Source organism: Cyclobacterium jeungdonense (genome assembly GCF_010994275.1).
In the GTDB taxonomy this organism is placed as follows: Bacteria; Bacteroidota; Bacteroidia; order Cytophagales; family Cyclobacteriaceae; genus Cyclobacterium; species Cyclobacterium jeungdonense.
Genome location: NZ_WMCD01000009.1, coordinates 115,344 through 230,686, shown reverse-complemented (window position 1 = coordinate 230,686; position 115,343 = coordinate 115,344). Strand labels below are relative to the sequence as shown.

The 115,343-nt window shown below is 44.7% G+C and carries 102 protein-coding genes, 1 tRNA gene, 1 pseudogene and 1 riboswitch (2 of these 105 cut by a window edge); of the genes and pseudogenes, 35 read left to right on the top strand and 69 right to left on the bottom strand.

Going from position 1 to position 115,343, the window contains the following annotated elements:
• The 4 genes in view from GKS34_RS17745 to GKS34_RS17730 are tightly spaced (at most 42 nt apart) and all read right to left on the bottom strand, a layout consistent with a single transcriptional unit that may run on beyond the window.
• Positions 1–593: the 5' end (the start) of an ABC transporter permease gene (locus tag GKS34_RS17745; protein ID WP_163386310.1), read on the bottom strand. It extends 634 nt beyond the left edge of the window; 593 of the gene's 1,227 nt are visible here — the first part of the coding sequence; its start codon is at positions 591–593; the stop codon falls past the left edge of the window.
• A complete protein-coding gene (locus GKS34_RS17740; protein ID WP_163386309.1) occupies positions 590–1,228 on the bottom strand; it encodes an ABC transporter ATP-binding protein in 639 nt (212 codons plus the stop codon). The genes GKS34_RS17745 and GKS34_RS17740 overlap by 4 nt, the downstream gene beginning before the upstream one ends.
• Positions 1,229–1,234: 6 nt before the next feature.
• Positions 1,235–2,413, bottom strand: coding sequence for a hybrid sensor histidine kinase/response regulator (locus tag GKS34_RS17735; RefSeq protein WP_163386358.1), 1,179 nt, complete (start codon positions 2,411–2,413; stop codon positions 1,235–1,237).
• 42 nt (positions 2,414–2,455) lie between these two features.
• Positions 2,456–5,887, bottom strand: coding sequence for a sensor histidine kinase (locus GKS34_RS17730; protein WP_163386308.1), 3,432 nt, complete (start codon positions 5,885–5,887; stop codon positions 2,456–2,458).
• 130 nt (positions 5,888–6,017) lie between these two features.
• Between GKS34_RS17730 and sucD the strand changes: the two genes are divergently transcribed.
• The 5 genes from sucD (at position 6,018) to GKS34_RS17705 (ending at position 13,921) form a co-directional block, all read left to right on the top strand.
• Entirely contained in the window at positions 6,018–6,899 is an 882-nt protein-coding gene (sucD, locus tag GKS34_RS17725) for a succinate--CoA ligase subunit alpha (RefSeq protein ID WP_163386307.1), read from the top strand.
• Between the two features lie 332 nt (positions 6,900–7,231).
• Positions 7,232–9,190: a DUF1592 domain-containing protein gene (locus GKS34_RS17720; RefSeq protein WP_163386306.1), complete on the top strand. Its 1,959-nt coding sequence runs from the start codon at positions 7,232–7,234 to the stop codon at positions 9,188–9,190.
• A 255-nt stretch (positions 9,191–9,445) separates the two neighbouring features.
• Positions 9,446–10,834, top strand: coding sequence for a DUF1552 domain-containing protein (locus tag GKS34_RS17715; RefSeq protein ID WP_163386305.1), 1,389 nt, complete (start codon positions 9,446–9,448; stop codon positions 10,832–10,834).
• A gap of 71 nt (positions 10,835–10,905) precedes the next feature.
• Positions 10,906–12,405 (top strand): c-type cytochrome domain-containing protein, encoded by a 1,500-nt coding sequence (locus GKS34_RS17710; RefSeq protein WP_240459354.1) that lies wholly within the window; start codon positions 10,906–10,908, stop codon positions 12,403–12,405.
• A 49-nt stretch (positions 12,406–12,454) separates the two neighbouring features.
• A complete protein-coding gene (locus tag GKS34_RS17705; protein ID WP_163386304.1) occupies positions 12,455–13,921 on the top strand; it encodes a PhoPQ-activated pathogenicity-related family protein in 1,467 nt (488 codons plus the stop codon).
• A 2-nt stretch (positions 13,922–13,923) separates the two neighbouring features.
• Here the strand turns inward: GKS34_RS17705 and GKS34_RS17700 are convergent, their stop codons facing one another.
• Positions 13,924–16,059, bottom strand: coding sequence for an outer membrane protein assembly factor BamB family protein (locus tag GKS34_RS17700; RefSeq protein ID WP_240459353.1), 2,136 nt, complete (start codon positions 16,057–16,059; stop codon positions 13,924–13,926).
• Between the two features lie 91 nt (positions 16,060–16,150).
• On the opposite strand from GKS34_RS17700, the gene GKS34_RS17695 reads away from it, so the two are divergent.
• Complete coding sequence (locus GKS34_RS17695) at positions 16,151–16,654, top strand: SixA phosphatase family protein (RefSeq protein WP_163386303.1); 504 nt, start codon at positions 16,151–16,153, stop codon at positions 16,652–16,654.
• On the opposite strand, the gene GKS34_RS17690 is transcribed toward GKS34_RS17695, so the two are convergent.
• The 6 genes from GKS34_RS17690 to GKS34_RS17665 all read right to left on the bottom strand — a co-directional run bounded on the left by GKS34_RS17690 (position 16,641) and on the right by GKS34_RS17665 (position 22,786).
• The gene (locus GKS34_RS17690) at positions 16,641–17,372 is read right to left on the bottom strand and encodes an SDR family NAD(P)-dependent oxidoreductase (RefSeq protein ID WP_163386302.1); all 732 of its coding nucleotides are present in this window, start codon (positions 17,370–17,372) and stop codon (positions 16,641–16,643) included. The two genes, GKS34_RS17695 and GKS34_RS17690, sit on opposite strands and share 14 nt — an antisense overlap.
• Before the next feature lie 28 nt (positions 17,373–17,400).
• On the bottom strand, positions 17,401–18,771 hold the full coding sequence (locus GKS34_RS17685; protein ID WP_163386301.1) for an MATE family efflux transporter: 1,371 nt from the start codon (positions 18,769–18,771) through the stop codon (positions 17,401–17,403).
• A gap of 9 nt (positions 18,772–18,780) precedes the next feature.
• Positions 18,781–19,323 (bottom strand): NUDIX domain-containing protein, encoded by a 543-nt coding sequence (locus GKS34_RS17680; protein ID WP_163386300.1) that lies wholly within the window; start codon positions 19,321–19,323, stop codon positions 18,781–18,783.
• 60 nt (positions 19,324–19,383) lie between these two features.
• Complete coding sequence (locus tag GKS34_RS17675; RefSeq protein WP_163386299.1) at positions 19,384–19,866, bottom strand: Lrp/AsnC family transcriptional regulator; 483 nt, start codon at positions 19,864–19,866, stop codon at positions 19,384–19,386.
• Between the two features lie 210 nt (positions 19,867–20,076).
• Positions 20,077–21,222, bottom strand: a complete 1,146-nt coding sequence (locus GKS34_RS17670; RefSeq protein ID WP_435380168.1) for a tetratricopeptide repeat protein — start codon at positions 21,220–21,222, stop codon at positions 20,077–20,079.
• A 382-nt stretch (positions 21,223–21,604) separates the two neighbouring features.
• Positions 21,605–22,786, bottom strand: coding sequence for an NAD(P)-dependent oxidoreductase (locus tag GKS34_RS17665; RefSeq protein WP_163386298.1), 1,182 nt, complete (start codon positions 22,784–22,786; stop codon positions 21,605–21,607).
• 385 nt (positions 22,787–23,171) lie between these two features.
• On the opposite strand from GKS34_RS17665, the gene GKS34_RS17660 reads away from it, so the two are divergent.
• A complete protein-coding gene (locus GKS34_RS17660; RefSeq protein ID WP_163386297.1) occupies positions 23,172–26,141 on the top strand; it encodes a glycosyltransferase family 117 protein in 2,970 nt (989 codons plus the stop codon).
• Positions 26,142–26,321: 180 nt separating this feature from the next.
• On the opposite strand, the gene GKS34_RS17655 is transcribed toward GKS34_RS17660, so the two are convergent.
• Positions 26,322–27,113 (bottom strand): class I SAM-dependent methyltransferase, encoded by a 792-nt coding sequence (locus GKS34_RS17655; RefSeq protein WP_163386296.1) that lies wholly within the window; start codon positions 27,111–27,113, stop codon positions 26,322–26,324.
• A gap of 74 nt (positions 27,114–27,187) precedes the next feature.
• Between GKS34_RS17655 and GKS34_RS17650 the strand changes: the two genes are divergently transcribed.
• The 3 genes from GKS34_RS17650 to GKS34_RS17640 are packed head-to-tail and all read left to right on the top strand — an operon-like array spanning position 27,188 to position 30,429.
• Positions 27,188–28,411 (top strand): GWxTD domain-containing protein, encoded by a 1,224-nt coding sequence (locus tag GKS34_RS17650; RefSeq protein WP_240459352.1) that lies wholly within the window; start codon positions 27,188–27,190, stop codon positions 28,409–28,411.
• Entirely contained in the window at positions 28,384–29,175 is a 792-nt protein-coding gene (gene rlmB, locus GKS34_RS17645) for a 23S rRNA (guanosine(2251)-2'-O)-methyltransferase RlmB (RefSeq protein ID WP_163386294.1), read from the top strand. The genes GKS34_RS17650 and rlmB overlap by 28 nt, the downstream gene beginning before the upstream one ends.
• A 12-nt stretch (positions 29,176–29,187) precedes the next feature.
• The gene (locus GKS34_RS17640) at positions 29,188–30,429 is read left to right on the top strand and encodes a DNA recombination protein RmuC (protein ID WP_163386293.1); all 1,242 of its coding nucleotides are present in this window, start codon (positions 29,188–29,190) and stop codon (positions 30,427–30,429) included.
• Here GKS34_RS17640 and GKS34_RS17635 read toward each other — a convergent pair.
• Complete coding sequence (locus GKS34_RS17635) at positions 30,426–31,070, bottom strand: SprT-like domain-containing protein (RefSeq protein WP_163386292.1); 645 nt, start codon at positions 31,068–31,070, stop codon at positions 30,426–30,428. The genes GKS34_RS17640 and GKS34_RS17635 overlap by 4 nt on opposite strands.
• A 180-nt stretch (positions 31,071–31,250) precedes the next feature.
• On the opposite strand from GKS34_RS17635, the gene GKS34_RS17630 reads away from it, so the two are divergent.
• The 4 genes from GKS34_RS17630 to GKS34_RS17615 all read left to right on the top strand — a co-directional run bounded on the left by GKS34_RS17630 (position 31,251) and on the right by GKS34_RS17615 (position 37,513).
• Positions 31,251–33,032 (top strand): FAD-dependent oxidoreductase, encoded by a 1,782-nt coding sequence (locus tag GKS34_RS17630; protein ID WP_163386291.1) that lies wholly within the window; start codon positions 31,251–31,253, stop codon positions 33,030–33,032.
• Positions 33,029–34,894: a 2-oxoacid:acceptor oxidoreductase subunit alpha gene (locus GKS34_RS17625; RefSeq protein WP_163386290.1), complete on the top strand. Its 1,866-nt coding sequence runs from the start codon at positions 33,029–33,031 to the stop codon at positions 34,892–34,894. The genes GKS34_RS17630 and GKS34_RS17625 overlap by 4 nt, the downstream gene beginning before the upstream one ends.
• Complete coding sequence (locus tag GKS34_RS17620; protein WP_163386289.1) at positions 34,869–35,921, top strand: 2-oxoacid:ferredoxin oxidoreductase subunit beta; 1,053 nt, start codon at positions 34,869–34,871, stop codon at positions 35,919–35,921. The genes GKS34_RS17625 and GKS34_RS17620 overlap by 26 nt, the downstream gene beginning before the upstream one ends.
• A 158-nt stretch (positions 35,922–36,079) precedes the next feature.
• A complete protein-coding gene (locus tag GKS34_RS17615) occupies positions 36,080–37,513 on the top strand; it encodes an NADP-dependent isocitrate dehydrogenase (protein ID WP_163386288.1) in 1,434 nt (477 codons plus the stop codon).
• A 207-nt stretch (positions 37,514–37,720) separates the two neighbouring features.
• Here the strand turns inward: GKS34_RS17615 and dinB are convergent, their stop codons facing one another.
• Positions 37,721–38,938: a DNA polymerase IV gene (dinB, locus tag GKS34_RS17610; protein WP_163386287.1), complete on the bottom strand. Its 1,218-nt coding sequence runs from the start codon at positions 38,936–38,938 to the stop codon at positions 37,721–37,723.
• 90 nt (positions 38,939–39,028) lie between these two features.
• Here dinB and GKS34_RS17605 point away from each other — a divergent pair, with 90 nt between their 5' ends.
• From GKS34_RS17605 to GKS34_RS17565, 9 genes are all read left to right on the top strand, one after another.
• The gene (locus GKS34_RS17605) at positions 39,029–39,724 is read left to right on the top strand and encodes an XRE family transcriptional regulator (protein ID WP_163386286.1); all 696 of its coding nucleotides are present in this window, start codon (positions 39,029–39,031) and stop codon (positions 39,722–39,724) included.
• A gap of 268 nt (positions 39,725–39,992) precedes the next feature.
• On the top strand, positions 39,993–40,478 hold the full coding sequence (locus GKS34_RS17600; protein ID WP_163386285.1) for a methylated-DNA--[protein]-cysteine S-methyltransferase: 486 nt from the start codon (positions 39,993–39,995) through the stop codon (positions 40,476–40,478).
• Positions 40,479–40,531: 53 nt separating this feature from the next.
• Positions 40,532–40,993: a GNAT family N-acetyltransferase gene (locus GKS34_RS17595; RefSeq protein WP_163386284.1), complete on the top strand. Its 462-nt coding sequence runs from the start codon at positions 40,532–40,534 to the stop codon at positions 40,991–40,993.
• A 276-nt stretch (positions 40,994–41,269) separates the two neighbouring features.
• Complete coding sequence (locus GKS34_RS17590; protein ID WP_163386283.1) at positions 41,270–41,440, top strand: hypothetical protein; 171 nt, start codon at positions 41,270–41,272, stop codon at positions 41,438–41,440.
• Position 41,441: 1 nt separating this feature from the next.
• Positions 41,442–41,780 carry a hypothetical protein gene (locus tag GKS34_RS17585; protein ID WP_163386282.1) on the top strand — a complete coding sequence of 113 codons (339 nt, stop codon included), beginning with the start codon at positions 41,442–41,444 and terminating at the stop codon, positions 41,778–41,780.
• Positions 41,781–42,050: 270 nt separating this feature from the next.
• Positions 42,051–42,132: transfer RNA gene (locus GKS34_RS17580), tRNA-Leu, on the top strand.
• Positions 42,133–42,196: 64 nt separating this feature from the next.
• Positions 42,197–43,090 (top strand): aldose 1-epimerase family protein, encoded by an 894-nt coding sequence (locus GKS34_RS17575; protein ID WP_163386281.1) that lies wholly within the window; start codon positions 42,197–42,199, stop codon positions 43,088–43,090.
• A 69-nt stretch (positions 43,091–43,159) separates the two neighbouring features.
• A complete protein-coding gene (locus GKS34_RS17570) occupies positions 43,160–45,085 on the top strand; it encodes an ABC-F family ATP-binding cassette domain-containing protein (RefSeq protein ID WP_163386280.1) in 1,926 nt (641 codons plus the stop codon).
• Complete coding sequence (locus GKS34_RS17565) at positions 45,085–46,380, top strand: type IX secretion system plug protein (protein ID WP_163386279.1); 1,296 nt, start codon at positions 45,085–45,087, stop codon at positions 46,378–46,380. The genes GKS34_RS17570 and GKS34_RS17565 overlap by 1 nt, the downstream gene beginning before the upstream one ends.
• Positions 46,381–46,427: 47 nt before the next feature.
• Here GKS34_RS17565 and cas6 read toward each other — a convergent pair whose 3' ends face one another.
• From cas6 to GKS34_RS17540, 5 genes are all read right to left on the bottom strand, one after another.
• Positions 46,428–47,333: a CRISPR-associated endoribonuclease Cas6 gene (cas6, locus tag GKS34_RS17560; RefSeq protein ID WP_163386278.1), complete on the bottom strand. Its 906-nt coding sequence runs from the start codon at positions 47,331–47,333 to the stop codon at positions 46,428–46,430.
• A gap of 110 nt (positions 47,334–47,443) precedes the next feature.
• On the bottom strand, positions 47,444–48,541 hold the full coding sequence (gene ychF, locus GKS34_RS17555) for a redox-regulated ATPase YchF (RefSeq protein ID WP_163386277.1): 1,098 nt from the start codon (positions 48,539–48,541) through the stop codon (positions 47,444–47,446).
• Positions 48,542–48,546: 5 nt separating this feature from the next.
• Entirely contained in the window at positions 48,547–49,638 is a 1,092-nt protein-coding gene (locus tag GKS34_RS17550) for an AI-2E family transporter (protein WP_163386276.1), read from the bottom strand.
• Between the two features lie 122 nt (positions 49,639–49,760).
• Positions 49,761–50,111 carry a DUF3276 family protein gene (locus GKS34_RS17545; RefSeq protein WP_163386275.1) on the bottom strand — a complete coding sequence of 117 codons (351 nt, stop codon included), beginning with the start codon at positions 50,109–50,111 and terminating at the stop codon, positions 49,761–49,763.
• Positions 50,112–50,286: 175 nt separating this feature from the next.
• Positions 50,287–50,634 (bottom strand): 4Fe-4S binding protein, encoded by a 348-nt coding sequence (locus tag GKS34_RS17540; RefSeq protein ID WP_162343014.1) that lies wholly within the window; start codon positions 50,632–50,634, stop codon positions 50,287–50,289.
• A gap of 202 nt (positions 50,635–50,836) precedes the next feature.
• Here GKS34_RS17540 and GKS34_RS17535 point away from each other — a divergent pair, with 202 nt between their 5' ends.
• Together GKS34_RS17535 and GKS34_RS17530 are read left to right on the top strand one after the other, a co-directional pair.
• A complete protein-coding gene (locus GKS34_RS17535; RefSeq protein ID WP_163386274.1) occupies positions 50,837–51,859 on the top strand; it encodes an acyl-CoA reductase in 1,023 nt (340 codons plus the stop codon).
• Positions 51,860–52,014: 155 nt separating this feature from the next.
• Positions 52,015–54,279: an aconitate hydratase gene (locus GKS34_RS17530; RefSeq protein ID WP_163386273.1), complete on the top strand. Its 2,265-nt coding sequence runs from the start codon at positions 52,015–52,017 to the stop codon at positions 54,277–54,279.
• A 58-nt stretch (positions 54,280–54,337) separates the two neighbouring features.
• On the opposite strand, the gene GKS34_RS17525 is transcribed toward GKS34_RS17530, so the two are convergent.
• Complete coding sequence (locus tag GKS34_RS17525) at positions 54,338–55,270, bottom strand: tetratricopeptide repeat protein (protein WP_163386272.1); 933 nt, start codon at positions 55,268–55,270, stop codon at positions 54,338–54,340.
• A complete protein-coding gene (locus tag GKS34_RS17520) occupies positions 55,270–56,343 on the bottom strand; it encodes an AI-2E family transporter (RefSeq protein WP_163386271.1) in 1,074 nt (357 codons plus the stop codon). Before GKS34_RS17520 ends, GKS34_RS17525 begins: the two co-directional genes overlap by 1 nt.
• Positions 56,344–56,422: 79 nt before the next feature.
• Here GKS34_RS17520 and GKS34_RS17515 point away from each other — a divergent pair, with 79 nt between their 5' ends.
• Positions 56,423–56,623, top strand: a complete 201-nt coding sequence (locus GKS34_RS17515; RefSeq protein WP_163386270.1) for a CsbD family protein — start codon at positions 56,423–56,425, stop codon at positions 56,621–56,623.
• Positions 56,624–56,748: 125 nt separating this feature from the next.
• On the opposite strand, the gene GKS34_RS17510 is transcribed toward GKS34_RS17515, so the two are convergent.
• Entirely contained in the window at positions 56,749–57,669 is a 921-nt protein-coding gene (locus tag GKS34_RS17510; RefSeq protein ID WP_163386269.1) for a mechanosensitive ion channel family protein, read from the bottom strand.
• A 187-nt stretch (positions 57,670–57,856) separates the two neighbouring features.
• On the opposite strand from GKS34_RS17510, the gene GKS34_RS17505 reads away from it, so the two are divergent.
• Together GKS34_RS17505 and GKS34_RS17500 are read left to right on the top strand one after the other, a co-directional pair.
• Entirely contained in the window at positions 57,857–58,765 is a 909-nt protein-coding gene (locus GKS34_RS17505) for a hypothetical protein (RefSeq protein ID WP_163386124.1), read from the top strand.
• A 71-nt stretch (positions 58,766–58,836) separates the two neighbouring features.
• On the top strand, positions 58,837–61,599 hold the full coding sequence (locus GKS34_RS17500; protein WP_163386268.1) for a CHAT domain-containing protein: 2,763 nt from the start codon (positions 58,837–58,839) through the stop codon (positions 61,597–61,599).
• Positions 61,600–61,619: 20 nt separating this feature from the next.
• Here the strand turns inward: GKS34_RS17500 and GKS34_RS17495 are convergent, their stop codons facing one another.
• From GKS34_RS17495 to GKS34_RS17485, 3 genes are all read right to left on the bottom strand, one after another.
• Positions 61,620–62,402, bottom strand: a complete 783-nt coding sequence (locus tag GKS34_RS17495) for a hypothetical protein (protein WP_240459351.1) — start codon at positions 62,400–62,402, stop codon at positions 61,620–61,622.
• Between the two features lie 113 nt (positions 62,403–62,515).
• Positions 62,516–63,304: an anti-sigma factor gene (locus GKS34_RS17490; RefSeq protein WP_163386267.1), complete on the bottom strand. Its 789-nt coding sequence runs from the start codon at positions 63,302–63,304 to the stop codon at positions 62,516–62,518.
• Positions 63,294–63,905 carry an RNA polymerase sigma factor gene (locus GKS34_RS17485; RefSeq protein ID WP_163386266.1) on the bottom strand — a complete coding sequence of 204 codons (612 nt, stop codon included), beginning with the start codon at positions 63,903–63,905 and terminating at the stop codon, positions 63,294–63,296. The genes GKS34_RS17490 and GKS34_RS17485 overlap by 11 nt, the downstream gene beginning before the upstream one ends.
• 258 nt (positions 63,906–64,163) lie before the next feature.
• Between GKS34_RS17485 and GKS34_RS17480 the strand changes: the two genes are divergently transcribed.
• Positions 64,164–64,688, top strand: a complete 525-nt coding sequence (locus GKS34_RS17480; RefSeq protein WP_163386265.1) for a DinB family protein — start codon at positions 64,164–64,166, stop codon at positions 64,686–64,688.
• A 64-nt stretch (positions 64,689–64,752) separates the two neighbouring features.
• Here the strand turns inward: GKS34_RS17480 and GKS34_RS17475 are convergent, their stop codons facing one another.
• Positions 64,753–66,060, bottom strand: a complete 1,308-nt coding sequence (locus tag GKS34_RS17475) for an amidohydrolase (RefSeq protein WP_163386264.1) — start codon at positions 66,058–66,060, stop codon at positions 64,753–64,755.
• A 115-nt stretch (positions 66,061–66,175) separates the two neighbouring features.
• Between GKS34_RS17475 and GKS34_RS17470 the strand changes: the two genes are divergently transcribed.
• Positions 66,176–66,616 (top strand): c-type cytochrome, encoded by a 441-nt coding sequence (locus GKS34_RS17470; RefSeq protein WP_163386263.1) that lies wholly within the window; start codon positions 66,176–66,178, stop codon positions 66,614–66,616.
• 61 nt (positions 66,617–66,677) lie between these two features.
• On the opposite strand, the gene GKS34_RS17465 is transcribed toward GKS34_RS17470, so the two are convergent.
• The 17 genes from GKS34_RS17465 to GKS34_RS17390 all read right to left on the bottom strand — a co-directional run bounded on the left by GKS34_RS17465 (position 66,678) and on the right by GKS34_RS17390 (position 80,025).
• Positions 66,678–68,042 carry a hypothetical protein gene (locus tag GKS34_RS17465; protein WP_163386262.1) on the bottom strand — a complete coding sequence of 455 codons (1,365 nt, stop codon included), beginning with the start codon at positions 68,040–68,042 and terminating at the stop codon, positions 66,678–66,680.
• Between the two features lie 43 nt (positions 68,043–68,085).
• A complete protein-coding gene (locus tag GKS34_RS17460; RefSeq protein WP_163386261.1) occupies positions 68,086–69,171 on the bottom strand; it encodes a dipeptidase in 1,086 nt (361 codons plus the stop codon).
• Positions 69,172–69,258: 87 nt separating this feature from the next.
• Entirely contained in the window at positions 69,259–69,648 is a 390-nt protein-coding gene (locus tag GKS34_RS17455) for a RidA family protein (RefSeq protein ID WP_163386260.1), read from the bottom strand.
• 31 nt (positions 69,649–69,679) lie between these two features.
• On the bottom strand, positions 69,680–70,486 hold the full coding sequence (locus GKS34_RS17450; RefSeq protein ID WP_163386259.1) for an SDR family oxidoreductase: 807 nt from the start codon (positions 70,484–70,486) through the stop codon (positions 69,680–69,682).
• Complete coding sequence (locus tag GKS34_RS17445; RefSeq protein ID WP_163386258.1) at positions 70,479–71,255, bottom strand: SDR family oxidoreductase; 777 nt, start codon at positions 71,253–71,255, stop codon at positions 70,479–70,481. Before GKS34_RS17445 ends, GKS34_RS17450 begins: the two co-directional genes overlap by 8 nt.
• A gap of 1 nt (position 71,256) precedes the next feature.
• Positions 71,257–72,177 carry a Gfo/Idh/MocA family protein gene (locus GKS34_RS17440; RefSeq protein WP_163386257.1) on the bottom strand — a complete coding sequence of 307 codons (921 nt, stop codon included), beginning with the start codon at positions 72,175–72,177 and terminating at the stop codon, positions 71,257–71,259.
• A gap of 20 nt (positions 72,178–72,197) precedes the next feature.
• Entirely contained in the window at positions 72,198–73,148 is a 951-nt protein-coding gene (locus tag GKS34_RS17435) for an aldo/keto reductase (protein WP_163386256.1), read from the bottom strand.
• Positions 73,145–73,945 carry an HpcH/HpaI aldolase family protein gene (locus GKS34_RS17430; RefSeq protein ID WP_240459350.1) on the bottom strand — a complete coding sequence of 267 codons (801 nt, stop codon included), beginning with the start codon at positions 73,943–73,945 and terminating at the stop codon, positions 73,145–73,147. Before GKS34_RS17430 ends, GKS34_RS17435 begins: the two co-directional genes overlap by 4 nt.
• Positions 73,946–74,380: 435 nt before the next feature.
• Positions 74,381–74,848: a DUF1569 domain-containing protein gene (locus tag GKS34_RS17425; protein WP_240459349.1), complete on the bottom strand. Its 468-nt coding sequence runs from the start codon at positions 74,846–74,848 to the stop codon at positions 74,381–74,383.
• Positions 74,849–74,994: 146 nt separating this feature from the next.
• Positions 74,995–75,204: a hypothetical protein gene (locus GKS34_RS17420; RefSeq protein WP_163386254.1), complete on the bottom strand. Its 210-nt coding sequence runs from the start codon at positions 75,202–75,204 to the stop codon at positions 74,995–74,997.
• Between the two features lie 220 nt (positions 75,205–75,424).
• Positions 75,425–76,261, bottom strand: coding sequence for a serine hydrolase (locus tag GKS34_RS17415; protein WP_163386253.1), 837 nt, complete (start codon positions 76,259–76,261; stop codon positions 75,425–75,427).
• Between the two features lie 255 nt (positions 76,262–76,516).
• Positions 76,517–77,056 carry a hypothetical protein gene (locus tag GKS34_RS17410; RefSeq protein WP_163386252.1) on the bottom strand — a complete coding sequence of 180 codons (540 nt, stop codon included), beginning with the start codon at positions 77,054–77,056 and terminating at the stop codon, positions 76,517–76,519.
• The gene (locus tag GKS34_RS23505; RefSeq protein ID WP_240459348.1) at positions 77,053–77,295 is read right to left on the bottom strand and encodes a hypothetical protein; all 243 of its coding nucleotides are present in this window, start codon (positions 77,293–77,295) and stop codon (positions 77,053–77,055) included. Before GKS34_RS23505 ends, GKS34_RS17410 begins: the two co-directional genes overlap by 4 nt.
• 3 nt (positions 77,296–77,298) lie before the next feature.
• Positions 77,299–77,526 (bottom strand): hypothetical protein, encoded by a 228-nt coding sequence (locus GKS34_RS23500; RefSeq protein WP_240459347.1) that lies wholly within the window; start codon positions 77,524–77,526, stop codon positions 77,299–77,301.
• A 195-nt stretch (positions 77,527–77,721) separates the two neighbouring features.
• The gene (locus GKS34_RS17400) at positions 77,722–78,018 is read right to left on the bottom strand and encodes a hypothetical protein (protein ID WP_163386251.1); all 297 of its coding nucleotides are present in this window, start codon (positions 78,016–78,018) and stop codon (positions 77,722–77,724) included.
• A 241-nt stretch (positions 78,019–78,259) separates the two neighbouring features.
• On the bottom strand, positions 78,260–78,853 hold the full coding sequence (locus GKS34_RS17395; protein ID WP_163386250.1) for a hypothetical protein: 594 nt from the start codon (positions 78,851–78,853) through the stop codon (positions 78,260–78,262).
• A gap of 140 nt (positions 78,854–78,993) precedes the next feature.
• Complete coding sequence (locus GKS34_RS17390) at positions 78,994–80,025, bottom strand: serine hydrolase domain-containing protein (protein ID WP_163386249.1); 1,032 nt, start codon at positions 80,023–80,025, stop codon at positions 78,994–78,996.
• Positions 80,026–80,440: 415 nt separating this feature from the next.
• Here GKS34_RS17390 and GKS34_RS23770 point away from each other — a divergent pair.
• A pseudogene (locus GKS34_RS23770) lies at positions 80,441–80,725 on the top strand (transposase); the annotation flags it as partial.
• 268 nt (positions 80,726–80,993) lie between these two features.
• Here the strand turns inward: GKS34_RS23770 and GKS34_RS17380 are convergent.
• The 25 genes from GKS34_RS17380 to GKS34_RS17260 all read right to left on the bottom strand — a co-directional run bounded on the left by GKS34_RS17380 (position 80,994) and on the right by GKS34_RS17260 (position 110,284).
• Positions 80,994–81,551, bottom strand: coding sequence for a hypothetical protein (locus GKS34_RS17380; protein WP_163386248.1), 558 nt, complete (start codon positions 81,549–81,551; stop codon positions 80,994–80,996).
• A gap of 8 nt (positions 81,552–81,559) precedes the next feature.
• Positions 81,560–81,970, bottom strand: a complete 411-nt coding sequence (locus tag GKS34_RS17375) for a carboxypeptidase-like regulatory domain-containing protein (protein WP_163386247.1) — start codon at positions 81,968–81,970, stop codon at positions 81,560–81,562.
• 244 nt (positions 81,971–82,214) lie between these two features.
• Entirely contained in the window at positions 82,215–84,833 is a 2,619-nt protein-coding gene (locus GKS34_RS17370; protein WP_240459345.1) for a penicillin acylase family protein, read from the bottom strand.
• 307 nt (positions 84,834–85,140) lie between these two features.
• Positions 85,141–86,031: a cation diffusion facilitator family transporter gene (locus tag GKS34_RS17365; protein WP_163386246.1), complete on the bottom strand. Its 891-nt coding sequence runs from the start codon at positions 86,029–86,031 to the stop codon at positions 85,141–85,143.
• A gap of 3 nt (positions 86,032–86,034) precedes the next feature.
• Complete coding sequence (locus GKS34_RS23490) at positions 86,035–86,157, bottom strand: SpoIIAA family protein (RefSeq protein ID WP_163386245.1); 123 nt, start codon at positions 86,155–86,157, stop codon at positions 86,035–86,037.
• A 139-nt stretch (positions 86,158–86,296) separates the two neighbouring features.
• Positions 86,297–86,983 (bottom strand): DUF4386 domain-containing protein, encoded by a 687-nt coding sequence (locus tag GKS34_RS17355; RefSeq protein ID WP_163386244.1) that lies wholly within the window; start codon positions 86,981–86,983, stop codon positions 86,297–86,299.
• The gene (locus GKS34_RS17350; RefSeq protein ID WP_163386243.1) at positions 86,973–87,695 is read right to left on the bottom strand and encodes a DUF4386 domain-containing protein; all 723 of its coding nucleotides are present in this window, start codon (positions 87,693–87,695) and stop codon (positions 86,973–86,975) included. The genes GKS34_RS17355 and GKS34_RS17350 overlap by 11 nt, the downstream gene beginning before the upstream one ends.
• Positions 87,696–87,718: 23 nt before the next feature.
• Positions 87,719–88,090 carry a DUF6567 family protein gene (locus GKS34_RS17345; protein ID WP_163386242.1) on the bottom strand — a complete coding sequence of 124 codons (372 nt, stop codon included), beginning with the start codon at positions 88,088–88,090 and terminating at the stop codon, positions 87,719–87,721.
• Positions 88,087–89,127 carry an NAD(P)-dependent alcohol dehydrogenase gene (locus GKS34_RS17340; protein WP_240459344.1) on the bottom strand — a complete coding sequence of 347 codons (1,041 nt, stop codon included), beginning with the start codon at positions 89,125–89,127 and terminating at the stop codon, positions 88,087–88,089. The genes GKS34_RS17345 and GKS34_RS17340 overlap by 4 nt, the downstream gene beginning before the upstream one ends.
• 107 nt (positions 89,128–89,234) lie before the next feature.
• Entirely contained in the window at positions 89,235–91,022 is a 1,788-nt protein-coding gene (locus GKS34_RS17335; protein ID WP_163386241.1) for a helix-turn-helix domain-containing protein, read from the bottom strand.
• 317 nt (positions 91,023–91,339) lie between these two features.
• Positions 91,340–91,711 (bottom strand): hypothetical protein, encoded by a 372-nt coding sequence (locus GKS34_RS17330; protein ID WP_163386240.1) that lies wholly within the window; start codon positions 91,709–91,711, stop codon positions 91,340–91,342.
• 291 nt (positions 91,712–92,002) lie between these two features.
• Positions 92,003–92,782, bottom strand: coding sequence for a 2-keto-4-pentenoate hydratase (locus GKS34_RS17325; RefSeq protein WP_163386239.1), 780 nt, complete (start codon positions 92,780–92,782; stop codon positions 92,003–92,005).
• A 399-nt stretch (positions 92,783–93,181) separates the two neighbouring features.
• A complete protein-coding gene (locus tag GKS34_RS17320; protein WP_163386238.1) occupies positions 93,182–93,757 on the bottom strand; it encodes a DUF4256 domain-containing protein in 576 nt (191 codons plus the stop codon).
• A gap of 24 nt (positions 93,758–93,781) precedes the next feature.
• Positions 93,782–94,405 carry a Crp/Fnr family transcriptional regulator gene (locus tag GKS34_RS17315; RefSeq protein ID WP_163386237.1) on the bottom strand — a complete coding sequence of 208 codons (624 nt, stop codon included), beginning with the start codon at positions 94,403–94,405 and terminating at the stop codon, positions 93,782–93,784.
• A 431-nt stretch (positions 94,406–94,836) separates the two neighbouring features.
• A complete protein-coding gene (locus GKS34_RS17310; RefSeq protein ID WP_163386236.1) occupies positions 94,837–95,562 on the bottom strand; it encodes a tetratricopeptide repeat protein in 726 nt (241 codons plus the stop codon).
• Between the two features lie 2 nt (positions 95,563–95,564).
• The gene (locus GKS34_RS17305; RefSeq protein ID WP_163386235.1) at positions 95,565–96,989 is read right to left on the bottom strand and encodes a CCA tRNA nucleotidyltransferase; all 1,425 of its coding nucleotides are present in this window, start codon (positions 96,987–96,989) and stop codon (positions 95,565–95,567) included.
• Complete coding sequence (locus GKS34_RS17300; protein WP_163386234.1) at positions 96,986–97,414, bottom strand: hypothetical protein; 429 nt, start codon at positions 97,412–97,414, stop codon at positions 96,986–96,988. Before GKS34_RS17300 ends, GKS34_RS17305 begins: the two co-directional genes overlap by 4 nt.
• A 100-nt stretch (positions 97,415–97,514) precedes the next feature.
• The gene (metF, locus tag GKS34_RS17295) at positions 97,515–98,468 is read right to left on the bottom strand and encodes a methylenetetrahydrofolate reductase [NAD(P)H] (RefSeq protein WP_163386233.1); all 954 of its coding nucleotides are present in this window, start codon (positions 98,466–98,468) and stop codon (positions 97,515–97,517) included.
• Between the two features lie 25 nt (positions 98,469–98,493).
• Positions 98,494–101,205 (bottom strand): methionine synthase, encoded by a 2,712-nt coding sequence (gene metH / locus GKS34_RS17290; RefSeq protein WP_163386232.1) that lies wholly within the window; start codon positions 101,203–101,205, stop codon positions 98,494–98,496.
• A 4-nt stretch (positions 101,206–101,209) separates the two neighbouring features.
• On the bottom strand, positions 101,210–102,253 hold the full coding sequence (locus GKS34_RS17285; protein WP_163386231.1) for a homocysteine S-methyltransferase family protein: 1,044 nt from the start codon (positions 102,251–102,253) through the stop codon (positions 101,210–101,212).
• Positions 102,254–102,326: 73 nt separating this feature from the next.
• A riboswitch (SAM riboswitch) is annotated at positions 102,327–102,428 on the bottom strand.
• Between the two features lie 102 nt (positions 102,429–102,530).
• A complete protein-coding gene (locus GKS34_RS17280) occupies positions 102,531–103,841 on the bottom strand; it encodes a hypothetical protein (RefSeq protein ID WP_163386230.1) in 1,311 nt (436 codons plus the stop codon).
• 77 nt (positions 103,842–103,918) lie between these two features.
• Complete coding sequence (locus tag GKS34_RS17275) at positions 103,919–107,866, bottom strand: PAS domain S-box protein (RefSeq protein ID WP_163386229.1); 3,948 nt, start codon at positions 107,864–107,866, stop codon at positions 103,919–103,921.
• A 186-nt stretch (positions 107,867–108,052) separates the two neighbouring features.
• The gene (locus GKS34_RS17270) at positions 108,053–108,295 is read right to left on the bottom strand and encodes a (2Fe-2S) ferredoxin domain-containing protein (RefSeq protein ID WP_163386228.1); all 243 of its coding nucleotides are present in this window, start codon (positions 108,293–108,295) and stop codon (positions 108,053–108,055) included.
• A gap of 104 nt (positions 108,296–108,399) precedes the next feature.
• Positions 108,400–109,650 (bottom strand): DUF819 family protein, encoded by a 1,251-nt coding sequence (locus tag GKS34_RS17265; protein ID WP_163386227.1) that lies wholly within the window; start codon positions 109,648–109,650, stop codon positions 108,400–108,402.
• The gene (locus GKS34_RS17260; protein ID WP_163386226.1) at positions 109,640–110,284 is read right to left on the bottom strand and encodes an NUDIX hydrolase; all 645 of its coding nucleotides are present in this window, start codon (positions 110,282–110,284) and stop codon (positions 109,640–109,642) included. Before GKS34_RS17260 ends, GKS34_RS17265 begins: the two co-directional genes overlap by 11 nt.
• Positions 110,285–110,509: 225 nt before the next feature.
• Here GKS34_RS17260 and aceK point away from each other — a divergent pair, with 225 nt between their 5' ends.
• Entirely contained in the window at positions 110,510–112,237 is a 1,728-nt protein-coding gene (gene aceK, locus GKS34_RS17255) for a bifunctional isocitrate dehydrogenase kinase/phosphatase (protein ID WP_163386225.1), read from the top strand.
• A gap of 2 nt (positions 112,238–112,239) precedes the next feature.
• On the opposite strand, the gene GKS34_RS17250 is transcribed toward aceK, so the two are convergent.
• Positions 112,240–112,752 carry a gamma carbonic anhydrase family protein gene (locus tag GKS34_RS17250; RefSeq protein WP_163386224.1) on the bottom strand — a complete coding sequence of 171 codons (513 nt, stop codon included), beginning with the start codon at positions 112,750–112,752 and terminating at the stop codon, positions 112,240–112,242.
• A gap of 147 nt (positions 112,753–112,899) precedes the next feature.
• On the opposite strand from GKS34_RS17250, the gene GKS34_RS17245 reads away from it, so the two are divergent.
• The 3 genes from GKS34_RS17245 to gdhA all read left to right on the top strand — a co-directional run.
• Complete coding sequence (locus GKS34_RS17245; RefSeq protein WP_163386223.1) at positions 112,900–113,622, top strand: YceI family protein; 723 nt, start codon at positions 112,900–112,902, stop codon at positions 113,620–113,622.
• Between the two features lie 82 nt (positions 113,623–113,704).
• A complete protein-coding gene (locus GKS34_RS17240; protein ID WP_163386222.1) occupies positions 113,705–114,982 on the top strand; it encodes an anthranilate synthase component I family protein in 1,278 nt (425 codons plus the stop codon).
• A gap of 3 nt (positions 114,983–114,985) precedes the next feature.
• Positions 114,986–115,343, top strand: the 5' end (the start) of a protein-coding gene (gene gdhA / locus GKS34_RS17235) for an NADP-specific glutamate dehydrogenase (RefSeq protein WP_163386221.1). The gene runs 992 nt beyond the window's last position; only the first 358 of its 1,350 coding nucleotides appear in the window; the start codon lies at positions 114,986–114,988; the stop codon falls past the right edge of the window.

Below are 115,343 nucleotides of genomic sequence, written 5' to 3'. Positions count from 1 at the left end.
GATTCGATGCTGGTGAGAATTAATTGATCCACCACGTTTCCTCCGGATCCCAACACTCCTACTACCTTATAGGGATGTTCATCGTGTTCATGACTGGCTGCGGCAATCCCATGGGATCCGACAAAGGTATCCCCTACCTCCAGTTCTAATCTTTCGGCTACCACACTGCCCAACACCACATCAAAAGGCTGGCGCCAGGCTTGGCCACTGGCAAATTCGGTTCCATACAATTCCAGGTAATCGTGGTTTGTGCCCACTATCCGGTACCCCTGATAGTTGTCTCCCAATCCCATAGGAATGGTGTTTTTAATTAAACGGTTTGCAGACAGCTTGCCCGCTTCATCAAGGGGAATATTTCCGGTGGGAAAATCGATATGATATACCGATGAAAGAACCAGCTGCAAAGGGCTACCTTTCGCTCCAACGACCAGATCTATACCTGCAGCATCCCGGTTCATTTTGTTTTCAAACTGATCCTGAATCAGGATCAGCACCGTAATGATGGAAAGTCCCAGGGCCAGTAAAAGGATATTCAATCCCGTATTCCATGGTTTTACCATGAGATATTTCCAACCAAGTTTCAACATGTTCATAAGTCCTTCCGCGTAATGGTTATGCGTTGTTCTATCTGGTCTTTAATTCGCTGATCATGGGTGACGATAAGCAGCGCAGCATTGAGTTTAGCTGCCTGTTCCTTGAGAAGATTGACTACTATTTTAGCATTTTCGTCGTCCAGACTAGCCGTAGGCTCGTCAGCCAGAATGACTTTCGGTTCATTTACCAACGCACGAGCGATGGACACCCGCTGAGCCTCTCCTTCACTTAGAGTTTGAATAGTAGACCGTTTCTTATCCAAAATATCCAGCTCACTCAGAAAATGATCGACCTTTTCGTTAGAGGGTTTATTTACAAAAAAACGGGGCAAGGAAATGTTTTCTTCCACCGTAAGGGGAGCCAGAATATGCGGTTTTTGAAAAATAATGCCAATATGCTTGCCGCGAAACTTATCTCTTTTATTTCCCTTCAGTGCGTAAACCGACACGCCATCTATCAGGACCTGTCCCTGTTGAGGAGCTAGCAAGCCGCCCATGATATTTAGCAGAGTGGTTTTTCCACTCCCTGATTTCCCCAATACCAATAAGGCTTCACCTCCTTTTATTTCAAAATCGGGAATTATGAATGTCTGGTCTTTATTGTAGGCAAATTGAATGGAATCAACCGATATCATGTATGCTTATTTTTTTGCCGGAATTTCGATTTTAAACTCCGTTCCCTTATTAATCTTGCTTGTGAAGCTGATTTTTCCCCCGATCACTTCGATGCATTTTTTTACGATGGACAGGCCCAGGCCGGATCCTTCCCGGAGACCTACATTTTTTGCCCTGAAAAATCGGTCATACAACTGTGACTGTTCAGCATCCGAAATTCCTATTCCCTCATCCTTAATGTATAATTTCAACAAATCATCTTCATGGTTCACTTTAAAAGTAACCGTTCCACCGTCTTTTGAATACTTTACCGCATTGGATAGCAAATTTTCCAGTATTTGGTAGAGCAGGTCCATATCCGAGGTGATCATTTTGGGGAGTTTCTCGAAATTAGTAATGATCTTTACATCATTTTCAACCCCTGCCTTGACCATATCTACTACTTCGTTAAGGAAGGCGGAAGTATAGATTCGGACTGGTTTGTAATTCATTTTGTCCGCATCTGCTTTACCGAAGAACAGCACGCTGGTCAACAGACTGTTTAGATTCCTGACTGAATTTTCGATTTTGGAGGCATGCTTTACAATCTTCACCTTGAAAGGGTGATCTTTCTCGGCATAAAGCTTTAACAGTTGCGCAGAACTAAGAATGGAGGTAAGCGGTGTCTTAAATCCATGGGAAACATTCTGCACAATCCGGGACTTTAATTCGCTAAGTTCCCGTTCTTTCTCCAATGCCTTTTGAAGTTCTTTATTGGCTTCGTTAAGATCGGCAGTACGGTCTTTAACCTTTTCTTCCAGCTCATTGTTTAGGTTTTGAAGCTCCTTTTCCTTCTTATCCTTAAAGATGGCCAATTCTATCACCATGTTTAACTCCCGGATGTTAAAAGGTTTGATTACATAAGCACTTGGATTGGTGACGGCGACCTTTTGCAGGGTTTCGGAATCCGAACTTGCGGTTAGGTAAACTACCGGAATGTTGTATTTTTCATTGATGATTTCGGTGGTTTTGATCCCATCTAGTTTACCGGATAGGTTGATATCCATCATGACGATATCCGCGCGGTTATCTTTCAGGATTTCAAGTGCCATTTCCCCGGAATCCGCCATCCCGATGATTTGATGGTGGTTTTTTTCAAGGGCTTTTTTAAGTAAAAGTGCAGAAACAGTATCGTCTTCCGTAATTAAAATTTTTAAGGAAAACATCCGTTCAGAATTAGTAAAATCACTCATTTCCATAAGATAGGTTTAGCTGTCGAGAGGTAAGAAAATATTAACCAAGGTACCTTTGCCTTTTTCACTTTCTATGTGAATGGTTCCATCCAGGCGTTCGACCAAATGTTTGGAAATGGCCAATCCAATCCCCGATCCCTCAAATTTACGGTTAAAACCTTTACTTTCCTGTTCAAAGGGATAAAACAATTTGGACAGGTACTCTTTACTCATTCCCACCCCTTGATCCTGTACCTGAATGGCAAGCTGACGATTCCTCTTTTCCACCTGAACCTGAATCATGCCTTTGTCCGAATATTTGACCGAATTACCTACGATGTTATTTACTATTATCTCGAGGTATTTCCTTTCCACATTTGCAAAAAAAGGTTTGGTTAGGAACTTTGAAGTGACTAAGATACCTTTTTTTATACCTGTAGATTTATGTTTTACCAAAATTTTTGAAATAAAATCATTGATATTGGTGTTTTCCAATACGAAATTCACCCGGTCTGATTCAATTTCGGAAAGATCCAGGATATTGGTCATCGTTTGAAGCAGGCGTTCGCCACTTTCCTTGATGATTTCCAAATGCCCGAGCAGTTCGTTATCTTCTGACCTGACTTGCATAAGGTGCTCGGTACTGCCCAAAATACCATTTAAAGGCGTCCTTATTTCATGGCTCATATTGGAAATAATATTACTTTTTAATTGACTTACCTCCTCTGCCTTCACTTTTGCCATCTTCAAACCCTGTTCAAAGGCTTTTTTTCTTGAAATATCCCGGAACACATTCAGATATAGGGGTTTTCCTCCGAAATCCTCCTTCATTCGGGAGATGAATAGCTCGATTTCTTTGGTGCCATTCCGAAACGGCATTTCAAGTTCCAAGGTTAAACCCTTGCTATCTATTTTTTCCAGATCCTTACCTATCTTCTCCCGGATGTTGGGGTAGAATTCCGCATCAGCAAATAAGTAGGCGACCCCATTGGCCTGCACCTCTTTCTCCGAAACCGAGGCCATTTTACAAAGATTAGGATTGGCCGCTATGACCCTACCTCCCTTAACGGAGAGTAGCAGACCGTCTTGGGAATTATTCCAGACATTGCGAAACCGGTCTTCCCGGTTTTCTATTTCAAGGGTTTTTTCATTTAAGGTGTTGCGCAACATTCCTTGATTCTTGGCCTGCCGGTACAAGGTGTTAATGCCATAGCCCAAGGCAATCAAAAAGGCGATAATTAATAAGATGAACCAAAACTGAAGGTAGAAGGGGTGGTCTATTTGAAATTCTCTCGAATATACGGTTTCGGATTCGGGAAATCCCGCCAGTGATGCCTTCAATGCCAGTCTATAATTTCCCGGAGAAAGATTATTGAAATACAATTTATTGGTGCGGGGATTTTCCAACTTTTGCCATTCTGAATGAAATCCTTCCAGCTTGTAACTAACTATCAGGTCTGGCGAGTTACTAAAACTAACCGCACTAAAAGTACAAGTTATGTTGTTGAGCCGATAAGGGATGTCGGGGAATTCCGTATACAAGGGTTCTTGATCCGATACAGAAACATTTTCCATAAACACCAACGGACTTGCAATAGCTTCCTGATCTTCTTCCGGATAATAAACGGAAACGCCATTTTGGGTCCCAATCAGAATTCTTCCCCTGTCCGCCTGGGCCAAGGCTCCCCTTGCCACATCATTACCGATAAGCCCCGTGTTTTCGGTAAAAACGCGGAGTTTATCTTTTTCCTTCAAAACAACTCCTGAATCTGTCCCCAGCCAAATTTTACCGTTTTCATCTTTAAGAATGGCATAAACTGGATGTTGGATACGCTGACCTAAAATCGGAGCTGGCACTAATGAATCATACTGAAGCGTAAAATAGCCATTTCCCGTCCCTACAAACAACGTGTCGCCATTCTCCAGATAATCATATCCCTGTAGTTTAATCAGGTTTGGGTAGACGTTTACTTCCTCCGTAGGTGCCGCCCCACCTGATACCAAAACGATCCATTTACCATCCTTCAAGCGCCCCAGCTTTCTGATAAAGCCAATACCTTCCTCGACAGGAAGGCCAATATCCGGCTCAATAAAGGATGGGGATGCGCCCGAAACGGGTAATTTTGAACGGTAAATGTGCCCCCGACCAGCCACCCAAAGTTCTTCGCCATCAGCCCAAACGTAAGAAACCAACTGTTCGTCCGGCAAAGAAAAAAGCTTCATTTCCATGGTTTGGGCATTAAAGAAGCCTAATCCGTTGTCATAGGCGGAGAACCACACATTTCCTCTGACATCTATACTAAAATTCAGGACCCTATCCCGCCGGAACGAACTATTGTTCAGTGAAAACACGTGCGTTTTCACCGGATTTCCTCCTTTCCATGCCTGTATACCATTTTCAAAACCCACCAGATACTTTTGGCGGTCATACATTATTGCCGCTGATATATCCGGACTGGGGACACCGGTGCGGCCGTCAAAATTCTGAAAACGTGTACTCGCCAGGTTAGCCATTCCCCGGAAAGTTCCAATCCATATGATTCCCTCCCGATCCACCATGGCTGTATTTATCGTCTTGATGCGGAGGTCATCGTAGGCCGAAAGTACAAACCTCCGGCGCGTTTCTACATTCAATTGGATAAGGTGTGAATTGTAAAAAAAGTATACTTTCTCGTTTTTAACGAAAAGATCGAACCTGTCTTTTGTTCCTATAGGTAGGCCTGGGGAAAGTTGATATACAGTATCTGACAGTACATAAGGAGTTTTTCCGTTGTACAAATTATTGCGGGTTAAGAAATAATACGATTGATCATGGGGCAGGTAGGCCATTTTCACCAAGGGCTCGCCCTCCGACCAAAATGCCATTCTTTCCTCCGAGCGGAGAAGGTTATTCTTAAGACGGTATACACCATTTTCAAAAAGAAATAAGGTGTCTGATGCCGATACGAAATGGGAATAAAAATCACCTAAACCTTCGGTATTCAGGACCCTGGGGTCTTCCCTTGGCTTTTTCTGGTAAATGATTTGATTCCTCAAAACCATAAATACCTGCCTGTCTTCTTCCCGTCCTAACGTAAAAAAATGCATGGAACCGTAGAAAGCTGTCGTATCTACCGGATCGAGTAATTTCTCTGGTTTTTCCCAAGATTTCATGGTGTAGTGATACACCATTGGGTTTCCGCTTTGCTGGTACACCCAAACCCGACCATCCTCATCTACCCAGATTTTTTGTTCTGAACTAAAGGCATTGCGGATACTATCTGGAAGGAATTCTGAAACGATTCCGTCAGAAAATTTAACGCCCTGGTTGGTGGAAACCCAGATAAATCCTTTTTGATCCTGGGCTATGGAATAAATTTGCTTAGGGGTTTCCCCAAAACCTCTTATTTGCTTATTAAACTTAAATGTTTGACCCAAGACCCAATGGTGGGATAGCAACAGGAAAACAAAGGGAAAGAATTTGTTCATAGCATGTCAAACTGTTGCTAAAAATATAAAAAGTTATTTATAGTCTAAATTAAAATGATATTGTTTGCCAATTCTTTTTGTGATCGCCCTTTATCTTCTATTTTTGTAGCGAAATAATCAAAGCAGACATATGAGTGTATTGGTAAATAAAAATTCTAAAGTTATAGTACAGGGGTTCACTGGTACGGAGGGTTCCTTTCATGCCCAGCAAATGATTGAATACGGAACCAACGTTGTGGGAGGTGTCACTCCCGGAAAAGGGGGTAGTACTCATTTAGGCAAGCCTGTATTTAACACAGTAGAGGAAGCCGTCAAATCCAAAGGAGCGGACACGACGATCATTTTTGTTCCCCCGGCATTTGCAGTGGATGCCATCATGGAAGCAGCGGATGCAGGAATCAAAGTTATCATTACCATTACCGAAGGAATTCCTGTCAAGGACATGATGAAAGCCAAGCCCTATGTTAAAAAGAAAGGTGCCATTTTGGTTGGACCCAATTGCCCCGGAGTAATAACACCGGGAGAAGCAAAGGTTGGCATCATGCCCGGATTTGTCTTTAAACCCGGAAGAGTAGGTGTGGTATCTAAATCAGGAACCCTGACTTACGAAGCGGCCGATCAAATCACCAAGGCAGGACTTGGTGTTTCTACCGCTATAGGAATCGGTGGAGATCCGATTATTGGTACCTCCACAAAAGAGGCGGTCCAAATGCTTATGGAAGACCCCGAAACAGATGCCATCGTTATGATTGGAGAAATTGGTGGTAATTACGAAGCCGAAGCAGCCAAATGGATCAAAGAAAACGGAAATAAAAAACCCGTTGTGGGCTTTATTGCTGGACAAACAGCCCCTCCCGGCCGGAGAATGGGCCATGCTGGAGCTATCATCGGAGGAAAAGACGATACTGCTATTGCTAAAATGCGTATCATGAAAGATAACGGTATTTATGTGGCTGAATCTCCTGCAGAAATCGGAGAAGTTATGGCCAAGGCTCTGGGTGTTGATGCCTGAGTTCCTGGTTCGAACAGTAACACATGATTTAAATTTTTAAAGGAAACTCAATTCGAGTTTCCTTTTTTTTAATGCCCTATTTTGGTATATAACGAATTGAGGAAAAGGAAAAAATCCCCCATATTACCGGAAGGTAAGCCTTTAGTTGCAATTTTTTCTCTCCATTTCTACCGGCTCCATCTCACGATAATTCCAGCAGCCAGACCCGTTTTTCCCATGGTAGAAATACTCCGGCAGGACCATCTATCAAAATGTAATTGGATTTATTGATAATTTTCATTTACTTTTAGTTGATTTTTAATCAATATGCCCAAAAAACAATTACTCCGCCGATGAAAGCTCTTACATGGCTTTTTCTGTTTTGCCTGATGGTTTCACCAGGCCTCGCCCAGGAAACACTGGATTACACTAAGGAAATCATTCCTGTTCTCCGGAAGAATTGCTATACATGCCATAATGTAGGCAATCCGAAGGGTGGAGTAAATCTGGAAAGATATGAGGAAGAAGGCAGGATCATTAAAGACGGGCAACTTTGGCTCAAAGTAGTAGATCAGGTAAAAACCAAAGAGATGCCTCCCTCTAACAAACCCGCGCTAAATGAAAACGATTATCACATTTTAGTAGAAGGGATCAACGGCATACTGATCAAGTCATTGGAAAAGAAAACCCCTGGCAAGGTAGTGATTCGAAGGCTCAGTCATACCGAATACCATTACACCATATTGGATTTGATGGGAGTTTCATACGATGCTGCCGGCCGTTTCCCAGCAGATGGCTCAGGAGGAGGAGGTTTTGACAATCAGGGCGGATCCTTATTCTTCACTCCGCTAAAAATGGAGCGATACTACGATGCCGCAGAAGAAATTGTATCCAGGACATTGGAAGATCCGAATAAATGGGATAAGCTGGTTCCGGATAGTTACCAGCAAACGATCTGGCAACGATTCATAAATTGGTTGATGCCCAAATTTTCATCGGATTTCACACCGCTCAACCCTCCTGAAAAAGCCGCCGAACGGGTTATTTTTCCATTTGCCGGCAAGGCATTCCGCCGGCTGATAAAGGTGGAGGAAAAAGAAAAGTTTATCGACCTTTTTTCCGGGATTTACGCATCCATGCCAGAAAAACCGGACCCGATGCGCTTCAACCAATCGGTGGCGGAAGTTTTTAAGGCCATTTTGATATCCCCCTCCTTTTTGTACAAAATGGAAGAAGAGCCTAATGGAAATGAACCGGTTGCGTTGGGAGATTTTGAACTGGCCAGCCGTCTTTCCTATTTTCTATGGTCCAGCATGCCGGACGATACCCTGTTCCAACTCGCGGTCGCTGGTAAACTTCAGGACCAAAAGGTGTTAGAAGGGCAGGTAAATCGGATGCTGAACGATCCCAAGGCAATCCGCTTCTCCGAATCTTTTGTCAGCCAATGGCTTGGAATCACCAAATTAAGGGATCCCAATGCCCCGCTGGCTGATCAGGCAAAGTTTCCGGATTTTACCCCCCCCATACGAGAAGCCATGTTTCGTGAAACGACTGCTTTTTTTCACCATGTGCTTACAGAAAGCAAAAATTTTCTGGATCTTATTAGCAGCAATTATTCCTTTCTCAACGAACCACTAGCCAATTACTATGGAATTGAGGGCGTGAAGGGAAATGATTTTCAGAAAGTGATGCTGACCAATACTAATCGGGGCGGTTTTTTGGGCATGGGCAGCGTGCAAGCGGTGACCTCCTTGCCGACACGCACTAGTCCGGTTCTTAGAGGAAAATGGGTTTTGGAAGAAATATTGGGCACCTCTCCCCCTCCGCCCCCGCCTGACGTGGCCGAACTCCCTGAAGACGAGAGTTTGCATGAAGATCTTGGGTTAAAAGCACTACTCGAAAAACACCGTTCAGATCCTGCCTGCCAATCTTGTCACGAAAAAATGGACCCACTCGGATTGGGACTGGAAAATTTTGACGCCGATGGAAAATGGCGAGAAAGTTATGGCAATACACCCATCGATCCTTCCGGAGTTTTAGCTACTGGTGAAACCTTTGAAGGTCCATCAGAATTAAAAAAGCTGCTGCTCCTGGAAAAAGAAAAGTTTGCCCGTAATTTATCCAAAAAAGCACTATCCTTTGCCATAGGCCGGGGGATAACTTTTACCGATGAAATCGCCATTCGGGAATTGACTACTTCGCTGATGGAGCATCAGTTTAATCCGGATCAATTCATTGCTGAATTGGTTCATAGCTACCCTTTTCGAATGAAAATTAAAGATTTTCAAAAAAAGGTAAATGAAATAGAATGAAATCAAGCATGACGCAAGCGACCCACAGAGGGATGATTATACAACATGCGAGATTCTCCCGAAGGTCGGGACAGGCTATGTGGCCTTTGAAAAGCAAATTAAAAACGCATGAAATCGAGCATGACGAGATCGACACACAGAGGGATGATTATCGGGCATGCGAGATTCCATCTGACCGCTGAAAAAAAAATATAAACAGATGAAAAAGTAGAAACTTATTGACTTTAAACAGAGAATATCCATAAATTACTGATTATGAATAAGAAGTGGCAAATTTCCAGAAGAAAAATGCTCAAGGGAGTGGGTGCAGCCATCGCCTTGCCGTTTTTAGAGGCCATGGCTTCCCCCTTAAACCTGGGTGGTAATTACAGCAAGGACGGGTTCCCTATCCGTTCCGCTTTTATGTTTATGCCCAATGGTGTACATCCGGGTAGGTGGACACCGGAGGGTATTGGCAGGGATTTCAGGCTTTCTCCCACACTCACACCGCTGGCACATCTAAAGGACGACATTTTGGTTCTGGGGCAACTTATGAACAAGCATTCCATTTTTCAGGGTGCAGACGGTCATTACGCCAAAACAGCCAACCTATTAACCTGTTTGCCGATACAAAAAACAGCCGGAGACAACATTAACAGTGGGGGAATATCGGTGGATCAGATTCTCGCCAACCATTTTAAAAATGAAACCCTTTTCCCGTCTTTGGAATACGGGCTCGACCGCATACAGACTGGCGTGGATATCAATGTAGGGTTTACCCGGTTATATGCCAGTAGCATCTCCTGGAAAAATGCCACCACTCCCCTCTCTAAGGAAATCGATCCACGGTTGGCCTTTGACAGGCTATTCAAGTCTTTTGTCCCGGGTAATTCATCTCAAGAAAACCCACACAAAAGCAGCATTTTGGATGCGGTTTTACAGGACGCAAAATCATTAAAAAATAATTTAGGCCGTTCTGACCAGGATAAACTGGAAGAATACCTGGAATCCATTCGCTCTATCGAAAAAAGAGTCAATAACCCCTCCAACCTGAAGGATTTTGCAAGTAAAATCACTCCCGACATTAAGAAAGAACTCATACGGGTAAACCAAAATGTGGAGGAGTATGTAGAGGTGTATGGGGGCGTCAATATTACCGAAAAAACCCGACTCATGTTTGATATCATGGCACTGGCCTTTTGGAGTGACGCCAGCCGGGTAGCAACCTTTATGTTTGGTAATTCAGTGAGCAATCGAAATTTCTCCTTTCTTGAAGGGGTCAGTGGCGCCCATCATTCCATCTCGCACCACATGAATCACCCGGAAAAAATGGAACAGTATGACCTGATCACTCGCTGGCACCTGGAACAATACGCCTACTTTTTGGACAAGTTAAAGGGAATAAAGGAAGGGAATGGAACCCTGCTGGATAATTCCCTGGTGATGTTTGCTTCCGGTTTACGGGATGGAAACCGCCATTCCCCACGGGATTTGCCCATCGTTCTTGGGGGCCACGGGGGTAATAAAATCAAAACTGGTCAAAACCTTATTTACGAGGAAAACACCCCATTAGCCAATTTGTACACCAGTTGGATGCAAACTGTAGGCTTGGAGCAGGAAACGTTTGCCGACAGTACCGGGCCACTTGACTTCATCATGGCCTGATTTTTCAACAACAATATGGATAATTTTCGCCCAATCAACAGGATAATACACTCCTGTCTGCAGGACTAATTATGAACAAAACAATAAGGCTTGTACATCACCAGATAAAAACCGTTACCTCATGGCCTCTGGTAGGAATCTCATTGCTATCCCTGGTAATTTATTTGTTTTTTCTTATGGTTCCTCTATCGCTGGAATCCGGGAATCCGCTTTGGGTCCTGCTGGGTAGGTTTCACCCATTGATTCTTCATTTTCCAATCGTATTGATTTTGTTGGTAACAGCCGGGATTATTCTGGCACAGCTAAAACCAGGGATTATCCATCCTTCTGTTATCCGAGCCATTCTGGGAGTGTCTGTGGTAGCCTCCCTGTTTGCCATTGGCGCCGGATACGTTCTATACCTTTCCGAAGACTATTCTGGCCCATTGGTTAGCAATCACTTTTACGGGGCATTGGTTACCGGATCCTGCCTCTCCATCGCGACTATTTTCTACGAACTTCGCTTGGTGTCAGACCAGGTATCACGTGCGTTCTTTTTTGGTTTTTTGATACTAACCAATGCTTCTCTGGCGTATACCAGTCATTTAGGAGGATCGTTGACTCATGGTGAGTATTATTTGTCGGAACCTATTAATTCCCTATTGCCTGCCAAGAAATCCGACAAGGCACCGGAAGACATGCTCCTCTATTCAGATATCGTAGCTACCATCCTGGAAACCCGTTGTGCAAATTGCCATAATGAAAACAAATCCAAAGGAGATTTATTGCTTACCAGCCACTCCGCCCTCCTTGAGGCGGGAAAAAGCGAAAAAACGGCGGTAATACCAGGTGATCCCAATGGCAGTGAACTGATGGTACGGATTCTGTTGCCGGAGGATCATGACGATCGAATGCCACCGGAAGGAAAACCCGGGTTGACAGAAAGCGAAATTAGCGTTTTGCGATTTTGGATCGAAACAGGTGCCTCTGAAGAAATGACCAAAGGAGAAATCCAGGATAAACCTGTATTGGCCGAACTGGAGCAGATGATGCCTGAAATTCAGCAGGCACAGTATAAAATTCTGGAAGAAAAAGAAGCCTTCGATGAAGCACTAAAAGAATTACAGGGTATGGCTTCAGACAGGGGCATCGAGATTGTTCCTGATGAATTAGCCAATGGCGACTATTTTGGGCTAAAGATGAAATTTCCTCCTTCTCCCTTTGGAGGAAGGGAACTTCAGGAATTTTCCGGCTACTTCCCTCATTTCTCCAGGGTATCGCTTGCTTCCAGCGATGTAACGGACGACGACCTTTACTACTTGGGAAAAATGACTCAACTTCGGCGGCTTGTGTTACAGAAAACAGCCATCGAAGGAGATGGTTTGCCTTATTTGAAGGATTTGCCCTTACTGGAAGAGCTTAACCTTTCCTTTACATTGCTGGATGATGCCAGTCTTTTACACCTTCTTTCTTTTCCAAGCCTCAAAAAGGTTTACCTTTTTGGCACATCCCTGAACGATGAGGTTATAGAAGCGGTACAGAAACACCGTCCAGACCTGGAGATAATTTTGGAAGAAGGTCCTTTTTACTGATGGCCTTTTTTTCGTTCCTTGGGTATTATAACCGATAAATTCAGATATCATGCGCGTATTTCTTTTCCCTCTTGCCAGACCATATATTTCCCTGGCTTATCTATTAATTGCCTTTCTTATAGTTAATTGCCAGTCTAAATCGGATACGGCTGTTCCGGCTTCTTCAACCAAAGGAATTGATCTGTTAAAAGCCTATGTTGCCGAAAACCAAAAGGAATTCGAATACGAATTGGTTCACGAAAGTCGCGGTGAGGCTTATTCTTACTATGTATTGAAGATGACCTCCCAGAATTGGTTAGGTAGGGAAGAGGTTGAACCCGGCACCTGGTGGCACTGGGTCTCTTTTGTCATTCCGGACGATCTAAAATACAAGACCTCTTTGATGATCATCAGTGGAGGTAGCAGCGGGAGCGATTTGCCCGAAACTCCAGATGAGCTGATTTTAGAAGGGGCATTGGCCACGGGTTCTCCGGTAATCAAAGTACACAACGTTCCTTTTCAACCGGTACAATACATAGGGGATAGTCTGGAGAAAAGAACAGAAGATGGATTGATAGCCTACGGATGGCGGGAATTTATGGAGCGAGGGGCAAGTGACGAAGATGCTATCTGGTTGGCCAGGTTTCCGATGACTGAAGCAGTGGTTTCTGCCATGGATGCAGTGGTGGCCTTTACCAAGGAAAATCTGGACTTGGAGTTAAATGATTACGTGGTCGCGGGTGCCTCCAAAAGAGGCTGGACTACCTGGACCACCGCTGCTGTTGATAATCGGGTAGTGGGTATGATACCCATCGTAATTGACATGCTGAATTTAAAACCCTCTTTCAAACATCATTGGCAAACCTACGGTTTTTGGGCTCCTGCGGTAAAAGATTACACCCGGGAAGGTATTTTTAACTGGATGGACAGCAGGGAATTTGCGCGTTTAATGGAAATCGTAGAACCCTATCAATTCCTGGAAGAATATAATGAGATACCTAAATTGTTGATCAACGCCACCGGGGATCAGTTTTTTCTGCCGGATAGCTGGAAATTTTATTGGGATGAGCTTCCTGGGGAAAAGCATTTGGCTTACATTCCCAATGCCGGACACTCTCTGGACGGTTCCGATGCCATTCAGGTAATGCTCGGCTTTTATTCCCATATTTTAGCCGATCAAAAACGCCCTTCCTATGAGTGGGAGGTGACCGAAGAGGCCATAGAAATCCGGACTGATCCGGAAAACCCACCGGTATCCATCAAATTATGGACTGCCAATAATCCCTCCAAAAGAGATTTCAGAATTGATGAACTGGGACCAGAATGGACGGCAATCACCATTCCACAAGAGGAAGACGGCACCTATCGGATCCCCCTTGAAACTCCGGAAAAGGGATGGACCGGCCATTTTGCGGAGATAATATACGCAGGAAACGCCCCGTTAAAATTTACTACCGGAGTAAAAATTCTTCCGGAAACCTATGCCCATGAAGCCTTTACCCCAAAAACGCCTAAGGGAACGCCATTGGCAAACTAAGATTAATTTTCCAGACTGAACGCCAAGTAGTAATCTCCGGAGGAAGTACCCATTTTACCACCTCCTGCGGCGATTACAACGAATTGTTTGCCATCTACCGCATAGACTGCCGGTGTGGCATATCCACCTGCAGGGAGCTTGTATTTCCATAGCTCCTCACCGGTATCTTTATCGAAGGCACGAAAGTATTCGTCTTTTGAAGCTCCTATAAAAACAAGCCCGCCTGCAGTGACTACGGGGCCTCCGTAATTCTCAGTTCCGGTTACCGGAATTCCCTTGGCAGTCAGCTCGGGGTATTCTCCCAAGGGCACCGACCAGGCAATTTCGCCCTTGTTCAGGTCTATAGCGTTTAAAGTTCCCCAGGGAGGTTTGACTGCCGGATATCCTTCCTGATCGAAAAACCGATTATAGCCAGTCGTGGTGTACGGGACAGCCGAGAGGTTAGAATCTGCACCGATCGTATGGGAATCTTGATTCCCTTCAGGTTTCAGAAGATAATTGACCAAGGCTTTCTTGATTTCCGGTTTAAGATGTTGAAAAGCAGGCATTCTACCCTTTCCTGCTGCGATAATACCGAGTATTTCATTTTCATCTAAGCGCTGCCCGACTTCCATGAGCGAAGGAAAAGCACCGGAAGGGTCCCCCATTTTATCCAGGCCATGACACATGCCACAATGAGTAAAATAGGCGGATTTACCCAGGGAAACCTTCCCACCTTTAGTGGGAACCATGGTCAAAATCCAGGGCATTTCGTTGGCATTCACGTATAGCAGACCGGACTCCTCATCGTATGCAGCACCTCCCCACTCTCCTCCTCCATCAAAACCAGGGAAAATAACGGTTCCCTCACTGCTGGGAGGCATAAACGTATGGCCAAATTTGAGCCCTTGAATCTTTTCGCGGACATAAGCTTCCGATTCCGGAGAGATATCAGTAACCTCTGCCTCAGTAAAAACCTGCCTCGAAAATGGAGGGGGAACCTGAGGCAAGGGCTGCGTTGGCCACACCTCCTCTCCTTCAAGGCTAGAAGGCGGTATGTCAACTTCCACAATGGGATACACCGGCTCCCCGGTCGCCCGGTCAAAAACAAAGACCCTTCCCGTTTTGGTAATTTGAGCTACTGCCCGAATGGTTTTACCCTCCTTTTCTATGGTAACCAGGTTGGGGGGAGCGGGTAAATCCCGATCCCATACGTCATGTCTCACCGTTTGGTAATGCCAGATGCGCTCTCCGTTTTCGGCATTCAATGCCAACAGTGAATTGGCAAAAAGGTTTTCTCCTTTGCGATTTCCACCCCAGAAATCAAATGCAGCAGATCCAGTAGGAATGTATACAACACCGGAGGCTTCGTCCAGGCTCATTCCGGCCCAACTATTAGCACCTCCTGCCGTCAGATAGGCATCTTTGGGCCAGGTATTGTACCCAAATTCACCAGGTTTGGGGATGGTATGAAATACCCAATCTATCTCCCCGGTAATCACATCAAATGCACGTATGTACCCTGGGGCTGCATCGGAATTTTCGGATACCCGGGTGCCCAGAATCAATTTGTTTTTGTAAATAACCCCGGGGGTAGATGAAATTACATAGCGGTCCTGCGCCCAATCTCCCAACCCTTTGGTAAGGGCTACTTTTCCCTCTTCGCCAAATTCAGAAATCAGTTGTCCCGTTTTGGGATCAAGGGCAAATAAATACGGTCCGGCAGAATAAAACAAGCGGGATTGCTGCTCGGAATTCCAATACATTAATCCCCTGTTTACACTCCCACCAATTTCAAAATCCTTGTGGGGATCAAATTCCCATATGGGGTCACCAGTAGCGGCATTTACTGCAAAAGCTTTCAGCCTGGGGCTGGTTCCGAAAAGGATCCCATCAATGATCAGGGGATTGCATTGAATCTGGGTGTTTCCCCCATCAGATAGGTCCTCGGTGCGGAATTCCCAGGCGGGTTTCAGATTACCTATATTGACTTTGTTTATCTGGTCCAGAGAAGAGTATTGAGCACTACCTTTACTTCCCAAATATACCGGCCAGTCTGCACCTGCTTCCTCCCGATCACCGGAAGTGGATTGACAGGAACAAATCAGGAACAATCCCATAACCCAAAAGGCTGGCTTTCGTAAAATCAATATATTCATTTAAATTAGGTTACTGGTTCCTGACAAATATATCAATTTTGACCAAAGGTACCTTGCAAAAGTTTTACGGTAAAAGAGATCGGTACACTATATGAAAAAACTGCTTATATGCCGCCATGCCAAATCCTCCTGGGATCATCCCTTACTCACGGATCAACTTCGCCCCCTTGCCGAAAGAGGTGAAAGAGATGCTCCCCTCATGGCGAAAAGAATGCTTGCAAACCGGGTAATCCCTGAAAAAATTCTTACCTCGAATGCTGTTCGGGCCGTCCAAACCGCTGAAAGATACCTGGAAATATTCTTTAAAGAGGATCCTGAATTTGAAAAAACCCCCGATCTTTACCACGCTTCTCCTAAAGCAATACTGGAAAAAATCCGCCAAACTCCTGACCGGATAAACAGCTTGTTTATTTTTGGCCACAACCCCGGTTTTACCGATTTGATTAATTACCTGGGAGAAAATCTGGACAACCTACCTACCGCAGCGGTTTTTGGATTTTATTTCCAAACCAACCACTGGATGGATATTCAGCCCGAAAATGCCTCCTTCTGGCTATACGATTTCCCAAAAAACAAGTCTCCTAAAATTTCCTGACATCCTGCAATACCTCTGGGAATTCCCGGAAGTGATCCATCAAATAAATAACTTTTTTGGCAATATCTTCGGGCGAACTGAGGCTACCCTCGGATTTTAAAGATTGGAATTTCTCCAGATTACTGAAATTTTCTTTCCCTGCCGAGCGGATGGTTTCTTGCATGGACGTGTCAATTATCCCTGGCGACAAAGCATAAAGGGTAAATCCCCTGTTTTTCAAATCAGATTCTTCCTGCGCAATTAGCGTCATTTGGTTCAATGCCGCTTTGGAAGCACTATAGCCTGACCAGCCATCCATTACCTTTCCGGCCGCTCCCGAACTTATATTGACAATCAATTTATTTCCCTGGTATCGGTCGTATTTATTCATAAACGCGTTCATTAACAGGGCCGGCGCGATCACATTTACCTTATGTATTTGGATGATGGCATCGGGATCAATGTAACCCGTATGCGCAATGTCTCCAATCCAGCCTGCATTATTGATCAGGCAAATTTTTTCAAAGGAACCCTCCGGGAATAGAGCCGCTTCCTTTTCCAGTATGGCTTCTGAGTCGGACAGGTCCAGGGCCAAACTGTGAAAATTCCCTGCTGAAGCCATGGGAGTTCGGGCGATGCCTATTACCAGGTTCTTCTTATCGCGGGCCAACAGTTTGGCCAACGCGTGGCCAAGGCCTTTACTTGCTCCGGTAATGATGTAACAATGGGTAGCTTCCATAAACAACGTAACGTTAAAGGTGCCTAAATTATATTAACTCGGAAAGTTTGTTTTGCGATTGACGGTACAATCGCAAACTTAAGGAATGAAACCGATAAATCAACATGGCAGCTGTCAGGGATAGGCCTGTCAAAAGCCCCATCCAAATACCAAGCTCATTCCACCCCAGATGAAAGGACAAAAAATACCCCAAAGGCAAGCCTATTACCCAATAGGCTACGAGGGTGACCAGGGTGGGTACCTTTACATCAGAAAGCCCTCTCAACGCACCAAGCCCCACAACCTGTAGACCATCTGAAATCTGAAAAAAGGCAGCGACTACCAAAAGGGTAGCTGCCATTTCGACCACTCCCCGCTCCTCAATATACAAAAGAGGCAGGTAATTTCTGAATACCAGAAAAGCCAAACCAAATAGAAACATAAAAACAGCAACCATTCCAAAAATAGAAAAACCGACTTGCCGCAATTTTCCAATATCCCGCTTCCCTAACTGGTTGCCTACGCGAACCATAGCCGCAGCTGACAAGCCGGAGGCCATCATGTAACTAATGGATGCGAGGTTAATGGCAATTTGATGGGCAGCCAGGGCATTGACACCAATCCACCCCATCATAATGGCAGCGGTACTAAAGGCGCCTACTTCAAAAACGAATTGCAACCCAGTTGGAATACCTATTCGCAGCATCTTTTTGATGATACCAAATCGTAGGTTTTTCAGACTAAAACCTCTCAGATAACGGGCATACCTTTCAGACCGGGTCACGTAAAGGTAAATGGCCATTGCCATCAGGATGCGTGAAATTAGCGTGGCCCAGCCTGCACCATTCAGCCCCATCGCAGGAAACCCCCAATTTCCGTAGATCAACAGCCAGTTTAAGCCCACATTAAATACATTGAAAAGGACCGTAATGTACATGGCCTGTTTGGTTTGTGAAAGGCCTTCAATAAATTGCTTGTAGGTTTGAAAAAACATAAATGGTACCAGCGAAAAAGTAATGATTAACAGGTAAGGAATCGCCAAAATAACCACTTCTTCTGGCTGGCCCAGCCATTGCAAGCCCGGGGAAAGTCCTAAAATAACCAAAAACAGCACCAGGGAAGAAAAGCCATTGATAACAAAACCATGGCTCAGAAATCGTCCGATTTTTCCTTTTTTGCCCTCCCCGTCTGCCGCCGCCACCATGGGTGTGACGGCCATGGAAATACCTATCCCAAACATCAGCATGAGGAAGAAAATGCTATTAGCGAGGGAGGCCGCTGCCAGGGGGATAGCACCCAGCCTTCCCACCATGATGTTATCCGCTACGCCTACCATTACCTGCCCCAACTGACTCAACATCACAGGATAGGCCAGGGAAAAGGTAGTATTAAAATCCGCTTTAAATTCCTGCAAACGCATCTGGGAGGTCTAAATCATTTTTAACCGAATTCCCGTCTTTAGAATGGCGGAAATACTGATAGCATCGGTTATATTACCCTTCATTACCAGGTGGAGAGCCTCCTTAAAAGGTAGCCGGCGAATCTGTAAGTCCTCGGTGGCATCAAATTCCGTTTCCCCCAGGGTTAAGTTTTCGGCTATAAATACAAAGCCTACCTCATCCGTTACAGAATTTGAGGTATGGATTTTCATCAGTTCGGTCCATTTATCTGCGGTAAGGCCGGTTTCTTCTTTTAATTCACGCCTGGCGCTTTCCAGAATATCTTCTTCCAACAGCCCCCCTCCCATGGGGATCTCCCAGGAATATTCCTCCAGGGTATAGCGGTACTGCCCTACAAGCCAGGTGTGATTTTCCTGATCGAGGGGCAGGATCCCTATTGCCCTGTTTTTAAAATGTACCTTACCGTAGATGCCTTCGGTTCCGGTCGGTGCAAGTACCTGATGCTCCTCTACCTGAATCCAGGGATTATCATATACTTCTTTTGCGGAGATTTTGGTCCAGGGATTTTTCATAATGATAAAAAAAGGGTGGCCTTCAGCCACCCTTCATCAATTTTTGCGTGAAATGAATACTTATGCAGGAATTGGCAGTACTTTGCTATCCTTAAAGGTAGAAAGAATAACCATGGACTGCATGGAATCTACTTCTTTGATTTCACTCACCTGCTCCAACATCAGCTTCTGATAGGAATTGATGTCCTTTGAAATGATTTTCAAAATAAAATCTCCTGTTCCCGTAATGTGATGACATTCGATCACCTCGGGAATTTGATCGATTTCCTTCATAAAGGCATCAATATTGGCCTTATTGTGACCTATCAGTCCAACCAAAACGAAAGTGCTCACTCCCAATCCGATCTTTTCAGGATCCAGTTTTGCGTGATAGCTTTTGATAATCCCGGATTGCTCCAACTTTTTTACCCGCTCCAGAGTAGGTGCAGGAGACAAACCTATATCTTTTGAAAGCTGTGCATTCGTGATTTTTGCATTCGCTTGGAGGATCTCTAAAATCTTACGGTCGATTTTGTCAAATTTTACTTTAATGCTATTATCCATATTGTAAAGAATTTACCGAATTATATGTGGTACAAATGTAATCCAATTTATATTTATTTTAAAGACATTTACGAAAAAAACGCAAGTGCGGACGAAATATTGTTAGTAAATTATCGATTTAATTAAAATTATTGCTCTTAGTGTTTTGCAATTTCTTAAAAAAGATAAAGTTCCTCCCGAATAACCATCGTAAGAACTATTTAGTGCCCGTCAAAGTTTATTCTTTTTTAATAAATCCCTCGCTTCTTTATGCGCAGGATGCTTCCTTTTGGCATGCTCCTTTACGGATTCAAAAAAACGCTTTGCATCCGAGGTTTCGCCTTGATCTAAGGAGATCTTACCCAACTGCAACAATGCAAACAAATAATATCCACTTTCCTGAAAATCCAACTCTTCTCCATAAGCCACTGTTTGCAGGTAATATTTTTTAGCAGTAACATACTGCCCCATTCTGTCCAAATACTGTGCCGCAAAAAAAGAAGCGTACCGGCCACTATTGGCCTCGTAGCCCGTCCAGCCGGCTTCTATACGTTTTAAGATTTCCAAGGATACTTCCATGGCCTCTTTCCCCCTTCCCACGGCATACAGCTGCCTGGCAAAAAAACGATGAAAATAGGGGTTGTTCGGATATTTCTCATGTAAATAGGAGGTAATTTCCAATGCTTTAAAGGGCTCCTTTTCTTCGGAAGCATACAAGCGGAAAAGAAAATATTGTGCTTCTACACGGGCATAAAACGAATTTTCAGCCACTTCTTCCAGTTGTTGCAGCCCTAGCTCCTGATCTCCCTTCGGAAACAACAACATTACGGGTCGAAGCAAGGGATAATTTTTCGGAATCCAGACAGAAAAATAATTGAATAAGGCATCTCCTAAAAGCAATTCAGGATTCAACTCCTCTTCCCCTCTGCTCATTTCGAGGTAATTAAGCGCATTTTTCCCTGCAAAAGCAGCACTCGTCCAATTTTTTCTTTCGCTGTAAAGCCTTCCCTGAAAACCATAAGCACCTGCAAGGAAAAAAGCCGCCTCTTTGTTATCAGGTTCCTTTTCTAACATTGCTTCGGCCTTCTCGATAGTCCGGTCCATATACTCTAAAAAAAGAGCATCGTGGCTCTTGTTTTCTGTGGCCACGGCAATCTTCCACCACTGGCTAAGCCCCATCAAGAAATCGGGCAGCGGATGTTCAGGATAGGTATAACGCATTACCTGAAAGCCACGCTCGGCGCGCTCAAAGTCAAAATTATACATGCTGTTGACTGCATCGGTAATCCGGAATTGCAAGCCCCTGTCCAGCAACAAATAGGTACTTTCCGATTCCCCAATTTGAGTCAGCGCTTCCATCTGAGCACGACCCGGAATCGCGAACAGCAAAGAAGTTGACACCAAAACGATTGTAATGTAAATATGGTAAGCTTTCAATTTCAGGATATTTTACTAGAATGTACTAAATATACACACAAGAGGATAAACAAAAGCCAACTTCAATTAATTTCGAATCGAGTGAAAAATTTTTTACCAATTCCAAGGTAAGCTATCTCATACTAATTAAAAAATAGGCTGTTTCCATAAGCTGACAGCTCTTAGCAAAATTCGTTTACATAAACTGACTGAAATCATAATATTCCAACAAGTTTGCATTCGTAACGCTCCCGAAAAAACAGACCCATTAGACCAAAACCACATGAAATGCAATCCTGGCCAATGGATCTGTAAACAGCAATAAGATAAAAAAATTAACAGCTTACCTTCTAACCGGCTCCTTATAGGTGGCTTGTTCCGCCAGGGTACTTTTCCAAGCAGTCAATGCCAGGGAATCCGGTATATTGATATCGTCAAAAGTGATTAATTCTCCTTGTTCAACGTTCCTTTTCAGTTGAACTTTGCTAAGTAAGCCGATGGGCACATGTTCCGGGCAGTCTTTAATTTTTAATGCTTCTCCCCGCACTTCCATGCTTCCAATGCCTTTGTCTATTATCGAACCTGCTGCCAAGTCATTTTTAGCGATCGCTCCCACGCTAATAGTAGGTGTCCTCCCATTATCAAGCAAAATCTCATCATGATTTACTAAATTAAGAATGCTATTTGGTATTTCAAAAAAGCAAAGATGCATGGGTTTGTACAACAGGTAATAAGGACCGTCACCCATCTTGTAGGTTTTGAGTTCAGCCGCCAGATCTTCCTGATGAGTCGCAGTGATAAATACGCCCGGAGGTGATTCTCTGGATATAATGTAATCGCTAATAATTTTATTTTCCTTTTGGGCTATTTCTCCCAGTGCGAAAGCACCTTTCTCAAAATCCGAAGTCTCGTACCCTACCAGCCCTTGCTGCACGATCTCCAGTCCCAGACCATTCGCTATCAAGGCCTGCTCTATTTGTAATTTGGTACCATCTGTAAAAGAAGTAACCGAACTAAGACTGTATCCCTGCTTCTGTCCCCAAAATAGCATGTCTTCCAAGGAAGGGTTTTGGTTTAAAAAGCCTTTAATATTTCCGTAGACCAACGGAGCAAAACCCATTTGCACGACTTCCTTATTTAAGGCTGCCAAACAACCCGGCTGGTCGCCATTTGCCTCCGTAATGATACCCCTTTTGGAAAGCCAGGAGCCGGTCACTACCTGAGTATCCGCATCCATTGTTACCACCGGCAACCCAAATTGAAAAGCTTTGTCGATAACCTCAGTTGAGTAAATCGGATCTCCAGTGCTAACGACAATTATGTCGGACGATTCCATCAACTTTTCTGGTTCCATGGTCAGGTAGTCCTGATCCACGCCGAGATCTTCGATTAATCCTTTTCTTCTGGTCAAAACCCCCGAAAGAGCCATGTCCTTTCTTCGGGCAATCAATTTTGCCAACCCTCTGCCGATACCTCCCGTACCGACAATTCCTATTCTCAATTTTTTGCTGATAGTTTTCTTCATAAAACAAAAATTTTCTGCTGCTTTTTTATGATGATGTAAAGATAGGTAAAAAAATTTAAAAATCATTTTATTGTATTTAAAATACATAAAAAATATTTTAAAAATCAGTATTTTAGGAAACATGCTTTAAGACAACTCATCCATTTTTTCTAACCATTAATCCGGAATAAAATGATTTTAATGACTTAAAAAATTGCCAACCAAGCTTATTATAAAATATAATTTGGAATTGATCGAAACCAAATGCAATAAAAAAAAATATAATTTGCTCAGATAGTCCGTCATTGGAGGGCTCCCCGAGTCCACCAAATCTTTAAAATAAGTTAAATCATCCTTTATTACTGATAATTTTTTTATTTTCGCTTTTCAAATACAAACCAATCGCATGCCTACATATTCCAAGGTAAACAACCTAACGGGCTGGACCGCCTTTCTGATTGCATTTATCACTTACTTGTTAACCATAGAGGAGACAGCAAGTTTTTGGGATCCCGGGGAGTTTATTGCCGTAGCTTATAAGCTACAGGTACCGCATCCTCCAGGTGCCCCCTTCTTTTTGTTGATTTATCGAATGTTTGGATTTTTGGCTTTTGGAGAAGGCTTGAATGTTGCCTATTGGATGAATATAGGGAGTGCGCTTTTTTCGGCATTTACCATCTTATTTCTTTTTTGGACGATTACTCTTCTGGGAAGAAAGCTGTACAGTATCTCCGTAGATAGTGAACCTTCTAAAGAGCAAACGATTGCTTTGATGGGCGCGGGTTTGATCGGTGCCATTGCCTATACCTTTTCAGACAGCTTTTGGTTTTCCGCCGTTGAAGCAGAAGTGTATGCCATGTCTTCCTTTTTCACAGCCATTGTCATCTGGGCGTTTTTGAAATGGGACGTAATCAGGGACCCCAGGGCGGAAAACCAGTACATGATTTTCATCGCCTACCTGGTGGGGTTGTCTATTGGGGTCCACCTGCTTAACCTGGTGACGCTGCCCGCCCTGGCATTGGTGGTCTATTTCAAAAAATACAAGCAGCACACCTTAAAAGGAGGTATTATCGCCTTTCTCTTAGGAGGAGTTGCCCTGGTCATTATAAACAATATAATCATTCCGGGCCTTCCTAGCATCGCAGGTTCTATAGAAATATTTTTTGTCAATAGCCTGGGTCTGCCTTTTGGGTCAGGAATCGTTTTCTTTGTCATTTTGTTTTTAGGTGGATTGACTTACGCTATCATCTACTCCTATAAGCGAGAAAAAGTAATTTTAAATACCATCCTGATATCCCTTACCTTTATTCTTATTGGATACGGGTCTTACGCACTGATCGTTATTAGGGCAAACGCAGATACCGTCATTAACGAAAATGATCCACGGGATATCATCAGTTTTGTAAGCTACCTCAAACGGGAACAATACGGTTACCGGCCCCTGCTACACGGGCAGTATTTTACAGCAGAAGTCATTGATCAGGTCGAAGGAGCACCTGTATATGCCAAAGGGGAGGAAAAGTACGAGATCGTCGATTATCAATTGGAAAACATTTACGAACCGGAGAAAAAAACCATTTTACCCAGAATTTATTCTACCCAGGAAAGACACAAACAACTCTATCGCTCAAAGCTGGGTTTGAGAGAAGGAGAGGACCCTACTTTTTTTGACAACATCTATTTTATGATAGATCATCAGTTGGGCCACATGTACTGGCGGTATTTTATGTGGAATTTTAGTGGCCGGGAAAGTGACTTCAGTGATGCTCCCTATTTGAGTATCTTCTCCACGCTGCAAACGGATTTTCCCGAATATATTCAAAACAACAAGGGGCATAATAACTATTACATGCTTCCTTTATTATTAGGTCTGATTGGCATGTTTTTTCAGGCCAAAATGGATCCCAAATCCTTTTACCTTACCCTAATGCTCTTTTTGATGATGGGGGCGGTACTGGTCCTTTATCTCAACTCCCCTCCCGTTGAACCGCGGGAAAGGGATTACATTTATGTGGGCTCATTCTACGCATTTGCCATTTGGATGGGATTTGGGGTCCTGGCAATCCGGCAACAGTTGCTAAAACTGAAAAAAGGGCTGGCCATGGCTGGCATCTATGCGACACTGATCGCCTTGCCTGTGCCAATCCTGATGGCCGGAGAAAATTGGAACGACCATGACCGTTCCAATAGGTATTTCTCCGTAGATGCGGCCAGAAATTTCCTGGCCTCCTGTGAGCCGAATGCCATTTTATTTACCGGTGGAGATAATGACACCTTTCCCTTGTGGTACGTGCAGGAGGTGGAAGGATTTCGGACAGATGTGCGTGTGATTGTGTTGAGCTATTTTGACACGGATTGGTATGTGAAGCAAATGGCCAGGCCAGTAAATGAATCTCCGGCACTGAACTTTACCCTTGAATATGAAAATTACAAGAAAGGCACGAATGATGTGCTCTATATTACCGATCGCCTGGAAAGTTTGCCATTGGTGGATTACCTGAAATTGCTGAAAAATAATAGCGAATTACTTAAACTTTCCAATAGTCGAGCAAGCAATATCAATACCGTGCCTTCCCGAAACCTGACCCTACCCATCAACCAGAATCGGGTAGACTCATTGGACATCGTTCCGGAACAGTTTAGAAATCTGAGAATCCCCCAGCTAAATATTCGGCTTCGCGGCAATTACGTCACCAAAGGTACACTCATGTTGCTCGATCTGATTGCCACCAATCACTGGGAACGCCCCATTTACTTCAACAACACCTCCCTGGCCACGATCGGATTTGATATGAGCCAGCATGTGGTCATGGAAGGACTTACCTATCGGCTTCTACCCATCCAAAAACCAGATAACCAGGAAGAACTGGTAAATACGGAACTTGCCTATGAAAATGTCATGGAGAATTTTGCCTTCCGGGGCATGAGTAATCCCGATAACTATTTCGATGATGAGTTCCGACGATTTACCTCCAATCACCGCAGTGTGTTAAACAGTATCGCCATTGCCTTAATGGATGAAAAGGACTTGCAAAGAGCCGAGGACATTATGCGATTGAGCCTGGAAAAATTTCCGCATGAGGCTATCCCGTATGACCTGGCCAGCGGACAGTCTGTACCGCTTCTTTTCGAACTAGGCATGGAAGAAGAAGCCCTTCATATTGTAGATGAAATGGCGGAACGGTCAGTAGAAATGCTGGATTTTTATCAGGAAACCGAAAGGGCCATGGATCGCGAAGCCTCCATTTCCATGGAGATGCTCCGGTATTTTATTCCCCTTCTTCGAGAACAAGGGTATGAAGAAAAAGCCGACCAACTTCAGGTGGAATTTGAAAGGCTTTTTGGGGATGCCAGCAACCGCATGCAGCGAAGGTAACGAAAGGCTCCACTTAATTGCAGTGGATGAAATGAGGTGCGTGCAATAAAGTGATCTATTTGATAATAAGCAAAAAGGGAAGGGCTGATAGCCCTTCCCTTTTTGGTATTGAAACAGTTCAGAGGATTACATGCCGAAATAGGCAATACCGGTTCACTCAGATTGTAGAAAAGGTATCGCTTAGCTTTCCTTTTCCGACTTTTTATGTAGAACATAAAAAAGGTCCAACGCCTTTTCCGGATTGTCTACCAATAGGTAATCATAATGGCAAATCTCTTCCACCGCTTTCCCTTGACTTTGGTGCAATTTGTTTCGGTTAAAACGGTTGGCTAGTTCGTACGGGATTTTCAATAGGCTGGCTGGCAAACGGTATTGAAGGTTAAGGAAATCCCAACGGGTGATTTTATTTACCGACTTTTTGTTGGCTTCGTAATACTGCCATACCTTATCGTTTCCTCCAATGCCCTTGGTCTCCACCTCATCGAAAATAGCTTCGCAGCGTTTCTTTAATTGATCCGGAGTGTATTCGCGGATATGCCAGGGGTTTCTGGAAAGGGAAAATCGAATGTTTGGAGTGGATATCAAGGCCTTCCCTCCTGGCTTCAACACCCGGTATATTTCTTCGAGGTACCAACGGTCATCCTCAATGTGTTCGATGACCTGAAAGCTGACTACGGAATCAAAGGAAGCATCCTCCAAACTGGAAAGAGGAGGCAAATGGGCCTGCTCAAAGGTGTAATCAGGATATTTCCTTTTTAACCTGTCTAAAATTTCTCCTATCTTGTCAATCCCATGGTACGTATCGACCAAGGGTCCCAGGGCAGCAACTCCCCGGCCTTCTCCGCACCCTATTTCCAGCAAATTGCCGGAAACGTAGGATTTGGCCACAATGTAAGCTTTGTAGAGGCGTTGATGTATCGGATTATCACTAATCAACTTATCGGAAGTAATTTCCGTTGTATAGGTAGCCATTTAAAATTTCTTTATTTTGAACAAAATTAAGGTTAATTTTTAAACCAACTATGGAAATAACAAAGTCATTGCTCATGAAAAATATTCTTGGATGTTTTGCCGTATGTTGCTTCTTCACCCTCTCTGCACATGCACAAAACAACTTGCAAAGCCTCAACCAAAGCCTTCGGTATTCCAGGTATTCCCGAATCTCATTAGATGTAATCCCCATAAAAACGGCCGAAAGAACCTTTACCCTACAGATGGTGGTTGAAAAAATTGAGGAAAATCCCAATTTTGAGGATTACCTTTTTTCTTATGCTATCGTCGGTGGATTTGAGCAGGAGTTTTCAGACGAGCAGATTATCGCCCTAGACAGGGACCAGCTAAAAGCCGATACGGAACGGCATTTCTACTTTGAAGAAACCGTAGAAATTCCCGCTTCTCAGGAGGCAGCCTACGTGGTATTTCGGGCACAGGATACCCGGCAGGAAGACGAGTACGTTTATCACGTCGACCTTATAAGTCCTTTTGTACCGGAGCAACCTGGCTTTGGTGCTTATTTCGGTAATGACATCCCCTTTGACCAAAATTTTCTAAACGTAGACGAATCCCTGCTGTTCAAACGGCAACAAGGTGTCAACTTATACCGCTATTACTATCCACAAGAATTCCCGCTTCCCTTACCCCCCATGGAAACCAAAGCGCCCGAAGTACCTAGAGAGACAGAGGTGATAGATGAAGGTAGTTTTCTGGTGAACGTGCCGGTGCCTTTCGATAAAGCGGGGTATTATTTCATACAAGCAGACACCACCTCACCTACCGGCCTGCTACTAAAAACTGTTAATAAAACATTTCCCCGCGTAGCCACTTGGGAAGAAATGATCGAAATGGTCGCCTACATCTCTACCAGAAAGGAGCACGAGACCTTGCTGGAAGCAGAAAATAAAAAAACAGCGCTGGACGAATACTGGATCCAGATGACCAGAGATGAGGAAACTGCAAAAACGGTAATCAAAGAATACTTTCGTCAGGTGGAGTTTGCCAATATCCTGTTTACTGATTTTAAAGAAGGCTGGGCCACAGACCGGGGCATGGTTTACATTATCATGGGACCTCCTCAGGAGGTGTACTTTGATGTGGATAAAGAAAGCTGGGTATACCAGGCACAGGATTCAAATTCAAAAATAACCTTTACCTTTGCGCGAGTAAAAAATATTCTAACCCCTAATTATTATACATTGAACCGATCTAGGGCCTATCAGCCGATCTGGTTCAAAACCATTACAGCATGGAGAAACGGAAGGATGGTTTTCTAATCAACCGAGATGAAAACCCAAAAGATTATATTTTTGGAATCAGGCCAATTCTGGAGGCCTTTCACGCCGGTCAGGAAATTGATAAGCTACTGGTGAACAAAGAACTGAAAGGTGACCTTTTAAAAGAGGTGGTGACGCTCGCCAGGGAAAAAAACGTTCCAATCACAAAGGTACCGGAAAACAAACTCAACCGAATTACCCGAAAAAATCACCAAGGAGTAATCGCTTATATGGGAGCCATTTCCTATGCTTCCTGGGAGAATGTGGTAGACGCATGTTACAATAAAGGTCAGGCACCCCTTATCCTGCTGTTGGATCGCATCACGGATGTTAGAAATTTTGGCGCCATCGCCCGTACAGCAGAAGTCGCTGGTGTTCATGGAATCATCATCCCGGAAAAAAGCAGTGCACAGATAAGTTCGGATGCCGTGAAAACTTCGGCCGGTGCGCTGAACTTTCTGCCAGTAAGCAGGGTCCGAAACCTGTACTATACCCTTAAAGACCTGAAAAAATTAGGGTTAAACGTAGTCGGTGTCACCGAAAAAACCCACCGAAATATCTATCAGGCCGATTTTACGGCACCTACCGCATTGGTCATGGGCTCTGAAGAGGACGGAATATCCGATGAACTGCTGGGCCTTTGCGATGAATTTGTAAAAATACCTGTGCTGGGACAAGTTGCCAGCCTCAACGTGTCCGTAGCTGCCGGGGTGGCCATTTACGAAGCCATCCGTCAACGCAGCGTGCCCGACCCGCAGGTCTAAATCAACCTGAAAATGGAAACTACCTATGGGTTGTTCCTTTGTCTGGCCGGAATAGGGGTTCTTTCCTGGCTCCTATTCAAAGCTACCTCCAAAAACAAAGCGCTGGAAGAAAGCCTGAAGGTAATGGAGCGGCAACAATTGGAACAGGAATTGGAAAAAAAACACGAGGAAAACCAAGCGAAGCTACTTCAGGAAAAACTGCAGTTCCAGGAATCCGAAATGGAAAAGATGGGAAAGCGATTCCAACAGGAATTTGAGTTGCTGTCCAACAGGATTCTGGAAGAAAAATCGAAGAAATTCACCTTTCAGAACCAGGAAAACATTACCCGTATCCTTCAGCCCCTAAGCAAAGACCTGGAAGCCTTTCGCAAACAGGTGCAGGATACCTACACCCAAGAGGCTAAAGAGCGCTTTTCACTCGAAAACCGGGTTCGGGAGTTAGCCCAACTGAACCAAAAAATCAGCCAGGAAGCACAAAATCTGACCAATGCCCTGAAAGGAAATTCCAAACTCAGGGGAAACTGGGGAGAAGCCATTCTCGAAACCATTCTGCAAAACTCCGGGTTGGAAAAAAACAGGCATTACAGCGTTCAGGAATTTCTTAGGGATGAGGCAGGAAATCCCCTCCTGGGCATGGATGGAAAAAAAATGCAACCCGATGTGATCATCCATTATCCGGACGACAAAAAGGTCATCATCGATAGCAAGGTTTCCCTGCTGGCCTACGAGCAGTACTGCAGCGAAGACAAGGAAGCGGATCAACAAAGCATGCTAAACCAACATGTGAAGGCCATTAAAACGCACATTGATCAACTTGCAGCCAAACAATACGAAGCCTATGCCCGGGCGCTTGATTTTGTAATCATGTTTGTACCGCTTGAAGCAGCATACATGGTTGCCATACAGGCCGATGAGCGCCTTTGGGAATATGCCTATAAAAAGCGGGTATTACTTATCAGTAGCAGTAACCTGATCGCGGCGCTGAAACTAATTAAAGATCTTTGGGTCCGGGATGACCAAACCAAAAATTCCCTGGAAATCGCTGAAAGAGGCGGTCGGATGTTCGATAAGTTTGCTTCCTTTCTAAAAAGCCTGGAAGAAATCGGACGACATCTCGATCGCTCACAGGAAAGTTACCAGACCGCCCTGAAGCAACTAAAAACCGGAAAAGGAAACCTGGTTTCTCAGGCTGAGAAATTAAAAACCCTGGGCATCAATGCCCGAAACCAACTGCCCGACAGCCGGCAGGACTAAAAGGGCACCTCCGGATCTTCCTCCACCAAGGTCACTTCTGCATGAAGAGAGATCAAGTACTTCCTTCCTGTGGTCCGCTCCAGGCACAACACCCTGCTTCGCTTGGTTTCCAACTTTTCAAAAATTCTGCGCTTTAACCCAAAAGCAGTTCCCGGTTTCAGGTCGCCTAGGAGTACCCCCGGAACCCTACCTGGAAAGATATCATACTTTTTTAATTCCTTCATCAAAAAATAATCGGCCCCAGTGCTTGCTTTAGGACTCTTAAGATGCAGTCGAAGTGGAATTAAAATATCTCTGGGAAACACCGAGATATCGAGCATGGGTTCCATCAAATCCCGAAAAGCCCGCTTCCACTCCGGACCATGAGGCTTGATTCCCTTGCGCTCATAATCTCGAAATACCCGGTGATGGGAAATTTCGTGGATTAGGGTGATCAAAAACTGATATGGGTTCAGGTCGTGATTGATGGTGATTTTTTGGATCTTTTGATCCTTTCTGTACCGGAAATCTCCCAATTTGGAAGATCTGGACCGGCTAATTACCAATTCAAATGGATCTTCTTTCCACAATGCGAAACAATACGCTACCGATCCTTTGGGCAATTTGTCTCCCAGTTTCTGATTCCAATTATCCAGCGTCATATCCCTATTTTCTGCCGGCTAAAATTACTCTTTTTTAGGCGGTAATAAAATTAAAAAATAATCATTCACGGCTTTCAATTAGGAACACGAACAAATTATTTGGTCATTCATTTGTTTTGATGACTTTATTTTATAAAATTATTCTGCAATAAGCAGAAAGAAGAATAAACCCAGAATGCCATGAAACCTACCGATACCCGCGATCCGGAGTATTACCACAAAGTTGTGGACTGCCAATACGCTTGTCCGGCCCACACCCCCGTGCCGGAGTACATCCGGAAAATTGCCGCGGAAAAGTACACCGAAGCCTATATGATCAATTGGGAATCCAATGTTTTCCCGGGAATTCTGGGCCGAACCTGTGATCGCCCCTGCGAACCTGCCTGCAGACGTGGCAGGGTGGAAGAAGAACCGGTAGCCATCTGCCGCCTGAAACGAGTAGCCGCCGACCAAAAAGGTGACGTGCAATCCCTCATGCCACATGCACCCTTTCCGGCAAATGGGAAAAAAATTGCCCTGATTGGGGGAGGTCCCGCCTCCCTTACCGTTGCGAGAGACCTGGCACCTTTGGGCTATGAAATCCATCTCTTTGACGAACAAATCGCCGGAGGAGGTATGATGCGCAGCCAGATCCCTGCTTTCCGCTTACCTGAGGAAGTATTAAACGAGGAGGTGGGGTATATTCTAAATTTGGGCATTCATACCCAATTTATGACCTATGTAGAAAGCCTGAAAGCTGTATTGGACCAAGATTATGATGCCGTTTTTGTAGGTACCGGTGCTCCCAGAGGAAGGGATTTGCCGAAATTGCCCGGCAGAAAAGAAGGGGATGCCAACATTCATATTGGTATCGAGTGGCTTGCCGGCGTGGCTTTTGAGCATATAGACAAAATTGGTAAAAAAGTAATCGTTTTGGGAGGCGGCAATACAGCTATGGATTGCTGCCGTACTTCCAGACGGTTGGGGGGCGAACAAGTGAAAGTGGTAGTAAGAAGCCCGTTTAAAGATATGAAAGCTTCCCCCTGGGAAAAAGAAGATGCCCAACACGAGGATGTAGCCATTCTGGACAATCACGTGCCGCTAAGTTTTGAAGTGGAAAACGGAAAACTAACCGGAATGAAATTCCAGAGAGTAAAGGCACATTACGATGATAAGGGCAAACGAAAACTCATACCTACTGGAGAACCGGATGTATTTATCGAAGCCGATGAGGTATTAATCGCCATAGGGCAGGAAAACAGCTTTCCCTGGATCGAACGCAATATAGGATTAGAATTTGACGAATGGGAAATGCCAGTCGTGGATAAGGTCACCTTTCAGTCTACCCATCCTAAAGTATTTTTTGGAGGAGACGCAGCTTTTGGGCCGGAAAATGTAATTACTGCTGTGGCTCATGGACATCAGGCAGCCGTATCCATGCACCTGTTTTGTCAGGAAAGAGACCTGCATCAAAGACCAGCTCCCTACACCAACCTATTCAGCACCAAGATGGGCATTCACGAATGGAGCTACGACAGCCCGGTTACCATAGATCAGCGCTACCTGGTACCGCAGGCCCAAAAATCCATCACCTTAATAGATAGACGAAAAGAGGTGGAATTGGGATTTGACCCTCCTACCGGCTACAAAGAAGCCCAACGCTGTCTGAACTGCGATGTGCAAACTGATTTTACAGCCGACCGCTGCATCGAGTGCGATGCCTGTATGGACATCTGCCCTACCTCCTGCATTACCTTCACCGGCAATGAAGCGGATGAGGACCGACTCCGGGAAAAACTACTTGTTCCTGCCGAAAACAAGTCCCAGGACATTTTGGTCTCCGAAACCTTAAAAACAGGAAGGGTAATGGTAAAGGATGAAGACGTCTGTTTGCATTGCGGTCTTTGCGCTGAAAGGTGTCCCACATCCGCCTGGGACATGCAGCAATTTTTCTATAGTGTCACCAAAGCAGGAAATTTATGACTATCCCCGTTACTCTCCCGCGACCGGAAGCGCGGGTCAATGATTTTGTAGCCCGGTTTGCCAATGTCAACGGAACTGGCTCGGCCAGTGCCAATTTTCTATTTGCCAAAGCCATCTTTCGAATGGGCGTCCCTGTCACTCCCAAAAATATCTTCCCATCCAACATTCAGGGATTACCAACCTGGTATGAAGTACGGGTAAGTGAAAAAGGATACCTGGGACGAAGGGAAGGAATTGACCTGCTGGTGGCCGTAAATGCCCAAAGCATGAAGCAGGACATTGCCAGTGTGCGCGAAGGGGGCTACCTGATGTACGATAGCACCAAAAAACTGGCTCCGGATCTGATCCGAGACGGCATTCATTACCTGGGTGTTCCCATGATGGAACTGGCCAATGAAAACTTCAGCAACCCCAGGCAGCGACAATTATTTAAAAATATTATTTACGTAGGCGCATTGGCAATTTTGCTGCAAATCGAATTTTCGGTATTGGAAACCCTGCTGAAAGAACAGTTTGCCGGCAAAGAAAAATTAATTGCTCCCAACCTAAAGGCACTGAAGTTAGGCATGGAATATGCCAGGGAGCATTTTGATTTCCCCCTGGACTTCTACCTGGAGCGCCGGGATTTGATCAGAGATAAGATTATGGTGGATGGCAATACAGCCTGCGGTCTGGGTGCCGTTTATGGCGGTGCCACGGTGATGGCCTGGTATCCAATTACCCCTTCCACTTCCGTCGCAGAAGCCTTCGAAAAATATGCTACCAAGTACCGGGTAGATCCGGAAACGGGCAAAAACCAGTTCGCCGTAGTGCAAGCGGAGGACGAACTGGCCGCCATGGGTATGGTGATCGGGGCTAATTGGAATGGAGCGAGGGCGCTTACCGCTACCAGCGGACCTGGGCTTTCCCTGATGAACGAATTTATCGGTCTGGCTTATTTTGCCGAAGTGCCTGCCGTACTTATAGACGTGCAACGAGCAGGTCCCAGCACTGGAATGCCCACCCGTACCCAACAATCAGATATCACCCTTGCTGCCAATGCTTCGCACGGGGATAGCAAACATCCCCTGCTCTTTCCCTCTACCCCAAAGGAATGTTTCGAGATGACTGCAGCATGCTTTGATTTGGCAGATCGCCTACAAACGCCAATCATCCTGATGACAGACCTGGACCTGGGTATGAACGACCACATGAGTGAGCCTTTTCAATGGGAAGAGAACCGGAAATACGACCGGGGAAAAGTACTGAATAAAGAAGAGCTGGACGCCATGGGCCGGTATGGCAGGTACCTGGACCAGGAAGGAGACGGGATTCCTTACCGCACTTATCCGGGCACCCACCCAACGAAAGGGGCTTTTACCACCCGGGGGACGTCCAGGGACGAATACGCTGTCTATACCGAAGACAGTGCGGCCTACAAAAGAAATATGGACCGATTATTAGTAAAATGGGAAACCACAAAATCTCTCGTACCCAAACCTCAACTGTATCAGGAAACAAATCAAAGCGATTGGGGAATGTTGTTTTTTGGAACTTCCACCTTCTCTTCAGAAGAGGCAAGGGATTTGTTGGCCGCGAGGGAAATCCAGCTGGATGCCCTGCGTATCAAGGCTTTTCCATTCGGAAAAGAAACGGAGACCTTTATCCGCACCCACCAACTGGTTTTTGTCATCGAACAAAACCGGGACGGGCAAATGCGAAGCCTACTCATTCAGGAAATGCAACATGACCCACTTCGACTGGTATCGATTCTGAATTACGATGGCATGCCCATTACTGCCGACCAGATTGCCCTGAAAATTGCCGATTATTTAAAACAAAACAACGCCGTGCCCCATGACCTATCTGAAACCTTTATTTAGACATCCCCGCTTACCCAAAAACAAACTGGGCTATACTCTCAAAGAGTACGAGGGAAGCATTTCTACCCTTTGTGCAGGATGCGGGCATGACAGCATCAGTGCCACCATCGTTCAGGCCTGCTTCGAATTGGCCATTGAACCCCACCTGGTAGCAAAAATCTCCGGGATCGGCTGCTCTTCCAAAACCCCGGCTTATTTTCTAGGAAATTCTCACGGGTTTAATTCGGTGCATGGTAGAATGCCATCCGTAGCCACCGGAGCCAATATGGCCAATAAAAACATGGTGTATTTCGGAGTTTCTGGTGATGGGGATACTGCCTCGATCGGGATGGGGCAGTTTGTTCACGCCATCCGCCGAAACCTGAATATGGTATACATCGTGATGAATAACGGCTGCTACGGCCTGACCAAAGGACAGGATTCGGCCACTGCAGACGTAGGATCGGCCAGCAAATCAGGGCATATTAACCCCTTTCAACCCGTAGATCTTGCCAGCCTGGCGGTGGAATTAGGCGCCACCTTCGTTGCCCAAAGCTTCAGTGGTGACAAACAACAACTGGTTCCTCTCATCAAAGCTGCCATCCAACACCAGGGACTGGCCTTTATCAACGTGATGTCGCCCTGTGTCACCTTCAACAATAATCCAGGGTCTACCAAATCCTACGATTACGTAAGGGAACACATGCATGCTACTGGTAAGATGGACTTTGTGCCTCAGCAAAAACCCATTCAAGCAACCTATGCAGAGGGAACGGATACTGCTGTGACCCTTCACGACGGTTCGGTCATGAGTCTACACAAACTGGCTCCGGATTGGGACCCCGAGGACCGGCTTTCTACAGTCAATGCCTTGCAGCAGGCACGTGCAAAAAACGAAATCCTCACCGGCTTGCTGTACATTCATACCGGATATGGGGATTTGCACAAAATCCTGAATACAACCGATACCGCATTGAACGGCCTGACAGAAAAAAACCTTTGCCCGGGAAAGAAAACGCTGGATACCATCAACGCCGGACTGCGTTAACCGGTAATTTCCTCCTGACCTGAATGACAAGACTGGAAGATTCTATGGCGGGAGTGTTGGTTTATTTATAAATTTAATTTATGTTTTTGATAATAAACATAAATAAAAATTAATAATTATTCCTCATTACTTTTGTGCCGGACCAAAAATAAACGCACATGCAATCAATTAGTGTAGCCCATGGAGACGGCATCGGGCCGGAAATCATGGACGCCACCCTGCGGATCTTGCAGGCGGCAGGAGCAAAAGTAAAATGGGAATCGGTAGAAATGGGTGAGAAGGAGTACCTGGCTGGAAATAGCAGCGGCATTGGCAAGGCAGCCTGGGAAAGCATCCGCAAAAACAAGGTGCTGCTAAAGGCCCCGATGACTACTCCACAGGGGGGTGGGTACAAAAGCTTGAACGTTACCCTTCGCAAAAGCCTGGGACTCTTTGCCAACGTCAGACCCTGTAAAAGTTTCCATCCCTATGTTCCTACCAAACACCCGGAGCTGGACCTGGTGGTAATCCGGGAAAACGAAGAGGATCTCTACGCCGGCATTGAGCACCAGCAAACAGACGAAGTGGTTCAATGCCTGAAACTCATCACCCGACCAGGATGCGAACGCATCATCCGGTATGCCTTCGAATACGCCCGGCACTACCAACGCAAAAAAGTTAGTTGCTTTACCAAGGACAATATTATGAAACTGACCGACGGGTTGTTTCACCGTGTATTTAAAGAAATTGCCCTTGAGTATCCGGACATTGAGTCTGACAATTGGATCATCGATATCGGCGCTGCTCGCCTCGCAGATACGCCAGAAATGTTTGACGTACTGGTCATGCCCAACCTGTATGGCGATGTGGTGTCCGACATCACCGCTCAACTATCGGGATCCGTAGGTCTGGCAGGATCGGCTAATATCGGTGAAAAATGCGCGCTTTTTGAGGCCATACATGGATCGGCTCCCCCATTGGCAGGCAAAGATCTGGCAAATCCCTCCGGACTATTGCGCGGAGCTATTCTCATGCTCAATCACATCGGGCAGCCGGAAGTAGCCGAAACCATCAAAAACGCCTGGTCCTGTACCCTGGAAGAAGGCATTCATACCGAGGAAATCTTCCGTCCCGGGCAAAGTAAACAAAAGGTCGGTACCCGTGATTTTGGCAGGGCGGTAATCGAAAGACTGGGGAAAATTCCGAAACAACTCAAGCCGGTTTCCTATGCCAAAGAGGTGCGAATCCTGCTTCCGCCATACCAGCGAAAAGCCGCCGGTAAAAAAACCTTATTGGGAGTAGATCTCTTTATCGATTGGAAGGGCAACGATCCCGACGAATTGGCAGCGAAAATACAGGAACTACACCCCGCCTACCAACTCACGATGATCACCAACCGAGGGGTGAAAGTCTGGCCAGAGGGTTTTGAAGAAACCTTTTGCACGGATCACTGGAGATGCCGTTTTGAACTGACAGCAAATACTGCCAAAAACGCGATTGGAATAGCCGAGCTGCTAATCCATGCTATCCAAATGGACGTGGAAGTAATCAAAACCGAAAACCTCTATGCCTTCGACGGGCAAAAGGCCTATTCCCTGGGACAAGGCCAATAGCATTTTTCACGCCGTCATCCACCTGGTGACGGCGGCTTTTATTTCAGCCTCGTTAAATCGAGCGTATTTGCTCAGCGATTTTCCAAAAGCATCGCCAGGACAACCTTTTGCTAATCGGGGATTATTTTTTCGGCAAGAATGCTTTTTTCGACACGCAAGGACCGGGATGCTGCATCGAATTTAAAAAGGCAATAAAATCCCAATCGTTCAAATTTCCTTTCCGTTAAACGGATTAAAACGTCTGCGGCCCCCCCCCATGCCGACTGCCCTGCAAACGGTTTTATTCCCGTATTTTCCATTGATTCGATCAAGGGCTTGATAAAGGGAGATGCGCTCTTGCGTGTCTTCAAACAGGTTGATCTGATAGTTTCCGTGAACCAGGCCGCTGAAACGCAGGCCAATTAGGCGGATCAACAAACGGCGCTGGTACAATTGGTGAAAGAGGGCCTTAACGACTGGAAGCAGGCTGTGGTCTGCTGCCGTATAGGGCACCTGACGCTGTATGGTGTGAGTCTCAAAGTCCGAGTAGCGGATCTTGACAGCCACGGAAGAAGCGACTTTTTGCTGCCGGCGCAATTTTCCGGTAAGCTGCTCGGTCATAGCCGTAAGCGTGGCTTCCAGCAGGCGTAAATCGATGGTATCGGTTTCGAAGGTGTTTTCAGAGGAGATGGATTTAGCCTCCGAATAAGGCCGGATGGTGGCGTGGTCGATGCCGTTTGCCTTTTCCCAGATGAGCAGCCCATTTTTTCCAAACGCCGATTCCAACAGCTCTGCTGGCATGGCCTGCAGCGTATGGATTTTTTTTACCCCCATATTGAACAGGCTTTGTGAAGTCTGCCGCCCGATCATCGGAATCTTACGCACCGAAAGGGGAGCCAGAAAGGACTTTTCCTCTCCGTGGAGTACCTGCTTTTCGTTGTTGGGCTTGGCCTCTCCCGTGGCCACCTTGGATACAGTTTTATTGGCTGAAAGCCCGAGCGAAATGGGCAGACCACTTTCCTGTATGATTCTTTGCCGCAACTCGCTGGCCATTTTAAAACAACCAAAAAATCGATCCATGCCGGAATAATCCACATAAAACTCGTCAATAGACGCTTTTTCGAAGATCGGTACGCTTGCACGGATGATATCAGTGATTTCATGTGACTTTTGGCTATACCTGGCAAAATCACCCCGAACCAGTAATGCCTCCGGACAAAGTTGCCGGGCGGTACGCATGGGCATGGCCGAGTGAACCCCAAACTTCCTGGCTTCATAGCTGCAAGAAGCCACTACTCCCCTGTCTCCCGAACCACCGATCAAAATAGGTTTTCCATCTAAGCGATTGTCATACAACCGCTCCACTGAAACAAAAAAACTGTCCAGGTCCAGGTGCACTATATTCCGCTTATTTTCCGTATCCTCCTCCCCTTTCTTTGTAAGCATTGAAATGTTTATATTATTGACAATTTAATGTTTATAATTTAAACATATTGTTTTACATTTGTTCATCTCTGGCTTTAAAAAAATTTATCCTTGTACCTTCATGCGAATATCAAATTACTGCGCAAAAGAAAAGGGCTGACCCAATCCATCATGGCCGAAGGCTTGGGTATTAGCCGTTCGAAGCTGGCCGGGTATGAGCTGAATGTGAGCCCGCCGCTGGATACGCTGGTTCGCATCTGTGAATACCTGGAAGTATCCGTGGATCTGATGCTGAAAGAAAACCTCGAAAAATTCCCTGCTCATCGCCTGATGGAAGTGTTGGAAACCAGCCGCTATCTGAAAGGCCGGGAGCTGCGCATACTGGCGACCACCGTGGATGCGAGCGGTCGAGAACTGATAGAAGTGGTATCCCAGAAAGCTAAAGCCAGCTATCTGGCTGGATTCTCAGATCCGGATTTTATAGGAGAGCTGCCAAGGTTTCAACTACCCTTCCTGCCTCAGGATAAAAAATACCGGGTATTTCAGGTAGATGGAGACTCCATGGAGCCCATTCCCGACGGATCCTGGATTGTTTGTGAGTACATGGACGACTGGACGGAGATACGGGATGGAGAAAAATACGTGGTTGTCACGGCCCAGGACGGCGTAACCTTCAAACTTGCTTACAACCAGTTGAAAGAAAAAAGGCAACTGCTGCTCTGTTCAAGTAACCCGCTGTATAAACCTTTCGAGGTAGCCGCAGAAGGCGTACGGGAAGTATGGAAGTACCGCATGATGATGGTATGATTTGCGATTAGTTGGTAAAAACTGAAATAAAACCTACCTTTACGTCATTGATAGCCCATCGATGATTAATTTCCGGCAACATTTTCTGCCGAAACCTGTTAAAAATGCTCATCCTTAATCCCGGTTTCATATTCTGTATGCGCCGGTAGACGCATGTATTTTTAGTCTAAAAAGGCCAGGCAACGATTATCTCATTGGAAAGTACAGCAGCGCGTCGCTGCCTCAGTTAAGGTTAAACCTTGTTTTTGGTTTTAAAGTTGTAGAGGATATGAAAGAAACAGTGGTAATGGCGTCTCCCTTAGGTAATATCCGTCTCATCGCCGAGGATGGCTTTCTTTTGTCCTCTCATTTCACTGAGGACAAGGTATCTGAAAAAGCCGATTCCTCATTTTTTCTAGACATCATGGCCCAACTGGAAGCTTATTTCAAGGGGAAGCTAACCGTTTTTGATATCCCCGTTGGAATCGGTGGATCCGCATTTCAAAAATTGGTCTGGATGGAAGTTAACAAAATACCCTTTGGACACACGGTTTCTTACCATGACATAGCCAAAGCCCTGGCCAAACCCACAGCCGTTCGTGCAGTAGGAGCTGCCATCGGGGTCAACCCGTTGCTGGTTATTATCCCCTGTCATCGGATCATTGCCAGTACCGGGGAGCTTACCGGCTATGCTGGCGGCCTGTGGCGAAAGCTGAAACTACTGCAACTGGAATCCAAAGACAAGCCCGGCAATCAGTTTGACCTCGGTTTTTAAATTTCCGACAGGCATTTACTTTAATTTAATACCCGACTTCCTTAATTTTGATCATGGAAACGGTAAAAATTCTGCCCTTTAGCGATGCTTTGGCGCCCTATTTTCTAGCTATCAACCGGGAGTGGATCGAACAGTATTTTTTTCTGGAGCCATTTGATTTAGCGCAGTTGCAGACTCCTCGGGAAACCCTTATTAACTCTGGTGGAGAGGTGCTATTTGCCGAGTGGAAGGGAGAGATCGTAGGCACCGTGGGTCTGAAAAGTAGCGGTAATGGACAGTACGAATTGATCAAAATGGGCGTGCTGCCCAAGGCCCGTGGACAAAATATCGGGATGCTGCTTGGGCAGGCCGCCTTGGACTGGGCTAAGAAGCGAGGGGCTCAAAAAGTACTCCTCTATAGCAATTCCATCCTTGTACCGGCCATTGCCTTGTACCGAAAGTTAGGCTTCCGCGAAATCCCCATGGAACCGGGCACTTATCAGCGCTGCGATGTAAAAATGGAGTATTTGTTGTAACCTTTGCCTTCCTGCTCGAATCTATTTTTTCAGGTAGATTATCATCTTCTATCCCTACCAATCTGGTTCAGACAAGCTGCCCTGCAAACTGTTAGTACGAAACGCACAAATAAGTCTCCTATAAACTTTCTGCTGTTTAACGTGTTAATCTCCCATGGACAGTCATTTTGATGACATTGATTCTTATCAATTTATCATTTAATGGCCTGAACGTATGGTAGCTCCGAACGCCATTTTCTCAATAATCGGCAACTCTTTTAAGCGCTAATAAAATTCATGAAAAAATTTAAAAAATCTGAAATAGTACTGATGGTATTGGTGGTAATTCTGATCGGTGTATCAGAATACTACTTCCTCATTGTCGGAGAACCCCTTAAAGCCATTTTCATAGGCTTGTGGTGCCCGACCATATTGGGTTTTTTGATACTATTTAATATGAAGAGATAAAATGGAAAACATAGACGTAATCATATTAACAATCGTAGTGGTGATCTCCTTTGTGGTTTTTATCGTCACCTCTATACGGGAATTCAGTCGCATGGAGGAAGAACCATATGAATATGAACCGGCCTCCGGTCCTACCAGAGCAGCATTGTTTAATGCGCTCAGTTCATTGCTTGAAGAAGAAGACTATCCTACAAAAAAAAACAAAGGGCATAAGGGGCCCATAAAAAGGACCATTTCTGATATGGACTCAGACGGGGTACATTTTGAAAGGGAGAAAAAGACCGGGAATAAAGGGGAATCAAGAAAGAAATCGGCGGATAGCGACCAAAAGAAAAAGTAGATTACTCCACAGGCTTCCAAAAAATGTGCCGCCAGTAACCATTAATTAATAATTTAACATCCTTCAATGTCTTTATTTCCCCTCCATGATTTTTCATTTCCAATATCGTTTTTTCCGATTACCATTTGGAACCGGGCTGAAGGTGCAAGTATCAAACCGGCAACCTCCCAATAATTCAGCAAGGAAAATTCAACCTATTGGCTCATTAAATTTGTCTTCCCTTTTGTTTGCAAGGGTAGTGATATCTTACTAGTTTTGCATCTCCATTTTGCGCACGTGGTGAAACTGGTAGACACGCCATCTTGAGGGGGTGGTGCCTTCGGGTGTGGAAGTTCGAATCTTCTCGTGCGCACTCCACCTTTCCTTTTTTGGGAAAGGTTTTTTTTTGAACAGAAAATTCACCAATTTCCCTGCTCATGACCGCCTCTCAATCGTTTTACTTGAAAAATGGCCCCGTGGAAGCCCGGTTCTCCAGTTTGGGTGCCGAGTGTACTTCACTTAGCTTTCATGGGATTGAATACCTTTGGCAAGCGTTCCCTTCTATTTGGGGCAGACATGCCCCCGTACTTTTCCCCATCGTAGGCCGACTTCAGGACGATCAATATATTTACCAGAGCAAGGCCTATTCGCTTACCCAGCATGGTTTTGCCAGAGACCGAGAGTTTTTGCTGCTGGACCAATCTCAGGATAGCCTGTTATTTTCTCTGAAATCGGATGCAAAAAGCCTGCAGGTCTATCCTTTTGCGTTTCAACTGGAAATCAGGTACACCCTCACCGATACTGGAATGCGGGTAGATTACCGGGTCAGTAACCCCTCCGCTGATGAGGAGCTGTGGTTTAGCATTGGTGCTCACCCAGGGTTTGCCTGCCCCCTTGAACCAGAAAAAGAATCCCTGGAGGATTACCAATTAGACTTTGGACAGGAAGACCTTTCGTCTCTTTCACTTTACGTCCTTGAAAAGGGACTGATCGGTTCCGAAAGGAAACCCCTGCCGCTCAAGAACGGGAAACTGGAACTGAATTGGGAATTGTTTCAAAACGATGCCTTAATAGCTGATGCGGGTCCGGTTACTTCTGTTTCTATACGCAGTCTGAAAACGGGAAAAGGCTACGCCATGGATTTTAAGGAGTTTCGCTGGCTCGGTCTGTGGACCAAACAAAAGGATGCCGGCTTTATCTGCATAGAACCCTGGAATGGAATTGCAGATACCGTCACGCATAATGGAAACTTTCAGGAAAAGATGGGTATCCATTCCCTGCCGCCCGCAGGTGTGCATAACGTGGGTTTTGATCTGACATTATTTCAATAAAAACGCTGCAGGGTAAAATCCTTTTTTGCATTGCTGCCAATTACCACATAGATTTCTTAATTTTGCGGCATGTTATCCATCAACAATCTATCGTACTACATCGGGGGACGTCCTCTGTATGAAAATGCTTCCTTACACATCAAGCCTAAAGACAAAATCGGTCTGGTAGGGTTAAACGGAACTGGCAAATCCACTCTGCTCAAAATCATCCATGGTGATTTGCAGCCCAGCAGTGGTGAAGTCCAAAAGGCCAAAGATTGCAGTATCGGGTTTTTGAACCAGGATTTGCTTTCTTTTCAGTCGGAAGACAGCATCCTGGATGTGGCACTGGAGGCTTTTAAGGAAACCCTTTCCTTGCAAGAGGAAATTGAAAGAGTGTTGAAGCAGATGGAAACGGACTATTCGGATCAGGTACTTCAAAAACTGGCCCATTTGCAGGAACGGTTTGAGGCCAATGAAGGCTATACCATCAAGGCAAAGGCAGAAGAAGTGTTGGAAGGTATTGGCTTTCAGACGGCAGACCTGAGCCGGCCGCTAAAAACCTTTTCCGGAGGATGGAGGATGCGGGTCATGCTGTCCAAACTCTTATTGGAAAAGCCTGCTTTGCTTATGCTGGATGAACCAACCAACCACCTGGATTTGCCCTCCATTCAGTGGGTGGAAAATTACCTGAAGGCATATGAGGGCGCTGTGATGGTGGTATCCCACGATCAGACTTTTCTAAACAATTGTACCGAAACTACGGTGGAGGTTTCCCAGGGAAACCTGACCAGTTATGCCGGTAATTACGAATTTTACAAAAAGGAAAAGGTAGCGCGGGAGGAGATCCAACAAAATGCCTTCGAAAACCAGCAGCAGATGATCAAACAAACGGAACGGTTTATTGAGCGGTTCCGTGCCAAGGCTACTAAGTCCAACCAGGTGCAGTCCCGGGTCAAAGCGCTGGACCGGCTGGATAGGGTTTCTGAGGTGGTCCGGGATGAAGTTTCTGTCAATTTTAAATTCAAGTTCTCCCAAAAATCCGGAAGGGATGTGGTGGTGTTGGATGGCGTTTCCAAATCTTTTGGAGATCTGGAAATCCTGGATAATGCCCATGCCCGTATCGAGCGGGGGGATAAAATTGCCCTGATTGGTGCCAACGGCAAAGGTAAATCCACCGTATTACGGATCATTGATGGTTCCGAACCTATAGAGGGGCGCAGAGAAGAAGGATACAACGTGATCAAATCCTTTTTTGCCCAACACCAATTGGAAGCTCTGGGTATTAATAATGAAATCCTTCAGGAAATGACCCAGGCAGGAAGCAAAAAAACCGAAACTGAACTCCGAAACGTACTGGGTTGCTTTCTGTTTACCAATGATGATGTTTTCAAAAAAATAAAGGTCCTCTCGGGAGGAGAAAAATCACGGGTGGCCCTGGCTAAGACATTGATCTCCGAAGCCAATTTTCTACTTCTGGATGAGCCTACCAATCACCTGGACATTCAATCGGTCAACATTCTGACGCAAGCCTTGCAGCAATATGAAGGCACCTTTGTCACCGTTTCCCACGACCGGCTGTTTATTCAAGGGGTGGCCAATAAAATCTGGTATATCGAGGATCATAAGATCAAGGAGTATCCTGGCACCTACGACGAGTACGTCTACTGGCGTTCCCAACAGACTCCCAAAGAAGAAAAGGTTGCCGCTGCGCCCGTTTCAAAAAAAGAAAGCCGACCTGCCAATGCTAAAACCAATACAAATCAGGAGGAAGCAGGACTGAAAAAACGTATCCGGGAGAAAGCCATTGCGCTGGAAAAACTGGAAGAAGACATTACGGTTTTGGAAAATAAAAAATCGGCCCTGGAAAATCAAATGGCCGATCCTTCCGTTTATGAAAATGAAGAACGTATGCAAGAATTGCAGGCAGACTATGCGGTCCTACTGAAACAGGAATCCAATCTGAATAAAAAGTGGGAAGCACTGGCTGAACAGATCGATAACCCTACCGAATAATGAATTTTCCTCATCCTATAACCAATTTTTTTTTCCTAATATTTCTTTGCTTCGGCCTGCTGATCTCCGGACGGCAATTGGTAGCACAAGAAGTCTACGAAGACCGTATATTTGAAGATAACATTCATACTGTTCAACTGTTTCCGGCTTCCGGAGATTTTCAGGCCCAGATGACGGCTCCGGTGATTTCTTTGAGCAGCCGCCTTCCTTTAGTGCTTCAGTTTGACGACATTGCTTACGAAGCAGACAGGTATTCTGCAAAGCTTATTCATTGCAATGCTGACTGGACCCAATCGGGCTTAAGGGATGCCGATTTTCTCGAACAATACAACGAGTTCAATGTCAATTCCTATGAATACAGTATCAATACGCGTATTCCGTATATCCATTACACCTTTCAGATTCCGAGAGTGAATCGTAGCGGAAACTACATTATCAAAGTATACCGGGGCAGGGATGAATCCGAAACGATTTTCACCAAGCGATTTATGGTCTACGAAAATCAGGTTAGTATCGGGGCGGAGGTAGTGCCTGCCAGTCGGAATGAATACCGAAGGACCCGCCAACAATTGGATGTAACGGTCAATTATGGCAACAGGGAATTGATAGATCCTATGAACCAGACAATGCTTGTCATCCGGCAAAACCAGCGCTGGGACAATGCCATTTATGGATTGAAGTTCACTCAAATTCGGGAAGATTTGAATCAGTTGCAGTACAACCATTTTGACGGATCCAATACGTTTTCGGCAGGAAATGAATTCCGCTTTGTAGACCTTCGTTACGTGCGGACCCGCGGTAGAAACATCGCTGCCATCACCATGAAAGAAGATGCTGTATTTGCGGAAGCAGGGTTGGATCAAAGTAGAAAGGGCCAGGGTTACCTGGAGTACCTGGATATCAATGGACAATTTGGAATCTTTAATGTAGAAAGGCAAAACCATGACCTGGAAAGCGAGTACGTACTGCTCACGTTCAATCTGGAGTCAGAAGAACTCCCCTCACCCCCATATGTGCTGGGCGCATTAAGTCAATGGGGAAGAAAGCCCGCATCCAAAATGGTTTACGATGCCAAAGAAGGAAGGTACCAAGCATCCTTATTCCTAAAACAAGGATGGTACGATTACCTTTACGGAATCTCCGGCGAAGAAGGTTGGGATACCGAGCCTTTTGAAGGAAATCATTTTCAAACCGAAAACGAGTACGAACTCTTTTTTTATTACCGGGATATGGGCTCCCGATACGATGAACTGATCGGCTATGGAGTCGTCAATCCGAACAAAAGAAGGTTTTGATGGAAGACATAAAAAAACCCAGAGAGTTTTCTGGGTTTTTTTATTTTTTAATCCTCTGATTCAGCAGAATCAGAACTTTCTTTGTCTCCATCCGCCCGTTCGTCATTTTTTCTGGGCTCGTGTGATTGGGGTTGAGAACGATAGGGTATAAAACCCTCCCGCTTGAATTTGTACGGTTCGGTTCGCTGGCTGGGCATATTATTCGCCAAATCCAACATGCCAAAACCCTTGTGGGTAAAGGCACCTAATCCACATTTAAACACAAAATCCTGTACCTCTTCTGCGGCGTACAAGGTAAAGGGAAGGGTGTACCCCCTTACTTCGTATTTTACATCCATGTCATACACGGAATAAATTCTCGCAAACTTTTTCTGCTGTTCGCGGAGTTTATTTACGTAATTCATATCCGGCACTACCTGAAATTTGTAGAAAGACTCCATCTGCTCCTGATTAAACCAACCCGATTTCTCCATACGAGTAAGGGTGGATTCATAAAGCAGATCTGAAAATTCATCCGTGTCTGGATTGATGAACCTTTTTCCAGATTCATCATCAAATGTGGGCATCAACAACACCAAAGGAGAGATACAAACAAATTTGTTAGAAGTTTCCAACGGTGGTTCAATCTCTTTTTCCGTGTATTCAGGGGATAAAATCAGGTTTCCCAACTCAATTTTAGGGGTTTTAAACACCTGCTCCAATAAGTAATCGATAAACGATTCATCAGGAGCGGATACGACCAGGGTGACTAAGCTGGAGTAATAGTGCAGCCCACTTCTACTCACTTTGGTCTGACCTTTCAGGCCAGAAAAGTTGAAGTAATTGTAGTTAAAAAACGCTTCTTGGCCTCCCTTGACGATCAGACCTTTGAGAAATTGAGCCAAAATGTACTGGTGGTGAAAGGGTAAGTAAGCACCTTTGTTCTTTAAAGAAAATATTAATCTTATTCTCACGACATTAAAAATGAAAAGTTAAACAATAATTCATTACATCATTACAACAGAATAAACTAATTTATAGGTAAATAAGTTGCAACAAACATAATAATAAAATTTCAATTTATTTACACATTGAACCTAAAATGCATGATATCCCCGTCACAAACTACATATTCCTTGCCTTCAACTGCAATTTTTCCGTTTTCACGGCAAACAGCCTCGGTTTTGTACTGCTTGTAATCCTCCATTTTGATCACTTCCGCTTTGATAAACCCTTTCTCAAAGTCAGTATGAATGACACCTGCAGCGGCAGGAGCCTTCCATCCTTTTTTGATAGTCCAGGCCCTTACTTCCTGAACACCGGCGGTAAAATACGTAATCAAGTTCAATAGTTTATACGCAGCAGCGATCAATCGGTTTAGCCCACTTTCCTCCAACCCGTACTCAGCTAAAAACATGTTTTTTTCATCCACATCGTCAAACTCAGCTATTTGGGCTTCTAACGCGGCACACAATATAATGACCTCGGCATTTTCTTTGCCTACCTCTTCCTTGAGTTTGGTAACGTGCTCATTACCTTGCTGAATACTATTCTCATCCACATTGGCCACATATAGGACTGGTTTGATCGTCAGCAGGTGAATATCCTGCAGGGCATCGAGGTCATCGGAATCGGCTTCCACTGCCCGGGCATTTTCGCCAGCCTTTAACGCCTCCTTGAATTTCAGCAGGCTTTCCATGGCTTTTTTAGCCTTGGCATCACCGCTTTTTGCCACTTTTTCTATCCGGATGATTTTCTTTTCCACGGATTCCAGATCTTTGAGCTGTAGTTCGGTATCGATCACTTCTTTATCAAATACCGGATCTACCGAACCGGCCACATGGACCACATTGGGATCTTCAAAGCACCTGATTACGTGAATGATGGCATCTACCTCGCGGATATTAGCCAGAAATTTATTTCCAAGTCCTTCGCCCTTGCTGGCCCCTTTCACCAAACCGGCAATATCTACAAATTCAATTACCGTAGGTATCACCTTCTGAGGATGGACTAAGCCTTCCAAAATTTGCAATCGCTTATCCGGAACGGTGACCACACCCACATTGGGCTCAATGGTGCAAAAGGGAAAGTTTGCAGCTTCCGCTTTCGCGCTGGATAAGGCATTGAATAAAGTCGATTTCCCCACGTTGGGCAGGCCAACAATCCCACATTTTAATCCCATGAACGTTAAATCTTATCAATTTTAAATATTCTGTATTCTTTATATCCCTTGTAAAACTCCTGAATAGAAACCCTGAAAATAGTATACACGGGAATAGCAAAAATCATCCCTAAAACTCCTGCGATTTTTGCACCCGCAAAGATAATAACAAAAATCTCAAGAGGATGGGCTTTTACGGATTTAGAAAAAATAAATGGCTGTAACACGACATTATCGCTCAATTGTACCACCGAAAAAACGGCTAACACCTTGAAAACGAAAAAATACACCTCACTGGCTCCATTAAACTCACCCGTGGACAGTCCTACCAATACCCCAAATATCGCACCCAGCATGGGCCCGGCATAAGGAATTAAATTGGCAACAGCGGCAAAAACGGCTATCGTCATGGCATATTCAACGTTTGCAATGGTAAGCCCGATCGAGGCAATCGAAAAAATAACAGAAATCTGAATAAGCAATCCCAACAGGTAATTGGAAAGAAGGTGCTCCACTTTATGAAAAGTGGCCACAGAAAGCTCAAAGTACTTATTGGGTATGAAATTAAGTAAATTCCTACGGAGCAGTCCGTTTTCCAATAATAGAAAAAATGTAATGAACCCTATGGCAAGTATGCTTATAAAAAAAGTACTTGTAGTGGAAATTACCCGATTTATAAAGCCCTGGATGTTCACTTCGTTTAGGCTACTGATCAGGTTCTCTTTGACCAGCTCTATCAAATACCCTGGTTCGTTATTAACCAGATTTAGTTGTATTAATATCCCTTCCAGATTATCTATTGGCCTTTGAATCTGGTCGTAAAGGTAATTAATATCCAAGTCGGTGAGTAATTCTACCTGAGTCCTAAGAAGTGGTAAAAAAAGCAGTACCAGCAAAAACGCCACCAAAATCACTGCCAGGAACGAAAGAATAATGGAAATCGCTCTGGGTATGTGCTGTCCCATTACGTACAGGTTGTTTATCTTATTCGTCAAAGGGCGCAGCGCCGCAGCAAATACCAGTGAAAACATGAAATACAAGCTGATGTCAGAAAAATACCAACCCAATAAAAAGACAAGCAGCGTGAATACGGTTGCCGTAAGGATTACTTTGAGCATGGATCAAAAATAACAAAAAAAACGAATCATGGGATAGTATTTATTGCTTTCCAACAAATTGTCCCAAAATTCGCCTGTAAAATGTTGCAATCTGCCTGAAATCAGGGTGGGTTATAAATAAATTATTCCCACTTCAGGTCTTCCCCAAACTTATCGTTTTCGTTGTTACTTTCTGTGGCTTCCGGCTCCACATCAAATTGGGAAAAATCAAAATCCGCCATTAAATCATTTTTCACATGGTCCACAGCATCCTGAAGCGCTTCGACGAATTTTGCAAAATCCTCCTTGTAAAGGAAAATTTTATGCTTTTCATAGAAAAAATTATCATCCTTGATTTTCCGCTTGCTCTCCGTGATGGTCAAATAATAGTCATTGGAGCGGGTAGATTTCACATCAAAAAAATAGGTTCTCTTTCCGGCCTTTACCCTTTTGGTGAAAATTTCATCTCTTTCGTAATCTTTGTTATTTTCCACTATCCAAACATTTTAATTTTTTGTAAAAATCGATTTAATGCCAAGTTAAATCAATTCAACTATTAAATTCAAGTTATTGCTCGTTTTTTTTTCCAAAATCCGTGATAATCTTCAAATTACCTACTGGAAAACACAATTTTATGACTACAAAAGACTGTTTTTTCTTGCAATCGGCCTATTCTCCATGGAGATATTGCTTTTTTGCCAATAACTCTTCCTCAGATTCCCGGTGATCGGGATCATCCACACAACAATCCACAGGGCAGACAGCAGCGCACTGCGGTTCTTCATGAAACCCTGTACACTCCGTGCATTTTTGAGTTACGATGTAATAAAACTCATCGGATACAGGCTCTTGCTTTTCTTCCCCACTAACCACCGTACCATCTTCCAGCGTCACTTCCTTCAATTCGGTACCGCCACCCCAGGTCCATTCAATACCTCCTTCATAAATGGCTGTATTGGGGCATTCAGGTTCACAGGCACCACAATTGATGCATTCGTCCGTTATCATTATTGCCATTGCTATTCAATTTTTGTTTGTTCGCAAAACTACTAACCAAAATACAATCTCACAAGCAAAAAGATTCCCCTTTAGCTAATTTTAATTCGCCTACATTAATTGTTGCACTAACAACTTCCTTTTCCCTTTGTCCCGCATTCTTTATCTTTGCCTGATTTCGAAAATTATTCCTACCCCAAACCTGATTCTGATCAAATTACCTATGGATATTAATCAAAGACTTTCAGCCCTTTCCGCCCTCCATGAACGCCTTAAAAACCTGCCGGAAATGGATTTAGAGGCCTTATTTGATCAGATGCAAAACCAAAACAGCTGGTTTACTCCCATACAGTCCCGCCATGCCCTGAAGGGGATCACCGAATACCTCTCTCCTGATAAACTTCAACAGTGGGCAAGCCAGTATGCTTTCAGAGAAAGCGAATCCTTTCTTACTAAAAATATCGGTCTTATTATGGCGGGCAATATTCCTGGGGTAGGTTTCCACGATCTCTTATGCGTTCTGGTGGCAGGTCACAGGGCCTGCGTGAAACTGAGCTCCACCGACCAGGTAATCCTCCCATGGCTGGCCGATCAACTCAATGAAATTGACCCTACCCTGGCTAAAGCCGTTACATTCGAAGAACGGCTGGTAGGAATGGATGCCTACATTGCGACCGGCAGTGATAATTCGGCCCGTTATTTTGACTATTATTTTGGCAAATACCCGCATATCATTCGAAAAAACAGGACTTCGGTGGCCATCCTCGACGGACAGGAGAATCAAAAGGACTGGGACCAGCTTTCCGAAGATATTTTTCGTTATTTTGGATTGGGCTGTAGAAATGTTTCGAAGGTATTTTTTACGGATAAGGACCAGATTCAAGCTTTTATGAAAGGCATGGACCCGGCAAGCCAGGTCATCAACCACCACAAATACCTGAACAATTATGAGTATAATAAATCCAAGTACCTGGTGAATCGAAGCCCTCATCTGGACAATGGCCACCTGCTTCTGGTGGAAAGCGAGGAGTTAGTATCCCCAATTTCGGTAATCTATTACGAATTGTATGCTGACACATCGCAATTGCATGCAACACTTGCTGCGCAGGAGGACAAAATTCAATGCATCGTATCCAGAAATGGCTGGTGGAAGGGCAGCATCCCTCTGGGAACGGCTCAATCACCCGAACTGGACGATTATGCTGATAAAGTGGATACCCTGCAATTTCTAATGGACCTAAAGTAATTCCATTTTAAAAAGAAATGCCAGCAATTTCCTGTTTTAAATCTTTTATAAATAAGCATATTGAAGGGGTATTTTGGCCGATTAACAGGTGATTTTAGTATCTTTGGCCTTTAATTTAACATTCAATATATAAACTTAGTATAACTTTATCATCCATGGTTTTTGATTTAGACATGATCAAGTCGGTATACGCCGCATTTCCAAAACGTATCGCCGCAGCCCGAAAAGCAGTAGGCAAACCGCTCACCCTTACCGAAAAAATCCTTTACGCTCACCTCTCTAAGGGTGAAGCTTCCAAAGCTTACGATCGGGGCGGATCCTACGTAGATTTCAAACCTGACCGGGTGGCCATGCAAGATGCCACTGCTCAAATGGCACTACTGCAATTCATGCAGGCTGGCAGGTCTCAAGTGGCGGTTCCTTCTACGGTGCACTGTGATCACCTTATTCAGGCGGAAATTGGCGCGAATAAGGATCTGGCCAGGGCCAAAGACAAAAACCGGGAAGTATACGATTTTTTATCTTCTGTGTCCAATAAATACGGACTGGGCTTTTGGAAACCCGGTGCAGGCATCATTCACCAGGTAGTGTTGGAAAACTATGCCTTTCCTGGTGGAATGATGATCGGTACGGATTCGCATACACCCAATGCAGGTGGTTTAGGAATGGTCGCCATTGGAGTGGGAGGAGCAGATGCCTGTGACGTGATGGCCGGACTTCCCTGGGAATTGAAATTCCCCAAACTTATCGGCGTTAAACTAACCGGAAAGCTTTCGGGATGGACCGCCGCAAAAGATGTAATTCTCAAAGTAGCCGGTATTCTGACGGTCAAAGGCGGAACAGGATGTATTGTGGAATATTTTGGCGAGGGAGCGCGGTCTCTGTCGGCAACCGGCAAAGGCACCATTTGCAACATGGGTGCCGAAATCGGAGCTACCACTTCCATCTTTGGCTACGACGAAAAATCCGAAGCCTACCTGAGAGGAACCGACCGCTCAGAAATTGCTGACCTGGCCAACGGAATCAAAGAACATCTGACGGGTGATGGCGAAGTATATGCTTCACCAGAGGATTATTTTGACGAAATCATCGAAATCAACCTGTCCGAATTGGAACCCCATATCAACGGACCGTTTACACCAGATTTAGCCTGGCCCATTTCCAAATTTGCGGCTGCAGTTAAAGAAAATAACTGGCCCCAGAAGTTGGAAGTCGGACTGATCGGTTCCTGCACCAACTCTTCATACGAAGACATCTCCCGTGCAGCTTCTCTTGCCGCTCAGGCTGTGGATAAAAAGTTAAATGCCAAATCTGAATTCACCATTACTCCAGGATCTGAACAGGTGCGGTTTACCGTGGAAAGAGACGGTTTTTTGGGTATTTTTGAAAACATGGGCGGAGTGGTGCTGGCCAATGCCTGCGGACCCTGCATCGGACAATGGGCAAGACATGGTGCCGAAAAACAGGAAAAAAACTCTATTATCACATCCTTTAACCGGAATTTCGCGAAAAGAGCGGATGGTAATCCAAATACCCACTCATTTGTAGCCTCGCCTGAGATAGTAACAGCCATGGCCATAGCAGGAGATCTGACTTTTAACCCTCTGACCGATACCCTAACCAACGAAGAAGGAAAACAAGTGAAGTTGGAAGAACCAGCAGGGATGGAATTGCCCACAAAAGGTTTTGCAGTGGAAGATGCCGGATACCAGGCTCCAGCAGAAGATGGTTCTTCCGTAGAGGTGAAAGTGGCACCGGACTCTGAGCGCCTGCAGCTACTCGAACCCTTTTTGCCCTGGGAAGGTACGGACTTGAAAGGACTGAAATTGCTTATCAAGGCAAAAGGGAAATGTACTACCGATCATATTTCCATGGCGGGCCCCTGGCTTCGATATAGAGGACATCTGGACAATATTTCCAATAACCTACTGATTGGCGCAGTCAACTATTACACCGAAGAAACCAACAAAGTAAAAAACCAATTGGATGGTAGTTACGGAGAGGTGCCCGCAGTGCAACGCCAATACAAACTTCATAACATCGGTTCGGTGGTAGTCGGGGACGAAAACTATGGGGAAGGATCCTCAAGAGAGCACGCGGCCATGGAACCGCGATTCTTAGGAGTGAGGGCCATTCTGGTAAAATCTTTTGCCCGAATCCACGAAACCAACCTGAAGAAACAAGGCATGCTCGCGCTGACTTTTGATAATCCAGCTGATTACGATTTAGTGCAGGAAGACGATTCCATCGACATTGTTGGCTTGGATCATTTTTCTCCCGGTCAATCCCTGACGGTAGTACTAAACCACAGGGACGGCAGCAAGGATGAAATCAAGGTAAATCACACCTATAATGAGGGCCAAATCAAATGGTTTCAGGCGGGTTCGGCACTAAACCTGGTAAAGGAAAATGCCATATAGTAAATAAATCAACAAAGTAATCACTAGAAAAAGCCACGAACTCGTTTTCGTGGCTTTTTTAGTTACCATTCAGGTATTCTTCCACCAAGTCGATATCAGGATCTTTTTCATATACTTCTTTGAGAAAACGTTCTCCCAACTCTTTTTCTCCTTTTTTATAATAGTAGATCCCCTTATTCCGAAGCGCATGCAGGTTCTGGCTATTTTGTTTCAAACTAAAGTTGATATCCTTCAGGCCTTCTTCCAGATTTCCCAGATACAGGTGATACAATCCTCTATTATTGTAATAAAAAGACTGATCTTTCTCTATTTCGATGGCCTCTTCCACTGCAGCCAGGGCTTTCTCGTATTCCTCATTTTCGAAATGAAGCAAGGATTGGAGGTTATAAATCATACTGTGTTCCGGGTCTAGTTGCTGGGCCCGGGATAAATCCTGAGTAGCCGCTTCCCAGGCTCTCATTTGATAATTAACAGTGGCCAGATTGATATAGAGTTCTACATTTTCAGGATCCAGTGCCCGTGCACGTTCAAAAGCTTCCCGGGCATCCGTATAATTTTTCAGGGCGGAAAGGGTAAGTCCTCGTACAAAATGAGCCTGACTGTCCTGATCATCGCTCGAAATCAAAATTTTGGTATCCTCCAATGCTTTGTAATTTTCGCCAAAATCCAGGTAAGCCATGGCACGTTGTAACCGAGCTTCCCGATAATCACCCTTTAGTGACAGGGCCTGTGTATAGTCTGCAATGGCTTCTTCATAGCGGAATTGTCGGTATTTAGCTAATCCGCGATTATAATAGCCTTCTTTAAATTCGGGATCAATATCAATGGCCTCAGAATAATAAGAAATAGCTCCTTTGGTATTTCCTTCTGCCAATTCATTGTTGCCTTTTAATAAAAACCTTCCTTTCTTACTTTCCGCAGAATCGCAAGCGACGATAAAGACGATAAAACAGGTTACTAAAACCAGGAAATAGGGCCAGTTTATACTCATTACTTTCTTTTTAATACAGGTTTGATTTCTTCCTCTCCAAACAAATAGGCGTAAGGTTTGGTGCTATCTTTCAATTCAAAAATCCGTTTTAATATGGCCAAGGTCGGAATAATTAATATCATGCCAATCACCCCCCATATTGCACCTCCGATTAATAAGCCTAAAAACGTCATCAGTGCATTCAGGTTTACATTTCCCCCTACAATTTTTGGAGTCAAAAAATTACTTTCTATCATCTGGATGACCGTAAAGGAAATGACCACCATTAGGGGGTAAATCAAGCCGTCCATGGTCAAAAAAGAGAATATAAAGGGAAGAATTGCACCCAAAAACGGGCCTAAATAAGGGATGACGTTTAACAAAGCTGCAAATAACCCAAAAAACAGCGCGTGTTTCACACCTATTCCATACAGTGCTGCAGTATTGAGTACAGCCAGGATACCCATGACCTTTACCAATCCGATGATGTAATACTGGACCACTTTTCGTAGGCCTCTTATATTTGATCTTACGTCCTCCACCTCTTCTGGTTTAAAAAATTTAGTGATAAAAATTGCTAAATGATCCCGATAAAGAAGCAAGAAAAAAATGAATACTGGGAGTAACACTACACCGGAAAGTGAGCCGATGGTGGATAAAAGGAAATTAGAAACGGTTTCGCTGTTAGATTCCACTAAATCCAATATTTGGGATTTGTCAAGGCCATTTTTGATACCTAGATTTGCTCCAAATACCTCCGTTGCCATTTGATCCAAGTCGGCCAAATAGCTGTTCAGCCTGCCGGAAACATCTTCAAAGTCTTTGGAAAAACTCCTCACTTGTAAAATCACCAACACAATCAGGCCGATAATCACGGAAAGCGAAGTCAATAGCGCTACCAATGCAGCCAAAGGCCGAGGGAAACGTTTGGTTTCCATCCAATTACAAGCGGGTATCAACAACATAGAGATATATCCGCCAAGCATGAGTGGAATTAATAAACTTCTTCCCACAATTAAAATAAAAACAATAACAATTAGCAGCAGCAGGATAGTTAGGGCTTTTAAATGACCAGGAAGTTTAATTGTTGTCATGTATTTATAGTTTTGGAACAGTTATTGTACTAATTAAATACAAATTAGTATATAATTTTTCACTTAAACCAATTCTATTATGTCAACTAATCTTAAGCTTAAAGGAAACTGGAACGAATTAAAAGGTAAACTAAAGGCGAAATATGGAGAACTTACTGACGACGATTTGGCCTATGCTGAGGGGCAAGAGGATCAATTACTCGGAAAACTCCAGAAAAAAACGGGGGCTGCCAAGGACGAGTTAGAAGATATGCTTTTCACAAAGGATAAAACCAAGTAGGCATCCTTCATTTTAGCTATATAAGGGTTGACCTGGAATAAGGTCAACCCTTTTTTTATGCTACACCTAATCTTCTTTCTGTTCCAGGAGAAAAAGATGCATACTCATGACAGACGAAAAGCTAGCTACTGCTCCGAATTTTTTCGAACTACCAGTTCCGTTTTAGCCATTTGCTCCTGAAACGTCTCTCCACCCTTGATCCCAAAATCCAACGTACGGATGGGGAAAGGAATGGTAATCCCATTTTCATCAAATGCTTTTTTAATATTTTTCACTGCCTGGTTTTTGGCAATGATGTAGGCTCTGTTTTCACGGGTGTATTCCAACCATATGTTTACGGAAAAATCAATGGAACTGTCACCAAACCCTTTCCAAAAAAGTGATACATCTTCTTCTTCAATTTTTCCAGGCACGTCTTTTACGGCTTCCAAAGCTACTCTTTCTACTAGTTCTAAATCTTCTCCATAGCTAACGCCACAATCAATCCGTATTCTTCTCCTTCCTTCTTCTGTATAATTGGTGAAATTTTCCTGAAAAAGAAAGCGGTTGGGTACGTAAACCATTGGTCCGTCAAAGGTTTTTACCTTGGTGACCCGTAAATCAATGTCTACCACATTACCCATGATTCCATCGTGGGTTTCAATCACATCTCCTATGGCATAAGGTTGCTGAAAAGTAATGTAAATGCCCGACATAAAATTGGCAGCCGTGTCCTGAAATGCGAATCCTAAAGCGAGACCAATGATCCCCAACCCTGCCAGGATTGACGTCACGGTGCCCGTCAGATTCAATATAGCCAATGTCAGCATAAGCCCGGCCAGGAAAATACCTACAAAAATGAGCCGACTCAAAAAACCACTTTTGGTCTCATCCAAATGTACCTTCACCAGCTGTCTTTTGGAAAAATTCTCCGCAAAACGGGCAACAATAAAAAAAATAATAAAAACAAATAACGCCAGAATAAGATTAGGTAAATAAGCGACCAAGGCTATTAACCATTGTTCCAACTTTTCCAGAAGCGTTTGCAATAATTTGGATGTATCCATAGCGTCGGTTTCGCAGGTTAAGTTATGTTCAGAACGAAAGGTACAAAAAATACGTAAATTTAAGTAAATTGCCCTTTTCCCTTTCGGATTTAAAAATCACTATTACGGTTATTGGATCATTATGACCATTTTTGGGAATAATGTGTTACATCTTCCATTATTGATGCAACTTAAAAGAAAACGATCGATGGTATTTCCTACAAAACCTGTTATTGGTATCCTATTCTTTTCTTTATCTGTGCTTTCGTGTAATCTTGAACAGGGTGAAGAAAACCTTCAGGAGGCTGAATTCACTCAAAACTGTAGTGAATTTTCCTATCCGGACACGTTGTTTTTTATTAGCGAAACGCCAGAAAAATTGATTGAACCGGTTGGAGTTTCGGGTTCAGGTGTTTTTTCAGCCCATCCAGAAGGATTGGCCATTGACCCTGAAACCGGCGTTATAAACGTAAACGCCAGTGAAACCGGTTTGAAGTATGAAGTCAGCTTTACCCAAGAAGAAACTCAATGCCAGTTTTTCCTCACGATTGCGGGCATCAATTACCTGGATGGAATTTTTGTAGTCGACCGGGGAGAGGGATTTATTCAACCTGTTTTTAATGGGGAGCAGTCGGCTTTACCTCCTTGTGATGAGGACGATGATAACGATGACGACGATCTGGATGAAGATGATGAGGACGATGATGATGACGACGATGAAGAATGTGAATTTGATGAAGAAAGCCCGGGGGGAGAACGACTTGCCGACCAGGGTTTGATCATAGAAAATGCTACCGGTACGATCGATCTCCAGCAGACACTACAAAATAATTTTTTTGGTGCCCAGCCGGAAAATGGCGTGCAAAAAGACGTAACACTATATTACCGGCTTAACGATGGGAGTATGCGTGCCCTAAATTCGATCGGGTTGAAATTCTTTTACTACGAGTCCATGGAAGACGTTCCCCAAACCTTGATTGACGAAATACAGGCAAAGCAAGATCAAATTTTATCTACCAAACCTTCCTCCGGCAATTTAAGGCTGAATTTTGATCGGCCGCGTTCCAGGAGGCCCCGACCGCCCTATTTGGTAGTAGTTTCCCGATTTTCAAGATGAGCCGTTTAGCTTGTATAATCAGGTATGGAGCCCATCAATTGGGATTAAATTTACTGCTTCTTCTGTTTCTCATGCCATTTTTGGCTAATGGACAAGGAGAGCTTTGGCTAAAGAAGTACCAAACCGCGCGAAATTACTTTAATGCGGAAAACCCAACTGCAGTATCTGATAGTATTGCGAAAGCACTTTTTACAGAAATCGTCGAAAGCGAACCAAATCCTCTTATCCCTGATACAATTTTTGCTGATGCTTATGAAAAATTGGGAATTTTATACCTGATACAAAACCAGCCTGGGCAAAGCATCCTACTACTTCAAAGCGGAGTTCGTTTTACAAAAGAAAAAGCCTTACCGGATACCCTATTATTTGCATCCTACTTGTACCTGGGAGAAAGTTTTTTTTTACAAAATCAGGTTGACAGCAGCCTTCATTTTCTGGATCTCGCAGAGAAATCTTTAATGGGGAAGCAGGACCAAACCGATACCGGTAGGTTGTATAATTCATTGGGAGTTATCTATTACGAATCAGGGAATTTTTCCCAGGCGGTCAATTATTTTTCAAAAGCAAAGTCCATCCTGCTTAACAAGTCGGCACCGGAACAACCTGCAGAAAACCAATATGCATTAATGAGCCTGCTAAGTAACGAAGCCGCTGCCTGGACCAACCTAAAAGAATTTGATAAAGCCAGTGCCTTGTTTGCCGAAGCACTAAATCTTGATGTTGAGACACCTGAAATAGAAAAAAAACTGACCTCACTTTACGTAAAAAAAGAAGAACCGGATACGGCACTTATTTACCTACAAAGGGCATGGAATGATTCCGATACCGATAATAGATTGTATCAGAATCTCCTGGCTGAAATCTTTTTACTTAAAGGACAGCCGGACCGGGTGACCGGCCTGTTCGACTCCTTGCAAGAAGCCACATCAGCCGCTCCAACAGGAGAAGAACCAACCACCTATAATTTCCGCGGCGGTAAATCTTACCAATTACTGGGAAAGGCATGGCTCGAAAAAGGGGAGTATAAAAAGGCCCTGGACTCTTTTCATAAAAGTCTCTTGTACTTTGACGAAAGCTTTACCCAAGCGGATACCTTCCAAAATCCAACCCCAGGAAATGTAAACTGGGGAATGACGGACCTTTTTGAAACACTAGTACTCAAAGCAAAAAGCGCCCGGTTACTTGCGAAAGAAACAAACGATGTACGTTTTTACGATTTGACTTTTGAGACCTTTCAGGTAGCTTTTGATCTGGTTTTTTACATGAATAATTTGTATGATAATCAAGAAGCCCGACTTTTTCTGGGAGAGGCTATACGTGCCGGCTATGAATCGGCCGTTTTGGCTGCACTGGAACGATACGAGCAGACAAACCAACCAGCCCATTTGATACAAGGATTTCTCTGGGCGGAAGAAAGCAAAGCCAGCGCGTTGGAACTCGCTAAAAATGAAGCCCGGATAAAAGAAAAGGCAGGAATTCCAGAAGAACTTTTGCAGGAAGAAAAGGCATTAAAATTTCAGCTAACCCGGGCCAACCGGAGGCTGATGGAAAATTACGCTCCCGAAAAAGCGGAAGAACTGGAAACAGCCGTCCGTGATAATAAATTAGCTCTTAGCAGATTGTACGCCTCATATAATGGATTTGACACTTATTTCATCAAGAAATTGGAGGCGGAAAGAATTGAATTTTCCAGCCTTCAGACGCTGGTAAATTCCGGTAACCTCGCCATCCTCAGTTATTTTATGGCAGAAGAGGACGTTTTTTGCTTTACACTCAGCCCGGGTGGTCTGAAATTAGCTCCGCCACAGAAAGAAAATGTCGTCCGAGAGACCATTCAGGCATTACAGGCAAACTTGCTTGAGTCCGGAGGGAAAAATAGAAATAAACTTGAAAAACAAGCCTCGGCAGCCTATGACCAATTAATTGCAGCTGCCTATCCTCATTTAAAAAAGTATCGTAGCTGGGTCGTATTACCGGATCAACTTTTAGTGCACCTCCCCTTTGAAATGTTGATCGATGCAGACGGAAAATTTCTAGTAGAAAATCATGCCTTGACCTATCAGTATTCCGGAAAATTGCTGCAATTGGATTCGAACCCCGTTAGAAGCACCGGTCAGGCCATGGGATTTGCTCCATTCACCGCCGACTCTAATTCTGAAGATACCGGTTCTTTTAACCTGCTTCCCTATTCAGAATTAGAAATGGAGGCCTTGGGTGGAAAGGTTTTTACAGGAAATTCAGCTACCAAAACTGCATTTTTAAATCATTCTGAAGATGCATCTCTAATTCACCTGGCTACACATGCAGTAACCGCCCAGGACGCGACCGCCAATGCCTATATTGTATTCTCCCCCTCCGAGCCGGATCATTTGCTGCGTGATGAGGAATTGTACCAGTTAGCATTAACGAACACTTCATTGGTTTTTTTAAGCGCTTGTGAAACGCACACCGGAAAAGTGATGAAAAGTGAGGGGCTAATCAGTCTCTCACGAGGTTTTTCCTACGCGGGATGCTCCAATGTCGTCAGCAGCATTTGGAAAGCAAATGATAAGGCAACATCCTATCTTAGTCGGGATTTTTACCGCTGGATAGCTAAAGGATATGGTTACGATGTAGCGTTGCAACGAGCCAAAATAGGACTGATGGAAGATCCCGAAATGGCCCAATACCGCCACCCCTATTTTTGGGCCAATTTGGTTTTTATAGGTAACCCCACAAGCAAGTCGACTTTTTTTTCCAGCCGTTCTTTATTTTGGTTTTTATTTATTGCTTTGACGTCCATAGCTGGCTGGTTTTTTTGGACAAAAAAGGGAAAACCTAAGCTTTCCCTTTAAAGATTAAAATTAAGCAACTTTCAATCAATCTCTATTTCTATCTCTGCGTCCGCCTCGATCCTGTCACTTATTTTTTGATAAAGTGATTGATTATTATCACGATTAATTAACATCATCCCACTATCATCCAGATCAGCATTTTCCAGTTCAGAGTCACTGATGCCGGAAAACCAACGTGAGGGAACCAATTCGAAAAGGATTAGTGGGTTATTTATTCTGTCTACAACAAACCGGGAATCCTCTGCTTCGATTTCTACTTCGAAATCAATCTCATCCCCAAAATACTCATATCTCAACGGGATTTCTTCCCCATCACCGTTGGAGTAGGTGCCGTTTAACTGAATAGAAGGTTCGTTTCCAAAATCAATCAAATCAATTTCCATTTCAATTTCATCATAGGATCCTTCAGGTATCTGAATAAAGAAATCGGTATCGCTATCAAACTGGTCGAATGTAACCTTTTTAACCTCATCAAATTCAACCTCGTATTCCCACTCACTTCCTTCTTCATCGCTATCGTCATCATCGTAACTACCAGCAGCATTCAACCCCTCCCGATCAAAATCACCTTCCAGTTCCATTTCCAATTCTTTAATCTGAATAAACCCGTCCACAAAACTCAACCCCTGAGCAGAAGTTCGGGCGGTGACAGAAGTTCCGGCATCGTTTTGAAGTTTAAATAGCATGCCGATTGTCCCATCTCCGGTGCCCGGCACCATGTCCTCATCTGAAGTACAACTTAAAAAGCCTACACCTAACATAAATAGGGTTGCGGTAGCAGTTAATTTTTGTTTAATCATCATATATATTCGTTGTTTAGTTTCTCTTTTGTCGAAGTCCGGAAGCCAATTGTAACCAATCAGCGAAAAAAAAATGAAAGGTAGTTCGCGGGGATTGTAATAAATGGTTTTCTATTTTAAAGCATTTGCTGAAGACGAATAGAGATCTCCTCCGACCAGGAGAAATTAGAATGGTACTTGTGTTGCTCGTCGGACCTCATTTTTGTAACGAGATGGAGGGCTTGCTCGTATGCTCCCTGCTTTAAATAAGCCATTGCCATAAAGAAATCAACCTCGTCCTGATAATCATCGGATTGGTTCTGGATATTATCCGAGTCTATCTTCTGCAAATAACGCATCGCCTCCGCTGGATTATTCAATTCCAGCGCAGCAGTACCCAGGAGTAAAAGTTCAAAAGAATTAAATTCCTCCAGATTCGTTTCTTCGCTTACCTGAAACATCTGATAAAATTCCCCATTGATATACAACGACTCCAACTGGTTTTCCTGCAGGCCGGCACCTCTATCCAGGGCAATTTCATAGGAAATAAAGTTGGTTTCATATAACTGCTCTCCATCTGCCTGGAATAACCACAGTACATAGCCAAGGGAACACAGAAATAGCAGCGAGGCCGCAATTTTTATCCAAAACTGCATGGAACGCACCTTGCCTTCCAGTTTCGGTGTAGAAACAGAAGTGAACGACTTGTTCTCAATTCGATGCTGCAAAAAGTCGTGCTGAATCTCTTTTACGGATGATTTGTAAGCCTTGAATTTAATGGCTCTGATCGTAAACTGCATCAGGTCCAACCTCTCCTGAATCGCATCACTTTTCTCCATCTCTTGCTCGACTAACTGCTTTTCAGTGGGGTCCAAACTCCCATCCAGGTAATTTACCAGAATGCGATCATCGTATTTATTTTCCATATCCCAATGCGTTTCTAACCAGGTCTTTCAGGTTTTTATTCCCTTCAATCTGGTCCATCAACTCCTTCATACATTTGAATTTTGTATTTCGGACTATCTGATCGTTGGTATATCCTTCCTGTGCTGCAATTTCCTTCATTGACAAATTCTCGTAATAAAACAGGTGTAACAACTGCCTGCATTTCTTTCCTAATTTATCAAAAAGACTCATAATCAATTGGTATCCTTCCACCTCTTCCAGGGTTTTACTTATATCCTGTACTTCCTGATCTTGATCCTTGGTAAAAATTTGATTCCTATTTACACTGCTTTTTCGCTTTCTAAGCATCGTTAACCAAATATTGCGATTAATGCCATACAATACCGTATTGATACTTGACTCTCCCCGAAACCTATTGGTTTCAACTAAATTCAGAAACACCAGTATGGTTTCCTGTATGGCGTCGGCAGCATCCGCTTCACTACCGTTGTTTTGTAGAATGTAATTTTCCAATACACCATAATATCCTTCGTAAAGTTGGCGTATCGCTTCGTTAATCTGACTGGATCCGGAAATCGCTTCCAGGATTTCCTTATCAGTCCAAACCGTACTTTTTCCCATGCATGACCATCTGTTAGTAGAACCAAAGGTAACCAATGTAACCTGTTTTAAAGAAAAAAATCACCTACAGGTCCGGGTACAAATGAGATTCTTTGAAAACCCCTAAACCACCACCAGATACCGAAAATGGAACCTGCCGTATACCTACTAAAATCTTACTCCGGAGATAACCCGTTTAGCGCCAATCATGTTTTCATAAGTTAGTGGATTTTATTTTAATTATTCCGAACTTTAGGGAAACCATCTAATATAAAACCAATGAAAAAAAACGCTATCATTCCTAGCCTAACCTTCCTTTTGTTAATGTCTGGGTTATTCAGTGCCCAAGCTCAAACCAATATGGAGGAATTTATGGCAAAATGGGAAAACAGCCGGGCCTTCACCCTGGAAACCATTGATGCCATGCCAGATGATCTCCTGGACTATCAGCCGCATGAGTCCGCCATGTCATTCAAGGAGCAGGTGACCCATATCGGAGGAGCAATTGCCTCCCTTAGTAAAGGCTTTCTTTTGGGTGAAGAAATGGGATTTGATCCCGAAGCCAAACCTCAAACCAAAGAAGAAATGAAAGGCTTTATCAACCAGTGCTATGATTATGGTAAAGAAACAATTTCTGCTCTAGGCGAAGAGGAAATGAATGAAAAGATTGATTCCTTTGCTGGTAAAATCACCCGCCGTCAGATGGTGGGCCTGGTGGATGACCACACCACCCACCACCGGGGAGCTGCCATCTCCTATATCCGGGCTAACGGAATTGAACCACCAGCCTTTAGAGGTTTATAAGCTGAATTTTATGAAGCCCGAAAGAAGAAATTTCTTTCGGGTATTTTTCGCACTAATTCCTGGGCTACCTGGACTCGTCCATTTCCATGTAGTCCACTGCCAATTGACTTAATACCTTGACACCCAGAACAAAACCACTTTCATCCAGGAAAAAATCGGGAGTATGGTGGGAAGGGGCCGTTTCAGAGTCCCCTTCTGCAGGCATGCCTCCTAAAAAAATAAATAAACCCGGTTTTTCCTGTTGGAAAAAACTGAAATCTTCAGCGCCCGTGACAGGGTCATGAACCCAAACATTTTCGCTACCGGCAACCTTTTCCAGGGTAGGCCTCATTTTTTCGGTAAGCGCCGGATCATTGTGCGTCACCGGATACATTTTTTTGATACTTATTTCTGCTTCTGCGCCTGCACTGGCCGCAATATGGGAGCCAATCTCGCGAATCCGTCTGTGGATAAGCGTTTGTTGGGGTTCGCTGTAGGTCCGGATCGTACCAATCATCTCTACCTCCTCCGGAATGATATTGTGCCGGACCCCACCGTGAATCGCCCCGATGGTAACAATGGCAGGAATTTCTATGATTTTGACATTTCGGCTTACAATAGTCTGCAAGCCCATCACGATCTGTGATGCCGTGACAATCGGATCAATAGAGGACCAGGGATAAGCACCGTGGGCCTGCCGTCCTTTGACACGGATTTCCAGGTTATCCACAGCAGCCATGGCGGGGCCCGCTTTGTATTTGATTATTCCTGCCGGGGTTTGAGAATTGATATGCAAACCAAAAATAGCAGATACATCTTCCATTACGCCTTCTTCTACCATCTGCTTAGCTCCCCAGGTTGTTACTGATTTATCTTCCAGCCCCTCTTCTGCCGGTTGGAAAAGAAATTTAACTGTTCCTTTCAGGTCCTGTTGAGCCGAGGCCAATACTTCAGCAACTCCCATTAATATCGCCACGTGCGAATCATGACCACAGGCATGCATGACTCCGGTTTCCTGCCCGTTGTAAGTGGTCCGGACCATGGATTTAAAGGGCAGGTCGTTTCTCTCCGTCACCGGCAACGCATCCATATCTGCCCTTAGAGCAACTGTAGGACCCGGTTTGCCTCCTTTCAGGATACCCACCACACCCGTGACCGCCACCCCTTCGGTTACCTCCATTCCTAAACTCCTCAGGTGATCGGCCACAATACCTGCCGTGCGGGTTTCTTCATTACCCAATTCCGGATGCTCGTGAAAATCCCTACGCCAGGCAATAACCTTTTCTTCGATCCCTTCCGCCTGTTCCTCAATTTGTGAGTCTAGCCTGCTTTGAGCTATCACAGGGCCAAAACTCAAAAAAAAGCTTAAAATTATCAGTAGATGATTTCTCATATTTCGTTCTGTTTATGTCAAATTTAAAAAGTTTTGACCAACTGAGACGATTTACCGGAGACTATTTTTTAACTAAAAATAAGGACAAATATATCTTTTTATATTAATTTTGAGCATGCACATTATCACCGTTTTTTCCCGGAAGGTAGTAATTGGTTTTCTTCTATCCCTCATCCTATTTGCCTGCAGCAAAGAGGAATCGAAGGAAGGCGCTCCAACTATAGACAGAAGAAAGGAGTACATCCGGAAAATACCGGGAGAAAACGAGCCGATCCCAGAAGGTGCGGCTGCCCGAGGAGAAGTCTTGATAGCATATGCTGGTTGTTACGATTGCCACCGGGAAGACAAAAAATCCAAAGGACCGGCTTTTGCAGACATTGCAAAACGGTACCCTATTCAGCCAGCATACCGGGACCTGCTGGCCAGGAAAATTATTTCCGGAGGCTTCGGATCCTGGGGAAACCCGGTAATGAGCCCTCACCCAGACCTAAAAATGGAAGATGCCCAAACCATGGTCTATTATATTTTATCTTTGAAATACAAGCCTTCGCAATAATCTGATTCCAGTAACCGAAACGTCAAATGCTCAATTCCCTTTCTTACGATGATTCAGTATATTATCCGAAGGCCAGCAAATCAAGTAATTTCTTCCGAATGGTTTCTTCTGCATCCAGATCCAGGTTACTGATGCGACATCGCCAGGTTTCATAACCTCCTTTCTCTAATTCATGGGCAGGGGGAATGTAGCCCAGGTTGCCGTTAGCCAGGCAAACGGTAAAATAGGGTGTACCCTTAAAAGCCTCCTTTATCATTAGACCTGTTTCGGAAAAAATCTCTCCGGGCAAAGCACCGACCCTTCCGTTCCCGATATGAAAAATCTGTATCGGACACTCGGCGCTAGAAGGATATTCGGCCAACAACACCTGTTCCCGGGCATAAAGATACTCCCATCCCTCCTGATTGGGCTGCAGATTTTCATAATCTCCTTTGGCCACCTTCTCCCTGGCTATCGCCAGCTCCTGCTCGTCAGGAAGTCTGCGTTTTACCTCCACAATGGTGAAGCTTGATCCTAATTTCGGATGAGAATCCCATTTCAAGTCCGGGATTTGTTCTGTTAATTTCGCCGCCAGGTCTTCTCCGATCAATTTACTTTTAGCAAAATGGGCCTCAGGATAATTTTTCTCCCTTAGAAAATCCCAGATATTAATGTCTCCACTGGTGCCATTGGTCAGGATGCCTACAAAGTCCTGTTCTGCCCTCAGCTCCTTTTTCAATGCCTCGCTGAAAGTCCCAAAATAGTCTGCGGTAACGGTTCCATTTTCCCAATCCCCAACGTAATGCATGGAATAATTGCCGAGGATACTGATCCAATTTCCGTCCAACCCCTGCACAGCCAGAAAGCATAATTCCGGATCTGGTACCGCAACAGGTCTTAGGATTTGGTTTTCTACCCCAAATGGATTGGTTTTGATAGTGTCCCTTTTTCCTGTAACCGGATTGATAGGAATGTAACCCTCCTGCATCCAAAATCGCCTGCAAAGCTGGTGCTCAGGTGCCTGAACGGATCCAAAAGCCAGTTTCGCTGCTTTCTTTCGAATTTTGGCCAGGCCGACGGCTTCTGAAATCCATGCCGGCATCTTTCTGCGGTAAGCCAAATCTGCAGGCACCAAATGCACTTCTTCCACCGACCCTCCGGCATGCGTATGCGTGCTGCTAATCATTATGGCAGCAGGTGCTATGCCATGGATTTTTCCAATCAAAACTTTTGCTTCATCGATCAATTCCTGCCCCATCACACAGATATCCACCACCACGAATACAAGTGCCTCTGAACTTGTTTCCAGCCAAAGGGCTTTGGCATACAAGGGATCATGGATGGTTTGGGCATAATGGGTAACAAAATCTCCGTTGATGAGGGTGCCCAAGGGAGGGGTGATATCCAAGCGGGCAGCTCCGGCCAATAGTGTAGCTTGATCGTTCATATGATAAGAGTGATGTATTTTCAGATGAAAGGCGATTTCTAACTTATTCTGGCAGGGCATTGCCCAAAAACCGGAGCCAGTTGCCGTGAAAGATATTGTCTATATCCTGGCTGGTATATCCTCTTTTTTCCAGAATGGCTTCGTATTTCTGAAGGTCGGCTACTGAATTTAAATCCCAGGGGGATTGCTCGGTACCAAAAATACCGTCCAGGTCACTGCCAATTCCAATGTGCTCACTGTTTCCCGCCAACTGGCAGATATGGTCCCAATGATCCACCAACTGTTCCAGCCGGATATCCAGCTGCCAGGGATCCGATATGGTGTCAATAAAACGAATATCCATAGCCCAACAATCCAGCATTCCTCCAATGACAGCTCCCCTGCTGATTAATTTTTTAAGCTGGGGATCGGTTAGCTGCCGCTGATTAGGTACCAATTTGCGCACGTTGTGATGGCTTGCCCAAATGGGTCCCCCATAACTTTCGAGTGCTTCCTCAAATCCCCTATCGGTCAAATGCGTCACATCAAGAATTAAATGATGTTTTTCCATGGCCTTTAGGAGTTCCTTCCCCAAATCGGTAAGCGGGCCTTCGGTTTTGGTGCCGGGCGCATACCTTCCGGGGCCGAAATGGGATAAACCAAGGGCCCGCAATCCATACCCGTAGGCTTTTTCCAGGTAAGAAACCGATACCAGGGAATCAGCCCCTTCCAGATTGAGCAGGTAACCGATGGGCTTTTTCTCATCGGCTACGGTTTCATCCTGCCAAAGACGTACCAACTGATTTAGCTCTTTTTTGCTGGTAATCGGTTTCATTTCTCCAAGGGCTTCCATTTCCCTGTACCAGGCCAGTTGTGCCTGAGTCATGGCCCAGGCCTGTTGGGGTGATTTCCATCCCGGCAATGGAGAATCAGGGGGAGAATAGCGTGCCAATTGGGTGGCCACTACCAGCCCAACTTTCCCCTTTCGTAATTCCGGCAGGCATACAGTTCCTCTTCCGCGGTCGGGTTTGTCCGACATGTGCATTTCCGCCTTTCGTATCTCCGAGAGTGGCAGGCGCAAATCCCGATTCCATTCGATGGCATTCATGGCCAAATCAAGGTGGGCGTCAAAGATCAATCGCTTTTTCATCTGTTTATAATTTTCTTTTATCGGTCAGATGGAATCTCGCATGATTGATAATCATCCCACTGTGTGACGTTTTCGTTATGCTCGATTTCATAAAGCATCGGGGATTCGGGCAATGCAGTCGATTTCAACTTTCAGGCCTTCTGCTAATACGGACTGAACGGTAATCCGGGCGGGTTTTGTTTCCTTAAAGTAACTGGCGTAAACCTGGTTGTACCGATCAAATTCCTTGATATCCGCGAGGTGCACCGTGCATTTTACAATGTGATCCATACTACCACCAGCTGCTTCCACGATCGCTTTTATGTTTTCCAAGGTCTGCCTGGTCTCTTCCTCAATGCTGCCCAGTTTAAAGGTGGAAGTTTCAAAGTCTACGGAAGCCTGACCCGAGACAAAAAGAAAACCATCTGTCAATATGGCGTCCGAGTAAGCGCCTGTATCGAATTTTTGATCTCTTTTAGGATGTGCAATTTTTTTCATAATTTGTTTCTATTTTCGGTGTAACACAAATTTACCAGCTGGTCCAACCCCCATCTACCACCAGGTTCTGACCCGTAATGTAACCGGATGCAGGAGAGAGAAGAAAAGCTACGGCTCCTGCCACTTCCTGAGCTTGCCCTACCCTGCCCAACATGGTTTTTTTACCTAGCCTTTCAATGAATTCCGGATTTTCCGCCTGTACCGCAGGACTGGGAAAAGGGCCAGGCGAAATAGCATTGCAGCGTAGTTTATTCCTACCATACTGCATCGCCAGGTACTTGCAAAGGTGGATGGTTGCTGCCTTATTTACTCCATACTCCACCGGATTGGGAAGCATAGGTTCTTTGTAAAGGTCAGGATCCGGTGCTACCAATCCGTACATGCTTGCGATCAATACCAGGCTGCCTCCTCCATTATCCACCATTCGGTTTGCTACCTCTCTGCACAGCACAAAGGCTGCCGTTATCCCTAATTGGTTTACCCTATCAAAAGCGGCCGAATCGAGGTTATCAAAACTTTCGCCACTGGCGGAAAAAGTCATATTGACCAGCCCATCCGGTACTCCGTAGACGGCTTCGAGCTCTCCTACTACTCTTGCTATATTTTCCGTATCTGCCAAGTCAATGGTTACCGGTATTAATTGCTTACCCAGGCCTGACTGCTGCTGAAATACAAATGCCTTGTCTGCTAAATCTGCGCAAATTACCCTGGCTCCCTGATGGCACAACAGGCGCACGGTCGCTCTACCCAGGTAACCCGCCCCACCGATAACCCAAATGGTTTTTCCATGCAGATTGAACGGGGATACTTCTCCTGTTGACTGACTATTTTCAGGCATTTAACCCTCCATCCATTAGTATATTTTCCCCGTTAATGTAGGCCCCGGCATCCGACGCCAACAAAACGGCGAGTCCTTTGATATCGTCTTTATTAGCCATTCTACCCAAAGGCACCTTTTTGCAGTAATTGTCCAAAAAGGCTTTGGGTTGCTCATTAAATAATCCTCCAGGTGAAATGCAGTTGAAACGGATATTTTTTCCCGCGTGCATTTTTGCTAGAAAGCGACTTAGATTGATTAGGCCGGCATTGTGAAAAAAATAATCCGGCGGTAGGTCTCCCATGTTAGTACCCTCGTAATTGGAAAGATCCGGGCCTTTCATGCCCATCATCGAACTGATGCTGATCACCGAACCACCTCCGGAAGCAATTATTTTATCGGTCATGACCTTTAGCAGGTTCCACATACCGGTAGCATTTACGCGCATGGATTCGGCAAATTGCTCCAAAGGTCCATTATATCCCTTCATGGGTCGGGACACGGCATTGTTTACAAAAACATGCAAGGCTCCATAATTATCCTCCAGGGTTTTGGAAAACCGATACACGGATTCCGGAATCCCCTGATCCAACTCCATGGGCCGTACGTCCAGCCCTTTTTGTTGAAATTCAGCAGCGGTATCCGTTGCTGATTTCAAGTTTCGGGAAGTGGTGATTACGGTACCTCCGGCTTCAGCCAGGCCCTCTACCAGGCATTTCCCGTATTGCCCGGACCCCCCGGTGACGACAATTACTTTCCCGGTTAAATCGAATAGTTTTTGTATATGCATGTTATCGTAACGAAATTACTTTACCATCTTTTTCAAAACTCTCCTGCGCCGCAATGACGGTTTGGATAATGGCCCTGGTCTTTCCAAAATCCAACCTGGGAGCACCTTCTTCCACAGAGCGGATAAATTCAATCATATTGTCCCGAAACATGGCATATGAATTTTTTATTTCCACCAACCTCCAGTCCTTTGAACCGAAAAAAGAAAGTTGAAATGTTCCGCTGATATCCTGAAACAAGTGTATGGTTGCTTTCATTCCTTGCTCAAAACCAATTAAAACAACGGACTGGTTGGTTTCACCCACATGCTGTACCCATTGCGGTTGCGGATCATCCAGGCTGCTAAAAAGTGCCTCCACCAGGTGCACGCCATATTTTTTCCAATCCTTTTTGCCCACTGCTGTAATTAATTGAAGCGGACCAAGGGAATTGATTTCCGTTTTAAGAGTGCGGCATTCATGAGCATACCGCATGGAGGAACAAGACATCAGAAATTTGCCAGATCGTTGCTGCTGGTCAAAATAATTCAGATCCTCCCTGCTGAATGCCAAGGGCTTGTCAATAAAAATGGGGATTCCCGCTTCCAAGAAGGGCCTGGCCATTGCCACGTGGTGTTCAGGATCATCCCGGGCAAGGATCACAGCATCCACTTCCCCAACCATTTCCTCCAACCTGGCCAGTACATGCGGAATACCCGAATGCCTGGCAATATCCTGGCTTATGCGCCTTTCCTGGGTCCAAATATGGGTAACACGTGCACTGGGAATTCCCAGCGTATCCTGATTGGCCTTCAGGTAATCTCCTACCGCAGGATAGCCTGCATCTTCCATTAGTTTGTGGTCAAATTGCCCATTGATGATGGAGGACCAGGAGTAGGGATGGGCATTGCCCGCACTCATACCAATGATACCGATAGTTACCATTCTAATTAAATTATTTTTTTTTAGTCTAGCCATCCCATCCGGTCCCAATGAGGGATATCAATAAAATCAGGGTCTGGAAAGGGGATGGCTCCCTTCATTAATTCTGTAGGAAGCGGATCCATCGCTGCCGTTTCCAGCGCTTTTTCTAAGTATTCCTGCCTGTCTATCCCTACTAAAGTTGCTGAAATCTGTGGCTGTGCCAGGACAAATCGAGTGGCGTATTCAGATAAATCCATTCGATACTTTTTGGCCAATTCCGCGAAATAACGAATATGACCCTCCACTTTCTCCAGGGCTGCATGCAAATTCCTTCCACGCTCACTCAATAAACCCCGCAACAAAACCGAACGAACCACAAGTCCTACTCCTTTTTCGGTAGCAACATCGAAAACCACTGCCTGACGTTGATCCAATAGGTTGTAAGGTAGCTGCACTACTTGCCAGATACCCGAATGAATGGCCAATTCCGATTCGGCTACCGAATAGGTAGACGCACCGATGGCTCGTGCCAGCCCTTCTTTTTGAATGTCCTGAAATTCACGGCAGATCGTTTCGTGTTGTAAAATTTCCACATCTGCCTGGTGAAGCATCAGCACATCCAGATAGTCGGTTTTCAAGGTCTGCAAGCTTTCCTCAAGTGATTCCCGAATCCGTTTTACCAACTGCCCCGGAGCGGGCAACTTACCGGAAGTGTCCCTCAGGTGCCTGCATTTCGTGCATATCTGAACTTCCTCCCGGCAATTCTGGAAAGCCTCTCCGATCAGGTACTCACTTTTACCATACATACGGGCAGTATCGTAAAAGGTGATTCCAGAATCAAACGCATTTTGAAGTAACGAAAGAGCATCTTTTTCCTGAACCATATCCTGTTCAGAACGTACCCCGGGACCATAAGGAAGGCCTATTTCCACTCCTCCAAAAGCCAATTCAGAGACGTGGATACCGGTATTGCCAAGGATTCGTCTATTCATGCTTTGTAATAATCGGTAGAAGTACCTTTTTGATTTCGGTTGGCAAATCCAGCCATCAAATCTGCACAATACTGACTCAAGCCAATCACATCAGCACCCATGCTAATAAACTGATAGCCCATATCCTGATAAGCACTTAGGCTGCCAAGGCCTCCAGTTGTGCCGGCGAATTTGCCAAATTTCCGAGCCACTTCGGCCACTCGTTGACGGGCAGCAATTATTTTGGGGTGGTCCATATCTCCAGGCGCGCCGATGGCCTGACTAAAATCCCCCGGACCAAAAAACAACATGTCAAAACCCTCCAGGGAGGCGATTTCCTCCAGCTGTTCCAACGGTTCGGGATCTTCGATTTGTAAGATCACAAATCGCTGTTGGTTGGCATCCTTGAGGTATTGTTTAAAATCGGCAGCCGTGTAAGCACCGTCCGCATTGCCCCCATCAATGGCCCGGGCTCCTAAGGGGTAAAACCGCGTCATACGAATCACGTTTTGGGCATCTTCCGGACTCATTACATGCGGCACCATGATGCCACTTGCGTTCATTTCCAAAGGTTTGACATAGTCACTGTAGCTACCACGAGGCACCCTGACCAGCGTATCCTTGTTTTGGGATTGGGCCGCCCAAATCTGGGCGGCCAATATGGACCAATCCTGCCCAATATGCTCCTGGTCCAGCCAAATACAATCGAATCCGGCCAGTGCAGCAATCTCAACGACCCTGGCATCGGCAAGGTTAGATTTAAAGCAAACTACATTTTCTCCGGACCGGAGTTTTTGTAGCACCAGACTTGGTTTCATGGATAACGGCATCGGTTTCTATTTTAGAATCAAAAGTAAGGGAAGGCATGCCCTAAGACTATTACTTTTATTTGGAAAGGTGGTACTATTTTTCATGACCAATACGGACAAGTAAACTGCCAGAACTCCAAATTAAGGGATTGACAAGAATAAAAAAAATCAGGATGGCCAGCCTGCCTACTTATATTTCCAATTATCAGGAGGATACAAATAGCATCCTTCCCATTTGGCTACCTAGACACTGCGATCGCTGCCGTGTTTTTCTACCCCCTTTGCCCAAATCCGTTCCATCATCAAATTACTCCCTATTTTTCCAGTTTCAGCGTATCCCTATAAAAAGCCACAGTCTTCTCGTATTTTGCCTTTGGGATTTTAATGGCGATATTCGCTCCTCCCTCAAATTTAATAGGACTCATCATGGTGGGTTTATAATTGCTATACACCAAATTGCCTTAAATGGTGGTCAGAATGTTTATATACTAAAACACCAATTTGCCCACTGGTCATTTTACCAAAAAAATCGTGGATAAAGGCCGGATTGTCAAATTGATCATAAGCCCGTGTCAACGCTATCCATTTCGTTTTTTCTGCTTCCAGGTCCCCCGTCTGCTCCTTTACCTTGAATTGGGAAGAGGTAGGGATATTTTTATCCAAGGGCTTTTCATCCTTTATCATGCTCCGCAAAGCCATATTACCAAATAGTTTGCCCATCCATGCCTGCTTATTGGTATGTCCGCCCTTGCCCAAAATCCATTCGTTCCAGTAGGTATTGTGTTTCACCATCTGAAAGACATTCATATTACCCCATTGGGCTTTATGGGATGGATATAAGGCACTGATTCTCAAAATCAACCCCTCACGCACCCTATCATCAAAAATGCTGGTCAAATTTAAATCTTCCATACACCAGGACCTCGGTTTTTTCAATTTTATTGATCTGATTTCATGCAGTGGTTATAATCGCGGGCTCTTCAAGTTTTAATCACTGTGAATATAGATATATTCATGGTTAGACCAATTTCCAATGCTCGAAAAGGCCGGGATGAGGCTTATACTGCTTCTTGAGCCAGCGAACTGATGCATATTTGTTCAAGCCCTTTTCCAATTTTTTTTTCATTTGAGAAGTCGAGGGTTATTTCCATACTGGGCGCATTCCCGCCCGCCAAAATTGGTGGTTGAAGTACGTCAGTCCACGAATTATTGGGTGCAACTTTTTCGCAAACTCCGTCACGGAAATCCTGCGCTTGTGAATCTCCCATTCCCTGAATTTGTCCCGAATGGTTTTCTTCGCATTATTGCTTACGAAGATACCGTGTAACAACCTATGCCCACCTTTCACTTCACGCATCACCGGCCGTAAACTAAATCCCAAAAAGTCGTACTTTCTAGGATAACTATTCTCCTCTCCGAATGACCGCGCTGGTTTACTATCTTGGTTTTGTCAGGATGTAAACTAAGTTTGCAAGCCCGCATGTTTTCTTAGTTGTTGCCAACAGTAATTTCTTCATTTATTATCTTCTGTCTTAATAAATATCCGAGTACAAGCCCATAAAGAAAATTAGAGATTCCTACTTCAAATCCGTGTCCGAGTCTCACGTAACCAGGCATAAGTTCATTTGGCGGAATTAGCGGTGCTATTCCGCCAAAAATAGAAAACATTAGGCCTATAAGAATCGCTTTTTTAATCAGTGAAAGTCTTAAGGTTTTAAGGATTAAAATAGCAATTCCAACAAATATGAATCCACGTATAAACTGAGTACCGATGATAAGGTCAAACGGAGGTATCTTGTCTTTATAAAATACCATGAACTCAGGATAAACTGCTTGTAAAGTTAATCCAGCTATTGCATAGAAGATGAAATACAACGAATTTCCTAAAAGGATTCTCCAGATCCAGCTAAAGACGGAACGACTTTTGAATTTTATTCTTTCCTGTTGGGTATTCCATTTGCCAATAAGATAACAAGGTAAGCCTGAAGTGTGAGAAATTAAATGACGGATTGTCAAGTCGCTTGCATAGTCTTTATCATTGTAAACCAAAAGTCCGTTTAGTATTTCACTTGGTAAATAATTTGAAAGTTTGTCGTCAAGATTGATGATCTTGTCATGATAGAGCCGAAGGGTAATAAATGAAATTATTAACTTGTTAATACTAGCAATGTAATATTGGCTCTCTTGAGAAATGTTTCCTGAAGCAGAAAATAAACTCATAACCTTGTCAACTGATTCAATATGAAAAACTGAACCGTGAACGTTTTTATTTTTTGCTGTCTGTACGACTATTTTATCAAGCATCTCCTGTTTCAAAAGTTTCATTTCAAATTCCTATTTTAACATGAGAGTATCTATTGTTTGAAGGGGCGCTGCGTGTATACGCACTATAGGTCCATTGCTTCAGGTCCATTGCTTCCCGTTCTGAAATTAATCATTTCGGATAAAAATTATTCGCTTTTTTCGCCCTTTCTTTTGGTGACGACGATTTTCAACAAGACATCGGTATTAACTGGACCGCTATTGACCCGTTGGCAGACCCTTTTTTATGAAACCCTCTGCCTCATCCGTCCTAAATGGCTACTGCCCGGAAAATACCCTATTCCCAATCAGTCTGTTCCCGTTAATCTCAAGGATAAGTTGCCTGTCTTTAAAAAAGAGCTTCAACTCATCCGTGTAGGTAAGCCGCAGGTAGCCTTCACCCGCCGCCAGGAGCTCGTCGTCCAAAAACAAACGCCCTTCAAATGCGTGCAGCCGTAGCTGCTCCCGATCCATTCCCAGATGTTTTAATAGCTCCTCCCGGGCAAAAGCATACCGCCCCAGATCCGCCTTGTAGGTCGCGGGATCGGCGAGCTGGTCCTCCGCTGGCAAGGGCACGGGCTGCCCTCTGGATGTCAGGTACAGGTCCCGCAGCAATTCCAAGATGGGCGTGTTGCCCCAGTTGGAGGTGATGGCAATAAAATCGCCACTATCCGGCATGCGGATAATCACGCTCTTGGTACCGTATCCACTTCCGGCTGCAAAATAAATCTGATCCTCTCCAAAATACTTGATACTCCAGCCATAGCCTTCGGCATCGGTTTCCGCGATTTTAATTTGGGGCTGGAACATCAATTTCATTCGCCCTTCTTATTTGTCCGGCGCTTTGCTTCTTTGGTCAATGCAAAGCTCTCTCTTCGCGTAATATTTTTGATATATTCCACTTTCCGGAACCGCAAGGCACTCCAGTCCTCGTCAATGGCAACCTGCCTGACCGCTTCAAGCCCGTAATCACCAAGGATCCCAAAACCCGTGTCCCGGTTAAAATCACACTTGTACTGCTTTGAACTGGCTTTGGGATAACATATCCAGATGACCACATCTCACGGCAGCTTTCTTTCAACAGCGGAAATAAAGTGATCGATTTCAGCCTGGGTCATCACAAAGCAAATGGCAAATGTTACCGCCTCAGGCTTAGCGGAATTACTGTAAATGGTCACTTCGGTAGATTGGGCCAGCGCATCCAGTTCTTTTGTAAATGATTCGGGTGCATTGACCACCAGGATTTGCTCATGCCCCTTATAGTTTAGCTTTTTGAATAAAGGTGTCATATCTCTTGGTTATAAATTTTGCAACAGCGTGGAAAAAGAATTGCAGGAATTTACATCCCTGTTCTCCGCTAAAAGCCCGGCATGTACCAATGCTCATCCATATTTCACCACTACCACAATTGTCTTTCCCCAAAGTTGATCTGCCGGAGTGCAATGGATTCATTGGTGCCGGATACCGGGGGATTGATAAGTACTCTAGCTGTACTTTTTTCTCAGGAAATCGGCGATTTTAATTTCAAAACGATGGTAAGGCGGTAAAATGCAGCTTATAAAACCGATCAATCCGGATACCATAATTTTGGGGCAGCAGGCATCAATCCTGATTTCATTTTCATCAATTGAGACCTGCGCACCAACCGTGTGAGACTTGCGTACAATGAGACTACTTCGAGGTACACCGTTAAATGCATAGACCGAATAATTGGAAAATTGTCTTTCCAATGACCGCTGCAAGTCACCGAGGTCAGTGGGCTCTTTTGATTGAAGGATCATGGTATTTTTCTTTTCTTGTTTGAAAAATACACAAAATTACCAAAATCCGAGATCGACCGCAGTAAACTTTGATCACCCAGGTCCTTTTATTCAGTACTTTCGCTATACCATTCCCCGGATTCCCTGCATGGGCCTCCAATTTTTTACGTAAAATGTACCTGTGAAAGGGTTTTGCAGTGCCTGAAAATTGCCCGGCTCAGGCCGTCTGAAGGTAGCGTAAAGTTAACTGTTATATAAAGAATTATTCGGGTTTTGAATAGTGGATTAATTCCTCTACGTACAAAAATTCACCTTGATTTTGGGTCAGTTTAATGAAATTTTTAACCGCAGGTGCATATAACCAAACCTCCTCTTCATTGGAATTGTACCCTCTGGAATTGGTGGTTCTACCGGTGTATTTTATGGTGTATGCCATGAATGTTCCCGCCGCTACCGTTTCTTCCTGGTAACTCAATACCTCTGCCTCCTGACTTTGGCTTCCGGTAGTTCCATCCTGGCTGGTCCAGTTGTTTTCATATTTCCACTTTTTACCCACTTCCAAAGGCCAGTCGTATTTAGGTGTACCGCTATCATCGGGCCTGACTATTTCAGTAACAGGAATGGTATCATTCCCTATAGTCATGCCTAAAACGCCATCCATATTGACTATTTCTCTGGTATCTTCGCCATCGGAGCGGACTTCTCCCTCCGTGGTGATGCCCTTGTATTTCCAAACCCATTTTTCACCGAGCTGGTAATCGGCAAGCGTTGGTTGCCGGGAGATACCAGATGTCAATGAACGGCTACAGGAACCAATCATTGCCAATGCCAAACATAATATGATGTAACTTTTCATTTTTTGATCTATTTTGAATTTGTTTACTACGCCCAAAACCTTTTTTAGTGTGTTTAGGCGGTCGTGACCAGGGATTATCCAGGTGTGTACATGAGTACCCCGCCCACTTACTGAGGCGGTGGAAAATAGCGTTGTCATATCTATTGATTCTTTCTGATTATTTGCGCCATTCTATTGTTGATTATTTCTGACAGGTTCCAATTGTAAAGTTTAGGGTCAGTTGTGCTGTAGAAGGCAACAATAACGGTATCTATATCCTTATGATATGCGGCAAAACTCTGGTAGCCCGGAACCCAGCCTCCATGTTCGTACTCGTAAATGGAAGCATATATTTCCTGTTCTCCGGGTTTAAACAATGATCCCTCGTTCAAGGCCCTCAGAAAAATACCCACATCTTCTGCAGTGGCGTGCATGCCGTGATCATTTGTCTTGAGATCAGGAGCGTATCCCACATGGTAGCCACTCATTACATCGGCTATATTCACTTCTTTCAGCGATGGGTACGTATTCCTGAGCTTAAGGGGGTCTAAAATTTCCTCCCGGATAAACTCAAAGTTATCATACCCTAGCACATCATCCATAATCTTGTTGATCAACAGGTAATTGGTGTTGCAATATTCATAGCCTTTATCTGGTTCGAAGTTGGCCGGTTTTCCGAGTATCAATGCAAGGCTTTCTTCATAGGATCCGGTGGGAGAAGCCCAGAAACCAGGTGCATCTGTAAAATTGGGAATCCCGCTTCTATGCTGGATCATCAACCTTAGCGTGATTTTATCGGCATGCTGGATTTTTCCTTCAAGTTCCGGCAGGTACGCTGCTAAAGTTTTATCAATAGAAAGCCGTCCCTCACTTACCAGTTTTGTGACGGCTACTGCATCATACAGCTTGCTGATACTTGCAATCTTAAACAGCGCATCGGCTTTGGCCGGTATTTCGGATTCCCGGTTGTGCCAGCCAGCGGCATACTGCTGCGGTGCCTTACCCCCCTGGTCGATATAGACGATCATCCCGTCAAACCCATGAGCGATTGCCTCCTCCAACTGTTCCTGAATGGTATCAGGCAGGGGAATTATCCAGGCTTTCACCAACAGCCAGGGAACAAAGTATAGCGAGGCGATTGATCCAAGGATCAGGACTACTCTCAGCGCTTGCCTGGTATATTTCTTTTCCATAATTTTTGGATAGGTAATGATCCGTTTTGATAAAGGAATAGGTTCAAATCAGCCTTTGCCAGATTTAGGCAGGGGCAACGCCCACATTTCTTTCCTTGTGACCCTGTTCCACATATTTGTGCGCTTCTGCAATTTGCTCCAGGGGATAACTTCGATGTCATGTTTGATGCGTTTTGATGACAACACTTCAAAGATGAAGGATAAAAGCTACCCGGAGGTTCGTAATCTCAGCAATAGGTTCGGAATTACATATCCGAACCAAAAAAATGGTAAAGCGGAATAAAGGATTCAAGAACTGCCCCAACAAAAGGAGCCCCACCAGCTCCTGCCCTCAAACTGGGAAAATTACCGGCCAAAAAAGACCAATAATAAATCCGATTCATGACTCCTGTAGTAATTTAATGAGTTCGTCGGATGGATACGAAAATTTACACTACACATTTTACCCAAAGGCTCTACCCGCATCAGACATTACGGAATCCTGGCCACTGCCTTCAAGGCTACCCACAAAGGCAATAGCAACAGCCAGATCGGTCAGCTTATAGTAGAAGTAGGGAGAAAAACAGCCTCCCTGCTCAGAAAGTGCCCTTTTTGCAAGACCGGAGAACTGCACTCAGTGGCATGTTTTGGCCAAAGGGGGGCACCGTCAAACTGGCACAACAAAATCAGCACACCAGGTAGCTTATTGCACAAATGGTAAAAACAGCCTGAAATTCGCCCCAAAAACCTTAAACAGGTGGACACCTTCTAATAAAAAAGCCCCCATCGGCCAACGACAAACTTAAATTCAGTAACTTTTTCAATCACCCAAGGCTAAGAAAACAGAGACGGGGAAACCATTCCCCATGGTTACCCTAATTCTCAGCAACCCTTCAATTATTCATGGAAGTTTACCCTGAGCACGCCGAAGGATTCAACACTGCATTTAGAACAGGCTGTTCCAGCCGTCAGAACAGAATGCTTAGAAATTAAGGGTTGGTGTTATCATCTTGTATAAATAATATTCTATCGATCACACTTGTGAACCATTCATAAAAATTCATATAAAAGATGCCACCAAACAAACTAAGAAAAACAATTGAAATAGGTTTAAGGCTTACATTTTCATTTGTTAATATAATGGGAATAGCATATGATACCCCAAGTATTATTATTCCTATGATTCCTCCCTGTATTGGAACTAGTAATAAATTTGGTGTCTCTTTAAATATCACATTTTTCTGAAGAGTATCGTTTATAACTTTACCCAATGCACCAATAATTCCAAATGAAACAGCAGTTAATAAAAAACTAAGAAAAGAGGGAATCTTCATTGCATATGGGTATACACGTATTATTAAATCTTGTTCTCTTGCTGCAATCATAGTTTCTTTATTATAAAATGTAACTCCCTTATAGACGACTTCATTTTTTTCAAGTGTTTGCGCTTTTTCATACAATTGTTCATTTTGAAGAATTATATATCCTCCAGATCCAAAATAGAGAGCAGTTATAAAAATTATCCCACAAAACCATAACTTAGCCATAACTATTTTTATTTAAATGAGCAGTTTCGTGTTTTTGTCAGTCTTTTCATTTCTTCAATAGTTTCAGCACAATGCGATGGCGAATGATTAATACAGCAAAAGGTTATTAATCCAGTTGATATATTCACTTTAACATTACTAAAGTTTACATCTTCAATCTCTAAAGTTTTCATTCCGGTATATGAGATGATAATTTTCGCTCCTTCGGGTATTTCCAACTCAAAATATCCATTAATATCAGTAATTGTACCGTTGGATGTCCCTTCTTGTAATATTGTTACTCCAGGAATAGGTTCTCCTGATTTATCTACAATCGTTCCTTTTAGGAATATTGAATCGTTATTTTGGGCAAATGAAAAACTACTTATGAATATTAGAATAATAAAAATAATAGCTATTGAATAGTTTAATGTCTTCATCTCCAAAATATTTTGATAGTATTCAACTTAGATTAATGATAGCTAATGGCATCCGTATATAATTATGTTTTAACACGGATTTTCGTATATAAATACTATGAACCCCTCATTTTTCCCGATTTTCCATTGTCAAATTAAGAATTTCCGGGCAAAAAACCAGTAGACCTTTCAGATTATGTAAAGTAAATTATTGAAAATCAGCAAAAAGCATCAATAAGTACCATTCTTAATCCATGCACCCAACCTATTCCGGCCCCAGAACCGTTCTTTCCACTGCCACGGAATCGATTTTTTCCCGGGAATAGTACAGGGGAAAGTACGCGTCACTGGCCCAGGATTCGAATAAATTGCCGTAAAAGGGACTGTCGGGATCGCCGGAATGACCGGGGGCATTGGTTGCCTGGGTTTCGTCCCAGTCTCCCGTGTTCACTACGATCCGAAAGGAAGCACCCGAACTTTGCCGCTTGTTGCCCCCCGTGGAGCCGGGGGTGTAGGCATTGCCGCCCCGCGGCAGCGGACCGAGGTTCAGTTGGGCATTCACTTCCTCGGTACCCAGCGTTCCCAGGCTGTGCACCAGGTACGCGTGCTTGAACCGCTCCTGCCCGTACTGCCAGTTTTCCCGGTTCGCTCCCAGGTTTTCTTCCAGGTCGGCCAATCCCTGTGTGAAGGCATCGGCCAGCAGGCGGTCCCGGCCTGCCTCTGGATCGGAACCGAACCGCCTGTCCGGGGCAGCGATCCAGTCCAGGATTTTCTTCAGTTGGATCCGGCCGATGGCTTCTCTTCCGGCTTCCGGTACAAAGCGCTCACTGGCGATGCGTAGCAGCGCATCTTCAAAGGCCACGTAGATGGCGGCCGGAATGGAGTTCGGATCCAGCCTATGGTCCCAGCCCCGCAGCCGGTCCCGGTCGGCTGCCGCCTTGCCGGAAAGGGGAAGAGTCAGCAGATAGGGCACCAGCAGCCGGGCAGGGATGCTGTAATAGTCCACCTGCAAGGCTTTCATGTCTTCCATCGTTAGGCCACTGCTCGCTTCCAGCACTTCCTCCACCCGATCCCCTCGAAAGGGATCCGCCCAGGAAAAGCCTATTGCCTCCCAGTGGGTATAGTCGGCAGGCGTCACATTCTGATTGGCGGAAGCAAAGTACCCTTCCGGGGGATTGACGGTATGGGGCTTTTGCGGAATGGGTAGGTAGCCCTCCCACTCGTAGCGCCCGTCTCCCGGCACAGGCACCAGGCCACTGAAATTCCGGCGAATGGGCGCAATCCCCACGGCCTGCCAGCCTATGGTGCCGTCCTTATCTGCCCAGACCATGTTTTCGCCCGGAATATGGCTGTAGGCGCAGGCTTCCCGAAATTCCTCCCAGCTTTTCGCCTGGTCCATGCGAAGGGAGGCCAGGTAGGGAGCACCTCCGAATTCCAGCCAGGCACAGCGTACCGCATAGGCCTTGTGGTGTACGGAATCCACATAAGTCACCGGTCCATGACGGGTGTAGCGGAGCGCCACTTCCTCGTCCTCCCCGTTCTTCACCCGGATGGTCTCGGTAAGGATCTCCATGTCCTCCCAGGCGCCATCGTACCGGTATTGGTTCGGATTATCGGGATTCAGCTCATACACGTACAGGTCTTCCCCATCCGTTCGGAACACGGTCAGCCCCCAGGCTCCATAGCCATTGTGTCCGATGGAGATGCCCGGGATCTCGGGTTCCCCGCCCCCGATCACATCCCATCCGGGGGCATTCAGGTGCACCATGTAGCGCAGCGAGGGAACGGCGATGGTCCGGTGCGGATCGTTGGCCATGTAGGGATGCCCGCTGGCGGTACGCGAACCGTCCACCACCCAGTTGTTGCTGCCCAGAGAAAAAGGCGCTTCCTCCGCAAGGCCCGCAGTTTCCTCTGCGTTGCCCATCTCCGGATCGCGATATTCGGGCAGGATATCTTCAGGTCTGAAGGAAATGGGCTTTCGGAAGGCCTTGTACAGGGCGAGAATATCGTCAAACAGTAATTCGGGCTCGATCTGCGGGTCCAGGGCAAGATCGGGGTCTTTGGGATGAAACCACTTCAGGTCTTTGACCTGCGCCTCCCCCAGGCGCGCCACGGCTCGCCCCAGGTCCAGTTCCTCGTTGATATTGCCCAAAAGCCCCTGGTGCCGGGAAATCACCACCTCGGGTGTCCATTTTTCCGGAAGGATACCAAGCATTTGGAACGGCAGGGGAAGCCGGTCGGGCGTAGACCGGATTTCTTCGATGTAGGCATTGACGCCCTCCGTATAGGCAGTGATGATGGCTTCTCCTTCGGGATGGTAGTGATTCATTTCCTCTTGCAGGTCTCCCCGAAACCGAAACAACCGGGTGCCGATGTCCCGCTGCAATTCGGCCGCTCCCAGGATCTCGGCTACCGTGCCGGTGGCCTGCCGCCTCCAGATCTCAAATTGGAAAAGGCGGTCCTTGGCGGCGGCATAGCCCTGCGCAAAAAACAAATCGTGCTGGTTGTTGGCATAGATGTGGTTGACACCCCATTGGTCGCGGACAATCTCTACGGGTTCCTGCAGACCGGGAAGGGGGATCCCTTCGGTATCTCGGGATTCGCAGGCCCCAAGGAAGGGCAATAGAAAGGCAAGTGCAACGGCTCTCATGAATTTTCTGGTTGGTTCGGTGAATGTAAGCGGAAAAACGGGCGAACCCGGAATCGCGAAAAACCCCATCAGCAAAGCCCCACCATTTGCCCGGAATGGACAAGGATAATTGCCTTGCGCCAACCGTAGCCAATCACTACTACAAGAAGCTTCCGATGTAACGGCCCGACTTTTTCCGCTGCCTTCAATATACACCAAAAATACCGATTGCCCAATGCGGGATTTGCCGGACAATCCTATTGCTCTAAATACAAAAAACAAAATAGGCTAACCATGCAGCTTCCTGTATCATGGTAGGTAACAGAGCCGGTCACGAGTTTAGTCGGGAAAAGCGCTGCCTGCTAAAAAAAAGGAATGGTGTGCGTCTGAATGACGCGTCTTCAAAATGTAATCAGTTTCTCAGCAGTACCTTGGAGGCCAAAGTCCTGTGGAGCAGTTTCTCCATAACATATTTGAAGGGAAATCACCGGAAATTGACCCCTCCCGACCTACTTTATGCCCTATTCATTATTCGTTAAGGTGTAATCATGCCGAAAAGGGATCAGGTAGTATCATTATTCAGTTTACAGGTTTTTTGGTCCAATTCCACTTGTATGGTATGGTGGTGGAAATCATATTCCTTCAAGGCCTCCAGGGCATGCTGTCGTACCTGATCTACTTTGCCGTATTCGGAAATATTCTCCAACACCAGATGGGTGGTAAGTACATGATGCTCGCCATCCAAAGACCAAATATGGGTGTGATGAACAGACTGCACATGCTTTACTTCCCTAAGTTTTGATCTGATTTCTTCCAAATCAATATTTTCAGGAACTCCTTGTAGCAGCAGGTAGAGCGTGTCCCATAACCTTCTTCCAACCCCATTTAAAATCACTAGTGTAATACCAATAGAAAGCGCCGGATCAAGAAAATACCAATCCTTAAATTGCAGGATAATGGAGACGATAAGCACGGCCAACCAACCTAAAACATCCTCAAGCAAATGCCAGCTTATGACCTTTTCATTCAACGATTTTGCTCCCCGGGTTCGCCAGGCTGCATAGCCATTGGCAGCCACGCCGATCACCGCTATTCCCATCATCCAAAGTGATTTTACCGGTTCGGGATTCTGAAACCTTCCGACCGCTTCCATGACGATATAAACCGAGCCTCCTATCAGCACAAGTGCATTTACCAATGCGCCTAATAAACGAAACCGCGCATATCCAAAGCTGAATTTATTGGTTGGACCTTCTCTGGATGCCTTTTTTTCGAGATACCATGCCAGCCCTAACGAAAGGCTATCCCCTAAATCGTGTAAGGCATCCGAAATAATCGCAATACTATTGGTGATAAAGCCACCAACAATTTCCAGGCAGGTAAAACCCACATTGATAAAAAAAGCGATTTTTAGGTTTTTAGTGCTCCCTGTAACTTCATGAGAATGGGCCATCGTTTAAACTTCAGGATTAGAAATCAACGCCTCTTCATTACTGACTTCTGCTTCATCGAAATACCTAATTTCCGCATTGGTAAAGGGTCTCATGATATCAGTCATTAATTTCTGTAATTTTTTCATTTGCCCCTGCGTCTGTATAATTCTATGTTTCAGAAGGCGAGTTGGATGAATACCGACCATTCGATCGCTTCCTCCGGGCTTGACATCGTTAAATTAACCATTTCGAATAAAAACACGCTCATTTGATTCATAATTTTCATCACGCGCTTTTAACAGGTTGGAAAGAATGCCGCTTCCCACCCCTGAAAACTAGCCAAAAGGCCAGACCAATCTCGGCAAGGGCCATCGGAACGCTTGCGATCATTTCGATAAATGCAATCTGTTGCGCATAGCCGGGAAGTGCTATTTTGGCCAGGTGTATGCCCGTGTAACAACAACCGGCAACGAGCAGCAACCAGCCAAAAAAGGAGGGTACGAACCTTGCTTTGACAGACAACAAGCCCATACCGAACAGGTGAAATCCAAAGAGTATCAATCCCTGGGACCAAATCAATTCAAAACGCTGCAGCGCCAGCAAGACTTCAATGGCACCTGCAGCGGCTTCCACGAGGGCAAGCGCCTCCACCAAATGGGCCACTGCCGCCAGCAATATGAATGCATATAGTGCCCGGATCAGGGCGGTGAGTGCCGAAAGACGGGGATGGACTTCTTTCAGGAATCCGTACAAACTGCCTGCTACCAACAGATCCAACAGCACAATCGCTCCCCATGCCACCATTCCATTGCGGAATAGCGTACCTGAAGCCCGCAGGTTCCGATACGTATCCTGCGGGCTGTTCATGTCGATCAGTCCCCCGTACACATAGCCATAGGCGTAACCAGCTGCCAGGGCCATGGCAATGAGGGAGAACCCGGAAAAAAGGGCCATTTTTCGTTTACCTGACATCCTCCGCTTTTAACTTACTGGTAAAAAACCCGTTCTTCAAAAGATACCCGGTAAGGGTGACTTCCCCCAGAACCGCCGTAATCCCCACGACCAGAGCCAGCCATTCTTCGTTTCCCGGAAACAGAAAATCGCCAAACGATTCCATTTCGTAACCGAGTCCAGCCAGTATCATCAAGGTACCCAGCAAACCGGGCAACGGTGACCGATGCAGCAACAGCCCCAATAGCAGGCAGTGCAACCCAAAAAACACGCCGGCGATCAGGTATCCTATCCGGTGCGCCTCCATAAAAAGCAGGCTCATGGATTGCAGTTGATTCGCATCAAATCCAGCCAGGAAATCCGGCACCAGAGCTGCTTGTAAGGCCAGGTAATGATTGAGCAGGTTCAGGCTGCCGATAGCCGGGTGGGCCAAAAGCCGCAGCACCGCTGCCGTTAGCGCAAGTGTCTCCCCATAGGAACGAAACAGCCGGTACAGCCAAATCGAAATGATCGCATCCAGCAGAAACGCAATCAAATCAAGTACTAATCCCAGGCGAAACAGCGCTTCCTCGGCCACAATATTTTTGGAGGTGGCCAGCGCATCTTCCGGAATGACCAGACTGCTCCGGATGTACCCCTGGCTGAAGCCAGCCAATACGATTAGCAGCAAGTACATGAGGCCAGTTTGCCTCATGTGCGCTCTCTTTTTCGCGATTTCAAGTAGTCGATTCATCACCAAATACGTTCAAAAACAATTTATCGGGTGAATTCCACCACCGTTCCGCTGACTGTCAAGGTCCGCTTGTAATAAAAAGGAGGGACTCCACCCACATGTTCTTCGGTAAGGATATTGGTAAGGGTGCGGCTACCGGAAGTTAAATCGGCCTCCCGGATCATGGCCGCGTAGGCTTCGTTATAGAGACTTTTTCTGTTCGTCCCGCCGAAAATCAGTACGTAGTCGACCGATGCCGATCCTTTTACCTGTCCCAGTACCTCAAAATTTTTGCTTCCCAGGTGTACTTCGGTGCTGTTTTGATTTTGGTTTAAAATCCAGGCCTGATTGACCCCACAAGATCCCAGCCCGACAACTAAAGTCAGGGCAATAACTGCATTTCGTACGTTTTTCATGTTGTTTGTTGTTTAAGAATTGATATGGATTGAAAGGATGTAAAGTCATCCGAGTTAATAATTACCAGGTTTCCTTTTTTGTGGCCGGAGTCGATGTATTGGTGTGCTTCGGAAAGTCTGGCCAGCGGATACTGCCGGTCCAGCACGGTCCGGAGCTTGCCGGCCTGCTGGAGCTCCAGCACCTGAGCCAAAAGGCTACGGAGTTGTTCGTCGGAAAGCATACCCGTTGCTTCGAATACCGCTTTCCGGGAAGAAAAATAGCGGGTATACAGCATCTGCACCAGTAGGGAAATTTTCAATACTGGAGAGTAGTACCTGCCGTGTTTTGTCAATACTCGCTTGCAGGCAGCGAAAGACCTTTTGCCCAGGGTATCAAAGATAAGGTCGTACCTGCTTTCACTCTGGGTAAAATCCTCTTTGGTGTAGTCCACCACATGGCTGGCTCCGAGGGATTTCACCAAGCCTGCATTTTTGCCGCTGCATACGGCGGTCACCTCGGCACCCAGGTGCATGGCAATCTGAACGGCAGCCGTACCGAGACTTCCGGAGGCTCCATTGATCAATACCTGATCTCCCGGCTTTACCTGACCGAGACGCTTCAGGTAATTATAGGCCGTCAGGTGCCCGTCGCAGAAGGTGGCTGCCTCGGAAAATCCCAGCGTTTCCGGTAGGGGCAGTAAGATGCCGCTGGCCTTTAGGGTCAGGTATTCAGCATTGGCACCAAATCCAAGTGTGGTCTCACCAAAGACCCGGTCCCCAACCTGGAAGTGCCGCACCTTGCTTCCGATTTCCGCTACGTATCCTGCAAATCCGGTTCCTGGTATGGGATTTTTTGGCTTGCGAATCCCCAGAAAAAGACGTGCCAACCAGGGCTTCCCGCTTCGCATCATGGCGTCGGCTGTAGTAGCCGAGGAGGTGATCACTTTCACCAAAACTTCATCCGGGGCAGGCTTGGGCTTGCTAACCTGGTGCAACTTCAGAACTGATGCGGGGCCGTATCCCGTCGCCCGGATGGCTTCCATTTTTTCGTTGTTCATGACATTACCTTGTTGATTCGGAACAAAGTTGCGCCAGGGAAGCTTGACAAGGGTTCGGGAAAAGAAAAAAGGGGTGCGGAATTATAATCCGGAACCAATTAACCGGATTAATGCCTGTTTTTCTGAAATTCTTTGGGGGTCAGACCGGTCTCTTTCTTGAATACGGTATTGAAAACGGTTTTGGAATTGAAACCACTCTCGTAAGCCAGTCCAATCAACGAAATACTTGCATTTCCGGAGTCTGTTAGCAATTTTTTAAAATGCGCCACGCGGAAGCCGTTGATGTATGCGTTGAAGTTTTTGCCCAGCTTTTCATTCAGTAGCCAGGACAGCTGGTTGGGGTGCATTTCCAGTTGGTTGGCAAGGGACCGAAGGGAAAGGGAAGGATCAAGAAAGGGGCTCTCTGTTTCCATAAAGCGCTCCAATACCTGAAGGTAGTCGGTTGCGTCGGCTTCGCTTAGCTCGGCACTGTTCCGCTTAACGGGCCTGACCGGAGGGTTCGGTAGGGCAAAAACCCGCTCCTGGTAGCCCGAAAATTCGGGGTTGTGCCGAAGCGGAGCTGCAAGTGGATCACCAAAGGCCAGAAAGAGTATGGAAGATCGATTCTGAAACAGTTTTTCCAGGACGGAAAAGGCCTTTTTGGCTTCGTTCAGCACTCCATAAACCAAAAACAAGTAGGCATGCGCCTGAAAAGATGTATCCCCGGAAGCATTTGCTTCCAACTCGGCCAACAACCCCCGATACTCCTCGACCTTGCCCTGCATGACCCGAAGCAGACAGGCCAGGCCCAACTTTTCATCCGGCATGACGCCCTCCTGGGGACTGCCGAAAATCAGCCTTTCTGCCCGATCAAATGCTTCCTTTTTAAGCAGCGCATAGATCAAGGTAATCCGGGCCGGCAGGTTTTTGGCATTGGCTTCCAATAATTCCAGGAGCAAAACCTCCGCCTGATCGAAAGATTGAGAGCGGTACAGAAAGTACGCCTGATAAAATTTCGTTTCCGGATTTAGCGGATCAATGGATCGGGCGTAACCCAAATGTTCCCCTGCCTTTTTCATATCGTCCCTAAGCATAAAAAGAAACGCCAGAAATTGATGGCCTTCGGCATAGGCAGGTTTACTGGCAAGGGCTTGCTGGCCAAACCGCATGGCTTCGCCAAAATTGGCTTCGGTAAAAAAAGCCTGATTGGCTAGCAGGTAGTTAAGTGGTGCGTGATCGGGGTCAAGGGCTTTGGCTCGCTGCATGGATTCGATCGCTTTGTTCCAGGCCAGATCACGTGGAGCAAAGCCGGCTACTGCCAAAAAACTGTACGCGTCGGCCAGTCCGGTGTGCGCATCAATCAGGTCCGGATCGGACTGAAGCGCCTTTTCAAAATGGCCAATGGCCTGATGTACGTCTTCGGGATTCCACTTGTTAAAAAATGATTTCCCCTGCAAGTAATGTCGGTAGGCCTCCACCTTGCCGGTAGGTGCCTGCACCAGCTGATCGGCAATCTCCAGGTGGCCCAGGTATTCTCGCAATTTGTCGGCGATACGAAGGCTGATTTCATCTTGTATGGCAAAAATGTCTTCCATCTTTCTGTCCCAGCTTTCGGACCAGAAATGGGAATCGTCCGACACCTGTATCAACTGAGCGGTGATGCGCAAGCGGTCTCCGCTCACCCGTAGACTTCCTTCGAGTAGGTTGGCCACATCCAATTCCCGGCCTATTTCTGCCAGCGGCCGGTTTTGTCCTTTAAAGAAGAAACTAGAAGTCCTCGAGGTCACTTTCAGCTGTTCGATTTTAGCCAGTGCATGGATGATTTCTTCCGTAATACCGTCGCAAAGATAGTCGTTCTCTTTTCCGGGGCTCATGTTGACAAAAGGCAACACAGCAATGGATTTTGGATGGGTCATCGTTCGGTTTCGCTGCACCGGCAGGCGTACGGTGGAAAGTAGTAAATAAGTGTCGTAAGTTATTGATTTTTTTTGAAAAGGCGGAGATCTGGCCGGGTTGGCGTAAACCTCGTCCGTTTTAAGCGGTCGTTCGAATGCCGCTTACACGTGGTAATCGTGTCGTTTGGATCATTTTGAATAAATTAGGCCGGCTTGGCGCACTTTTCTTTGCCAGCCATGCCGCCATATATCCGTAAATGGGGTGTGTGATACATCGTGATTTTTCTGCGTAATACCTGAATCAAAAGACTAATTTTTGGTCATTGAGGCCAGTCTGTTTATATTAAAAATTTTCTTCTGTTTCCTCTGGTTGCGTTCGCACCTTTTACATTACCGCCGCCCCAGGTAAGACCGGATTTCCTTTCTCTAAAGGGGGAATTGTTCATACTCCATCGTTTGACCTTTGATTTTTCAGTCGATAGGCGTTCAATTTTTGAGGGTTGACCTTTACATTTTTTTATAATATGGTCTATTTTCTTATTATACCGGTACCTGTCTACCATCATTAGAGGAATACATATCAGTACTAACAGTATTACTCCTGCCAGTAGCCATAAACCGTTAAATGGAAAAGGGACAATCATTCCAATTAGACCAATTATCAATAATAATCCACCTAGAATTCCTGAAATATAGATGATACGTTTCATCTGTTTATAATTTTCTTTTATTTGTCATAACCTGTCCCGCACCAAAGGTCGGGATAGCCTGTCCCGATCTTTAATCGGGAGAATCTCCCATGCTTTATAATCATCCCTCCGTGTGTCGCTTGCGACATGCTCGATTTCATGTCATTCTTTTACCATGAGATGCTTAATACAGGCGTGGTGTGTTATTAGAATCCATTCCCTACCGCCCTGCCGTAAAATACGTACGAAAACGGAAGCCCCATTTTTGCCATTGATCCCGCATTACCCTGATGAAATCTGTAGTGTCTATTTTTAATTTTTCTTAAAATAGGTGGATAGACTTCCCACCTTATCGATTTCTATGGTTACCTCTGAATTTTGTTCTATGTTGATCAATTCAACCGGTGAGCCCGGAATAACGAAACTTCCTTTTTCTAAATGCATTCCTCTTTCAGTTAACGAATTAACCAACCATTTCAGTGAATTTAGAGGTCCACCCATAATTTCTCGTGCAGGGTCAGACACTACTAATTCTTTGTTTTTATAAACCCTAAACTCCTCTTCGTTAAAGCTTAAATCGTGAGGAGCTGTCTTTTGACTCCCGATAATCAGCCCCGTATGGATTCCGCCAGAACAAATTAGCTCTTGTATAGTAGGTGGCATAATCCAAAAGTTAAATTCATGAATTTCTATTCCTGGACTCACATATGCTATTGCTTCGATGAGTTCTATGTTTGTTAGATTTATACCCTGGAGGTCTTTACCTATTTTTAAAACCATCTCCGGTTCTATGGCACAATTCATGTAATTACTGAAGTCGAATATTGCCTGATTTTCAGTGATATGAGGGCAAAACAACTTCCCATGAATGGGTTCGGTTAAACCAAACTGTTTCCTTATCGCTGCACTGGTACAGCCCACTTTGAACCCTAATGCCTTTTCTCCTGATGCTATTCTTTTTTTTGTAACTAAATCTTGCACATGATAGGCCTGATCGATGGAAAGTTGTCTTACTAAACTGCTGCTTCCGTTCCATTTTTTTTTGTAAAATGAATCATAAAAGGAGCTTGCTATTCTTTCCTCATATTCCATGGGTGAATCCTTTTTTAGATTGAATATTTTAATTAAAACACCATACTGGATAACCGGATTCAGCTTGGAGCCGAGAGGTCCTTCCGGAGACCTACCCTTCCTTTTCTGACCGAATTATATTAAAAGTACAAAATAAAATCTTTACCCGGCCCCCGATGGATCTAAGGTGATGTTAAGCTCTGGTAGACCTCTTTTCCGATGGGCTACACCCATTGCTGGGAGGTTACACCATTTCCTTGGAGGAATGAAAAAGTGATCCCTTCTGAAAAAAGTTACAACTTTAATTTTCATTCATTGCTAGTCCTACCCGAAATTTAACTTTCGTTTCCAAAGTCCTGTAAGGGCGCAATACCAAAACACAGGGTGAAGCTCTTTGACCGGATCAAACCCTGTCCTGATTCAAACCAAAAGAGCAGCCCGGAAGCCCCGTGCGGAATAGTAAGACTGCGCCCCGTTGTGATAAATAAACACCCTGCCGTAGCGGTAGTCTCCAAATAACGCGCCGCCAAGTTTTCGGACGGATTGCTGTGTATCCAACCAACTGGATGTTTTGGCATCCAGCGGCCCAAACTGCTGGAGGTACCGGTATTGGGCTTCTGTCAGTAGGGAAACGCCCATGGCCTGGGCCATATCCTGCGCACTGTTTTCCGGGGGATAGGATTTCCTGGACTCTAGCCCTTCCCGATCGTAACAAACACTTCGGCGCCCTTTGGGGCTTTCGGGTGAACAATCAAAAAAGAGGATTTCACCGGTTTCTGAATCCAGGCCTACCATATCTGGTTCGCCTCCCGTATCTTCCATTTGTTGGAGGGACCAAAGCTTTTCCGGCTGATCTTCCAACCTTTTTTGAATCGTGGGCCAGGAATGGCCTTGGTGCCGAAACATGTGCTCATCAAACCGATGCTTTAATACGCTTAGCAAGGCCTCTCCCTGATTGGAGTACCAGTCTTTAAAATCTTTAGGTTGGGTATGCATGCTTATTGTGAATTGATTGAGCTTTCAGGACGCTTCCAAGAGTTTTTTCCTAATCCTGCTAAGGGATTCCGGTTGCATAATTAGGTAAGATGCCAAATATTTCAAAGGGACTTGTTCCAGATAGATTGGGTATTTTTCAAGCAGTTTAATATACTGCTCCCGGGCAGAATCTACCATCAGCGAAATCTCCCTTTTTTCTCTCCACAAGTAATATTGCTCTACTGCCGTCCTTCCAAAATAATTGCTCTCGGGATATTGCTTGTACGATTGCCGTAAAAACCGATAGGGTAAAGATGCTAAAACACTTTCCTCCATTGCTTGGACGCAAAACTGCGAAGGTTCTTGCTGAATAAAACTGGAATAGGAACAGCTAAACTCATGCTGAAAAGAAAAATCAAAAGACCTTTCTTCCCCTTTGACCATCAAATAGTGCCGGGTGCTGCCAATAAGCACGATCGAGAGGTACTTTTCGGTATCGCCTTCATTTAAAATGAAATTGTCCTTTTTGTATTTTTGATGTTTAAATCCTTGGTTAAATACCTCCCATTGCTCATCGCTCATCGGTAAATAGGCATGTAATAACTCCCTGGCAGTTTGAAGGTGCTGCTTGTATTCCTCAGCGGAAAGAGACGGTTGTGGTAAGGACATACCTGCGAGAAAATTTTTTACCTCTAATTTCCTCCTCAAGATAAGTATTTACTTAACATAGGTCAATTCAAGGGGTATAAAATACGGATACCTTTGCCTCATCAATTAATCAGAATAACAAGAAACCATGAAAAATCTATTGAACGTAATGAAATATGTTTTTCTGATCTGCGCAGGGGTCTATTTTATCCTGCATTTGATCATTTTTTTTAAAGATCCACATACGAATCTCATCCGGCATTAAGAAAAAATAGGTCCGGGGATGTGGATGATTGCGGCTGGCCTGCTATTTCATCACTTGAAAAACAAGGATATGAAAGTGCTTTTTAATGAAAACGAAGAGGAGAATAAAAACCAAAAGGAGTGCCCTAAAAAAACAGAGGCCTGCCCTTTATCGAAAGGGTAGGCCTCTGCGTAAAAAAGAATAATGGCTATTGCAATTCTCCCAGATTTTCTTTCGCCAACTGAAATTCAGGGCTGAGGACAAGGGCTTCTTCAAAAGCGGCTCTTGCTTCCTCAGTACTTCCCTGGTCTTTGTAAATCAATCCTTTAAGATTTTGAGCTGCTGCCGCCATGCTGACTTCCTGCATGTTATTTTCTCCAGTTGGGAAGTTCAGCTTTTGCTCGGTTGATTTATTATCCTTTATCAGCATGTTAACCGAATTCAGCGCTTCTTCATACTTCTTTAGCGTATACTGTAAGTATCCGGTTTTGTACAAGCTGAAAAGATCCCCCGAAAGTAAATGTAAGGACTCAAAATGAGGCAATGCGCGTTCCAATGCGCCAAGCTGCTCCAGCGAAAAGGCGGCTACTTCAAGGCCTGTAAGACTTTTATCATTTCTTTCCAGAATATCCAACGACACCAGGGCAGCAGAACCATACTGTTCCATCTCAAAATACAAAGAAGCCAGTGTCTCGGCATAGGAAAGGTTTCGCGGGTTTCGTTCCATTAGCTCGTATAACTTAATTTTAGCCACGGATACGTCATTATACCTCATGGCCAGGGAGTAAATGCGGTTATCTACCTCATTTTGGGCCCTATTGCTGTTTGGAACAGCTGAAATGGTGGAATCGGGACTGGCATTTTCCTGCGCCTTCAGTACCCCAAGTGCACTGAAGCACAGCAACATAATCAATACAGCATATTTCATGTTCATCGTCAATAGTTTGTTTTTTTCTCAATTCCTTTTTTTGCAGCTAATCGGTACATTAACTCCAAAGCTTCTGATTTATTGTTTTGAATTTGTCCCTCCAAAATGGCTTCCTTGATTTCCTCTTTGAGATCTCCCACCACCCGGGAAGGTTTGAGATCAAATATAGCCATGATTTCATCTCCGGATACAGGAGGTTGAAAATTTCTTAATTGGTCTTTGGCTTCTACCTCTTGTAATTTCTTGTCTACTTTATCGAAATTAGCCAAAAAACGTTTGACTTTATGATCATTTTTTGAGGTTACATCTGCCCGGCAAAGTTGCATCAGATCTTCAATATCGTCTCCAGCTTCAAACAGCAGCCTGCGAAGTGCTGCATCCGTTACTTTGTCGTTTACCAGCGCGATCGGCCGAAGGTGTAATTTCACCAACTTCTGGACATATTTCATTCTTTCGTCCATGGGAAGTTTCAATCTTCGAAAAATCCCAGGCGTCATGCGGGCTCCTTTGTCCTCGTGTCCATGAAAAGTCCAGCCTACTTTTTGGTTGAACCGCTTGGTGGCCGGTTTGGCAATATCATGCATAATAGCCGCCCAGCGCAACCAAAGGGAGTCTGTCCGGGCTGCCACATTGTCCAGCACCTGCAAGGTATGGTAAAAATTGTCCTTGTGCGATTTATCCCCTACCGAATCCACTCCCTGTAAAGCGACCATCTCCGGAAAAAATTCCGCAAGCAATCCGCTTACAAAAAGCAACTTAAACCCATACGAGGGCTTATCTGTCATAATGATCTTGTTCAGCTCATCAATGATCCGCTCACCGGAGATAATGGAAAGCCGGCTGGCGTTCGAAATGATTCCGTCGAAGGTATCCGGGGCAATGTCAAACTTAAGCTGGGAGGCAAACCGAATGGCCCGCATCATTCGAAGTGGGTCGTCAGAAAAGGTTATGTCCGGGTCGGAAGGTGTACGAATGATTTTTCGTTTCAGGTCTTTTACACCGTCAAAAGGATCCACCAATTCCCCAAAATTTCCCTGATTGACAGCAATACCCAAGGTATTGATCGTAAAATCCCTGCGTTCCTGGTCTTCCTGAAGACTTCCTGACTCCACCTGTGGTTTTCTGGAATGGCTTTGGTAAGATTCCTTTCTGGCTCCGACAAATTCCACTTCCCAATCCCCCACTTTTATCATGGCAGTACCGAAATTTTTAAAAACACTGACCGGAGCTTTTTCTTCCAGCGACTCAGATACTGCTCTGGCAAGCCGAATACCATCCCCAATACACACAAAATCGATGTCCTTACTAGGCCGGTTTAATAATAAATCCCGGACATAGCCGCCCACCAGGTAGGTTTCCATTTCCATTTGGTCTGCTACCGCTCCTACTTGTCGAAAAATGGGTATTGTATCTAACGATTTTTCTAGATTCATGCGTTTCGTATTTTCACCTTTCCGTCAGCATGGAGTTCAATGGATTTGGCCCCATTTTCCGAAAGTGGGAATACCTGTTCGGAGCAGATCCTGTCAGCGGTTTCTATTTCCGGGATCCATTCCATGTACACGACTTCCCGCAATTCAAACAGGAGCCGGTGCCAATAAGGTGATTTGATCAATGCAAATGTAATCAATCCTTCGGAAATCATCTCACTCCCCAAAAAGCCTTTCGGAGGACTATGAAAAATCACCGTGTCCGGAGAAAATTCCACCAGGTCCAAGGCTACCTCGGAAAAAGGCCCTACCATGGCTTGCAATTGGTAGGTCTCATGGATCAAAAATACTCCCTTGCCCGCAGGCTGCCGGGATCCAAACTTTCCCCATTGGAAGTGTGCACCCTTCGGATCCTTAAAGGAAAGCATATCTGATTTTTTGAATTGGTTTTTCGCTGCCCGGTAGTCCACTGGATTTGATTGATTACTTAATAGTTAGAAAAGGCAATATGTGTGTGGGGGGAAACGACTAAAAAACTTCTTTGGCTACCCGATAGGTCGCATCGGCACGGCTCATGGTGTAATAGTGGAGGGTAGGTACTCCGTATGCCACCAACTCCTTGCTTTGTTGAATTGCCCATTCTATTCCCAACTCCTTTACATCCGCATTATTCTTGCATTTTTCCAGTCCTGCCAACAGGTCATCCGGCAGGTCCAGGTAAAATATTTTGGGCAGATTGACGATTTGTGATAGGGTAGTAATGGGTTTCAATCCCGGAATGATGGGAATGTCTATCCCCATTTCCCTTACTTTTTCGACAAAGGCAAAGAACTTTTTATTATCAAAAAACATCTGCGTAACAATGTAGCTGGCTCCTGCATCCACTTTTGCCTGAAGTTTTTTCAAATCAAAATTCAGGCTGGGTGCTTCAAAGTGTTTTTCGGGATATCCGGCCACTCCCACACAAAAATCGGTTCGGAATCCAACTTCTGTTTCGTCGTTTAGGTAACGGCCATGGTTCATGCCCACAATTTGTCCAACTAAATCGGAAGCGTAACGGTGTCCATCCTTATGGGGCACAAAACTCGCTTCTGTTTTGGGAGCATCTCCCCTCAATGCCAGGACATTTTCCACTCCGATAAAATAAAGGTCAATCAATGCATTTTCGGTTTCCTCCTTTGAGAACCCTCCGCATAATAGGTGAGGAACAGCGTCAACCTTAAATCGATTCATAATCGCCGCGCATATTCCTACCGTACCCGGACGTTTGCGCGTAGCGACTTTCTCAAGCAATCCATTAGCATGTTTTTTGTAGATATATTCTTCTCGGTGATAGGTAACATCAATAAAAGGAGGTTTGAACTCCATTAGCGGGGCGATACCCTCCAGAAGGTTGCTAAGGCTTTGCCCCTTCAAAGGCGGCAGAATTTCGAAGGAAAATAATGTTTTCTCTGCCTTTTTTATGTACTCTGTTACTTTCATTTCGTTTTCTTGATGTGCACAGGATTTAACCTTCGTGAGATAATTGAGGGGAATAGGATAGGTTTGGCGAAAGCCACCTTTCAGCCTGGGTTTTGGATACCCCCTTGCGGCGAGCATAATCTTCCACCTGGTCTTCTCCGATTTTTCCCAGCCCGAAATATCTGCTATCCGGATGCCCAAAATAATAGCCACTGACCGATGAGGTTGGGTACATGGCAAAACTATCCGTTAGGGTCATTCCAATGTTTTTTTCCACATCCAGCAAATCAAATAAGGTACGCTTCTCCGAATGTTCCGGACAGGCAGGATACCCCGGAGCAGGTCGGATTCCGGTGTAGGTTTCCCTTATCAGCCCCTCATTATCCAGGGACTCCTCCGGATCGTAGCCCCAATACTCTTTTCTTACTCTTTCGTGCAGGTATTCTGCTGCTGCTTCGGCCAACCTATCAGCCATGGCCTTTAACATGATATCGTTGTAGTCATCACCGTCTTCTTGAAAAGTCTTTAATTTTCCCTCGATTCCCAGGCCGGCAGTTACGGCAAACCCCCCAAAGTAATCTTTGCTCTTCGGATGGATATAATCCGCCAGGCTACGGTTGGGAACCCCCTTACCCTTCCTACCCTGTTGTCTTAGAAAATGGAACACAAACTGCTTGCTGGAAGTAAATTCCGGATCCACCAGCAGGTCATCTCCCGATCGGTGCACCGGAAAAAGACCCAAAACGGCTTTTGCTTTCAACCAGCCTTCATTCACAATTCGATCCAGCATGTTGTTGGCATCATTGTACAGCTTCAGTGCCTCTTTTCCAACTATCGGATCCTTTAAAATTTTTGGAAATTTACCTGCCAGCATCCAGGTACTGAAAAAGGGAGTCCAGTCGATGTATTTCCGAATCATACCCAGGTCGAGATTATCCAGTACTTGCACTCCTAGTTTTTTTGGAATGAATGGCTTATAAGTTGACCAATCCAACTCAACCGGATTGGTTTTGGCTTCCTTGTAGGTCACCAATTGCTTTACCTGCTGCTTTGCCTCGTGGTCGTCGCGCAACTTGCTATACAATGTCTTCATTTCGAGCCGGTATTTTTCCCTGGTCTCTTTGCTGATAGACTCCCCTGCTACCGGCACGGATTTGGAAGCATCCGCTACGTGCACTACCGTGCCACTGTATAACGGGTCAATTTTTACGGCCGTATGGATACGGGAAGTGGTTGCCCCCCCTATCAGCAAGGGGATTTTAAGACCTCTTCTCTCCATCTCTGCCGCAACATTTGCCATTTCGTCCAGGGATGGGGTGATCAATCCGCTCAAACCAATGATATCCACATTTTGGGCCAATGCTTCATCGATAATCTTTTCAGTTTCCACCATGACGCCCAGATCGATGATTTTGTAGCTGTTACAGGCCAGTACCACTCCGACGATATTCTTGCCAATATCGTGAACGTCTCCTTTCACCGTAGCCAGCAGAATCCGGTTAATGTTGTCAGATTTCGCGTCTCCGTCTTCATTTTCTTCAGGAAGCGGCATGAATGGCTCCAGATAGGCTACTGCCTTTTTCATGACCCTTGCACTTTTTACCACCTGAGGTAAAAACATCTTCCCTTCTCCAAAAAGGTCTCCAACCACATTCATCCCATCCATCAAAGGCCCTTCGATTACTTTCAGGGGATCGTTCAGAGAAAGTCTGGCTTCTTCGGTGTCCTCCACAATATAATCCAGAATACCTTTAACCAAGGCATGCTGTATGCGCTTTCCTACGGGTTGACTTCTCCAGGCTTCATCCGTTTTACTTTTTTTGCCCTGCGATCTTACTGTTTCTGCAAAATCCAGCAGACGCTCTGTGGCATCGTCCCGGCGGTTCCAAATCACGTCTTCCACATGCTGCAACAGGTCTTTGGGAATGTCGTCGTAAATCTCCAGCATGGCCGGATTTACGATTCCCATATCCATGCCGTTTTTGATGGCATGGTATAAAAACACGGCATGCATGGCTTCCCTTACCGGGTTATTTCCTCGAAAAGAAAAGGAAACATTACTTACCCCACCACTGACTTTTGCTCCGGGAAGGTGATCCTTGATCCACCGGGTAGCCCTGAAAAAGTCAATCGCATTGGTTCTATGCTCATCCATCCCAGTAGCCACGGGGAAAATATTGGGATCAAAAATTATATCCTGCGGATTAAACTTTACCTCCCGGGTAAGGATGTCGTAACTCCTCTGGCAGATATGTATCCTTCGTTCGTAACTATCCGCCTGCCCTTTTTCATCAAAGGCCATGACTACAACAGCGGCCCCGAATTTTTTGATGGTTTTGGCCTGTTGGATAAACTCCTCTTCGCCATTTTTTAAACTTATGGAATTGACGATTCCTTTGCCCTGGATGCATTTAAGTCCTGCAAGAATAATTTTCCATTTGGAACTGTCTACCATCACCGGAATCCGGCATATCTCGGGTTCAGATGCAATCAAATTCAGAAATTTTACCATGGCGGCTTCGCCATCGAGCATGGCTTCATCCATGCATACATCGAGGATCTGGGCACCTCCCCGAACTTGGTCCAGGGCTACTTCTAGCGCTTCATCGTAATTGCCATTCAAGATTAGCCGGGCAAATTTTTTGGACCCGGTTACATTGGTTCTTTCACCGATATTTACAAAATTAATCGAAGGGCCAAAAACCAGCGGTTCCAGTCCTGAAAGTTTCAAAGTGGGTTTGTTATTTGTTTCGCTCATGAAATTATTTTTCTGGAATAGATTCCTTCAAATGTCGCGGTGAAAATTTAGATGCCGTGTTAGAAATGGCTGCGATATGTTCAGGAGTGGTACCGCAACAGCCCCCAACAATGTTTACCCAACCCTCCTCAAGAAACGCTTCAAGCTGATCATTCATTTCTCCAGGGCCTTGATCGTATTTACCAAATTCATTAGGTAAACCGGCATTAGGATAGACGCTGACATAAAAAGGTGCATTTTCTGCCATGACCTTTAGATACGGACGAAGTTCTTTGGCTCCCAGCGCACAATTAAGACCGATACTTAGTAATGGCACATGGGAAAGTGAAATCAGAAAGGCCTCTGTAGTCTGACCCGAAAGCGTCCTGCCAGAGGCATCGGTGATAGTTCCCGAAACCATGATGGGAATTCCTCCCTCATGTGGATCCAGGGGCATCCCGCGTTTCTCAAATACCTCTTGTACCGCATACAGAGCCGCTTTGGCATTAAGAGTATCGAACACTGTTTCTATTAGCAGTATATCTACCTCTCCATCGAGCAGTCCTTCTACTTGCTCACTGTATGCCTCCACCAACTGATCAAAGTTAATGGCTCGGAATCCGGGATCGTTGACATCAGGTGAAAGGGACGCTGTCCGGTTGGTAGGGCCGATGGCTCCAGCGACAAATCGGGGTTTTTTCGGATTCTTTGCTGTACAGGCATCTGCCACTTCCCTTGCCAGTTTTGCTGATTCATAGTTGAGCTTGTACGCCAAGTCGGACAGTCCATAATCTTCCTGGGCAATGGAAGTACTGCTGAAAGTATTGGTTTCTACGATATCCGCTCCGGCATCAAAATAAGCCTTATGGATTTCCTTGATTATTTCAGGCCGGGTGAGGGAAAGCAAGTCGTTGTTACCTCTCAGTGATTTTTTTACACCATACAAGGCCTCATTTCTAAAATCGTCCTCCTGTAGGGCATACCGCTGAATCATGGTACCCATGGCGCCGTCCAAAATCAAGATTTTTTTGTGTAACTGCTGAAGTAATAATTCGGTTCTGTTTGGCATGTTGTCGTAATTTATAAAAAACTTATACGAGCATGAACCGGCGTAAAACTAGAAAGGATTATCTAACTTTTTCGGCTCATCTTTATCCGGCATTTCCAGAATAGGAATTAGCACCTTGTCACATCAGGTTGCTAAGACATCATAGGGCCCTTCCCTCCGTCTTTCTCGATAAGCAATGTCAAAAGTAACAGGAATTCAGGAAAAAAAACCCCTTTTTACAAAAAACTTTGCCTTGGAAAGGTAAAATGCAGACTCAAGAAATTTTGCCCCGGCCTACTTAGGGGCGAAGACCCAGGCCCAACTGAAAGTAGGGGCCCGAAAGGTAGTTTGCCATGGAAACCTCACCAAATCGATACCGGCTCAACGGAACTTCGTATCCTGCATGCAAGGAATAAACGAATCGAAAGGTGTTTTTTGAAAGGGGCATGGAATAAGAAATCAAAACTTCCGATTTACTCATGATGCCATTGTTTCGCAGGTAGCCGTCAAAATCAGGCTCTTCAAACAAAAGAGGGAAGTCGGGTTTATTCTTACTTTCAAGTGTATAGCGAATATTACCATAGCCTATTCCTCCGATTACACCCATTTCCAGGTTGCGACGTTTGTATAACTGATAACCATAATTTCCATATACCCGGACACTGTTTAGTGTCTGATGGTAATCTTCACTTGCTTGTCCGCTATTAGCGATGTTAAAAACATCCACTCCGTAAATCCATCTTCTGTTTTCTCCCAGAATTTTCATCCCGAGATTAGAAGGTGTCTTGCCAAGGGGATTCCATCCATTTTCCTGCAGGTAGGTATTTAACCGTTCTGGATTTCGGAAGGTTTTCCCGTAAAAAAAATGAACCCCAATTCCTGCATCGGGGAAAAACAGGTTTTGATCCGGCATGGAAAGGGCTGCCCCCAAACGGAAAAAGGCGCCACTTTGAAGGTTATCGAAGGTAATGCCATTCATTTCCCAGGCTCCTTCAAAAGGGCTAAAGGAATAACCGAATTTTCCCAAAATCCCCATGTTTTCTTCCAGTAGCGGTAGTGGTAAATCGTATCCGAACTGGAAGCCTATTTCAGTCAAAAACCCACCTAAATTGGAGCTTCCTCTTTGAATGTCGTGTCTGCGGATAAGAAATCCCTGGCTTGGTTGTTCCAGAAAACTCCCTAAATCCGCCACTTTCCGATCATCTTTGAGCATTTGAAAATTAAGATACCCTGCTCCCAGAGACATGTAGTGGATCAAGTGAAATCTGCCCTCCTCAGTAAGTGAGTAGCCTATATTTAAGTAAAAACGAGTGGTGCGGTGGTCTAGGGTATAATCCCGAAAATACGAATTGGTCCCGTTATTCTGAAACAGTTCAAAACCCAAAATAAAATCCGTCAGGCGGTATTGATACCCCAAACCGAACGTTTTATAGCCTCCCCTTAGGGGAGATATCCCCTTTTCGGATAACATCCCATTAAAATCCCGAATGTTTGAGCCGGAACTTCCCAAAAGAAAATAAAGTGTTGACCGCTCAGATAGGTTTTCCTGAGCCCGTAGACTTCCAGTCACGCACAAACAAAGCAGCAAAACATATAAAATTCCTCTCATAATGCCGTATAAAGATGCAAAGGTAGGACTTTAACCGGGGAAAAACCATACCACCCACATTTTTAACCCCTCCCATATCATAGGTATTTGATGATTTTACCGTAGAGGTTTTCGGGTGTAAAAGGTTTCGATATGTAATCGTCCATTCCCGACGCCTCTAACTGGTCTTTTACTTCAAGCAGGGAAGAAGCCGTTAAGGCTATAATTGGGACATTCCTTTTGGAAAGCAGGTCTAGTTTGCGTATTATTTTTGCTACTTCAAATCCATCCATTTCGGGCATTTGTAAATCCAGAAGCACCAAATCAAAATCATCTTTGAAAAAATAATCCAGGGCAATTTTTCCATTTGCTGCAAAACTGATTTCTCCCACTCCCCATTTGGAAAGGTATTTTTTTAAAAGCACCTGGTTGACTTGATTGTCCTCAGCGACCAATATTTTCTTTTCTCCCAGCTTTCCGTCTTCATTGACTGTGTGCTTTGCTTTCAATTCCTGAATTTCATCCTGAATTTCGAAATCCACCTCAAACCAAAACGTAGACCCCTCTCCCAATTTGGATTCCAGATGAATGTCAGTGCCGAAGAGTTTGGTAAGCTTTTTCACGATGGCCAGCCCCAGCCCGGTACCCCCGTATTTCCTGGTGGTATCTGAACTAGCCTGTGTGAAGGCGTCAAAAATGGATTTGATCTTACTCCTGGCTATGCCTATTCCGGTATCTTTTACTGCAAAACGAACGGTTACCCATTTCTCTTTTTGCTTCACCTGTTCAAGGGTGATTTTTATGTAGCCTCTGTCTGTAAATTTAATCGCATTGCTAACCAGGTTATTGAGTATCTGTGCAATGCGGACAGGATCACCTAATAGTAATTTGGGAAGTTGAAAATCAGGCTCATAAATGATCTCCAGCGATTTGTCCCGGATTTGGTACGTGTATGAATGGATGATCCTGTTTATCAGGTTTTTCGGCTCAAAAGGTACTTTCTCCAGGATTAGTTTGCCTGAATCAATTTTATTGAAATCCAAAATATCATTGATCAGGCCCAGGAGATTTTCAGCGGAAAATTGCAGGGTTTGGAGGTTCTCCAATTGATCTTCCCTTGGATTGTCTTCTAATAACAGGTGCGAAAGCCCAATTACCGCATTCATGGGGGTCCGGATCTCGTGACTCATGACCGACAAAAATTGACTTTTAGCATTGAGCGCAGATTCTGCTTTTTCCTTGGCTTTGTAGAGTTCCTTTTGGGTTTCTTTGAGCTTGGTAATGTCTCTTGCAATCCCGGTATAATAGCGGACCTCTCCTTTTTCGTCTTTGATCACCTTTCCGCTAGAACTGAAGACCCTAAAATGACCTTTTTTATGACGTAGCCGAAATTCAAATTCAGGGTTTTCCTGAAAATAGCTTATTGGACTGTTTTCCCCATCCAAAAACACCTGCGCATCCTCGGGATGAAGAAAATCAGTAAAATCTCCACTAGTGAACTCATAGGTTTCGTATCCCAGGAATTGTTTGATATTAGGTGAAACGTAGCTCAATTCCATTTGAGCTGTAATGGAAAAAATAATCTCAGTGGACTCTTCCACCAGATTTCGGTATTTGATTTCGCTTTTTTTCAGTTCTTTTTTTGCCTTGTATTCCTCTGAGATATCACGCACGATTCCCAGATAGTATTCCAGTTGTTCCCCGTAATAAATGGGTTTAGCAGTCAACTCGTAATAGCGGTTCATGTAGGGAATTACTTTGCTTACGGTATTCTTTTTTTCCAAAGCATCCTTAAACAACGGCTCTACTTCATGCAGCGTGGTAGTATGTACTTCCTGAATGGTTCTTCCTTCGAAATAGGTCTTGTCAAAGCCCCAATATTTAAAATTCGACCCTTCTGCCACCAGGTACTTCAAATGTCTGTCTATGAGAAAAACATTGGTATGAGGGATATTTGAAGCCAAGACCCGATACCTATTCTTTATTTTTTCAATTTCCAACCGATCATTTTTTCTTTCGGTCACATCGTGCAGCAGTCCTTCGTAAAGCAAGACCTTGCCATCCTGGTCAAAGACGGGTCGTATTTTGTCTTCTACCCAGCGGTAAGAGCCATCGGCCGAAAGCAATCGGTATTCTCTGTTATACTGGGTTTTTTCGGGGTAGATCAATTCTTTTTCAAAAACACCAAGGTCTTCCGGATGGATTAAATCCAACAAACTTGCAGCTTGTTCTATCAGTCGCTCCGCCTGGTAGCCAAACTGGTTGATGTTTTCGGTGATAAATGAAAGTTTGAAGCCCTGACTTGGTGCCACCTCAAATAAAATGGCAGGACTATTTTCAACGATTAGCTTTGCCTTTTTGGCCATTTCTTCCCGTTGAATTTTGGAGGTGATGTTCCGGATCAGAAACGAATACCCTACCTTTTCAATTTCTATGTTCTTAATGGGTTTGACTGAGACCTCATACGGCTGAACATGACCAGAATTATCCAGGATCAGTACTTCTTCCACCCAAATTCCCAAATCATCCGCTTTCCGAACCAGTCCCTGAAAGGATTTGGATGGAGGATTGGTGATTTTGAAAAAATCACTGATTTTTCCCTGTCCATTGGATTGAGGTTCTCCTTCAAAAATTGCTGCCTGATTCATGTAAATCACTTTCAGGTTCAGATCTGTAACGTATATGGGTTCGTTGACCTGAGCGAGAATTTGAGATTCAAAAAGAAGTTTTCGCTCTACCGTCTTTTTCTCGGTGATGTCATTACAATAACCGAAAACTTCCAGATTCCCCTGAGGCGTTAATTGATTAACCTGAACCCCATAGGCAATGAATTTTTCCTTACCGGTGACTGTAGTAAAAATAAATTCACCCGATACCGATTTCCGCTGGCTAATGGCCTTTTGAACCATTGACTTTACCCTTTCTTTATCTTTCAGTCGTATCAGGTTCAAAAAATTACGAATGCTCATGACATCGGTGTCAGGATCCATTTCAAAGATCCGATTGATCCCCTTTGAAAAATAAATTTTTCGGTCGGAATTATTAAAGCGCCAGGAACCGGATTTGGCCAGTATCTCCGTAGAGCTAAGAAGTTTTTCCTTTCTAAAAAGTCTGGATTTGGTAGATCGATTAATAAACGCCGCCCCAAATACATCTCCTAGTTGCTTGAGAATGTATTCATCCCGATGGTTTTGAATCCAATGCTTTTGGATGGAAGAACTGCTAAGGGTGTAAATGCCCAATAACTTATTTTCTGCAAAAATGGGAACGAGGATAAAGGCACGAATTCCAAACCTTTGGGCAATCATAGCCTCGAAAGGATGTATGTCTGGGAACTGTTGCAAATCATTTATGGAACGAAACCTGGAATCCGCCAACTTTTCCATAAAACTGTCTTGTCCTGAAAAGGAAAGCGACTGTTCTATTTTTTTTGAAGAATGAACGGTGTCTTTTTCCCATTCAAAAACACATTCCAACACTTTTATTTCCTGATACACCAGAAAAAAATTAGCCCGTTCGGCACCCTGAGAGTTGGCAATCATCGATAATGCCTTAAGAAAAACCTGATCCCATTCATCATCGGAAGCATTTAAAAACCGGGTGGATACCCAATTGATCATCCGCTCAAATTCTACCTTTCGGTGGAGCTGTTGTTCCGCATCTTGGGTGGAGTTCGATCGTTCACTTTCAACCCCATTCATCAAGTCTGGGGTATTTTCTTCCCTAAGCCCAGTAAGCATGCAGATTTTCCCCAAACTTTCAGCTTGTTTTCCGGTAATTTTTAATTTTAAATGCGGCTTATTTTCTTCCCCCTCAAAAAAATATTCAAACCCAAGTCCCCTTGCCTGCTCACTTTCGAAATAGGTTTGAATTTCTGGGATCAAGCCATCAAAACCCGAAAGATAGGCCTTCCAGTCACTTCCTTTCTCCTTATAAGGAGACCAGTCACCTTCGGCTAAAAGAAGTTGATTTTCATCAAAAACCAAAAATAATTCGCTTCCATTTTTGGAGCGTTGAAATAGATTTTGCTCAAATCCTTTTTCCATTTTAAAAACTAGGTAATTTATTCTTAACCGCAGGCAAATCAATCTGATAGACCACGGGTTCAGTTTCTTACTATCAATCCCTTAAGTTACTAACAAAAATCAATTTCATCATAAATCTACCCTAATAATATAGGCATTGTTGAAATTCACTCAGCTAAACGGAATTAAAAAAGAAAACCTAACTAATTATTCCATTTCTAATTCTTTTACCAATTGGTTCAGGTCACCATTTTTAACGAGGTGATCGTTTACAACCACCACTGGGCCTGATTTACAACAATCCATACATTTTGTTTTTACCAGTTTGAATTTTCCGCGGAAATGTTTTTCGTTGATGGTTTCTTTTATGGCTTCCACAAAAGTCTTGGCGCCGTTTGACTTGCAATCCGACCCTAAACAGACAAAGATAAACTTTCTTCGTTTTTTCATATGATCATAATTGTTTTTTAGCGGCCATATGGAATCTCGCATGCTTTATAATCATCCCTCCGTGGGTCGCTTGCGTCATGCTCGATTTCATAAGCTATCAATGATTAGTTCCCAAAAACAAATTGCAATAGCAGCCCACAAATATAGGCCCCATACGTACCCAATGCATAGCCCAATACGGCAAGCAATACACCTACCGGAGCCAGTGCCGGGTGGAAAGCAGAAGCAACAATAGGAGCCGATGCTGCTCCTCCAACATTTGCCTGAGACCCTATAGCGACATAGAAAAATGGTGCCCGAATCAAAAATGCGACCAGCAACATGAAAAAAATGTGGAAAGCCATCCAAATGATCCCAATGAGGAAAAAAAGCGGATTATCCAGTACGGCACGCAGGTCCATTTGTAAACCAATGGTGGCTACCAGTACGTACAACAAGACACTGCCCATTCTTGAGGCCCCCACGCCTTCGAGTTTTCTCCATCGTGTAAAAGACAGCATCAATCCTCCGGTAGTTGCCAGGATTACCAACCAGAAAAAAGGGGAATCAAGGGAATACTGTTTGAGAGAGGGATGATTTTCAGCAATATAAGCGGCCAGGTTTCCTCCGAGGAAATGAGAAAGACCGGTTATCGTAAAGCCCAAGCCCAGTATGGCCATGGTGTCCGAAAGCCGTGGAATTTTAAGGATGCTGTTTTGATAGTTTTCGACCTTTTCTTTGAGTTGGGTGATGGCGGATGTGTCCGCTTTCAGCAACTTGTCAGGAAGGGATGGTTTCGCAGCCCAGTAAAGTAGAAAAGCCATCCAAAGATTGGCAACAATGACATCTACTGCTATCATTTGACTGAACAGTATCGGACTGGCACCAAACACTTCCAGCATGGCAGTTTGATTGGCACTGCCCCCAATCCAGCTGCCAGCAATCGTAGCCAATCCTCTCCAGGTTTCGTCCCCTCCTACTCCTCCCAAAACCTCCGGAAATAGGGTAGAAACCAGCACCAAAGAAAAAGGACCGCCTAAAATAATTCCAAAGGTTCCTGTCAAAAACATAATCAAAGCTTTTGGGCCCAATTTCATGATGCTCTTTAGATCAATACTTAGGGTCAGCAAAACCAAAGAGGTGGGTAATAAATACCTTGACGCGACAAAATACAACCCGGAATCGGCACCAGAAACCAGTCCAAATGTATTGAATAATGCCGGAATAAAGTAGCATAACAATACCACCGGCACAAATCGATAAATGGCTTTAAAAATAGGATGATCACTAGCGGAGGTATAGAAAACCAGTCCTAAAACAGCCATCAATAAGCCGAAAACGACGGCATCATCCTGAATCAGCCCATTATCCCCCATTTGATTTGTTTTTCCAAAGCGTCAAAAATTCACTTAATATCATGGCTGTAGCTCCCCAAACAACCTCTTGATCTATGTCAAAATAGGGCGCCTGAATCGTTCTGCCCGAAGGTAGCGGAAATTTTTTCTCCTTTTGATTATTCTCGTCCAAAAGCCAGGCCAGGTCACAGGAAATCATTCGCGCTACCTCCCTGGGGTCGGGTCTGAAAATCGGCGGCTGGGATGTAAACCCCACGAAAGGCCTTACAGAAAAATTGCTGGGAGGAATGTACAAATCAGACAAAACTCCTAGAAGCTGTATTTTCTCACGGGGGACTCCAATTTCCTCCTCCGTTTCCCGAAGAGCTGTTTCTTCCAGATTTTTATCTCCCGGATCCATTTTACCGCCTGGAAAAGCAATTTGACCACTGTGCACCCCTTCGTAAACAGCTCTTTTGATAAAAGGTATCCTTATCCCGTTTTCAAACGGACAAATTAACATCAATACGGCCCCTTTTCTAGCTGCTTTCATCCGTCTGCTGTCAAATCGATCCTCTTCCAATGGCACAGGTGCCATTGGCTGTTGGCCCATTCTGCCGGGCAAAGGTTCTTTCAAGATATTCTCCAGAACGCTAACCAGGTATTTCAATTCCATACATGTGTTTCCTTACTTGGTAGCTGAAAAAAAGCCTGAATACCATTCAGGCCTTTTTCACTTATCAAACCTATTAAACCTATTGGGTTTTATTCATATAAAATGAACAAACTCATCGAAATTTAATGAATAAATCTACAATTCCAAAGGCATTAAATTTTGACAGGTAAAAATAATAACCTAATATCCAGCCTGAAATCAGGTGTTCTCTTCCCTTTACTGCGCATGACAAAAGACGACCTTCATCATACCGCAATTACCATTTTGAACGGGTACGATCAATACATTTCCGACTTTAATCAGGTAACCCGGGAAGTACCCGCCAATTTTGTCAGGAGAGACTGGAAGGCCCTCCAGGAAAATCATAAAAAAAGGCTTCGCCTTTATAAAGATCACCTGAGAAAAATCGTACCTCAATGCCAGAATCAGCTTGGAGAAAAGATAGCTCATGTAAATTCCTGGAAACTTCTAAAATCCATATACCTGGAAAAAATAAAAGCCAGAACAGATAAGGAACTGGCAGCTACTTTTTTCAATTCTGTGTTTAGGAAAACTTTTCCTGGAAATAACGTCCACGAAGCCCTGATGTTTGTGGAAGCACCTTTTGATGAGTTACCTGCCCAGATAGACTCAAGCCTATATCACACCTATCCGGCCAGTGATAGTATACAGACTATTTTTAGGAAAATATTGAATGATTTTGACTTTGGCGCACCCTATTATCAATTAGATGAGGACATTGGGTATTTGGAAAGGGGGGTCCGACAAGTTATTTTTAGCCGGTACCCCGCTACAGCTGATACGACTACCGAGGTCTTACGGGATATTTTTTACCGGAACAAGGCTGCCTACCTGATCGGCAGAACCTTTTTGGGAGAAAAATGGATGCCTTTCATCATTCCCTTCGTTCATAATGAGAAGGGGGTATTTGCCGATACCCTAATCTTCGATCCCAATATTATGAGTGGCATTTTCAGCTACACCCGCTCCTATTTTATGGCACCCATTCAAACTCCCTCCCAAACCGTAGCCTTTCTCAATTCAGTCATCCAACACAAAAGACCCTATGAGCTATACAATGCCATTGGCTTCAACAAACACGGCAAAACCTCCTTTTATCGCGACTTTACCAAACACCTACGTGAGAGCAAGGACGCATTTGTACTCGCCCAGGGTATAAAAGGTATGGTCATGACCGTCTTTACCCTTCCTTCTTACAACGTTGTATTCAAACTGATCAAAGATCATTTCGATCCCCCAAAAAACATGACCCGCCAACAGGTCCGGGAAAAATACAAACTCGTAGGATTACATGATCGGGTAGGTCGGATGGCTGATACCCATGAATTCGAAAATTTCAAACTTCCCCTAAACCGCATCCACCCGGATCTAATGCAGGAATTAAGAAAAACGGTTAACTCGCTTTTGAAAATCGAAGGGGATACGTTAATCATCAGGCATTTGTATATCGAAAGACGCCTTACTCCCCTGAATATTTTCCTGGAAGACTGTAGCTTGAAACTGGCCCAAATTGTGGTGAACGATTATGCTAATGCTATCCTTCAAATGGCCCAGGCAAACATTTTTCCAGGTGACATGATGACCAAAAATTTTGGCGTCACCCGACAAAACCGAGTTATTTTCTACGACTACGATGAAATTGAATTTCTGGTAAACATGAATTTCAGGTCCAAGCCCAAACCGGAAACCTATGAGCAAATCTATTCCTCCGAGCCCTGGTATGAAATAGGAGAAAATGACGTGTTTCCGGAAGATTTTAAGCGCTTTATGATCGGCAGAGCTGACGTCAGGGACTTTTTCATTGAATCCAATCCGCAACTTTTTGATCCGGATTACTGGAAGGGAATACAAAAACAACTCGCCAAAGGGGACCTGATTCATGCCTTTCCTTACCCTGAAAGGATGCGATTCAGACCGGAAGAAAAAATCTGACACTACTTTTCGTACCAGGATGCGTATTTGGGGTAGTTGGAAGCTATTCTGCTAATGGTAGCCTGCATTTCCGGTCCGGTTTCTTTGACTTTCCTGGCTGGAATACCGGCATAGATACTGTTCTTTTCCACTATGGTACCTTCCAGCACCACTGCTCCGGCAGCAATTACCGCTCCTTCTCCTACCCGTGCCTTGTCCATAATTATTGCCCCCATTCCCACTAATACCCGATCCTCGATGGTACAGCCATGAACGATGGCATTGTGAGCGATAGAAACATCCGACCCAATGAGAACCGGCGATTGTTGGTAGGTACAATGAATGATTACTCCATCCTGAATATTGGTCCGGTCTCCAACACGTATCGAATGCACGTCTCCCCGCACCACCGCGTTAAACCAAACCGTGCAGTCCCGCCCAAGAACCACATCTCCGATCAATGTGGCATTTTCAGCCATCCAACAACCCACTCCAAACTGAGGAGTCTTATCCCCGATTTTTTTTATTAATGCCATGAATTCAAAATTTAATTCAGTAAAACAGGAAAATGTATCCCAAATAAGAAATTTATTTTTGAATTAGCTGAACTTTTTTATGAAATTTCAGTTAAGTGTCTATACATTTAAACGATCTAAACCAATCTCAATTAAACCAGTATTAGTATGAAATCAATAAAACTATCAGGATTCCTGTTAGCAGCAGCGCTGTTGACATTTGCATGCGGAAAAAGTACGGATACCGTAGAAGCCACAGAGGCTCAGGATGCCGCAGAAGCAACCGGGCAAACGTTAAGTCTTGACACCGATGCCAGTAAAGTAAACTGGAGAGGATATAAGCCAACCGGCCAGCATTTTGGATTAATTCCAGTTACATCAGGTCAACTGTCTGTGGAAGGAGATGCTATCACAGGTGGAGAATTTACCTTTGACATCACTGCTCTCGAAATACATGATATGGAAGAAGGTACCGAAAATCATGGCAAGCTTTGGAACCACCTTCAATCCGATGATTTTTTTGATGCAGGCAACCATCCTCAAGCCAATTTTGTGATCACAGAAATCGCTCCTTATACCGCTGAAGACGAAATAGAGGATCAGGAACAATTTGAGTCAGAAAACACGCCGCAAAGTGCTTCTGAAATTGCTCCCGATAAGCCCACTCATTGGATTAGTGGGAATTTGACCATGAGAGGAAACACGAAGAATATCACGTTCCCTGCAAGTGTTTCTTTGAACAATGGTATCATTACAGCACAGGCAGGCTTTAACATCAATCGAACAGATTGGGGCTTGTCTTATGGCGACGAAGCTTCCGCAGTGGATAAAGCCAAAGATCAGTTTATATACAACACCGTTAGTGTAAATTTTGATGTGAAAGCGAATTAATTGCGAATCATTAAAAAAAAGATTTAGAAGAAGGGGACTGTTCGTCCCCTTTTTTTATTGTCATTTTGCTAATTTTGCAGCCATGCCTGATATTGAATCTACTATCATTATTCCCCTTCGCCCAAACTGGATTGAGCAAATGCTGGTTTGGGGCAGGCAACAATTCAATTATTTTGGATATTTCCATTCGAATGATATCCCTTATCCTCAAGGCGGATTTGAACACGTATTTTATGCGGGGAACAGGGCGGAGCCTTTAGAAAAAATGAGCGAATTACCTGAAGACAAACCCAAAATTGGTATTATTGGGTACGATCAGAAAAATAAGTACGAAAAATTATCCAGTCACAACAGAACCTGGTTTGATTGCCCGGATAGTGTGTTTTTTAGTCCCGAGGTGGTCATCCAACTTGCAGAGGACCTTGTTCAAATCACGGCTATTAGGCCAGATAAGATTGTAGAATCCATTCAATCAACAGTAGTATCTGCACAGCAATTCGGGAAAGGGCTCACAATGCAGGTTTCTCATGACCAGCAGGCCTACAGCAAAATCTTTTCCCAAATTCGCAAACATATTTTGGAAGGAACTATTTACGAATTGAATTTCTGTATGGATTATCACGGCACCCTACCCGCAAACGAACCGGAGAGGGTGTTTCTGGAATTGTGCTCGCAATCCCCCATGCCTTTTAGTGCTTTTTTTAAAGCAAAAGATCTCTTCCTTTGTTGTGCCTCTCCCGAAAGATTTCTCAAGAAAAACGCACAAAATTTGTTGTCTCAACCTATAAAAGGCAGCGTAAAAAGAGGATCGAATCCAGAGGCCGATGCGCTTCTTGTGAAATCACTAGCCGAAAGTGAAAAGGAAAAAGCTGAAAACCTGATGATTGTGGATTTAATGCGCAATGACTTATCCCGTGTGGCAGAAATAGGATCTGTAAAAGTAACCGAGTTGTTTGGGATTTATTCTTTCCAAAGAATTACTCAAATGATTTCAAGTATTAGCTGTCGGTTAAAAAACGGGGTTACCTTTGAGGAGATCATTTCCAAAACATTTCCCATGGGCAGCATGACCGGTGCCCCAAAAATAAAGTGCATGGAATTAATTGAGACTTATGAATCCTTTAAAAGATCCTGGTTTTCCGGCACATTGGGGTATATTAACAGCTCAGGTGACTTTGATTTTTGTGTCGTGATCCGAAGTTTGGTCATCAATCAAACAAAAAATTCCTTTTATTTCGGCGTCGGAAGTGCCATTACCCTGGATGCCAATGCTACCGATGAATACCAGGAATGTCAGTTAAAGGCTGCGCCTATCATTCAGACCTTAAAAAAATTGTATCAATCGAACCCAATTTTATAATAAATGGCAACACGGAACCAAATTCTTAAAAGTATCATCGACAAAAACCCCCATGAACTCGAATTTCATCAGGCCGTAGAGGAAGTTTTTGAGAGCATTCAACCTGTACTGAGAGACCATAAAAACTATGTTGATGCCCGATTATTTGAGCGAATTTGCGAACCGGAACGGATTATATCATTTCGTGTTTGCTGGACCGATGATCAGGGAAAAGTACAGGTTAACAAAGGATATCGGGTGCAAATGAGTAGCGCATTGGGCCCTTACAAAGGGGGACTTCGCTTTCATCCCAGTGTGAATCAAAGTATTTTGAAATTTCTGGCGTTTGAGCAGGTGTTTAAAAATGCACTAACAGGGCTTC

What these genes read in the sequence shown, in the direction of transcription:
- GKS34_RS17655 (WP_163386296.1), bottom strand. Translation starts at nt 27,113, where the DNA reads ATGGCTACCTATACAACGGAAATTACTTCCGATAAGTTGATTAGTGAT.
- GKS34_RS17650 (WP_240459352.1), top strand. Translation starts at nt 27,188, where the DNA reads ATGAAAAATATTCTTGGATGTTTTGCCGTATGTTGCTTCTTCACCCTC.
- GKS34_RS17720 (WP_163386306.1), top strand. Translation starts at nt 7,232, where the DNA reads ATGAAAGCTCTTACATGGCTTTTTCTGTTTTGCCTGATGGTTTCACCA.
- GKS34_RS23490 (WP_163386245.1), bottom strand. Translation starts at nt 86,157, where the DNA reads ATGAAAAAATTACAGAAATTAATGACTGATATCATGAGACCCTTTACC.
- GKS34_RS17450 (WP_163386259.1), bottom strand. Translation starts at nt 70,486, where the DNA reads ATGCCTGAAAATAGTCAGTCAACAGGAGAAGTATCCCCGTTCAATCTG.
- GKS34_RS17740 (WP_163386309.1), bottom strand. Translation starts at nt 1,228, where the DNA reads ATGATATCGGTTGATTCCATTCAATTTGCCTACAATAAAGACCAGACA.
- GKS34_RS17330 (WP_163386240.1), bottom strand. Translation starts at nt 91,711, where the DNA reads ATGAAACGTATCATCTATATTTCAGGAATTCTAGGTGGATTATTATTG.
- GKS34_RS17240 (WP_163386222.1), top strand. Translation starts at nt 113,705, where the DNA reads ATGCCTGATATTGAATCTACTATCATTATTCCCCTTCGCCCAAACTGG.
- sucD (WP_163386307.1), top strand. Translation starts at nt 6,018, where the DNA reads ATGAGTGTATTGGTAAATAAAAATTCTAAAGTTATAGTACAGGGGTTC.
- GKS34_RS17705 (WP_163386304.1), top strand. Translation starts at nt 12,455, where the DNA reads ATGCGCGTATTTCTTTTCCCTCTTGCCAGACCATATATTTCCCTGGCT.
- GKS34_RS17525 (WP_163386272.1), bottom strand. Translation starts at nt 55,270, where the DNA reads ATGAGTATAAACTGGCCCTATTTCCTGGTTTTAGTAACCTGTTTTATC.
- GKS34_RS17355 (WP_163386244.1), bottom strand. Translation starts at nt 86,983, where the DNA reads ATGTCAGGTAAACGAAAAATGGCCCTTTTTTCCGGGTTCTCCCTCATT.
- dinB (WP_163386287.1), bottom strand. Translation starts at nt 38,938, where the DNA reads ATGCTTACAAAGAAAGGGGAGGAGGATACGGAAAATAAGCGGAATATA.
- GKS34_RS17660 (WP_163386297.1), top strand. Translation starts at nt 23,172, where the DNA reads ATGCCTACATATTCCAAGGTAAACAACCTAACGGGCTGGACCGCCTTT.
- GKS34_RS17375 (WP_163386247.1), bottom strand. Translation starts at nt 81,970, where the DNA reads ATGAAGACATTAAACTATTCAATAGCTATTATTTTTATTATTCTAATA.
- GKS34_RS17315 (WP_163386237.1), bottom strand. Translation starts at nt 94,405, where the DNA reads ATGTCCTTACCACAACCGTCTCTTTCCGCTGAGGAATACAAGCAGCAC.
- GKS34_RS17500 (WP_163386268.1), top strand. Translation starts at nt 58,837, where the DNA reads ATGCCATTTTTGGCTAATGGACAAGGAGAGCTTTGGCTAAAGAAGTAC.
- metF (WP_163386233.1), bottom strand. Translation starts at nt 98,468, where the DNA reads ATGAAAGTAACAGAGTACATAAAAAAGGCAGAGAAAACATTATTTTCC.
- GKS34_RS17420 (WP_163386254.1), bottom strand. Translation starts at nt 75,204, where the DNA reads ATGGGAGATTCACAAGCGCAGGATTTCCGTGACGGAGTTTGCGAAAAA.
- GKS34_RS17300 (WP_163386234.1), bottom strand. Translation starts at nt 97,414, where the DNA reads ATGCTTTCCTTTAAGGATCCGAAGGGTGCACACTTCCAATGGGGAAAG.
- GKS34_RS17665 (WP_163386298.1), bottom strand. Translation starts at nt 22,786, where the DNA reads ATGAAGAAAACTATCAGCAAAAAATTGAGAATAGGAATTGTCGGTACG.
- GKS34_RS17735 (WP_163386358.1), bottom strand. Translation starts at nt 2,413, where the DNA reads ATGTTTTCCTTAAAAATTTTAATTACGGAAGACGATACTGTTTCTGCA.
- GKS34_RS17680 (WP_163386300.1), bottom strand. Translation starts at nt 19,323, where the DNA reads ATGAAAAATCCCTGGACCAAAATCTCCGCAAAAGAAGTATATGATAAT.
- GKS34_RS17640 (WP_163386293.1), top strand. Translation starts at nt 29,188, where the DNA reads ATGGAAACTACCTATGGGTTGTTCCTTTGTCTGGCCGGAATAGGGGTT.
- GKS34_RS17280 (WP_163386230.1), bottom strand. Translation starts at nt 103,841, where the DNA reads ATGAGAGGAATTTTATATGTTTTGCTGCTTTGTTTGTGCGTGACTGGA.
- GKS34_RS17675 (WP_163386299.1), bottom strand. Translation starts at nt 19,866, where the DNA reads ATGGATAATAGCATTAAAGTAAAATTTGACAAAATCGACCGTAAGATT.
- GKS34_RS17530 (WP_163386273.1), top strand. Translation starts at nt 52,015, where the DNA reads ATGGTTTTTGATTTAGACATGATCAAGTCGGTATACGCCGCATTTCCA.
- GKS34_RS23500 (WP_240459347.1), bottom strand. Translation starts at nt 77,526, where the DNA reads ATGACACCTTTATTCAAAAAGCTAAACTATAAGGGGCATGAGCAAATC.
- GKS34_RS17435 (WP_163386256.1), bottom strand. Translation starts at nt 73,148, where the DNA reads ATGAATAGACGAATCCTTGGCAATACCGGTATCCACGTCTCTGAATTG.
- GKS34_RS17495 (WP_240459351.1), bottom strand. Translation starts at nt 62,402, where the DNA reads ATGATGATTAAACAAAAATTAACTGCTACCGCAACCCTATTTATGTTA.
- GKS34_RS17570 (WP_163386280.1), top strand. Translation starts at nt 43,160, where the DNA reads ATGTTATCCATCAACAATCTATCGTACTACATCGGGGGACGTCCTCTG.
- GKS34_RS17415 (WP_163386253.1), bottom strand. Translation starts at nt 76,261, where the DNA reads ATGAAACTTTTGAAACAGGAGATGCTTGATAAAATAGTCGTACAGACA.
- GKS34_RS17395 (WP_163386250.1), bottom strand. Translation starts at nt 78,853, where the DNA reads ATGAAAAGTTACATCATATTATGTTTGGCATTGGCAATGATTGGTTCC.
- GKS34_RS17550 (WP_163386276.1), bottom strand. Translation starts at nt 49,638, where the DNA reads ATGCTCAAAGTAATCCTTACGGCAACCGTATTCACGCTGCTTGTCTTT.
- GKS34_RS17515 (WP_163386270.1), top strand. Translation starts at nt 56,423, where the DNA reads ATGTCAACTAATCTTAAGCTTAAAGGAAACTGGAACGAATTAAAAGGT.
- GKS34_RS17270 (WP_163386228.1), bottom strand. Translation starts at nt 108,295, where the DNA reads ATGAAAAAACGAAGAAAGTTTATCTTTGTCTGTTTAGGGTCGGATTGC.
- GKS34_RS17620 (WP_163386289.1), top strand. Translation starts at nt 34,869, where the DNA reads ATGACCTATCTGAAACCTTTATTTAGACATCCCCGCTTACCCAAAAAC.
- GKS34_RS17455 (WP_163386260.1), bottom strand. Translation starts at nt 69,648, where the DNA reads ATGAAAAAAATTGCACATCCTAAAAGAGATCAAAAATTCGATACAGGC.
- GKS34_RS17730 (WP_163386308.1), bottom strand. Translation starts at nt 5,887, where the DNA reads ATGAACAAATTCTTTCCCTTTGTTTTCCTGTTGCTATCCCACCATTGG.
- GKS34_RS17275 (WP_163386229.1), bottom strand. Translation starts at nt 107,866, where the DNA reads ATGGAAAAAGGATTTGAGCAAAATCTATTTCAACGCTCCAAAAATGGA.
- metH (WP_163386232.1), bottom strand. Translation starts at nt 101,205, where the DNA reads ATGAGCGAAACAAATAACAAACCCACTTTGAAACTTTCAGGACTGGAA.
- GKS34_RS17365 (WP_163386246.1), bottom strand. Translation starts at nt 86,031, where the DNA reads ATGGCCCATTCTCATGAAGTTACAGGGAGCACTAAAAACCTAAAAATC.
- ychF (WP_163386277.1), bottom strand. Translation starts at nt 48,541, where the DNA reads ATGGGATTAAAATGTGGGATTGTTGGCCTGCCCAACGTGGGGAAATCG.
- GKS34_RS17265 (WP_163386227.1), bottom strand. Translation starts at nt 109,650, where the DNA reads ATGGGGGATAATGGGCTGATTCAGGATGATGCCGTCGTTTTCGGCTTA.
- GKS34_RS17390 (WP_163386249.1), bottom strand. Translation starts at nt 80,025, where the DNA reads ATGGAAAAGAAATATACCAGGCAAGCGCTGAGAGTAGTCCTGATCCTT.
- GKS34_RS17380 (WP_163386248.1), bottom strand. Translation starts at nt 81,551, where the DNA reads ATGGCTAAGTTATGGTTTTGTGGGATAATTTTTATAACTGCTCTCTAT.
- GKS34_RS17585 (WP_163386282.1), top strand. Translation starts at nt 41,442, where the DNA reads ATGGAAAACATAGACGTAATCATATTAACAATCGTAGTGGTGATCTCC.
- GKS34_RS17710 (WP_240459354.1), top strand. Translation starts at nt 10,906, where the DNA reads ATGAACAAAACAATAAGGCTTGTACATCACCAGATAAAAACCGTTACC.
- GKS34_RS17335 (WP_163386241.1), bottom strand. Translation starts at nt 91,022, where the DNA reads ATGACCCATCCAAAATCCATTGCTGTGTTGCCTTTTGTCAACATGAGC.
- GKS34_RS17350 (WP_163386243.1), bottom strand. Translation starts at nt 87,695, where the DNA reads ATGAATCGACTACTTGAAATCGCGAAAAAGAGAGCGCACATGAGGCAA.
- GKS34_RS17245 (WP_163386223.1), top strand. Translation starts at nt 112,900, where the DNA reads ATGAAATCAATAAAACTATCAGGATTCCTGTTAGCAGCAGCGCTGTTG.
- GKS34_RS17400 (WP_163386251.1), bottom strand. Translation starts at nt 78,018, where the DNA reads ATGATCCTTCAATCAAAAGAGCCCACTGACCTCGGTGACTTGCAGCGG.
- GKS34_RS17325 (WP_163386239.1), bottom strand. Translation starts at nt 92,782, where the DNA reads ATGGAATATGAGGAAAGAATAGCAAGCTCCTTTTATGATTCATTTTAC.
- GKS34_RS17685 (WP_163386301.1), bottom strand. Translation starts at nt 18,771, where the DNA reads ATGCGTTTGCAGGAATTTAAAGCGGATTTTAATACTACCTTTTCCCTG.
- GKS34_RS17700 (WP_240459353.1), bottom strand. Translation starts at nt 16,059, where the DNA reads ATGAATATATTGATTTTACGAAAGCCAGCCTTTTGGGTTATGGGATTG.
- GKS34_RS17480 (WP_163386265.1), top strand. Translation starts at nt 64,164, where the DNA reads ATGAAAAAAAACGCTATCATTCCTAGCCTAACCTTCCTTTTGTTAATG.
- GKS34_RS17250 (WP_163386224.1), bottom strand. Translation starts at nt 112,752, where the DNA reads ATGGCATTAATAAAAAAAATCGGGGATAAGACTCCTCAGTTTGGAGTG.
- GKS34_RS17440 (WP_163386257.1), bottom strand. Translation starts at nt 72,177, where the DNA reads ATGGTAACTATCGGTATCATTGGTATGAGTGCGGGCAATGCCCATCCC.
- GKS34_RS17320 (WP_163386238.1), bottom strand. Translation starts at nt 93,757, where the DNA reads ATGCATACCCAACCTAAAGATTTTAAAGACTGGTACTCCAATCAGGGA.
- GKS34_RS17690 (WP_163386302.1), bottom strand. Translation starts at nt 17,372, where the DNA reads ATGGAAGCTACCCATTGTTACATCATTACCGGAGCAAGTAAAGGCCTT.
- GKS34_RS17465 (WP_163386262.1), bottom strand. Translation starts at nt 68,042, where the DNA reads ATGAACGATCAAGCTACACTATTGGCCGGAGCTGCCCGCTTGGATATC.
- GKS34_RS17460 (WP_163386261.1), bottom strand. Translation starts at nt 69,171, where the DNA reads ATGAAAAAGCGATTGATCTTTGACGCCCACCTTGATTTGGCCATGAAT.
- GKS34_RS17310 (WP_163386236.1), bottom strand. Translation starts at nt 95,562, where the DNA reads ATGAACATGAAATATGCTGTATTGATTATGTTGCTGTGCTTCAGTGCA.
- GKS34_RS17470 (WP_163386263.1), top strand. Translation starts at nt 66,176, where the DNA reads ATGCACATTATCACCGTTTTTTCCCGGAAGGTAGTAATTGGTTTTCTT.
- GKS34_RS17635 (WP_163386292.1), bottom strand. Translation starts at nt 31,070, where the DNA reads ATGACGCTGGATAATTGGAATCAGAAACTGGGAGACAAATTGCCCAAA.
- GKS34_RS17510 (WP_163386269.1), bottom strand. Translation starts at nt 57,669, where the DNA reads ATGGATACATCCAAATTATTGCAAACGCTTCTGGAAAAGTTGGAACAA.
- GKS34_RS17695 (WP_163386303.1), top strand. Translation starts at nt 16,151, where the DNA reads ATGAAAAAACTGCTTATATGCCGCCATGCCAAATCCTCCTGGGATCAT.
- GKS34_RS17600 (WP_163386285.1), top strand. Translation starts at nt 39,993, where the DNA reads ATGAAAGAAACAGTGGTAATGGCGTCTCCCTTAGGTAATATCCGTCTC.
- GKS34_RS17260 (WP_163386226.1), bottom strand. Translation starts at nt 110,284, where the DNA reads ATGGAATTGAAATACCTGGTTAGCGTTCTGGAGAATATCTTGAAAGAA.
- GKS34_RS17345 (WP_163386242.1), bottom strand. Translation starts at nt 88,090, where the DNA reads ATGAAAAACGTACGAAATGCAGTTATTGCCCTGACTTTAGTTGTCGGG.
- GKS34_RS17285 (WP_163386231.1), bottom strand. Translation starts at nt 102,253, where the DNA reads ATGCCAAACAGAACCGAATTATTACTTCAGCAGTTACACAAAAAAATC.
- GKS34_RS17490 (WP_163386267.1), bottom strand. Translation starts at nt 63,304, where the DNA reads ATGGAAAATAAATACGATGATCGCATTCTGGTAAATTACCTGGATGGG.
- GKS34_RS17625 (WP_163386290.1), top strand. Translation starts at nt 33,029, where the DNA reads ATGACTATCCCCGTTACTCTCCCGCGACCGGAAGCGCGGGTCAATGAT.
- GKS34_RS17425 (WP_240459349.1), bottom strand. Translation starts at nt 74,848, where the DNA reads ATGGAAGATTTAAATTTGACCAGCATTTTTGATGATAGGGTGCGTGAG.
- GKS34_RS17520 (WP_163386271.1), bottom strand. Translation starts at nt 56,343, where the DNA reads ATGACAACAATTAAACTTCCTGGTCATTTAAAAGCCCTAACTATCCTG.
- GKS34_RS17590 (WP_163386283.1), top strand. Translation starts at nt 41,270, where the DNA reads ATGAAAAAATTTAAAAAATCTGAAATAGTACTGATGGTATTGGTGGTA.
- GKS34_RS17485 (WP_163386266.1), bottom strand. Translation starts at nt 63,905, where the DNA reads ATGGGAAAAAGTACGGTTTGGACTGATAAGGAAATCCTGGAAGCGATT.
- GKS34_RS17340 (WP_240459344.1), bottom strand. Translation starts at nt 89,127, where the DNA reads ATGAACAACGAAAAAATGGAAGCCATCCGGGCGACGGGATACGGCCCC.
- GKS34_RS17615 (WP_163386288.1), top strand. Translation starts at nt 36,080, where the DNA reads ATGCAATCAATTAGTGTAGCCCATGGAGACGGCATCGGGCCGGAAATC.
- GKS34_RS17475 (WP_163386264.1), bottom strand. Translation starts at nt 66,060, where the DNA reads ATGAGAAATCATCTACTGATAATTTTAAGCTTTTTTTTGAGTTTTGGC.
- GKS34_RS17505 (WP_163386124.1), top strand. Translation starts at nt 57,857, where the DNA reads ATGGTATTTCCTACAAAACCTGTTATTGGTATCCTATTCTTTTCTTTA.
- GKS34_RS17630 (WP_163386291.1), top strand. Translation starts at nt 31,251, where the DNA reads ATGAAACCTACCGATACCCGCGATCCGGAGTATTACCACAAAGTTGTG.
- aceK (WP_163386225.1), top strand. Translation starts at nt 110,510, where the DNA reads ATGACAAAAGACGACCTTCATCATACCGCAATTACCATTTTGAACGGG.
- GKS34_RS17575 (WP_163386281.1), top strand. Translation starts at nt 42,197, where the DNA reads ATGACCGCCTCTCAATCGTTTTACTTGAAAAATGGCCCCGTGGAAGCC.
- GKS34_RS17305 (WP_163386235.1), bottom strand. Translation starts at nt 96,989, where the DNA reads ATGAATCTAGAAAAATCGTTAGATACAATACCCATTTTTCGACAAGTA.
- GKS34_RS17430 (WP_240459350.1), bottom strand. Translation starts at nt 73,945, where the DNA reads ATGAAACCAAGTCTGGTGCTACAAAAACTCCGGTCCGGAGAAAATGTA.
- GKS34_RS17715 (WP_163386305.1), top strand. Translation starts at nt 9,446, where the DNA reads ATGAATAAGAAGTGGCAAATTTCCAGAAGAAAAATGCTCAAGGGAGTG.
- GKS34_RS17410 (WP_163386252.1), bottom strand. Translation starts at nt 77,056, where the DNA reads ATGAAATTGATGTTCCAGCCCCAAATTAAAATCGCGGAAACCGATGCC.
- GKS34_RS17540 (WP_162343014.1), bottom strand. Translation starts at nt 50,634, where the DNA reads ATGGCAATAATGATAACGGACGAATGCATCAATTGTGGTGCCTGTGAA.
- GKS34_RS17535 (WP_163386274.1), top strand. Translation starts at nt 50,837, where the DNA reads ATGGATATTAATCAAAGACTTTCAGCCCTTTCCGCCCTCCATGAACGC.
- GKS34_RS17565 (WP_163386279.1), top strand. Translation starts at nt 45,085, where the DNA reads ATGAATTTTCCTCATCCTATAACCAATTTTTTTTTCCTAATATTTCTT.
- GKS34_RS17445 (WP_163386258.1), bottom strand. Translation starts at nt 71,255, where the DNA reads ATGCATATACAAAAACTATTCGATTTAACCGGGAAAGTAATTGTCGTC.
- rlmB (WP_163386294.1), top strand. Translation starts at nt 28,384, where the DNA reads ATGGAGAAACGGAAGGATGGTTTTCTAATCAACCGAGATGAAAACCCA.
- GKS34_RS17595 (WP_163386284.1), top strand. Translation starts at nt 40,532, where the DNA reads ATGGAAACGGTAAAAATTCTGCCCTTTAGCGATGCTTTGGCGCCCTAT.